Below are 111,876 nucleotides of genomic sequence, written 5' to 3'. Positions count from 1 at the left end.
TCACACAGGCTGTTACAAAGGCTGCCGAAAACGGCACGCTCATTGGGGCCCCGACGAAGCTCGAAAACCAGTTCGGACACCTTCTTCGTGATGCCATCCCCTCCCTTGAGAGAGTCCGATTTGTTAATTCCGGCACCGAAGCTGTTATGACTACTATCCGCGTGGCACGTGCCTATACAGGCAAAAATAAAATCATAAAGTTTGAAGGCTGCTATCATGGACATTCCGACCTGGTCCTAGTCGCAGCCGGCTCAGGCCCTTCTACTCTGGGGTCTCCTGATTCTGCCGGAGTTACTAGAAATATAGCAGAAGAAGTGATTACCGTACCTTTCAATGACCTGGACGGCCTGAAAGCCGCATTGGAGCAATGGGGAGATGACATTGCTGCCGTTATGGTAGAACCAATCGTTGGAAATTTCGGTATGGTTATGCCTGAACCTGGTTTCCTCGAAGGCGTAAATGCATTAACCCATCAGGCGGATGCTCTCGTTATTTATGACGAAGTCATTACCGCTTTCCGCTTTATGTATGGCGGTGCCCAAAACCTGCTCGGTGTTACGCCGGACATGACAGCACTTGGTAAAATTATCGGCGGCGGTCTGCCCATTGGCGCCTACGGCGGCAGACAGGATATTATGGAAGAAGTAGCACCGATGGGACCTGCTTATCAGGCAGGGACGATGTCCGGCAACCCTGCCTCCATGAGTTCCGGCATTGCCTGCCTGGAGCTTCTTCAACAGCATGGTCTTTATGAAAACCTTGACCGCCTCGGGGAAAAACTCGAAAAAGGACTTCAGGAGGCTGTGGATGAATACAGTATTCCCGCTTCCATTAATCGAATCAAAGGAGCCCTTACGCTTTATTTCACACCTGATAAAGTGAGAAATTACCAGGATGCCAAGCAGGGCAGTGACGTATTATTTTCCGCCTTCTTTAAAGGCATGCTTGATAAAGGGATTCACCTGGCTCCATCTAAATACGAAGCATGGTTTTTGACGACAGCCCACACAGAGGCTGACATTGATGATACGGTAGAGGCAGCCAGAGAAGTTCTTGCCTCTCTCGCCACTTGATGAAGCCGGTATTATTGTGTATAGTATCGAATGGCTGAAAAATATGCCATCAAATACAGTTCTATAAAGAAAGGAATTATGCATTCCCATGAAATTAGGGGCACGTATATTTAAAACCGGGCTCGCCATCGTTATTGCTATTTACATTTCCACCTGGGCTGGTCTGGAACCTGCTTTTTTTGCTGCCATCTCGGCCACCTTTGCTATTCAGCCTTCTGTTTTCCGATCCTACCAGACTATTCTTGAACAGATTCAGGCTAATATTATTGGGGCCGGCTTAGCTATCATTTTTGCGCTGACGTTCGGATTTGAACCGGTGATTATCGGAGTTACGGTAATGGTAACGATCGCCATTATTTTAAAAATAAGGCTTGATGCTTCTTCTATTCCTATAGCTTTAGTTACAGTTATCATCATTATGGGAAACCCGGCTTCGCAGACTAACTTTCTTATTTTTGCCGGTGAACGGTTCCTCCTTATTTTACTTGGGGTACTGTCGGCTTTTATTGTAAATTTAATTTTTCTGCCGCCCAAGTATGAAACCAAGCTCTATCACAAAATATCAGACCATACCGTGGATGTTATCCGCTGGATTCGTTTAAAAACAAGATTTGAAACGAATCATTATTCCTTGAAAAAGGATCTGCCGGTCATGAACGAAACATCTTTAAAAATAGATAATTTATTTGCACTTTATAAAGAAGAGCGTACGTACTTTTTAAAAAGCAAGTGGAGCAAGGCGCGTAAAATTGTTTTATTCAAAGAAATGATTTCCGCCCACCGCAAAGCGCTCTCCATCCTAAAAACGCTGGATAAACACGAGCACCAGCTTCAAGGCATGCCTGAAGACATGCAGACGTTTATTCAAAGGCAGCTGGATCACTTAACGGAGTATCATGACCGTATTCTCATGCGGTACGTAGGCAAAGTGAATGTGCAGCTGACCGATCGTATGGAAGAAGAAGTAGAATCAGGCGAAAGCCGCCTGACCGATTCATTCATGGACTTGTATGACCAGCAGTATGTAACGCGGGACGAATGGCTTCATCTTCTCCCCGTCGTCTCCCACATTGTAGAATACAACGAACAGCTCGATCATCTGGCGACGTTAGTAGAAAGTTTCTTTAACTATCACCAGAAAGAAAATACCGTCACAATTAAAAATCCGGAAGAATAGCAAAAAGCACGCCCCCTTAGAGGCGTGCTTTTTTACGTATGCTGCACATTATAAAGTTTGTGATACGCACCCTCCGCATTCATCAGCTCTACATGCGAGCCGCTTTCGCTCACTTTTCCATTTTCAATGACGACAATCCGGTCAGCATGGGTAATAGTCGAAAGACGGTGTGCCACAATAAATGTTGTTCTGTCTTTGGATAAAAGGCCCATTGCCTCCTGGATTAGGTGTTCGCTTTCCAAATCAAGTGCCGATGTGGCTTCATCAAATATCAGCATAGGAGGATCCTTAAGAAAAACCCGCGCAATGGCTACTCTCTGCTTTTGACCGCCGGAGAGCTTTACGCCGCGTTCTCCTACCGGAGTATCATACCCCTGCGGAAGGTTCATAATAAACTCGTGGGCATTTGCCGCTTTTGCCGCAGCTATTACTTCCTCATCCCCTGCATCGGGATTCCCCATAAGAATATTTAATTTAACCGAATCGCTGAATAAAATATTATCCTGCAGTACAATTCCTATTTTATCTCGGAGAGAATGTATCGTGTAGTCGCGGATATCGGTTCCGTCCAGCTTGATCGAGCCGCTGCTCACATCATAAAACCTCGGCAAAAGACTTACAAGCGTACTTTTCCCGCCGCCGCTCATACCGACAAGGGCGACGGTTTCTCCCATTTTCACTTGAAGGTTAATATCTTTTAATACTTCTTCTCCACCTTCTTCATAAGCGAATGTTACATGGTCAAACTGAATTTTCCCATCTGTTCTGTGGAGAATTTCAGCGTCTTTTTTATCTTTTATATCGTATTTTTCATCTACAAATTCAAAAACTCTATCCATAGAGGCGATTGACTGTGTAATGGTCGTTGACGAATTCACGAGACGGCGCAATGGGCCGTACAGCCTTTCAATATACGCGATAAACGCTACCATTTCGCCTATCTGCAGCCCTCCATTTATAACAAGGTAGCCGGCTGCCAGAATAACAATCAACGGTGCAATATCTGTAATCGTATTCACGACAGCAAACGTTTTTGCATTCCATTTGGAATGATCTATCGCTTTATCCAGAAAGTTCGTGTTCCGCCTGTCAAACTGGCCCTGCTCATAATCTTCCAGTCCAAAGCTGCGGATCACATTCATCCCCTGCACCCGTTCGTGAAGATGCCCCTGCACATCTGCGAGAGCCTGGGACCGGACTCTTGTTAAGTGACGGAGCCGGGAATAAAAGTATTTAATGGAAAGTGCATATAGCGGAAACAATGACACAGCGACCAGCGTCAGCCAGCCGTTCATCGTCAGCATAATAATGATGACAATGATGATCGTCACCAGGTCCAGCCATACGTTCATTAACCCGGTAATAACAAAGTTCTTTGTCTGCTCTACATCATTAATAACTCTGGAAATCACTTCGCCGGCTTTTCGGTTCGAATAAAAACGGAGACTGAGTTTTTGAATGTGTGCAAACAGCTGATCTCTTATATCATAGAGAACTTTACTGCCGGTCCATTGGGCAAAGTACTGGCGGTAATACTCTACCGGAGGGCGAATGATCAAAAATACAACGATCGCACCGCCAAGCAGCCATAAAAGCGTACTTGTTTTTTCTGCATTGCTTATGCCATCTGCCAAAATCAAATCGTCAATAACATAGGCCATAATAAGAGGAGTTAAAAGAGGAATTCCAAATTTAAGCACTCCAATTAAAATAGTAAATACGATAATCCATTTATATGGTTTAACAAAGGTTAAGTAACGTCGGATACTCCCTTTGACTTTCTGCTTTTTCGGTTTGTCTGTTCCGTATTTCATCGAAAGAATAAATACCTTTCATACCACTGCTCCACAAACTGCGGGGCAAACGGGCCCTTTCCCTGGTAAATCCAGGACTGCAGCTCTCTTACCCCATTCCAGACTTTTTCATCTACCATAGGGGGATAGTTCATTGTTTTGCTGTGCTCTTTGTACTCTTCTTCATCCAGCAAATTGTACGTCATATCCGGCAGCACTTTAATATCAAGATCGTAATCAATATATTTTAATGCCTCTTCATCCCAGACGAAAGGCGTGCCGACATTGCAGTAATAATGGATACCGTCCGAGCGGATCATTCCAATGACGTTAAACCATTTTTCCCAGTGGAAATAGCAGATGGCCGGTTCTCTCGTCCGCCATACTCTGCCGTCTGACTCATGCACAAGAATTCTATCATTGCCGCCGATAATTTCTTTAGAGGTTCCTTTTAAAATAAGGGTCTCTTCCCAAACGCGGTGCAGTGTTCCATTGTGCTTATAGCTCTGTATTTCGATCGTCTTTCCGGTTGCGGGGAATTCCATGCATTTCTCCTTCCTATAGCCTCCATAATTATATTTGTCCTTTGTTTATTGTTGGCCGAAGGACTTTATGTGAGAAGCGATATACCTCCATCAACAATAATAGTCTGCCCGCGGATCATTGAGGCCTGCGGGGAAAGCAGGAACATAACTCCGTTTGCAAGGTCTTCTTTATCTACCATCCGTCCGGCAGGTGTTCTTTTCTTAGCATCTTCAAGCATTTCCTCTTGATTCGGGAAATGATTTAAGGCATCTGTATCGACTACGCCGCCGGATACAGCATTGACTACGATGTTTTTTGAAGCAAGTTCAACCGCCAGATAGCGGGTGAGCGATTCAACCGCCGCTTTGGATACGCCGACCGCTGTATAGTTATCAAGCACTCTCTGGGCTCCAAGTGAACTGAGGCTGACGATAGAGCCGCCGTCGTTTTTTTCCATCAGCTTTGCTGCCTCCTGGCCGCAGAATAAAAGAGCCTTGCTGTTAATACCCATCGTCCAGTCCCAGTGGTTTTCTTCCAGCTCCATGAGCGGCTTTAATACACCGGACGCCGCATTATTTACAAATACGTCCAGCCTTCCGAAATGCTCATCAATCTCTGCAAATAACTCTTTTATTTTTTCTACTTTCCCGACGTTTGCTTTAACGACAAGTACTTCTGCACCTTTTGCACGAAGCTCTTCTGCCGTTTCCTCTGCTGCTTTTTTGCTGCGGGCATAGTTAATGACGATATTATATCCCTGATCTGCCAGCTTATGGGCAATATGCTTTCCTATTCCCCTGCTGCTTCCTGTTACGAGCGCTACCTTATGACTGTTCATCTTTTCTCCTCCATTTTACAATAACACTTTATCCTTACACAGTATAACGTATTTCCTCTTCAAGCAAAAACACCGTCTTTTCGCTTCCTTATTTTTATCATTTTCTTTTATACTGAATGCAGTATGTAAAAGGAGGAGCTCTATTATGATACAACCAGCTGAACGAACAAAATCACTCGGAGCCAGCGTATTTACTGAAATGGCCCGTCATAAGGAAAAAGCAGTCTCTAAAGGCATCGATATGATTGATCTAAGTGTCGGAAGCCCGGACCTGCCGCCCCCGGCCGGTGTCCGTTCTGTTTTATCTGAAGAAGCGGAGCAGGAACACAATTACGGGTACGCGCTGCAGGGTCTGAATGCATTTAACGAAGCAGCCTCAAGCTATTGCAGAGACCGTTTTGATATATCTGTTCACTCCCATGAAGTGTTGCAGCTGCTCGGCTCCCAGGACGGCCTGTCGCACCTGGCACTGGCCTATTTAAATCCCGGGGATTATATTATCATTCCCGATCCCGGTTATCCGATTTATTCTGCCTGCGCAGATCTTGCCGGAGCCTATACATACTCTGTGGCACTTAATGAAGAAAATCAGTTTATGCCTGATATAACTGCCGTGCCTGACCATATTCTGGAACGGACCAAGATTTTTATTATGAATTATCCCGGCAATCCCGCTTCTGCCCGGGCAACAAAAGACTATTTTGAGAAAGTCATTCAGCTGGCACTGAAGCACTCTATCCTCGTTGTTCATGACTTTGCTTACGCAGAGCTCGATTTCACTGAAAATAAACCGCTCAGCATCTTTCATATAGACCAGGCAAAAGAAACAGCGCTTGAGTTTCACTCCCTTTCAAAAAGCTTCAATATGGCCGGGGCCCGTATCGGGTTTGTTACCGGAAAAGAAGAGTTCCTTGAGCCGCTGGCAGATATTAAATCCAATATTGATTACGGCGTGTTTTACCCTATTCAAAAAGCCGCTATTCATGCGCTGCTTTACGAGCAGCCGTTTCTCTATACGCAGAAACAAACATTCAGACACCGCCGCGATGTATTCTGCAGCGCGCTTCATGAACAAGGATGGAACGTGACTGTTCCGGATGGCGGGATGTTTGTCTGGGCAAAGCTTCCTTCTCCCATTACATCAATGGCATTTGCGCTGAAGGCTTTGGAGGCCGGCGTCGTCGTAACGCCGGGCCACGCTTTTGGCAAGGCAGGGGAAGGATATGTGCGGATCGCATTGGTTCAGGAAGAAACCCGGCTTAAAGAAGCGGCTGAACGCCTTACTTCTATTATTTTGTAGTGTATATTTCAGCTTCGATGGGTAAAGAAGGAATAAAGCGCTTTACTTAAAAGGAGAGAGACAAATGCAGAAGAAACGTTATTATGTGGAAATGGAACAGTCAGGTATGGGGCTTTCTGAAGTACAAACCGGCGAAAATACGATACAATATGCTGTCGATGTTACACCGGAAGAAAAAGAAAAACTCGAAAAGCAGATTGATGAAATAAAGCATGAAAATGCCTCCAGCGGAGACATTGTAGCTAGAGCCGTGAATGAAAGAAACGCAGACGCTGCCAAAGATAAGATGCAGGGAAAAATGGATAACCTGTATATTATGATATTTGAATTAGGAACACCGGAAACAAAGGATTTCATTCGTGAAATCCGAAGCGACCTCGTGTAACATGGAAAACCAAATTTCTCTGCCAGCTGAAAAAAACCTATAAAAACGGCCCCCACTATTAGTGGGGGCCGTTTTTCAGCTGTTAACATCTATCTTTCTTGCTACCAGGCCGAAATACTGCCGTCGGTTCTTGATTCTGTTCCAGCTGCATAAACCCCGGAGTCTTTATCCTTCCAGATAATCTGGCCGCGGCCGAAACTGCCCGAATGGTGCGCTGTCTCCATTTGATGCCCTCTGGCTGCAAGCTGTTGGATCGTAGAGGCTGGAAACGCATGCTCAATGCTTACCTTTTTCCCGCTCAGCCACTGCCATCTCGGAGCATCAAGCGCAGCCTGCGGATTCATGCCAAAATCTATCGTATTCATTACCACCTGCATATGGCCCTGCGGCTGCATAAATCCTCCCATTACTCCAAAAGGACCGACCGCTTTTTTCCCTTTTGTGAGAAAACCGGGAATAATCGTATGGTATGTTTTCTTCCCGCCTTCCAGCGCGTTATCATGACCGGGATCCATGGAGAAATTATGCCCTCTGTTCTGCAGAGCAATTCCTGTATCCGGCACAACCGTGCCGGATCCGAATCCCATGTAGTTACTTTGAATGAACGATACCATATTGCCCTCATTGTCAGCGGCGGCCAAGTAAACGGTTCCTCCTTTTGGAGGGATGCCTGCCTGAGGATCCACTGCTTTTTCTCCAATCAGACCGGTTCTTTCTTTTATATAGGCTTCAGATAGAAGAGCGGCAGCGCGTTTTTTCATTTTGGAATCATCTGTAATATATTCCAGACCGTCAGAAAATGCCAGCTTTAACGCTTCTATCTGTTTATGCAGCGTCTCTTCGTTATCTCTTTCTTTTAAAGAATGGCTTTCGATCATTTTCAAAGCCTGCAGTGCGACAAGGCCCTGCCCGTTTGGCGGGATTTCCCACACCTCATATCCTTTATAGGAAACATGAATCGGATCCACCCACTCCGCCCGGAAAGAGGCCAGGTCATCTTTTGAAAGAAAGCCGTCATGGGCAGCGGAGAAATCTGCTATTTCTTCTGCTATACTGCCTTCATAAAACGAACGGTCTCCATCTTCAGCCAGGCGCTTCAGCGTCCTCGCGTGACCCGGTGACTTCCACATTTCCCCGGCCTGAGGCACTTTTCCTCCCGGCATAAATACACGGAACCACTCATCGAACTCTTTGCCTTTCAGCTTTTGTTCAAAAGAAGCCGCTCCTTTCCCCCAAAACTCGGCCAGAACCGGTGACAACGGATATCCATTTTCGGCGTACTCGATCGCCGGCTGCAGCAGATCGGAAAATGGCAGCCTGCCAAAACGAAGGGAAAGCTCTCCCCAGGCAGAAGGTGCGCCCGGAACGGTAACAGGAATCAATCCGTGTACAGGGATTGCTGACAATCCTCTTTTTTTCAATGCAGCGATGGATAAAGAAACTGGCGCCGGCCCGCTTGCATTTAAGCCGTGTAGTTTGTCTTTTATCCACACCAGGGCAAAGGCGTCCCCGCCGATCCCATTTGAAGTCGGCTCTACCACAGTGAGACATGCCGCTGTCGCAATAGCAGCATCAACTGCGTTTCCGCCTTTTTTTAATATGTCCAGGCCGGCCTGCGAAGCAAGCGGCTGGGAGGTAGCTACTACACCATTTTTGGCATAGACCGTAGAACGTTTAGACGCATATGGATTATAGTTCGAATCAAATGTAAGCATATTAGTCCCCTTTTACATATTCATATTTGACTGGCCGCCGTCTACATTAATGCTTGCCCCGATGATCCAGGAGCTTTTTGGCGAAGCAAGAAACAAAGCCGTATTGGCAATTTCTTCTACCGTCCCGAAGCGTCCGGCCGGTATTTCCTGTTTAACAAAAGCCTTCATTTTCTCCGGATCCGCATCTATTCGCTTCTGCCAGTTTCCGCTTGGATGAAGGATAGAGCCGGGAGCAATCGAATTGACACGAATTCCTTTTTTTACAGCTTCATCCGCCAGAGATTTCGTAAAGCTTATTAATGCGGCCTTTGCGTTATTGTATGTAGGCTTTCCTCCTGCCTCCCTTCCGAAAATAGAAGTAATCTGCAGGATCACCCCTTCCTGCTTTTTTATCATCTGCTTATAAGCAAGCTTGCTTAAATGGACAGCGGAGAAATAATTCCATTCCATCGCATGGTAGAAGTCCTCCATATCGGTCTCCAGAACAGAAGTGCCGTTACTGCCTCCCAGATTATTCACAAGAATATCAATGTCTCCCGCTTCATCCAGAAAAGCCTGAAACACATCTTCTCTCTGCTTTTCTTCTGTTAAATCCCCGGTTAAAGGAATAATTGCTGCCTGCTTTGCCGCCATTTCATTTAAGATGTCCGTTGACCGGGCCACTGCCCCAACAATGGCTCCTTCTGCAGCAAATGCCTCTGCAATACCGCGGCCGATTCCTTTTGAGGCACCTGTGACGAGTACTTTTTTTCCTTTGAGCTCCAGATCCATGTTACTTCCCCTCTCCTTTTTGCTGATGCAGTATTTTTTGGTGGGAAACAGGAAAAGCATAGGCCTCCGCTTCTTCCAGCGTCATCCACTTCCAGCGTCCTTCCGCCGGTGTTGTCACTTCACTTTCCACCGTTTCTGCTTCATAAACCGTAATATTCCAGATCAAATGGGAAAAAGCGTGCTCCACATACTGAATAGGTTCTATATTAATGGCTTGCGCACCTATATGATCATTAATAAATACCTGAACCTGTTCTGCCTGCGGTTCTTCTTGTTTTGTTCCTGCATTTGGAAACTCCCACATTTTGGCGAGCAGTCCTTTTTCTTCTCTTTGGTGAAAAAGAAAACGTCCGTCTGGTGATTTCAGCACAACCGCAGCCATTTCCCGGGCTTTCGCCGCTTTCTTCTTTTCTTTAATTGGGAGGATTTGTTCTTTCCCCTGCATCCGGGCTTCACAGAATTCCTGAACAGGACAGAGCAGGCAGCCGGGAGAACGGGGTGTACAAACCATCGCCCCAAGTTCCATAACCGCCTGGTTAAACTGGGAGGGCGGCACATTTTCTAAAAAAGGGGGAAGAGCGGATTCAAATATTTTTCTCGTTTTCGCTTTGCCGATATCTTCTTCAATACATAACAGCCTGGAAAACACCCTCATTACATTGCCATCCACCGCCGGTTCCGGCAATTCATAGGCGATGCTCATAACGGCACCTGCAGTGTAGGGACCCACTCCTTTTAATGAAGAAAACAACTTCGGGTCTGCCGGCACCCTGCCCTCGTATTTCTCATGTACTTCTTTTACAGCATGATGAAGATTACGAACCCTGGAATAATAGCCGAGGCCTTCCCACGCTTTGAGCACCTTTTCCTCTTCTGCTTCCGCTAAATCTTTAATAGAAGGAAATTTCTCCATAAAATTATTAAAATAAGGAATAACCGTGTCTACTTTTGTCTGCTGAAGCATGACTTCAGATACCCATATTCTATAGGGATCCTGGTTTTCCCGCCAAGGCAGAACTCTTTGATTGTGCCCGTACCACTCCAGCAGCTGCTCCTGAAAATTTCCTATATCTATACTATTCCATTTTTCTGTCATTATATCCTCCTGCTGTTGCCATTACTTTTTATTCAGCCGGGAAAATGCCCAGCAGTTCATTCCTGCCGCCCCTTTTTCAAGTAAAGGCAGAAGCCCCCCGAATGTTGTATCCGCTGGATCCCTGCGCCTTTCTTTTATGTATTCATACTCCTTCATGGAAGAAACTTCTATCATTTCTACATACAGCCCCTGTTGATCTGCGGCTTCGTACCATTCCACAGTTCCCGATTCCAGAGCGTCCATTTCCTTTATTACTTTTTCCATTTCAGCCAGGTAGGTTTCCCTGCTTTCTTCCTTTATTTTATACTCCATGAAAATTACGATAGGTTTCTGCATAAACCCCTGTCCTTTCTGCATGCTAAGGCATGTCATCTATAAAAGATCATGTTATAATTTTTAAATAGACTTTTCACATTATATGAACGTTCTTTGAGGAACTGTTCCTGAAGGAGGTACCCTTGGATACTGCAACGCACGTTGTTATGGGTGTAGGAATCGGCGGTCTGGCTACTATGGATCCCGTGATCGCCGAAAATCCTGCTGCTCTTCAAACCGTAATGGCAGCCGTAATTATAGGGTCACAGGCTCCTGATTTCGACACCATACTTAAGCTGAAAAATAACGCGGTCTATATAAGGTATCACCGCGGACCTACTCATTCCATTCCGGCTGTTTTAACATGGCCGCTTCTTATATCCGGCTTCTTTTATATGTTTAACCCGGAAATTTCGTTTCTGCATTTGTGGCTGTGGACATTTTTGGCAGTATTTCTCCATGTGTTTGTGGATATTTTCAATGCATATGGCACTCAGGCTTTGTCTCCGTTTAACAAAAAGTGGATAGGCCTGGGCGTGATTAACATCTTTGATCCGTTTATTTTCTTTGCTCATATTTTTGGCTTTATTGCATGGAGCTATGGCCTCGATCCCGGATGGACCTTTCTTGCCATTTATGCTGTTTTAATTATTTATTATATATGGCGGTATAGAGTAAGAAACAATGTGCTTAGAAAAGCCGCCCATTTCCATCCGGATGCTACTCATTTCTTCATATCCCCTACGTACAATTGGAAAAATTTCCATTTGGTCGTACGGACGAAAGAAAAGCTTCACGTAACAGAATCAAAAGACAAGGTACTCCGTTATTTGGAGAGCTACCCGTTCGAACCGATTCCATCTGATCCGGTTATTAATGCAGCACTGGATGACCGCAACCTTTCTTCCTTTTTATCTTTTTCGCCAACCTACAGATGGCTGGTCAAAGAACTCGATAACGGCTGGGAAGTGAAGTTTATCGATCTGCGGTACCGGAGCAAAGGCTTTTATCCGTTTGTAGCTGTCGTACGGATGAACAAAGAGCTGATTCCTTATACGTCTTACACCGGCTGGATTTTTTCTACAGAAACACTCGAAAAAAAATTAAAACAAGGAGAGCGGCTGCTGTAAAGCGTCGCTCTTTTTTAATGCTTTGTACCGTCAGGCTCATTTAACATTCCGGAAAATTTCTGGTTTGTTGGATTATAGTTGTGCAGGTGAGGGCCGTATTGGCTGATCCACTGAAGCACAATTTTTTCCGTCATTTCTTTTCCCTTGTAATCTCTTCCTGATTTGGCTCTTGTTGCTTCAAAGTCTTCCCACAAGTACTCGACCCACATCTGGGCTTTTGCTGTCGACAGCTTCTCATTTTTACTCAGCAGTATATTTGTCAGCCTGCTAATATGATCATCCATTGTGTTCCACCTCTTTTCCAAGCAGTGATAAAGGAAGTGCTTCTAATTCTTCGCTGCCTTTCCTGAATCCCCAGGCAAACACCCCATTAAAATACTCAATATAAAACGTCGTGTCTTCGTTTTTTACTTCGTAGGCACTTCCTTTAGAGAAGTCTTCAGGATTTATCATATAAGCTTCCGCCAATGTTTTCTTTCTTTCATACACGGCAAGTTCACTGACCATCCCCATCTGTTCGGCTTTTTTTGCTTTTTCGTTCAGATCGGCGATCGCCGATCTTATTTCGTACGCTGTCATCTGACTGTATCGTTTTTCCACTGTTTACTCCCCTATTCTCCGGATACTTTCTGATCCAGAAATCGCTGTATCAGCTGCATGTTAAAGCCTTTTCTATAAAGCTGTTCCTTTACTTTCTGCTGAAGGGTGCGTCCTGTTGCTTTCTTTTCCCATTTACGGAGAATCTTATCGCCGTGAACTTCGAGTCTTTCCCACTCTTCCTCTTCGTCTGGTACAATATCCGCCTCTTCCCAGGCGATAGTAAATATTTCACTGTCGTAACCTTTTTGGCGGAGCGCATCCATCATTTTCTTTTTAAAAATAGTGTGCGCATCTTTCTGCCGCGCTGCTTTTTTTTGAATGATCTTCACGCCTTTATCAATCTGCTTTTCTTTTGTGAATTGTACCAGGGCTTTTTCAGCGAGCTCGGAACCAATTCCTTTTTGTCTCAGGTCACCGGTAATAATTTTCGGTCCTTTATCCGTTGTGTTTATTTTGGTGCGCACAAAAGCTTCCGCAAATGCTTCGTCATCCAGAAACTTATAATCCAGAGCCCGGTTTACCGCTTCTTCCACTGCAGCCGGTGCATATTCTTTCTCAAATAAATACTGCTCCACCTGCCATTTTGTCCGCATGGAAAACGATAGATAGTGAAGAACTGCATTCCATGCCCTTCTCTTTTGGTCAAATGCTTCAATCGCTTCAAGCTCTGTATCACTGAGTTCCAGTCCCTTTTTCAGGCCAAACTCGACAATAGCAGATTCATCCACACTGAAGGCATATTTTTCTTTCCCGTGCTCTTCTGAAAATATGTTATAACGCTGGCTGTTTTTCTGCTGGGTTGTGATTTTTGCAACTTTCATTTCCCACCTCCACTGGCTGTATAGTGATTAACCTATTTCATTAAAGGGTAACTGTTGTGTAATATCCTTTTCGTTTACTATAAATGATGAAGAAATGAGGGTTCCACATGAATATTGCAATAAGCGGCGGAACCGGATTAATCGGATCGGCATTGACCGGTTATCTTACTGCCCAGGGACACCATGTATATATCTTAACAAGAAATACAGAAAACAAACAAAATAAAGAACGTATTACGTTTGTAGAATGGCTTGGTTCTTCCAGTACGCCGGAAAAAGAGCTTCCCGGGCTCGATGCCATCATTAATCTGGCCGGCGCCTCCATTCAAAAGCGCTGGACCGATGACCACAAAAAGGCTATCCTTCAAAGCAGGCTTTCCGCCACACAGGAAATAGAGCGCATAATCGGTGCTTTATCTTCCAAGCCTGAAGTTCTCATAAACGCTTCTGCTGTAGGATACTACGGCATATCCGAGGAAACTGTATTTACAGAATCCAGCAAGCCGGCCGAACGGAATTTCCTGCAGGAAGTTACCGAACAGTGGGAAGAAAAGGCACGCACGGTTGAAAAACACGGTGTACGTCTCGTCCTCGCCCGCTTTGGTCTTATTCTCGACGGTGAAGAAGGAGCACTTCCAATGATGATGCTTCCTTATAAACTATTTACAGGCGGTCCGATTGGAAATGGCCGGCAGTGGTATTCGTGGGTACACCTGCGGGATGTTGTGGAAATGATTGAATTTGCTCTTGAAACAAAAAAAGTAACAGGGCCTATGAATGTGACCGCTCCGGAGCCTTTGCGCATGGATGAATTCGGCCGGACTCTCGGCGCCGTTATGGGAAGACCGCACTGGCTTCCGGTGCCGGGCATCGCTCTTCAAAAAGCGCTTGGTGAAATGAGCGTCCTGATTGTCAACGGACAGAAAGCTCTGCCGGAAAAAGCCATGGAGGCCGGATATACCTTTTCCTACTCTAAATTAGAACCTGCACTTAAGGATCTCTTAAATAAATAAGATGAAAAGCTTCTCTATTAAGAGAGGCTTTTTTTGTCCATTTCTTCATAATACTCTTGTAATGCATACTATACTGAAGGAATCTATAAGCGCAGCCCACTCTATACTCTTCTATCCCTCATAAGCAGGATTAATACCGTTTAATCGCAGCCATTGCCGTTTGATCTTTCCCGGAAACATCCGTATGATAAAATTATACTAATAGAAACGGTAAATATCGCATTGTGGCTTGGCCCCGCCAAGTCATATTTTGTGAGATTTCCTGCTGAAAACCTCTAAAAATGGCACAAAAACACGAGGTTTACGTTTGAAATAATCAAGGTATAGGAATATAAGGCAACTACTAACTTTAAATAAGGGTGGTATACGAAATGGAAGCTAAAATGACGGAGTCGGCTAATGTGATTGATTCATTAACTTTTGATAAACCAATGGTCGAAGATGGAGCGGACATGTGGGAATTAGTTAAAAACTCTACACTTGATCTAAACTCTTCTTATAAATATATTATGATGTGCGAATTTTTCGCCGAGACCTGCGTGGTCGCAAAAGAAAATGATGAATTAGTTGGGTTTGTAACAGCTTTTATCCCGCCTGAAAAGCAGGATACGGTATTTGTATGGCAGGTTGGCGTGGATCCTTCCCAAAGAGGAAAAGGCCTCGCTGTTAAACTTCTTGATGCGGTGCTTGACAGAGAAGCATGTAAAGACGTTAAATACATGGAAGCTACAGTCACTCCTTCCAACGAAGCTTCAAAAGGGTTATTTAAAAAAGTTGCAAGAACACATGAAACAAAATATGAAGTCTTTGAAACGTTCGCTGAAGATCTATTTCCGGACGATGAACATGAAGCAGAGCTTACATTTAAAGTAGGACCGCTTAAATAACAGTTTTTCCCTTCTGCCATTTCTAAAATGGAGAAGGTAACATATATTGAGGTTTCAGAATAATAAGTTAATACTAATCTGAACGATACCCTTTAAGGAGGAGTAATAAAAAGCATGAATACAAATGACTTGAGTACTTTTAATAATTACGAATCTGAAGTAAGAAGCTATGTTAGAGGATTTCCTACTGTTTTTCACAAAGCAAAGGGCTATAAGCTCTGGGATATGGACGGTAAAGAGTATGTAGACTTCTTTTCCGGCGCAGGGGCTTTGAACTATGGCCATAATGATGAAAAAATGAAACAGAAAGTGCTTGAATATATTCAGGAAGACGGCGTGATTCATTCACTTGATATGGCTTCAAAAGCAAAAGCTGAATTTCTTGAAGCCTTTCACGACATCATCCTTAAACCACGCAGCCTGGATTATAAAATAATGTTCCCCGGGCCAACTGGAACCAATACAGTGGAAGCTGCTTTAAAGCTTGCACGCAAAGTTACCGGCAGAACCAACGTAGTCAGCTTTACTAATGGATTTCACGGTATGACTATTGGTGCCCTTTCTGTAACTGGAAATGCATTTAAGCGTAAAGGTGCCGGAATTCCGTTGAACCATACGGTATCTATGCCTTATGACAAGTACCTCGGTGCAAACGATCTTGGTCTTGAATACTTTGAGCGTTTCCTCGAAGACAGCGGAAGTGGTTTGGATAAGCCGGCTGCAGTCATTCTGGAAACAGTCCAGGGTGAAGGCGGACTTAATGCTGCACGCATGGAGTGGCTAAAAGAAGTAGACCGTATTTGCAAGACGCATGATATCCTTCTTATTATTGACGATGTACAGGCAGGAGTTGGCAGAACCGGTACGTTCTTCAGCTTTGAACCGGCAGGCATTACCCCGGACATTATCTGCCTTTCTAAATCCATTGGAGGGAACGGCTCTCCACTTGCCCTTACTCTTATTAAGCCGGAATATGATAAGTTTGCTCCAGGCGAGCACAACGGAACATTCCGTGGAAATAACCTGGCATTTGTAGCAGCAACTCAATCTTTCCAGTATTGGAAAGACGACGCCCTTGAAAAAAATGTCCAGACAAAAGCTGAACGTATTCACGCGTTTCTTGAAAAAATGATAGGTGAATATCCTGAGCTGAAAGGTTCTCATAGAGGACGCGGCTTCATGCAGGGCGTTTTCTGCGATGTAGAAGGCATTGCTGATAAAATTACCGATAAGTGCTTTGAGTACGGCCTGATTATGGAAACAGCCGGGCCGAATGACGAAGTGTTTAAACTCTTCCCGCCTATCACTATTGACGATGAAGGGCTTGAAAGAGGATTGAAACTGCTTGAGCAGTCAATTAAAGATACAGTATCCTCAGATAAAGATGCTGTTACTTCTTAATTCTTTACGTGTTAATAAAGTAATAAATAATACCAACATTAATGGAGGCACTAAATATGAAAGTAGTAAAATTAGAAGACGTACTTGGAACAGATCAAGAAGTAGATGACGGCAACTGGGTCAGCCGCAGACTTATTTTTAAAAATGACAACATGGGCTACTCTATTAACGATACTATTATTCGTGCCGGCACCGAAACACACATCTGGTACCAGAATCATCTTGAATCAGTATACTGCATCGAAGGCGAAGGTGAAGTAGAAACAATCGCTGACGGCAAGGTCCACCCTATTACAGCCGATACATTGTATGTACTTGATAAAAATGATGAACACCTGCTCCGTGCATCATCAGACATGAGAATGGTATGCGTCTTTAATCCGCCGCTTACCGGACGTGAAGTACACGATGAGAACGGTGTGTACCCTGTAGACAACAGCTAATACTAATAACAAAAAGAGACTTCCTTTGCGGGAAGTCTCTTTTTGTTTATATTTTTTTTGCTGTTTTATGAATGGGTTTGAAGGTTTAATGCTTCATAAGGGTCCGCATAGGTATAGCCGAGGTCTTTTGCGACCGCTTCATACGTCACAAAGCCGTTGGCTGTATTGACGCCTTTTTTCAATGCATCATTTTCTTTAACCGCCTGTGCGATACCTTTGGATGCAATTTGAAGCGCGTATGGCATGGTCACGTTTGTAAGAGCCTGGGTGGATGTTCTTGGTACGGCTCCCGGCATGTTGGCTACAGCGTAATGTACTACCCCGTGCTTAATATACGTTGGATCGTCATGGGTCGTGATTTTATCGGCTGTTTCAATAATACCGCCCTGATCAACTGCCACGTCAACAACCACAGACCCTTCACTCATCGATTGGATCATCGCTTCTGTTACCAGCTTGGGTGCTTTTGCACCGGGAATAAGCACTGCTCCAATAACCAGGTCGGAGCTTTTAACAGCTTCCATAATGTTCAACGGATTGGACATTAACGTCTGAATGTCTCTGCCATACAAGTCATCAATTTCGCGGAGCCTTACCGGACTCAAATCGATAATTGTAACGTCCGCGCCGAGCCCGACCGCAACTCTTGCAGCATTCAACCCAACAATTCCTCCGCCTATCACGGTCACTTTCGCCCGGTGCACGCCCGGAACGCCGGAAAGAAGAATTCCTTTTCCGCCTTTTGTTTTTTCTAGAAACTGTGCTCCGATTTGAGTAGCCATTCTCCCCGCTACTTCACTCATCGGTGTTAGAAGCGGAAGCGTATGATTGATTTCGACCGTCTCATAGGCTACTGCTGTCACTTCATGTTTTACAAGCGCTTCTGCAAGCTCAGGTTCTGCGGCAAGATGAAGATACGTGAACAGGAGCAGACCTTTTCGAAAATACTGGTATTCCTCCTGAAGTGGTTCTTTTACTTTCATCACCATGTCTGCCTGGTTCCATGTATCTGCTGCAGAACGCACGATTTCCGCTCCTGCTTCCTGGTAATCGCTATCTGTGAATCCACTGCCTTCTCCTGCTGTTGTTTCGATTAAGACGCTGTGGCCGCTTTTTATCAGGCTCATAACTCCGGCTGGGGTAATCGCCACTCTGTTTTCATTATTTTTGATTTCTTTAGGTACACTGATAATCATAAAAGGACCCCCCTAAGATATATTTTGTACATCTAGTATATCTATCAATTCATGAAAAATCTTCGTGTACAGTTGAAAAGAAAAAGCCGCTCGTTTGTGAAAAAACACAAACTCAGCTGCTTATGTACTCCCGCAATGTAAATTCCATCAATAAAGAGAGTTGTTCATGAGGTTTTTTTGTATTCATGCCCGTAATTTCTTCGATCCGCTTGATGCGGTAGGCCATTGTATTAGCATGAATATGCATAAACTCTGCAGCTTTATTTACGCTGCAGGACTGCAGAAAAATGTAGAGGGTATTTAAAAGGTCTGTATTATTTTTAGTATCATACACGACCAGTTTGTTGATTACCGGATGAGACCGGCCCTGGTCTGCTGCATGTTCTTCCACTGCTGCTTCCAGGTATTTTAAATAGCCCAGCTGTTCAAACGTATACAAATTCTGCTCTGTCCAGGAAAGACGCCGCTGCATTCTAATAACGACCTGGGCCTCTTCGTAACTCTTTTTTATTTGAGTCAATGATACCTCACGGCCGCTTCCTATAAATTGACGGGCAGTAAAGCGGTCTTTAAGCAGCTGCAAAAGTTCATCCATAAAGTACTGTTCTGTATTTAAGAAAGAATCAGCAGCAGGTTCAATCAGCAGAATAACCTGGTCATTCGTTCGGGTCTGCAGCCACAGCTTCACTTTCTGAGAGCCGCGGACTAAATACATAACTGACCGAAACATAATGTCATCGATAGCGTCTTCTGATTCCAGCACCACGATCAATGGACGGGCCGGAGCTTTACCATACCAGCGTTCGAATTGTTTTGTAATAGACGGCGCATCTTTAATATCTTCTGTTAACAGCCTCCAGAAAAACTCTTCCCTGCTTTTCTCCTGCTGCTTGTTCTGCATATGCCGCTGCTGCAGTTCATTCGCAGCTTTCTCCGCAGCCATTTTAAGCAGTCTTTCCTGTACCGGTGAAAAGGCATTATTGCCTTCGATAACCCAGATATAGCCCATGATTTCCTGTTTCCGCCTGATCGCTACAGCCATTCTATTTCCAAGACCAATATCTTGTATACTTGAAATGACGACCGGATCCTGTTCTTTATGAAGCGAAGGAATAACACCGTCTTTCCAGAGCTTGTTTATAACGTTTTCCGGCACACGCCTGCTCATAATAGTAGAGACCCTTGCTTCATCTGAATAATCACTGTGCGTGCTGTAGGCTAAAAGCCGGTGCCCCGCATCTTCAATCGTTACAGGGCCGCCCAGGAGTGTACTGATATAATCGGCAAACTCTTCAAGCGACTGGAACTTTTTTTGAAATAAGGAAGCGTGGTCTTCCATCCTCTGCCTCCTTTATGTCTGGATTGGATGAAAGTGAGAACCGCAGAGCTGGTATATTTCATCTTCTTTATGCTTATCATAGCTGATGAGAATCGCTGATGAAGGCCCGCAGGATACATATAAATTAACGGTGGAAAACGGAATGTCTTCCGGGACTGTCCCTTCTCTTTCAATGAGCCTCTGCCAATCGTAAGCTATCCCCTTCGATCCTCCTGGCACGACGTCCCATACGTGGTCGTTTTCAACGAGTACTTTAAACATGTGAAGAGGAACCATATGATCGCTCAGTTCTATGACATCGTCTCCTGAGAGCGGCTCTCCAATAACAGCAAAACCGAGGTTCTCAATGGACGGCCTTTCACGCCCCGCCATGCGGCTGTTGCCTTCCCCTATTACTGTAATACCCAGAGAAGACTCCTGCAGTTCTATATTGGACTCTGTGCTCCCCGTCAAAACAATATCCGGGTAGCCAAGCGCTGTAGATGTTTTTGTTATTTCTTTTTCGATTGTCTTCCAGGTATCTTCATAACACCCGTTCGCTATCGTAACGGCAAAAGGAGAGCCTCCCCCGCTCAACATTTCCATAAAAACCACTCTTGTTGTCATGGAAGCTAGCAGGTCATAGGAGCATTTAACTTTGTCGCCTTCTTTTTCCCCAATTCCGGCGGCAAAGTCTGAACTGATTGCTATCTTTTGGCCTGCCGGGGTATCTGCATATTGAAAATTTCTCATGATAAGCCCTCCTTGTATATCTCTATTATACTCTTTCTATTGTTCTTTTGAAGAGGAATAAAATGTGGTTACTGCTTCTACCTGTGCCGTTTGTGGAAACATATCCACAGGCTGGACTTCTCCTATAGAGAAACCTTTTTTTAGAAGAGTTTCGGCATCTTTTGCCAACGTAGACGGATTACAGGAAATATAGACAAGCTTTTTAGGCTTTATTTGAATAATCGTTTCCAAAAAAACAGCATCACAGCCTGTACGCGGAGGATCTACGAAGACAACATCCGGCTGCCAGCCCTCCTGCTGCCATTGAGGAAGGAGCTTTTCCGCTGCTCCCTGATAGTATTTAAAATGACTGTATCCGTATGCGTCTGCATTTTTAGAAGCATTGTTAATACTTGCCTGTTCAATGTCCATTCCACGGCCTTCTTTTGCCTGATCTGCCATCCATATTCCGATGGTTCCGCTGCCGCAGTAAGCATCTACAATCCGTTCTGTCCCCGTCAGTCCGGCTGCCTTTTTTGCTTCGTTGTAGAGAACGACCGTTTGTTCCGGATTAAGCTGAAAGAAAGCCTGGGGGGAGAGGGAATAGGAATAGCTTTCCAGCGTTTCCGTAATCGTTTTTTCTCCCCAGAGATGTTCTGTTTTCTGACCGAATACAGTAGATGCCCGGGAAGGCTGGACGTTTAGAAAGACAGACACTACTTCAGGTATCTCCTCTCTCAAGCGGGCAATGACTTTCTTCTTGCTCGGCAGGTCATCGCTTGAGGAAATAAAAGTAAGCTGGGCCGTGTTTTCCGCGGTAGAAATCCGGACTGCTATCGTGCGCAGCCCGTTTTTCTTTCGTTTGGCGTCATAAATAGGCAGATCAAGCTCTTTAATGATCGCGGCTGTTTTTTGATTAATCATTTCTACAAGCGGATGTTCCACCATACACCCCGGACCGGTTAGATCGACGAGGCGGTGACTGTCCAATGAATAAAGACCGGCCGCTGTTCTGCCTTCTCTTTTTTGAAGCTGCCATTGGCTTTTGTTTCTATACTGCCATGGGTGTTTCATTCCCTTAACTTCCTTAACCGTAACCTTATATTTTCCGGCGTAGCGCTCAAACGCCTGAGCGACTATATCCTGTTTGTTTTTCAGCTGTCCTTTATAGGAAATATGCTGAATCTGGCAGCCGCCGCATTTATCGTAAACCGGACACGGCGGGGAGACCCGTTCCGGCGATGCTTTTCTGATTGTTTTTATGACGGCTTCAGTATAATTCGACTTTACGAGGCTTATCGCTGCAACAATTTCCTCCCCTGGGAGTGCACCGGCAACGAAAACCGCTTTTCGTTTAAAAAAGCCGATCCCTTCTCCATTTATGCCTAATTTTTTAATAGTCAACGGAATTTCATCATGTTGTTTCAAAAGTACTTCTTTGGACGTCCGCTCATTTTGTTTCATTCTTCTCACTCCATTAAGACACTGATTCGGTGCTCAGCCATAAATATAAAGCAGCATAGCTTTCGTAAGGAGCCCATTTCAATGCTCGTTTTCTGATCTCTTCTTCTGAAGGCTTACTATCCAGTTCCAACAGCTTCTTTAATCCATTTTGTATTCCAATGTCTTTGGCAGGCATTAAATCCAGCCTTCCCAGTCCGAATAACAGAAAACATTCTGCGGTCCAGGGACCAATCCCGCGGACTGCTGTCAACTTTTTTATAACATCCTTGGACGCTTCTGTTTCCATCCGCTCCAGGGATAAGGATCCTTCTGCAATCTGCCTGGAAGTATCAATCACATATTCCGCTTTGCGTCTGCTGAACTGCAGGTCCATCAGCTCGGCGGTGGAAAGCTCTGCTGTCTTTTCAGGAGACGGATAAAACCATGCCCCTCCCAGTGTTTCTCCGTAGCGCTCTACAAATCTTGTGGACAACGTATAGGCAAAGGCCATATTCAGCTGCTGATGAATAATTGTTTTTATCAGGCATCCATAAAGCTCCGGTTCTCTTACTAATGGAACCCCTTTATACGTCTGAAATAAGGGAGCGATTTCTGTATCTTGAAAATGCAGTGAAATATTTTCTAATTCCGCATCGAGCGCAAAGGCACTATATACAGCATTCACGGCACGATCTTTCTCTTTACATGTGCCTCTGATCGTTATCCGGTTTTCTTTATTCATTGTTTTAAAAGAAATATCGAGCACTTCTTTGCTGCCCTGCTCTTTATAAGGAAACAGTATTCGATTGTTATACAGATCAACAGAATGAACAGGATCAGCTCCTACTCTCTGCAGCATTCGTTTGTAATTATATACAGGTTCAATTGCTGTCTCATATACCCATCTGCTCATTGCCATTCCTCCAACAATCCATTGTCCTATATTATAACATTTATCCTGCTTTATTAAGGCTTTGAAACCATGCTTGTGTTATATAATATCTTTAATACTTTATATCAATAAAATAATTTGATAATTCTGTTTTATTAGACTTCTTGTTTTATTTTAAAATATAACGCTTACTATACTGATAACAGTAGATCTTATTTTGTACGTTTATTTCCTATGGAAGAAAATCAGTCATAATTATTATGAATAAATGTTTCAATTATAATAAATTGCCGCTATAATGTACGTTGTGTGTTACTAAACATGCACAAATTCTGAATATTTCTATATATTCAACAACTACTTATTTAGGGGGATATTACATATGGCAGATCTTGCTAAGAAACGCGGCATGCTCCAGCGTTTCCTGGATATTGTTGAAAAATCAGGAAACAGGCTTCCGCATCCAATTACTCTGTTTGCAATCCTGGCAGTGATTGTTATCTTTCTTTCGGCCATTCTTTCTGCAACTGGTATTTCTGTAGAAGATCCAGCAGCACCGGGAGAAATGATCACGATTACGAGTCTGTTGTCCAGCTCGGGAATTGTCTATTTATTTGAAAGCATGGTCGACAATTTCATAAACTTTGCTCCTTTGGGTGTAGTACTTGCTACCATGATTGGTATCGGTATTGCTGAGCGTACTGGATTAATCAGTGTTCTGCTCCGCTCATTTGTTTTCTCTGTTCCAACAAGACTGCTCACTGCAGCGTTGGTATTCGCCGGTATCATGTCGAGTGTCGCATCGGACGCCGGTTATGTCGTGCTTCCGCCGCTTGGAGCGATGCTGTTTGCAGCTTTAGGACGTCATCCATTGGCCGGTCTCGCTGCAGCATTTGCCGGTGTGTCCGCAGGTTTCAGTGCCAACCTGCTTCTCTCCGCCACCGACCCGATGCTTGGAGAGTTAACTATGCAGGCAGCAGCAACCATTGACCCTGCGTATGCAGATACGATGAACAACGCCATGAACTATTATTTCATTATCGTTTCTACTTTTTTCCTCACAATTGTTGGTACAATTGTTAGTGAAAAAATTGTGGAACCCCGCCTTGGTGAGTATAAAGGAGACTACCGTGAAACGATAGGCAGGGCAACTTCTGAAGAGAAAAAGGGCATGCTGTGGGCCGGCATTTCATTTATCGTCACCGCTGCTCTACTCGCTTTTCTGGTTGTACCGCAGAACTCGCCGCTTCACGGGGAGCCTGGAAACTTTGTCGCAACTTCACCATTTATGAGCTCTCTTGTTGTAGCTATTTTAATTTTGTTCTTTATTCCCGGAGTGGTTTACGGGATTGTCACGAAAACGATTCGTAACGATAAAGACGTAGCCAACCAGCTTTCTGATACGATGGCTTCCATGGGAATGTTTATCGTTCTTGCCTTTACCGCCGGACAGTTTGTGGCCTACTTTAATGAAACCAACATGGGATTAGTATTAAGCGTGTATGGCGCAGAGTTTCTGCAGACCATTAACCTGCAGGGTATACCACTTCTCCTCGTATTTATATTGATTACCGGTTTTATCAACTTATTTATCGGTAGTGCCTCAGCTAAATGGGCCATTATGGCGCCTGTATTTGTCCCAATTATGATGCAGCTGGGCTATTCTCCTGAACTTACGCAGATGGCCTACCGTGTTGCTGATTCATCAACAAACATTATTACTCCGCTTATGACATATTTTGCGATTATAATCGCTTTTGCCCAGAAGTATGATAAGAAAATGGGAATCGGTTCGCTTATATCCGTTATGCTTCCGTACTCCCTTGTTTTCTTGCTCACCTGGTCCGTCCTTCTCATTGTCTGGATGCTGCTCGGCCTGGACTTAGGACCCGGCTCGCCGATCAATTATGATGGATAACTTCTTCATTTATACACGCAGTACGATTAAAAGAGCAGCCCGGTTCTACCGCGGCTGCTCTTTTTTCTATAGTAAATGAGGACGGTTATTTAAATAGTCGACATGCAGCGCATTATCGGTGCGCACAATTTTTGTAATGCCGGTATTGTCCATACGAAACGGCCGTTCCACCCGGTGCCACTCTTCTCCAAGAATAAGATACATAAGGAAAATTGTAAGAAATCCACCATGGGAAACGATAGCTGCCTTATTAAAATCGGCTGCCAGAAGCATGGTTTTAAGATCTTTACATCTTTTTGTAATATCTTCTACCGTTTCTGCTCCATCAAGTCCACTGCAAAGCAGATCTTTTTCTTTCACCTCAGGAAATTCTTCGTAAATTTTTTCTCTCGTTTTGCCTTCCATCGGTCCCAGATTTATTTCCCTGAACAGCTCTTTTGTCTGTACCGGGAGATCCTGCTCTGCCCCGATTGCTTTTGCTGTTTCATGTGCCCTCACTAAATCACTGCTGAATAGTACATCCAGCGCATGGCGGCCGGCCCAGAAGTCTCCGAGCTTTGCTGCCTGGCTTTTGCCTTTATCCGTCAGGTCGAAATTCATACAGCCCTGCAGTGTTTTTGATCGATTTCCTTCCGATTCCCCGTGACGGACGAGATACACTTCCATGTCTATTCCTCCTGCTCTTTCCAGTCCGGTTTAAACTGCTGAATTTTGACCATAATATTATCAAGCATTTGTTCAAGGCGCTCCAGGTCTTCTATACCTGCCTCATCTGAGGGCATCCCTGTAATCATCTGCTGCATTAATCCAAATCGATTTTGTAAATAATTGAGATGCTGTTCTTTCGTGTGGATAGGGGTACTCATGTTTAACTTGTTCCTTTCTGCTTTATCATTTAGCGGGAGCTTCTTTTTCTTCTTTAAAAATATCAATTTTGTTCCATTTTCCATATTTGTAGTAGGCGGCAGCAAACACGCTGCTTATTAAAAAGCTTAGTCCAATTCCAATTCCAATGCCAATTTCCCCGTACCATTCCGAGAAAATCCAGGCCAGCGGGAAGCGGAGCAGCCAGAACGATATAATATTAAGCACGAGCACCTGCATCACCGCACCGGACGCGCGGACGATACCATTTAATACAAAATTAATACCTAAAAATGGGTAACAAAACGCAACAATCCGTAGATACTGGGCGCCGAATTCGATCGTTCCGGGATCACTTACAAACAGTCCCATTAGAAATTCAGCTAAAATAAATACGATCGTGCTGATAACAAGAGACACAGAAAAAATAAGAATAAGTCCGCTTTTGGCGATTTCTTTTACTCTATCCCACTTTTCAGCACCGATATTTTGACCGGCGATGCTCGTAATAGCGGACCCAAGCGTAAGAGATGGGAGCATAATCACACTGTCGAGCCGCTGGGCTGCGCCGAACCCGGAAACGGCTGTTTCCCCGAACGAGGTAACTACCGTCATTACGGCAAGAACACCACCGGAGATGGCTACCATAGAAAAGCCGGAAGGCAGCCCTATTTTAATAATGCGCCTGCATTCTTCCATCGCAGGAATATACGGAATGGAAAAAGGAACTCCTTTTTTTACGATAGAATAAATAATTCCGAATAAAAATGCGATTCCCTGGGAAATAACAGTCGCATAGGCAGCACCGCTGATTCCAAGGTCCAATACATGAATAAATAAAGGATCAAGAACGATGTTCAATGCTACAGCCAGCATAATAAAGCGTAGAGGCGTTTTGCTGTCCCCTACAGACCGAAGCACAGTGCCGATGAAATTATATCCAAACAAAAACAAAATACCAATAAAGTTAATTCGCAGATACGTAGAAGCCATCGGCATAATCGATTCCGGCGTTCCCATGAGCTGCAAAATATATGGGGACATAAAAAAGCCAACTACTCCAAGCCCTACAGCTAGTATGCCCAGCACCGTTACAAATGCGTTCAGCGAGCGCTTTAATCCTTCATTGTCGCCTGCTCCTATCCGCTGCGATAAAATAGTCAGCGTCGCGCTGTTAATTCCTATAATAAAAGATAGAATAGTAAAAATGACAGTGCTTGAGAGCGTAACCGCCCCGAGAGCCTGTGCTCCAAGAAGGTTACCCACCCAGAGGCTGTCTACAATCTGATAAGAACTCTGCAGCACATTGCCCAAAAAAATAGGCCAGGAAAAGAGAATCATCTTCCTCATAATGCTGCCTTCTGTAAAATCCATGCGGGTGCTTGCTGCCATTTGTTTCTCCTCTTTTTGCTCTCGAGCCTATTTTATTTCCATTCGTACGTTTCTTCTACTTGTATGCTGTCTTTAACAGATTGCACCATGGAGCAGTATTTTCTCGTTAATTCCATGTTTTTCTGCATTTTTTTATCGTTTTTATGAACAGAGTCTACAATAAAATGAATGGATACTTTCGTTATTTCATCTGCTTCTGTACCACTTCGTTCCACGTTAGTCCGGATCGCTATATCCTGCACATCCATGCGCTGTTTTTGCATTATTTTTTTCAGTACGCCGCCGCTGCACACAGCTAAAGATGCGGTCATCAGCTGATAAGGACGGAATCCGTATTCTTCATCACTCGAAATATGAAGCGTTCCATAATTTGTTTCAGTCGTAAATCCATGTTCAGTCATTGAAAAATCCATCTGCACGCACCCTTTCTATCAATCGTCTCTTCTGCATTTTAATCTAGTGGCGCTGCTTCGTCCACTCTCCAAGCTTTTTTTATGCCCAGCGGCTGCCCGTTGACAGCACAAAAAACTCTGCTGATAAGAGTATCAGCAGAGTTTTTTTAACGGACGATTTCCCCGTATACTTCGTTTACAATTTCATGAGCAGGCTTGGATATTAAGTTTTTAGGAATCGTATCCAGGATCTTTGCTCCTAAATGCTGTTCCAGGTCTTTGACGTACTCTTTGCTTCCGACAAGGTATACACCTTCCAGGCCGCGCTTTTTCACTTCTTTATCCAGAGTAGGCGCCAGCTTCTTGTACCATCTTTGCTGGTTTTCCTCAAACCGCTGCTGCAGTTCATCAATGTGCGTTGAACCTGAAGCAGTTTTAGCTCGTGCGGCCGTTCCCTGGTACTGCTTCCAGTCTTCGGATTCAAGTTCCCAGCTGAATTTACGCTGATCGCGTATTTCTCCTAAAGCGGTATCGAGCAGAATAACATCTCTTTGCTGCACGAGCATAATGGCCGCAGCAGGATAGTCTTTCTGCAGAAAGTCCAATTGGTCTACAACAGGCTGCTTTTCCCATTGGAAATCCGTTTCAATCGGCACCTGCAGTATTTTCTCGAGCAGCACGCTGCCTTCCGAGTTAATAATGAGGATGAGTCCTTTCTGCATGTCTGCCTGAAGATCATGTATATGTCGATCTGCTTGATCGGCTATACTTTTGTATGTTTTCAGCTCATCTTTTGATCCGCCCGCTTCAGCATATTCTTTTAATTTTTTTAAGCCGTTCTTTAAGCGGATTTTCCATTCGCCGCCCTGCTGATTTCCTTCTGTAAAATCAGTGTTAAGGTAAATAGAGAGTATGCCGTTATCATCTTTCATATTGGATAATTTTTTTATATTTTCTACTTCACTCACGTTGAATCCCCCTTGGAAAAGTCTCTTAGAACCTGTTTTTCCTAAATTGGGTAGTAGTAAACATAAAATTTATCATTTTTATTTTAGATGGACTCTTTTCCTCTTGGAAGTGGGTGTACATTGCTTTCATCAGCTGAAGCTTCTTCGTTTGAATCAGAGGCAGCTGGTGCAGATGGTACTTCTTCAGACAGTTTGGAAACCGTTTCTTCTTTAATTTCTTTCATTTCCTGTGCTGTTTTCTTCGTTGTATCTTTAATATTCATTGTCGTTTCTTTCAGGTTGCCGGCTGTTTCGGAAATCTTTTGTACGTCTTCATTCGCTGCCTGCAGGAGCTCTGAAATTTGATTGGAGGCTTTCTTTAATGTATCGATAATTTCTTCTCTGTTCTGTGAAATATATTGAGTAGCCCCATTAACTTTAGAAGCGGTCGTTTTTGTGCCGCTCGTTACTTTCTCTCTGGACGTCTTATTGCCAAGCACTACTGCTAAGAGTGCTGCAATTCCAATCCCAATCCCTATTCCCAGTCCTTTTTTGCTTTTATTCTGTTGTGTCATTGATACATCCACCTTTCAGGCAATTTTATTTGATATAACATTAACATACCACTTTTCCCTGTTCTTTACTCCTCTTTGTAAAGAAAATTTGCTCCGTACCTGCTGATTCGGCTTTCCTATTGTTTTTCATTAAAATATAAAAAAAGAAGCTGAATATATCAGCTTCCTGCTTATTTATCAGCCATTGTATACTTCTGTCATAAAGAAATCCGTTTCAAGCATTTCAAATCCTTCTTCTTCTACTGAAAATTGGAATTCTGCTTCTTTTCTCTCTCCCGTCATCTCCCGCACTCCTTTAATATAATATTCTGAAAATACTTAGTGAGCGTTTGCTCACTTTCTCTATAAAGTGAATTGATACACATCGTAACAGGAAAAAATCAGATTGTAAAGGAAATAAACTATATTTTTAGATAATACAAAGTTTTCAAAAAATAGTAACATTTAAGGCCGCTATTCTTAGTAAAACACTACTATACTGGAATTAGAGAATAGAAAAGGAGAGAGATAGTATGAGAAAACCAAACAGATTAACTTTAGAGGAACTGATAAATAAAAACCGCGAAGCCCTGTTGAATGACCCTGAAGCAATGAAGGCAATCGAAGACCGGATCGATGACAAAACATCCCAGAGCGCACAGCCCTCCACCTCTGCTATATAAAAGAAAAGACCAGAGCCTCCAGGGCTCTGGTCTTCTTTTCTTTAATGCATGCGTGGGTCTGTTAGTAATCTTTCGATTTCTTCCATATGGCCCGTTTCATCGGAAATTAAGTCTTCGAGTTTAAGCTGCAGTTCGATTAAACCAAGCTCTTCCGCCTGCTTTGCTCTTACTTTATAACGCTCGATGGTGTCTTTCTCAGACTGCTTTGCGTTCTCGAGCATCTGTTTTACATCGCTCGTCTGTTCTACTTTAGCAGGAACTGTGGTTGGAGTACCTCCAAGTATACTGATTTTTTCTGCCAGATAAATGGCGTGGGACTGCTCATCAGCTACTTCTCCTTCAAAAAACGGCTTCAGCACCTGACGGTATAGTCCGGATACAACAGCAGCGTTATTGCTGTACATAATCATCGCTGCATATTCATTAGCCAGGTCTGTGTTTAGTCCTTCTACTAGTTCTTGTGTTTTTTGGTCCATCGGTAATGTCCTCCTTGGATAGCATTTAATAGTATAATAGGTTCCCGCAGATCTTTTATCTGCTCTATAGGCACATAGTTAGTACACTACAAACTATTCCCTTTTCTTTTTTGCTTAAACCTTTTATTTGAACAACTCTGCGTATTCACTGTAGCCTTCTTCTTCGAGCTTGTCTTTCGGAATAAAGCGAAGAGAAGCAGAGTTAATACAATAGCGAAGGCCGGTTGGCTTCGGACCGTCATTGAATACGTGGCCCAGATGGGAGTCGGAATTTTTGGCACGTACTTCTGTGCGGCGCATTCCAAATGTCGTATCAAAATGCTCTGCTACTTCCTTTTCTTCTAAAGGTGCTGTAAAACTCGGCCATCCACAGCTTGATTCAAATTTTTCCTTTGATGAAAACAAGGGTCTGCCTGAAATAACATCCACGTACAGCCCATCTTCCATTAGATTCCAATATTCATTTTCAAACGGGCGTTCTGTTCCGTTGTTTTGTGTTACTTCAAATTGAATAGGAGTCAGCTTCTTTTTTAGTTCTTCTTTATCTGCCATTAATTATTCCCCCAATGTGTTTCTATAAACCCGGCTCTTCCGGATCCGCGCTTGTACATATTATAGTGATAGCTGTTTTTTTTATGGTACTCCTGATGCCCTTCTTCTGCTCTGTAAAAAGTTTTTGCAGGACGTATAGGGGTAACTATTTTCCCTTGAAACGGTCCTTCTTTCTGCAGTTTTTCTTTAGATGCTTCTGCCTGATGCTTTTGGTTTTCGCCGTGATAAAAGATGGCTGTTCCATAGGATTCTCCGCGGTCATTAAACTGGCCGCCTGCATCCGTTGGGTCAATTTGGCGCCAGAAAATTTCAAGCAGTTTGTCATACGTTACTTTATTCGGGTCAAATTCTATCTGTACCGCTTCTACATGCCCGGTTGTATCGGTGCATACTTCCTGATAGGTAGGGTTTTCCGTATGTCCGCCGGTATAGCCGGAAACGATCGTATGCACCCCTTCTTCTTGTTCAAAAGGCCCTACCATACACCAAAAACAGCCTCCGGCAAACGTAGCCAGTTCTGTCTTTTCATTCATTCCAAATCAACTCCTCGTTTTCCATTATATCACTGCGGCATACTGCCTTCTTCTTATTTGCTCAAAAAAAGGCAGACCCGACTGGATCTGCCTTTACTGCTTATTTCAGCTGCTTTAGTGATTCTCTGTTAAATGCAGGCAGATCGTCCGGCGTTCTGCTTGTTACCAGGTTGCTGCAGACAACAACTTCTTCATCGTGTACTTTCGCTTTTGCATATTCCATATCCACATGAATGGAAGTAAAGCCGGTTACATCTCTTCCTTCCAGTGCTTTAGCGGTAATGAGAAGCTGTGGTCCGTGACAGATAGCAAATACGGGTTTGTTTTCATCCATAAAAGACTTTGCAAATGAAACAAATTTATCGTCTCCGCGAAGAAGGTCAGGAGAAAATCCGCCCGGTATAAACAATGCGTCAAAATCAGAAGGCTTCACATCATCGATAGATGCATCCACCTTTACTTTTGTTTCCCCCTGCTTGCCTTCAATCGTTTTACCTTTTTCTGATTCTATTACGGTTAGTTCGTGGCCCTCTTTTTCGAAAGCCTGCTTTGGATCTGTATATTCAACATCTTCAAACATGTCTGTCATTACTACGGCAATTTTTTTAGCCAATTCGATTCACTCCTTCAAACAGATTTCGTCTACATTGTATGGTTTACCCTCTCATTGGATACATTTAAACATCCTATGAAAAATTTATGAAAAAGCATCAGCAATCAGCTGAAGGGAATGGATCTTCTGCGCAGAGGAAGGAGCGAGAGAAACGATCATAATTTCTTCTGCACAATACCTGTTTCCGATATCCTTCAGCGCAGCAGCTGCTTTTTCCGGCGTTCCCACTGCCATCCGCGCCCGGTTATAATCGATCCGTTTCTTTTCATATGATTCATATGTTACAGAGGCGATAGATTCTAAAGAAGGAATACCGTTCAATGGTTTCCCCTGTTCCCCGGATAAAAGCACATGATCCATCACACGGCCTATTTCTTCGGCTTCTCCGGCGGTGGAAGCAGCCGCTGCAAAAACAGCCGTAATCACTTTCGGCTTCTTTAAAATGACAGACGGCTGGAACTGTTCCCGATACAGCCTCGTCGCTTCTTCCCCATCTTCTGCATTGATAAAATGCGCATAGCAGTAAGGCAGGCCGTATTCTGCCGCAAGAGCTGCGCTGCCAGCGCTTGATCCGAGCATCCAGATCTCCGGAGGCGCCTCTATTCGGGGTGTTACGTGAAGATCCTTAAAAAAATGATCTTCGGGCAGCGAATCATGAAGGTAGCCTATTAAATCTTTTACCTGTTCCGGATAACGGTGGGTCTCCCGCTTTCTTCTGTCGTGCAGGGCCATCGTTGCGATCGGCATGCCGCCCGGAGCCCGACCGACGCCCAGATCGATCCGACCCGGATAAAGATTTTCCAGCACACTGAAATTTTCGGCTGTTTTGAACGCACTATAATGAGAAAGCATAATTCCGCCGGATCCTACTTTTATGTTTTTTGTCCGGCTTGCTATGTGTGGAATCAATACTTCCGGACTTGCCCCTGCTAGATTGGCTGCTGCATGGTGTTCTGACACCCAAAACCTGGAGAGACCCAGCCGATCGGCTTCCTCTGCCAGTTCTACCGTATCCTGCAGTGCTTCTGCATGGGTTTTCCCTTCTATTACCGGAGATTGATCAAGCACGCCTAGTTTCATCATTGTAAGACCGGCCTTTCCGCAGTGATTATTTTCTTCCGTAATCCGCTTTGATTTCGCCCCATTGTTTAGTTTCCCATTTGATTAAAGGGTTCTTCCAGCTATTCTCTTTAAGCCATGTCTCTGCATGGTCGACAGCATTCCATATTGATTCTGACTCCCTGTCACGTCCGAGAGTGGACTTTATCTTTTTGTCTTTTACCCACTTTAAGGCAGTCATGGAATCAGAATAAACCGGAATTGAGCTGTTTTTTTCTTTTAAATACTGCAGGGCGTGGACAATCGCTAAAAACTCTCCCATATTATTGGTCCCTTTAGGAAAGCCGGGATGTTCAAACAGCACCCCTCCCGTTTTTGTATACACACCTTTATATTCAACCGGCCCCGGGTTTCCTCTGGAACCAACATCCACCGATACGCTTTCTTCAATGTAACTGCTGCTTCCCGGAGCTGGCGCTGCTTCAGATTCCCCGGCAAAAGCCTGTTCTGCTTCTGCCTTTCCAGGAAATGATTTAAAGCGGGCGCCGGGATAGCCCTTTACCTGCTTCTGGCATTCCGGCCAGGTGCTATAAATGCCCGGCTTTCTGCCTTTCCATACAACATAAAATTTTGTTTTTGCCATGCTGCTCCCACTTTCTTATCGAAACAAACCGCTTCTTCTTTTTAAATATACAATGTTGTCCGTCCGGCTGCTGACCGGGTAGATCCAGGAACGAAACAGCCTGGAAGCCGCTATATAAAGAAGCAGAATGACAGGAAGGGGATAAACATAAGCATACAGTGTCATTGTCAGCCAGCCTGTTTCCGTGATCTTTTCCAGCACAAGTCCATAAAAAACAATACTTGTTGTTCCCCACATCATTATCGTGAAGGCGATATTCACAAAATGAAAAACCGAATACGCCTGCCGATTATTAACCTCTTTTTCCAGCAGCCACTTCATGATTAAACTGACTACTATCGTGATAGATGCGATAACAACAGGCAGCAGGATTAAAAAAGCAAGAGTCAGCCAAAGCATAACCTCTCCTCTTTTCCTATAAGCTGGGCTTCCCGGACGGTTAGTATAGTAGAATCATTTTATCATGGCGGCTTCCTGCTTCAAAGATAACTGCATTACAAAATAAAAAAACTCTCCCGGAAAGGAGAGTTTTTTATTTTACATCTCTTCATCTTCAGCTGGTTCTTCTTCCATTTCAGGTTCTTCGTCCATAGCGGGATCCTCTTCCGTGTCCGTTCCTCCACAGGCTGCCAGCATACTGACAGTCAGCGCGCCGGAAAGAGCTGCATATAGCATTTTTCTGCTCATCGTCATACCCCCTTCAAAAATTGTCCTATTCGTCCATTTCCTGAAAGGGTTTACTTAAAACGACTTGTGTTTTTTTTACATATTTTCACATAATCACTCCGGAAAAAACTGTTGAAATACAGTATCTTTCTGAACTGGAAAACGATCATAGCCGCAGATGGCATTAATAATAGATTGATTTCGAAGAACGGATAACGTTAAGTTGGTCGCCGCCGTTCCGTGTGAATGGTCAATATTAACGAGTGTAAACAAAGAATGCTCTCTATTGTCTTTAAACTTAAGCCGGTAATGATCATCCACTTCGAAGTGGTTATCATCTTCCCAGGAGAGTTCCTCTCTCATTTTATCGAGCCATTCCGGAAGGCTCGGCTTGTATCCGGTGCCGAGTACCAGTTTATCAGTGGGATGGTAAAAGGTTTTTTCTTTTTGCCACTGGAAACATTCCACTACATATGAATACTTTTCGGCTTCGGTAATGCCTTTCATTTCCGTCATTGCCTGCAGCGTGACTTTTGGATCGTCACGCTCAATCGAACGATGGTAAAGCAGATCATAGATTTTATAAAGAATATCCTGCTCTATTCCTTTTCTCGCCTGATCGAGATTAGGAAGACCTTTCATTCTTGTGTCAAAATCAAGCGAGCGGAAATAGTTCACATAATCCGGAGAGAAAATTTCGCGTGCTACTTTAGCATTCTCGGCCTGAAAAAACTGCGGTGACCTCGTAAACCAGGACAACCGGTAGTCGAAGTATTTCTGATCCTGAAGCAGATCATAAAATACTTCTGCCGCGCTCTGGCCGGAGCCGATAATTGTTACAGCTTTGGCATCACGCAGTGTTTCTTTATTGAAGCTGTAATTTTCCGTGTGATAAATATCTTCCTGATTGGTGCCTTCCAGCCCCGGTGGAACGATCGGGGTGTTTCCGACTCCCAGTACTACATGCTTTGCATAGTAAATATCTGTTTTCTGCGTTCCTGCCTGCTTTACCTTTATTTCATAACAGCCTTTTTCTTTTACTTCTTCTACGTTGCTTACTTCGTATCCAAACCGGCAGGAAGAAAGCTGTTCAGATACCCACTTTCCATAAGCATCGTACTCGCGGCGGGGCACCTGCATTTTTTCATTAAAATAAAATTGAAACAGCCGGTTGTGCTTATGAAAATAATTAAGCATGCTGTACGGGCTTGTAGGATCAGCAAATGTTACCAGATCAGCCAGAAAAGAGGAATTAAGCACGGTCCCTTCAAGCAGCATCCCCGGATGCCACTCAAACTGACTCTTCTGCTCAAAAAACAATTCATCCACTTCTTCTACCTGATCCAGCAATGCGGCCAGTCCCAGATTAAAAGGACCAATGCCAATGCCGATAACATCATAAATTTTCTCTGTATTCATCTGCACACTCTTTTCTTTCTAAAAGTTGCCTTATTTAAAGAACCATGGCTGCGATCAGTCCAAATATAAACAATGGAATATTGTAATGAAGAAACGTCGGTACACATGTATCCCAAATATGATTATGACGGCCGTCCGCATTCAAACCGGAAGTTGGACCGAGCGTCGAATCAGAAGCAGGTGAACCGGCATCTCCCATTGCACCTGCTGTGCCGACGATGGCAGCTGTTGCGAGAGGAGAAAATCCGACACTCAAGCAAAAAGGTACAAACAGCGCAGCTAAAATAGGTATCGTTCCAAAAGAAGTACCAATACCCATGGTAATAATAAGCCCTGTAAGCAGCATAATCGCTGCTGTCAGTACCGTTGCACCGGTAGAATATTGAATAGTCTGATCGACCATCTGCTCCACGGCTCCTGTTTCCTGAAGAACGTTTGCAAAACCGGAAGCAATCAGCATAACAAACGCAATCATGCCCATTAATTTAATTCCTTCATTTACAACACTGTCACCATTCTTGAAAGGCACTACAACGAATAAAAACATTAATACAATTCCTGTCAGTGCACCAAGAATTAATGAATCAAAATATATCTGTGAACCAAGAGCTGCCACGATCGCAATAATCGTCAGCAGATGCTGCTTCGTAAACGTAACTTTTTCCATTACAGGTGCATCAACCGATTCATTTTCAGGTACAGTATCCCTCGGTTTTCTGTAAGTAATGAACAGCGCAATCAATAAACCGATAATCATGCCGATGCCCGGGAGCAGCATCGCTTTCCATATTTCAGTATTGGCAATATCCATACCGCCTGCCGTCATTTCAACCGCTATCGTATTATGAAAAATATATCCATAACCAAGCGGAAGCATCACGTAGGGTGCTTTCAGACCAAAAGTCAACGCTGCAGCTACAGCACGCCGGTCTACTCTCATCCGGTCAAACAAAGATAAAAGCGGCGGAATCAAAATAGGTATAAACGCAATATGCACCGGCACCACATTCTGGGAAAGACAGGCAACCCCTGCAATTGTAAGCAGAAGCACTCCCCGTTTTCCTTTGAGGGTTTTAATTAAATACTGCACGAGCACATTGGTGATACCGGAGTAGCCGATCATAATTGCAAATACGCCGAGCATAATATAGCTGAGAGCCGTATTTGCCTGGCCGCCCATTCCTGCCACCAGCAGTTCAAGGGAAGATGCAATATCCATCCCTGCAAGCATGCCTCCTGCAATGCCCGCAATAAGTATAGCCAGCACCACATTTACACGGAGCAGGCTTAGAATAATCATAATGAGTACAGACGAAATAACAATTAACATATAGAATCCCCTTTATTATATTAGCACTCTGCCAAAGTAAAGTATAAAGGGGATCTACCGTTTATTCAACGTTGATTTAGAGGTTTCTTCCTTTCGGCGGTTTTTCCAGCCCTGCCGGATCATCTGTTGGGTTTATTTCTCCTTCTTCCAAATACGCCTCCTGGTCATAAAGACCGTTTACCTGGCCTTCTGAGAGTTCCTCTTCTTCAAGTTCCTTTAATTCTTTAATATACGTGTATACTGCTTCTGCTTCTTCATCTGTTAAGTGATCCACCATTTGATGAAGTTCTTCTCTTGTTACGGCCACACTATCTCACTGCCTTTCTTTTACTTTTCCAAAGTTCCCACACACCAAATGCCAGAATACCAAGTGCGGCAATAAATGCCACTGCGGCCAAAAATGGATGTGCTTCGTTTCTCTCTGCGAAAATCCCAAAATATGCCCATACAAAAACAAGAAGGTAAATAATATCCTTTTGTCTTTTCATGACATAGATAGGTACCGCTGCACCAAGGATAACGACCAGTCCTGTCCAGAAAGAGCCGGGAAAGATAAATCCATCAATTCCCAACGTCACAAAGACAATCCCGACATTTACGATGAAAGCAACCGTCACCCAGCCCGTATAAAGGGAAAAAGGCAGTTTCTCCAGAAAAGATGCCTTTTGGGCGCTGAGACGCCGGTAAATGACTAAAAGACTTACCAACAGTCCTGTCATTGCAACAAATGTAAGCAGGAATTGTTCGTAATGAAACATAAACAGCCAGAATATATTAAAAAAACTGCTGATTAAAAACCATGGGCCAATGGCCGTAAAAATATACTGCTGTTTTCTTTTTACGAGAAAGGATGCAATAATCCATCCCAAAAGCGCTAGATAAATGACTCCCCAAATCGAAAACACATACCCGGCCGGTGTAAATAATACATTCAGCCTGTCGGAGATGTCGCCTGTGCTGTTATTGTTCAAAGGAAGCGCATTAGCAAGTCCGTTCATAATAATAACGACCACAAAAGCTACAGCGTTTGCTATTCTAAGCGTGTTTGGTTCTAATTTATTCAAATAAACTCCCCCATTTCTATATGGATGTAATACCCGTTATACGAACGTTATACACGTTCCGGATGGAGTTTTTCTTTTTTGTTCTGGATGTTTCTTAACCGCACAGCAAGCGTGGAGGCAATTACAGCAAGAGCCGCTATCAGTCCCACCCAATAGCCGAATGGGCCAAGTGCAGTGAATCTGGCCAATACAATTCCTAAAGGCAGGCCGATGATCCAAAAAGCGATAAAAGCGTACAAAAACGGAATATTAACGTCTTTATGCCCGCGGAGGATACCTTGAATTGGAGTAGCAATAGCATCAGAAAGCTGGAAGAAAATAGCATAAATCAAAAACACGTTCATCCATTCCGCTACTGTACTGTCCGTCGTATACAAAAAGATAACGGGACCTCTTGTTGCATAAATAATAATGGAAGCCGCTACTCCCATGGCGAGTGCTGTAAGCATGCCCAATCTCGCATACGTTCGGGCATGGCTGTAGCGCCCGGCCCCCACTTCATGTCCTACTACGATTGTTAAAGCAAACGCAATACTAAGCGGCAGCATATAAAGAAGAGAGGCAAAATTCAATGCAGCCTGATGGGCGGCAATAACGGCGGTACTGAACTCACTCATTAAAAGCGTCACGGCTGCAAAAATACTTGTTTCAAAGAAAATAGTACAGCCGATAGGCAGGCCAATAAATAAAATTTCTTTCCAAATGGCGGGAAGCACACGGTAACTCGTGCGGAAAATCCGATATTCGCGGAAAGGCGTCACTTTTGCAACAAAATAAATAGTAACAAACAAAATGAACCAGTAGGTAACAGCCGACGCATAGCCGGCCCCAATTCCGCCGAGCTCCGGAAAGCCGAAATGACCGAATATCAATACATAGTTCAATACCACATTCACCGGCAGGGCAAGCAGCGTAATTACCATCGTAACTCTTGTATGGCCCAGTGAGTCAATAAAGCCCCTTAATGCCTGTTGGATGAATAAAGGCAGAATACCAAATGAAAGGCCGATTAAATAATGTTTGGCAACGTGGGCCACCTGTGGCTCCAATTCCATTAATCCGATAATAGGATTGAGCGTAAAGGCTCCCACCGCAAGAATGAGAAGAGATAAAGCAACAGCCAGGTATGCTCCCTGTATTACCTTCATGGAAACGACGCTTTCTTCTTTTGCGCCGATATGCTGCGATAAGATAGGCGGCAGCGCCATCATGATGCCCATGATACCTGTCGAAACAGGCAGCCAAATGCTCGATCCTATTGCCACGCCGGCCAGTTCCGAAGCCCCGGCACGCCCTGACATCATCGTATCAACTAAGTTCATGCCGAATAAACCGAACTGTGTGATCAGAATCGGCATCATAATAAAAATAAATAAACGAAATTTTTCCCTGGTTGTCTTTGTTTCATACATAACTTTCCCTCTGTTTCATGCACACACTCTCTGTGCTCTTATAAAAATTCCTGTACAACCCTTCTGATAAAATAAGGAAGGATCTCAAAGCTGTAGGGCTTATAAAGCCTCTCTGTATACTGATGAGCGTCCCGTCCATAAACACCAAGGTTAATCCCTGGAATTCCAAGCGTTTTCATAGCCTGCAGTGGCAGCTGGTGTGTTTTAAATCCCCCCGGCATATGAGGAACAGAAGCCTCTTCACTGGAGGAAAGAAACCGGCTCTCCAACGATAAAAAACTGCTGTCTGATAAAAAAGGAAAGTACTGTTTGGAAGCAATCGGAACATGATATGTTTTCTCTGTATCTTCCAGCGCTCTTTGAATTTTTTCCTGAACATCCGGGTTTCTGATCGTCACGGGAGGAATAAGCGGTGCGGTCAGAAATAAAAGAATCAGAGGAGATTTATCCAAATCTTCCTTTCTCAGCGCTTCTGCTATGTAAAAGCTTTTTTCTCTTTTATCCAGCAGTCTGGACTCCTTTTCCGCTTTTTCCACAAGAGCTTTCACCTGCACTCCGTCATTTTCCAGCTTTTCACAATATCCGTCCCATGTTTCGACCCGTATTTCCCATGAAGGAACAGTATCAGGACGTGCCCCCGTTTTCTGCAGAAACGAATCATATCTTTTTTTCATATCCAAAGCAATATCTCTGCTTACTTTCTGTGCTTCTTTAGAAAGCTTCTGTACAGCATCTTCAATAGTTTCTTCGTACAAAAAATAATTAAAATACAGACGGGCGCTTTCAGGCGTCTGCACGTTATAGCCCTGCTTGGTATCTTTTTGCTGAAGACAGACTGGCGGAAGAGTAAATTCCCCGGGAAGCACTTCCATAAATTCTGCATTGTAGCTGACTGCCTGATTGAGTGCAGAAGAGATAAACGTAGGATCGAGCCCTGCCATTACTTCCCCGGCATGCACCGGCCGGCCGAAAATAGAAAAACAGGCAAGCATTTTCCCGGCGGAGCCTGTATATGCGTAATGATTCAAATCTCCCTCCTGCAGAGACGTCGTATAATCATTGTTTACAGCCAGTCTGTAGCGCAGACCTCTTTCCTCCTGCAGCCGCAGCCACTCTTCTGCTGCCGCTTTCATACCGATATGATCGTTCTCTTCTCCCGCATTGAGCAATAGCACTATGTTCCCCGTCCACTCGTTTTCATGCGTACTGTAGTAAAGAACATTCAGAAGGTGAACCGCCATACCGCTTTTCATATCTACCGAGCCTCGTCCGAAAAGCCAGTCCTCTCCTTTGGCGTCAGCCGCAGCCTTTGTACGGGGATGCTGTTCGGAAAAATATTCTTTCAGCTTGTCCGGTTCCCCGGCAATATGCTGCACGTTGCCATAATCCGTTATTCCCACCGTGTCATAATGCGCATGAAAAATAACCGTATCCGACGACGGCTCTGCACTGGAAATAAGCGCGAAAATATTTTTCCGGTGCAGATTATCTCCCGTGATCGCCTGTTCCCATAAATTTTCCGGATTTCCTTTAAAGCAGGGAAACTGCTGGAGAAACCGATATAAATAAGAAGAAATTTCGTTTTCTCCTTCTGTATCCGTCACGCTTGTAATACCCATTAACCTTTTCGTGATCAGCTCCAACTGCTCTGCAAGTGATTTTCCATTGAGCTGGTTGTACAGCTGTTCCGGAGAAAGGCCTGTTTCATAGTCCGACTGCAGCATTTAATCCTTCCCCCATTCATTTTCTTTATTGTATCGCATGATCTCGTTTTTACAAAAACAGAAAAGCATCCTTAAGCTTGAATGCTCAAAGATGCCGAAGCTGGTTTTTTATAGAAATAAGGTGGTTTTTTATCGCTTTTGCCAGGCGGGGAGACCGGCCGCCGGTGGAAACTGCTATATGAAATTCTTTTTCTTTAATCGCAGCCGGAAAAGCCGTGTTTCCGAATGTTTTATCATCTGCCCCATTAATGAGCTGATTGGAACTGTGATGGGCCTTTATCATTTCTTTTGCCTCAAGGCTTCCAGAAGCAGAAATAATGAGAAAAGCACCTTTTATATGTTCCGGCCGGGCTTTATCTTTTATCTTTTTAATATTTTTTTCCTGCATCCACTGTTCAAAACCGGCATGGAATTCCGGTGCCACTACCGTCATGTCCGCACCGGATTCTTCTATTTTCACCGCCTTACGAAAGGCAATCTTTCCTCCGCCTATGACGACCACAGGCATCCCTGTAAGAGAGAGAAAGACCGGGAAATCATACATATGGAATAACGTCTCCTGTAAATACCGGCCGGGCCTTTGTATCTTCGACTCTTTCGCAGAGTATTTTTACTAAGTCTTTATCAAATCCCAGCGGGTCGCATAAAATAATGGGAATATTCATTTCACGGGACTTTGCAGCAATTTTTTCGTTAAGCTCTTTCATAAGCATGCCTGTAAATAACAGATAAGGCAGAACATAAACAGCCTGCGCTTCTGAAGAAGAAATAGACTCCAGTCCTTCATCAAATGTAGGCAGTGCGGCCGCCAGGTAGGCTTTTTCCACCCGCTTCGCTCTGGTTCTATTCTGCAGGTGCGTACACATTGCGCTGAAATCACGAAGGGCGCCGATATCACTGCTGCCTCTTCCAACCATCAAAAAGTCTGCATCGTCTCCCTGTTTCCACCCGGCTTCGGTCAGCCTTTTTTCAAGTACATGCAGTATTTCTTCATGTACACCAAACGGCTTTCCAAATTTAACAGGAACATCCGGAAAATGTTCCATTGCTTTAACTAGTTCTTCGGGAATGTCCACTTTCATATGGCCTGCTGAAAATAACAGCACGGGTACAGCGAGAATAGAGGCAGCACCTCTTTCCACACAGCGCTTCATTCCTTCTGTGATATCAGGCGCCGCTAATTCTAAAAAGCAGATTTCCTGAATATCACAGTCTACCGCCTGCTTGGCTTTTTCCACAAAATCCTTCATTTGTTCATTTCCGGCTTTAACACGGCTGCCGTGGCCTACATATAGTATGGCTTCCATAAAAAAAGACCTCCTTTTAAGCTGTTAAACGTAATGCAGTGCCTGCACCAGGTGGGCAAGTCCGGGTTGATCCAGTGTTTTGTCACTATGCCAGCCTTTTTCTTTAAGAGCTTTTTCTGTGGCAGGCCCAAAGCAGATAACGTCTCTTTTTTTCAGCCATGCTTCCATTTCCACTCCGGTCCGCTCCAATTCTTCGCCCAGCACGGAAACCGATTGGGCTGAAGGTAAAATGACCGTATTAATGTAGTCTTCGTCAAAGATGTGACCTGCGACCTCTTCTGCCGAAGCAGCTCGTTTGATCGAATGCGAGATCCACGTTCCCGCTGCTTCATCCGGGATCTTTTCTGTTTTTTTATCAGGACCGGCATGAAGAATATAACGATCTTCCAGTCCGGTAAGTCGTTTTGGGATAATTCCATAGTTTTTAAGTTGTTCGTTTGTTCGTTCGCTTTCGCTTCCGAGAGAACATTTTATCGAGCGGATATCTTTTCCTGCCTGTTTAAGCGCCTGAAAAAATATCCGCACACTGTCCGGGGAGTGGAAAAGAATCTGCTCTACTGTCTCCGGGATTGCCGGGAAATCTTTATTTTCCCATTCTATCGTATATCTGGGATATTCCAATACTTCTGCTCCGTTTTCCCTTAATTCCGTTGTAAATCTGCCGGCCCCCGGTGCTGTTTTCACAATCCAGGCATACCTTCCTTGCAGGGGCTTCTTTTCAAACCAGTTCAGCTTTTCGTACAAAGAAGAAACATTACCGATCAGGGTAATGGCCGGATTATGCACCTCATATTTTTCAGCCTGTTCTACAATGTCAGCAAGCGTTCCGGACACTGTTTTCTGTCTTGCCGTCGTTCCCCATTCTACAATCAGCACTGATGTTGTTTCCGGCTTTCCGTGCTCGATAAGTTTTTTTACGATGTGAGGCAGATTTTTCACCCCCATATAAAACGAAATCGTATCGATTTTAGCAAAAGCAGCCCAGTCCACTTCCGGCTCTCCGGTCGTTGATTTGGAATGCGCCGTGACCGCAGCAAAACTGCCGGAAAAATCGCGGTGGGTAACCGGCACACCGGCATAGAGAGGCGCCGCAATACCGGAGGTAATACCAGGAATCACTTCATACGTAATGCCGTTTTCTACGAGAGCAGCGGCTTCCTCACCCGAACGGCCAAACATGCCGGGGTCGCCCCCTTTCAACCGAACAACAGTCTTATTCTCTTTTGCTTTCTGCACCATTAACTCCTGAATAGCTTCCTGCCGCAGATGATGCCGGTCCGGTAGTTTACCGCAGTAAATCGTTTCAGCGCCTGATTTTGCAGATGATAGTATAAGCGGGTTAACGAGCCGGTCATATAAAATGACATCTGCTTTTTCCAGGCATTCCTTTCCCCTGATAGTCATAAGGCCTACATCTCCGGGACCTGCCCCTACTAAATATACAGTACCTGATTCCATGGTTTTCCTCCATTTACGCTTTCCTGCTTTTTTTACGTTAGTGTTCATTGTATAGAAAAAAGCCTATATATGCAGGGAAGGTGCTCCTGCAAGAGGAGCACCTTTCCATGTCGTGTATTGGTGTATCTTTTTAAGAGCGGATGAGGTTTCTTTTCTCAAGCTCTGCAATCACAAGATCAGCAGCTTCCTCAATGCTGTTATTCTCCGTATCTACTACAAGTTCCGGATCAGCTGGTTCTTCGTAAGGAGAAGTGATGCCGGTAAATTCCGGAATTTCTCCGCTTCTTGCTTTTTTATACAATCCTTTTGGATCTCTTTCTTCACAAACTGCAAGACTTGCCTTTACAAAGACTTCCATAAACTCGCCGTCTTCAAGCAATCCCCGGACCTGGTCCCTGTCTGCCTGAAAAGGAGAAATAAAAGCAGTGCTTACGATATGGCCGGCGTCTACAAACAGCTTTGCTACTTCGCCGATTCGTCTTATATTTTCTGTTCTGTCTTCATCCGAAAACCCGAGGTCTTTATTCAGGCCGTGACGGACGTTATCTCCATCCAGAACATACGTATTTTTCCCTGCTTCAAACAATTTACGGGACACAACGTTTGCCACCGTGGACTTGCCGGAACCGGATAAGCCGGTAAACCAGAGAACCAGGCTTTTATTTCCTGTTGCTTTTTCCCGCTCCTGTTTGGAAACAGATGCCTGATGCCATACGATATTTTGATTTTCACTCATTTTCCATCATTCTCCTTCCGCGCTTTTTGTTTATTTAGATGCCGGTTCCTGCATGCCTTCGATCAGAACCGCTACTACTTCCGGACGGCTGAACTCTGCTGGAGGCATGTCTCCATTTTTAAGCATCGCGCGTACTTTTGTGCCGGATAAAATGACGTGATCTTCTTTATCATGTGGACATGTTTTTGCTGAAGCCATGTTTTCACATTTCTTGCAATAGAAGCTGTGTTCAAAAAACAGCGGTTTAATGCCAAGTTCTTCCTCTGTAAAGTGCTTAAAGATATGCTGGGCATCATACGTACCGTAATAATCGCCGACACCTGCGTGGTCACGTCCGACAATGAAGTGGGTACAGCCATAATTTTTGCGTACCATCGCATGGAAAATAGCTTCTCTTGGTCCTGCGTATCTCATCGCTGCCGGAAATACGGCAAGATATGTACGGTCTTCCGGATAATAATCTTTTAACAGAACTTCATAGCTTTTCATCCGGACGTCTGCAGGGATATCATCAGATTTCGTTGCGCCGACAAGCGGATTCAGGAAAAGGCCGTCCACTGTTTCAAGGGCTGTTTTTTGAATGTACTCATGTGCACGGTGAACCGGATTTCTCGTCTGAAATCCAACGACCGTTTCCCATTGCCTTTCATCGAATTCCGCTCTTGTTTCAGCTGGATCCAGATAATACGTATCGAACTGGGGATGAACAATTTCTTCCACTTGAATGATTTCACCGGCTACATAAACTGCCGGGCGGTCGTATACTTTTTTGACACCGGGATGTTCGCTGTCCGTCGTTCTGTATACATGCTCTGCTTCTTTTTCTTTATCAGGCGAATACACTTCTTCTACATTAATAACGCCGTACGTTTTTCCATCAAAAGTAAGCAGCGCTTTTTCGCCGGGCTGCAGGCTTGCTGCAATCTCATTTTCCACTGGAAGTGTGATAGGAATACTCCACACTGTACCATCAGCAAGCCGCGTGTTTTCCACAACGGACTGATAGTCTGCTTCATTTAAAAATCCAGTTAACGGGCTGAACGCGCCGTTGGCAATAAGCTCCAGATCAGACAACGCTGTTTCGTCCAATGGAATGCTGTGGGTAATCGAGCTTGTATCCATTCCAAGTTCTTTTTTGTTAATTAATGTTCCGCCGTGCGGGATACTCTTTGACATGTTGTTAACTCCTTTGATTTTGCATTATTTGTGCAGGCCGCATTCTGTTTTTCCAGTCTGGGACCAGCGTCCGCTGCGAAGATCTTCTCCATCCTTTACTTTAGCTGTGCACTGCACACAGCCGATGCTTGGATATTCCTGGTCATGAAGCGGGTTGTACGGAAGGTTGAAACCTTTAATGTACATCCAGACGTCGTCCCACGACCAATGAATGAGCGGACAGATCTTTACAGAAGAAAAGCGTTTGTCTTTATTAACAAACTGCGTATCTTTTCTTGTTAAAGACTGGGAGCGCCTTAACCCGGATAACCATGCTGTATGCTGATTCAAAGCTCCTTCCAGCGGAACAAGCTTCCGGATCGAACAGCACTTGTCCGGATTGGTCTTCCACAGCTCCGGACCTTCCTGTTCCTCCTGCTCAGCCGGTGTCATCGGCTGCAGCATGTCCACTCTAAGCTTCGGGTAACGCTCTTTCACTTCTTCAATTAAATCATATGTTTCTTTGAAATGAAAATTAGTATCCAGGAAAATAATTTTCGCATCGGGTTTCACACGTGTAATTAAATCGATAAGCACCATACCCTCAGCCCCGAAGCTGCATGCGTAAACCAGCTCATCGCCGTACTCGGCATAGGCCCACTTGATAACGTCTAAAGCATCTTTTCCAGCCAGCGTTTCTTTATTCACCTGATCAAGCTGATCCTGATCGAGCGTAGGGAATGTTATCATGCTCCACCGTCTCCTTTTTTTATGATATCTATTAAAACACGTTTAATCCTCAGTAAGTTTATCGATATTATATGTTTACTCGTTAACGTCATTTTAGTGAGTATTTGCAAAAATGTCAATCTTCCTGTTACTATTATTCTTTTTATATTATCAGAAGCATTTTCCAGACCTTCTGGAAATACCTATACGAAAGAAGCAGAACCCTCGTCCGGCTCTGCTTTCTACATATGTACACTATAGATTTACTGTGATTCTTCAACCGTGATTTCTTCCGATTCATTGGTGTTTGTCAAGCTCTGGTCATCCTGAAGCTGCATAATAAAACCTAAAAATATAGCGCAGGGAATAAGAAGCAGTCTTTTCATGGCCATCCCCTATTCTCGATTATTTATTTCTCTATTATATGATGTTATCTCCGGCAGACCAACACGCTGTGCCTGCATTGAGCATGGGTATGAAGCGGGAAATGACGATAAGCCCGCTTAATGCCTTTCTAATGTATATATACTCGCTATATAAGGTTAAGATTCATCCATGCATATTTTTTATCCGATATACGCAGGAGAATGTAGTAAAATAATAGAATATTTATTAATAAGGCAGGAGGCATACTATGAAATTTATTGATAATGAAGGAATCACCAATCCACGTATTAATCTGGCTATTGAAGAATATGCCTTAAAAACAATGAATCTGGATGAAGATAATATCTACCTGCTTTTTTACGTAAACGAACCTTCTATTATTATCGGTAAAAACCAGAATACAATAGAAGAAATTAATACAACGTATGTAGAAGAAAACAATATTCATGTTGTCCGCAGGCTTTCCGGCGGCGGAGCCGTTTATCATGATCAGGGCAATCTAAACTTCAGCTTTCTCACAAAAGATGATGGGGACAGCTTCCATAATTTCAAAAAATTTGCGCAGCCGGTTATTGATGCCCTTCATGAGCTTGGAGTACCAGCAGAAATGTCAGGCAGAAATGATATTCAAATAGATGGAAAGAAAATATCAGGAAATGCCCAATTTGCCACTAAAGGACGGATGTTCAGCCACGGCACGCTGATGCTAGATTCAGAAATAGAAAACGTCGTTTCCGCCTTGAAAGTAAGAGATGAAAAAATCAAATCCAAAGGGATCAAATCGATACGCAGCCGTGTCGGCAATATTAATGACTATCTTGATAAAAAGCTCACGGTAGAAGAATTTAAGGAGGTTATTCTGCAGCATATTTTTTCCGGCCTGGAAAACATTCCTTCCTATAAGCTGACAAGTGGCGACTGGAAAAAAATCCATGCTATATCTGAAGAACGTTATGGAAACTGGGATTGGAATTACGGCAGATCCCCTTCCTTTGATGTAGAAAAATCATATAAATTTTCTTCCGGCCTTATTGATGTCCGCTTCAATGTAAAAAAAGGCGTGATTCAGGAATGCAGGATTTTCGGGGATTTTTTCGGAACCGAAGATATCCAGGAAGTAGAAAAAGTGCTTGCCGGGACAAAGTACACTAGAGAAGCATTGGAAGAAGCCTTATCCGGCTATGACTTAACAAAATATGTCGGGAAAGTGGACCATGGTGAATTTATTAAACTGCTGCTTTAAAATATGATCTCATCTAAAATCACCTGGAAGAGCCGGGCTCTGGTCCTTCTCTTTTAGGCTTTATTAGAAATTGTTCCTTCTGGGTGAACATGGTATTATAAATTGTAGCAATATTTACATAACGAAATAATAATAAGAAGGTGAAAAAAATGTTTACTTCAACTGAAATTGGTATAGATTTAGGAACAGCTAACATTTTAGTCTATACGAAAGAAAAAGGAATTGTCTTAAACGAGCCATCTGTCGTTGCGTTAAATACAGAAACCAATGAAGTGCTTGCAGTCGGCCAGGAAGCAAAGGATATGGTTGGAAAGACACCAGGAAAAATCATTGCTATCCGTCCATTAAAAGAAGGTGTTATTGCTGATTTTGATATTACGGCTACTATGCTTAAACACGTAATGAAAAAAATCAGCAGAACATCCGGCATCTCAATGAGAAAGCCTAAAGTAATCATCTGCACCCCGTGCGGATCCACTTCCGTTGAACGCCGCGCTATCCGCGATGCCGTGCTTGCATTCGGTGCAAAAACCGTTCATCTTATTGAAGAACCGGTCGCAGCTGCCATTGGAGCAAACCTGCCCGTCGAAGAACCAGTTGCTAATGTAATCGTTGATATCGGCGGCGGTACGACAGAAGTCGGTATTATATCCTATGGTGGCGTTGTGTCCTCCCAGTCTATCCGGCGCGGAGGCGATCATTTTGATGAAGATATTATCCAGCACGTCCGCAAAAAACATAACCTGCTTATTGGGGAACGCACAGCCGAGCAGATAAAAATAAACGTCGGCAGCGCCAAAGCAACTCTCCGCGAAGAAACCCTCGAAATTAGAGGACGTGACCTCGTTACGGGCCTGCCTAAACCTATTACGGTTACTACTGAGGAAATTCATCAGGCGATTAATGAAACACTTCAGCAGATTCTGGAAACGATCCGCAGTACCCTTGAAAACTGTCCGGCTGAATTAAGCGGAGACATCGTAGACCAGGGTATTGTCCTTACCGGAGGCGGCTCTCTGCTGCACGGGATGGAAGAATGGCTGAATGAAGAAATTATCGTTCCGGTCCACCTTGCAGATTCCCCGCTGGAAGCAGTGGTTATCGGCACCGGCAAATCACTTAAAATTATTGACCGCCTGCAAAAAGCAAGCATATAACAACAAAGGGGCTGTCTCAAAAGTACATTTGAAAAATGAACCCCCCTTAGACTCTGAAAAAAATAGGCAGAGGTTTATCCAGGCGGAGGCTTTCGGCAGGCCGTGCTTCAGCTAGAACACTCTCTTTATCTTCAGCGATGGCCGCCCTCCCTGAGCCACCGCCTGGTCCTTTTTTATGGTTTTGTTTTCAAAAAAGATAACCATCGCTGTATTTAAAAACCCTCGTATTCCTTTCAAAAGGAATACGAGGGTTTTCGTTTGTCTTCTCTTATCATTAGTAAAACGAAGACTAAAATCTACGGAGTACGTTTTGAGACAGCCTCTTGTTTTAGTTAAAGTCAGCCGCATAGGCTTCGTATTCGGTTCCTTCCAGTTCGTCCACCGGAATAAATTCCATCGCAGCTGAATTCATGCAGTATCTGAGACCGGTTGGTTCAGGGCCATCCTGAAAGACGTGCCCTAAATGCGAATCGGCATGTTTACTGCGCACTTCCACGCTTGTACCGAAAATACCGCTGTCTTCTTCATACGTAATGTTTGTCAGTTCAAGCGGCCTCGTAAAACTCGGCCAGCCTGTGCCGGAATCATACTGGTCCTGCGAGCTGAATAAAGGCTCTCCCGACACAATATCCACGTATATTCCTTCTTCTGTATTGTCATGGTAGATGTTATCGTAAGCTGGTTCCGTGCCATCTTCCTGCGTTACTTCATACTGCATGCTGTCTAATGATGCCACCACCGACTCTTTATCTTCCAACTTATATAGAGAGCCCGAACTTACCTCGTACTCTTTGTCATCCCCCCATACTTCATTCAAATAGGCATCGCGGCCGGAGTTGGCCCGGTAAAATTCATACCTTCCTTCGTTTTTCTTATAATAATCCTGATGGTATTCCTCTGCTTCATAAAATGTATCGTATTCTTCAATCGAAGTAACAATCTCTCCGTCAAACCTGCCGGATTCATCCATTTCCATTAAAGACGATTCCGCAGCCTGCCTCTGCGCTTCATCATGGTAAAATACTGCCGATAAATAAGGCTCACCTTTATCTACAAACTGTCCTTCGTCATCGGTCGGGTCAATCTGGCGCCAGAAAATCTGCAGAAGGTCTTCATAGCTGATCTGCTCCGGATCATATGTTATCTGCACCGCTTCCTGATGGCTTGTCTGCTTACCCGCTACTTCTTCATAAGTTGGGTTTTCTTCTACGCCTCCAGTGTATCCGGAAATGACGCTGACAACACCAGGCTGTGACTCAAAAGGCGGCTCCATGCACCAGAAACAGCCCCCCGCAAATGTAGCCTGCTCCAGCCCTTCTAAATCTCCCTGCACTTCTGTCTGTTCGGTGGCAAGTACTTCTTCATATTCAGAATCTGTAAATGATTGATACACAAACCAGGCGCCTGCCAGTAAAATTACTGCCGTTATGCTAACAAGCCATCTTTTTTTGTTCACTTTTATCCCCCCGTATCAGATCTCTGCTTTTATTATAACGAAAAGTAACAAGCTTTAAAATCATTACAGCTTTTAATTCTCTGCTGTAAAAAGCATACGTAAATAATCTCTGATTAGTTCATACTATTTATTTTTAATTACTGATTGACTAATTTGTATATACAAGCTAATATAATTGTAAGCGCATTACTTGTATATACAAGCTATTGCAATTTTTATTTTTCATAAAAAATGAGAACGTTTACCAGGAGGGATCTTATGGCTAAAGTAACAAAAAAATCCGTAGAAGAAATTGTTTCAGCGGTAGGCGGCGCAGACAATATTCAATCTGTTACCCATTGTGTGACGAGGCTTCGATTTATTCTTCATGATGAAGCGAAAGTCGATCAGGAGACGCTCGAAAACATTGATATTGTAAGAGGCTCATTTTCATCAAGCGGCCAGTATCAGGTCATTATCGGCCAGGGGGCGGTAGAAAAAGCCTACGCATTTCTACAGGAAATCACCGGCAAAGAAGGTACTTCCAAGGAGGAAGTAAAAGAACAGGCAGGGAAAAAACAAAATGCTTTTCAGCGTTTTATCCGCATGCTCGCAGACATATTCATTCCTATTCTTCCAGCCATCGTAACCGCGGGTCTTCTGCTGGGGATTAACAATATTCTCACAGGGCCGGGAATCTTCTTTGATGAACAATCCATCATCGATGTGTATCCTCAGTGGTCAGGCATAGCTGCAATGATCAGCGTTATCGCCAGTGCAGCTTTCGTGTTTCTGCCGGCATTAATCGGCTGGTCTGCAGTAACGAAATTCGGAGGCAGCCCGCTGCTGGGTATTGTGCTTGGTCTAATTCTCGTTCATCCCGATCTCTTGAATGCCAACACCTATGCAGACGCAAGCGCAGCCGGTGAAGTGCCGGTTTGGAATTTATTTGGACTTGATGTAGAAAGTATTGGTTACCAGGGTCAGGTTCTTCCTGTGTTATTAGCATCCTACGTTCTTGCGAAAATTGAGATTTACTTAAAAAAACGAGTACCGGATGTTATTTCCATGCTCGTCGTAGCACCTGGTGCCCTTCTCATTACCGGTCTGTTGTCATTTATTATCATTGGCCCTGTAACGTTCGCCATTGGTAACGCCATTACAGATTTCTTTGTGGCAACGTTCGATTCATTCGCGCTGCTCGGTGGTCTATTATACGGCCTCCTGTATGCGCCGATGGTTGTAACCGGTCTTCATCATACGTTTTTAGCTGTTGACCTTCAGCTGATTGGATCTACCGGAGGTACCTTCCTGTGGCCGATCCTGGCATTATCCAATATCGCCCAGGGTGCTGCAGCGTTTGCCATGATTCTTGCTACAAAAGATAAGAATCTCCGCGGACTTGCAAGTTCGTCCGGCATCTCTGCATTTCTCGGCGTAACAGAGCCTGCATTATTCGGGGTTAACCTGCGCTTTCGCTTTCCGTTTGTCTGTGCCATTATAGGCTCTGCCATGGCATCGATGTTTATTACAGTAAACGGAGTCCTTGCCACTTCAATCGGAGTTGGAGGTATTCCCGGCGTCTTCTCGATTTTCCCGGAAGACTGGATTCCTTTTATTATCGGCATGGTCATAGCAATTGTCGTTCCATTCGTTCTTACTATTACGTACGCTAAAGTGAAAAAAGTAGAAGTATAATCGTCTGCCGAACAGACTCATAAAAAAACAAAACTGGAGCATTTCCCTTATTTATACTAAAGTAAATAGGGGAAATGCTTATTATTACAGCAAAGGTGGGTTTCAAGATGGCAGATTGGTGGAAAAAATCAACGGTTTACCAAATATATCCGAAAAGCTTCAATGATACGCAGGGTAATGGACTTGGAGATATACAAGGTATTATCGAAAAACTGGATTACCTAAGAGATCTGGGTGTAGATATTCTATGGCTCACCCCTATTTATGAATCACCCCAAAAAGATAACGGCTACGACATCAGCGATTATTATTCCATTTATTCAGAGTATGGAACGATGGCTGATTTTGACCGCCTTCTCCACGAAGCACGGCGCAGGGATTTAAAAATCATTATGGACATTGTGGTCAATCATATCTCCACTGACTCTAAATGGTTTCAGGAAGCCCAGTCGTCGAAAGATAATAAATACCGCGATTACTTCATCTGGAAAGATCCCGTTAATGGAGAAGCCCCAAACAACTGGAAATCAAAGTTCGGCGGCTCCGCCTGGGAATATGATGAAGCCTCCGGACAGTATTACCTTCACCTTTTTGATAAAACTCAGGCTGATTTAAACTGGGAAAATGAGAATCTGCGCGAAGATATTTACCGGATGATGAATTACTGGTTCCAAAAAGGAGTCGACGGCTTCCGTCTTGACGTGATTAATTTAATTTCAAAGGATCAGTNCTGATTTAAACTGGGAAAATGAGAATCTGCGCGAAGATATTTACCGGATGATGAATTACTGGTTCCAAAAAGGAGTCGACGGCTTCCGTCTTGACGTGATTAATTTAATTTCAAAGGATCAGTCTTTCCCAAGCGACGATGGTTCTGTACCACCCGGCGACGGGAGGAAATTTTATACGGACGGCCCGCGCGTGCATGAATATATGAGAGAAATGAATGAACACGTATTTTCTAAATACAACAGCGTCACGGTAGGCGAAATGTCTTCCACAACGATTGACCACTGCATCAAATATACAAATCCGGAACGTCGTGAGCTTGATATGACATTTAACTTTCACCATTTAAAAGTAGACTATCCCAACGGGGAAAAGTGGAAGCTTGCACCGTTTGACTTCTTGGAGCTGAAACGGATTTTGTCCACCTGGCAGAAACGCATGAATGAAGGCGGCGGCTGGAATGCTTTATTCTGGTGTAACCACGATCAGCCGCGGATTGTCAGCAGATACGGAGATGACGGCACCTACCGAATCGAATCCGCCAAAATGCTTGCAGCCACTATCCACATGCTTCAAGGCACTCCTTATGTGTACCAGGGAGAAGAATTCGGCATGACCAACCCTGGTTTCAACCGCATTGAAGATTACCGCGATGTGGAAACACTTAATGTGTACGAAGAGCTTCTTACTTCCGGCCTGACAAAAGATGAAGCATTAACGATCATTAAAGAACGCTCCCGTGATAATTCCCGTACGCCTGTGCAGTGGAATGCTTCAGAACACGCAGGCTTTACAAACGGTACACCATGGCTCTTCCCTGCTTCCAACTATAAAGAAATTAATGCGGAGCAGGCGGTCGCTGATGAGAACTCCATTTTCTATTTTTACCAGGCGCTCATTAAGCTTCGAAAAAAGTATGACATTATTACAGAAGGCGACTTTACGCTGCTTTTGAAAGAAGACCCGTCCATTTTTGCTTATGTGCGATCGACGGAAAATGAAAAACTCGTTGTTGTTAACAATTTTTACGGTACCGAAACGAAGGCGCTATGGAGTACAGAGGAGAAAGAACACTTGAAAGGCAGTGCAGAACTGCTTTTATCCAACTACAAAGATAGTGCAGCCGTACCTGATAACATATCGCTTCGTCCTTATGAAACAGCGATATACAGGATAATAAATGAATAAGACGAGCTGGTGATAGCATGAAAAATAAATACATTCTTATTTACGATGAGCTGGCTAAAGAAATCAGCAGCGGAGTATATCAGGCTCAGGAACTTCTCCCTTCTGAATCCGAACTGACCGAAAAATACAGCGTTTCAAGAGAAACCATCCGCAAAGCGTTAAAGTTATTATCAGAACACGGCTATATTCAGCGGATTCAGGGCAAAGGATCTGTGGTGCTGGAAATAGACAAAGTAAACTTTCCTATTTCCGGTCTTGTAAGCTTTAAGGAGCTTGCCGATAAGCTGGGACAGAGAGCCTCTACTTCTGTCATAAAGTTTGAAACGATTCTTCCTACTCCTTTTCTTGAAAAAACGCTGGATATTGATTCAGAGGAACCGCTCTGGAATATTTCCAGAGTAAGGGAAATTGATGGGGAACGAATTATCCTGGACAAAGATGTCATTCTTAAACGGACGGCTCCTGCACTTACAAAAAAAATCTGCGCCTCTTCTATTTATGAATATTTGGAAGATACGCTGGCGCTTACGATCAGTTTCGCTAAAAAAGAAATCACTGTCGAAGAGCCTACAAAAGAAGATCGGGATCTGCTGGACCTGGATGGCTTTTCCACGATTGTCGTCGTTAGAAACTATGTTTATCTCGATAATGCCCTGCTTTTTCAATATACTGAATCAAGGCATCGTACCGACAAATTTCGTTTTGTTGATTTCGCAAGACGGAACAGATAATAGTTCAGGACCCTGTTAAAAGGGTCCTGTTTTTTGTTCAGGCGTGCTGCGCCCTTTCAAAAGGTGAAATATACGCCTATCCTGTGATACGATAGGAAGGAAAGCAGGTGAACATATGTTTGAAATTAAGCCTTATCCTGAATTTTCCTGGTCTCTTTCCAGACACAAGACACTGCTGAACTGTGCAAGGCAGTATGCCCACCAATACTACTCGGCTCACAACGGCTGGCTCCGTCAGGCGGAAGAGTCGCAGAAGCATGCGTACCGGCTGAAAAATATTACGAACCTGGAAATGTTTTTCGGCTCGCTCGTGCATGATAAAGTCGAACATATAATCAATGAGTTCTATAAAGGAAATCCTCCTGCAGATGAAGAAACGTTAAAAAAAGAAATACGCAGTGAGCTCAACAACGGGTTTCTCGAAGCGGTTAACGAAAAAGAAATATGGTGGAACCGTCCTAAGAGAGGGACGATGTTTCATGAAATATACTACGGGGAAGCACCGGTGCTTCCTAAAGAAAAAATCGAAAAAATAAAACAGCGCCTGGAACTGGCATTTGCTCATTTTTTTACAAGCAAAACGTATCGGGAAATAAATGAACACAAAGAGTCGGTTCATTTCATGGAGGCGGAACAGTTCAGGACCATTCAGCTGAACGGGGAAAAAGTCTACGTCGTTCTTGACTTTCTTTATCATCATAAAGAAACGGATGTATGGACAATCGTGGACTGGAAAACCGGGAAAAAGTCAGCAGAGGATCCTCACCAGCTCGCATTATATGTGCTGTACATTCTGGAAAATTACCCGGTCCCGGACATTGACCATATTGTTATCCGCAATGAATATCTGCTGGAAGGCACGCACGAAGAGCATGTATTAACGAATGAAGTGCTCGAAGAAGTCCAGCAGTTAATGAAAACAAGCGTCAGCCAAATGAAAAATTACCTGGAAGACCCTTCCTTAAACAAACCGCTCCCTGTTGAGCAGTTTCCGCAGACAACAGAGTATCAGCGGGCCTGTACGCGCTGCAATTTCCATGAACTCTGCTTTCCCGGAAAAGTTCTTTTTAAATAGGATCAAATAAACAGCCGGATTTCCATCCGGCTGTTTTTCTTACAGCAGCGGTTCAGGGCTGCTGACAATCATCTCTCCCCTGCCTTGAAGTACAACATTTTTGAGGGTCGCAGGCAGAATAAAATGATCTCCTTTTTCTGCTTTAACTGTCTTTTCCGCTGTTTTTATATCCACATGTCCTTCAGTCACGCTTACCAGCTGATAACTTGAGGCAAAATCAGGCTCGTATGCTCCATTTACCCGGAGGTGAAGCACAGAGAAGAATGGAGACGACACGAGCTGTTCCACTTCAGCCTTATCTGTCTGCACGACTTTCTTTCGTTCCGGCTGCGTGTTTTCGTGAGGCGTTTTTGTTACATAGATTGATTTTTCTGTATGAAGCTCTCTTTTGCTGCCATCCGGATTCTGCCGGTCATAATCATACACCCGGTACGTCGTGTCCGAACTCTGCTGGGTTTCCAGAATAAGCGTTCCTCTGCCGATGGCGTGAATGGTCCCGCTCGGCACATAGAAAAAATCACCTTTTTGAATAGGGACTTTATGCAATAGACGCTCCCATGCACTCATCTTCATATATTCACTTAATTCTTTCTTTGTTTCGGCATGGTGGCCGAGAACGAGTTCTGCCCCTTCCTCTGCTTCAAGGACATACCAGCATTCTGTTTTCCCGTAAGCTTCTCCCCGTTCAAGCTCCTGCGCCTCGGTGTCATCGGGATGAACCTGAACGGAAAGATCTTCCGCCGCATCCAGTATTTTTACTAGTAAAGGAAATGTTTCTTCTTTAGGATGCCCGAATAATTCCGGGTTCTCCGACCAGAGGCCGGAAAGTCTGCTTCCTTGAAGCGGGCCGTTTTTAACATAACTTTCTCCGTTAGGGTGGGCGGAAATCCCCCAGCACTCCCCTGTTTTATTTGATGGGATATTATACCCGAATTTGGTGTGAAGCTGTTCCCCTCCCCAAATACGTTCCTGAAAAACCGGTTCCAGAAAAATCGGTTCATTATACATAGGTGCCTCCTTTTGTCTGCTGCTGTATTATGTACTTATTCATTGTAAAAAAATTCGGAAGAAAAGAAAAGCCGAAACCAGGCTTTCGGGCTCTGGTTTCAGCATGGAGGTCATACTATGAAAAAAATTGCTGTGATTCCGTGCGGCAAAAAGAAAATATGGGATATCGATCCAAAGGCAGGTCCTGTTTACGCAAAAGAAGCCTACCAGGGAGCCCTCCATAAAAAATGCGCGCGGTACGCCCGCTTTTATCACCTGTATCCTGTTATTCTTTCAGCTAAATACGGCTTTCTGCAGCCTGAAGATATAGTGCCGGGTAATTATGATACCGGATTTCAGCATCATACCGGCGTCATTAGTGATGCTGCTCTCGTCTCGCAGTGGCACATGAAAGGTTTTTCCAGAGCAGATACTATCGTCGTGCTGACCGGCAAAAAACATCAGCGTGTCCTGAATCGGGTCGTTGACACACCACACGAGTGGGAATTTCCCTTATCCGATGCCCGCGGTATTGGCGAGATGCTTCAAATACTGGATCGATCGGTACAGCGTTAACGCTGTACGTCAGCTCCGAGCGTGTTTTTAAAGTGGCTCAAAGCCCATTCATGGCCGGTTTTATTAAAGCTTGCGACATGCGCCTGGTCCACTTGAATACGAAACCCTTCATTATAGGCGTCCACTGCAGTATGGAGAATGCAGATATCGGTACATACGCCTGCCAGCGCAACCGTATGAATGTCTTTTTGGCGGAGCAGCAGACCGAGCGGGGTTCCGGCGAACGCACTGTATCTGGTTTTGTCCAGCCAGTGCACGTCCGGTCTGTCTTTAATCGATTCATACAACCTTTTCACTTCCCCGAACAATTCCCGGCCCTGCCCCCCTCTTATATTGTGAGGGGGGAACAGCTCGGCTTCCGGATGATCCGGTTCTTCTTTTTCATGAAGGTCTACAGCAAAGAAGATTTCCTCTCCTCGTTTCACTGCCTCCTGTATCCGTTCAACGACCGCCCCTTCAATTTCACGTCCGGGAGCGCCGCACGTTAACGCTCCGTTTTCTGCTACAAAATCGTTCGTATAATCAACAACCAGCAGTGCTTTAGACATAGCCGCCTCCTTTTTATAACCTCATAGCCCCGTCAATACGGATAATTTCCCCATTCAGCATAGGGTTGCTGATGATATGCTGGACCAGGCTTCCGTATTCTGTAGACTTTCCAATCCGGTTCGGAAAAGGAACTTTTTCTCCCAGGCGTTCCAATGCTTCTTTCGGAAGCGGATCATAAAGAATCGTTTCGAATACGCCGGGGGCTATAGTCATCACTCTTACTCCGTACCTTGCCATTTCCCGGGCGGCCGGAAGCGTCATGCCGGCGACTCCGCTTTTCGAAGCGCTGTAGGCAACTTGTCCAATACGGCCTTCCAGTCCTGCGATAGAGGCTGTATTTATAATAACGCCCCGCTCTTTATCTTCATTAGGCTCATTATGGCGCAGCTTGTCTGCTGCGAGCCTCATCATATTGAATGTGCCTACTAAATTAACTTCGACGACTTTTTTAAAATGATCGAGCGAATGAACGCTTTTCTTGTTTAGTATTTTTTCTGCTACTCCAATTCCAGCTGCATTTACAAGGCCATGAAAGCCGCCAAAGTAATCTGCAGTTTTTTCCAGGCTTTCCAATGAATCCTTTTCCGATGTTACATCCGTTTTTAGGAACAAGGCGTTTTCCCCCAGCTCTTCAGCCAGCTGTTTTCCTTTTTTACTATTTGTATCAATAATGGCCACTTTTGCACCGTGCTCTACCAACACTGTTGAAGCACCCCTGCCGAGCCCGGTAGCTCCCCCTGTTACGACAAACACATGATCTTTAATATCCATTTGTATCCCTGCTCTCTATGTAGTATCCATACTATATGCATCTTCTCCTTTAATATTGGCTGTTTATATGAAAATACCTTCTAAATAAAAGAATAATTTTTAAAAGCTTAAAAGAAGGGAACGTGTTATTTAGCGGCAATTGAGCTAAAATAAGAATATCTACACATAAAAGTCAGGATAAGGCAGGTGAACAGGCTATGAAAAAACAAACAGCTTGGATGATTATCCGTCTGCTGCTAGTAATGGGAACAGTTGCTGCTGTTCTGTGGGCGACGGCCTTTATTTTTTCTCTTACTTATCCATTTTGGATTGCTGCTTTTTTTGCCTGGATTCTTAAGCCATTATCTACATTTCTGCAGACAAAGCTGCGCTTTCCCGCCGGTATCGCTGCAGTAACCACTCTATTGTTTGGCATCGCTGTCATAGGCGGCGTTATTACCGGCATTACATTTCTTGTTATTGATCCTATTCAGCGTTTCGCCGAGCGCGCTCCTGCTATTATGGAAGATGCTTTTTATCAAATCCAGGATTTTCTGGACACCACTATTCTGCCATTTTGGCAGCGTATCAGCGGAATTGCAGATGGGATCGGTGGAGCAGGCGGCGGCCTGCCTGAAATTGGAGCGGAACTCGGCGCCGGTCTCAGCCGCCTTGCTCAAAGCGCCGGTGATACTGCTACACAGCTTGCTTTAAGCATCCCTACTTTCCTGGTGGCATTTCTGTTTGTACTTATTGCTATATATTTTATTGGGAAAGACTGGGGACGAATGTCAGACGGGATTCGAAAAGCTCTTCCTGACCAAATTGTTCTGAAAATGAAAGAATTTTATAAAGCGATGTGGGTTCGGGTCTTTGGCTATATAAAAGCCCAGCTTATTTTAATGTGCATCACAGGAATTATCGTATTTATCGGCCTTCTTGTACTACAGGTGGATAATGCCGTTCTGCTTGCCCTTATTATCGGGCTGGCTGAATTTCTTCCCTATCTGGGTACCGGTACTATTCTCATCCCGTGGGGTGTGTACTTGATTATTACCGGTAATTTTGGTCTTGGCATCAGCTTAATCATTTTATACGTGATCATTCTTGTGGTCCGCCAGGCTGTTGAGCCGAAAGTTCTCTCCTCTAGCATGAATCTCAACCCTATCGCTGTTCTCGTGTCTTTATTTGCAGGACTTCAGCTGTTCGGTGCTTTAGGATTTATTATCGGCCCTGTTATTCTCGTGATTATCGTAATCTGTATTGATATTGGCGTCTTTAAAGCGCTGAATCGTTTTATCAGGGAAGGATTTGTATAAGAGAATTGTTTTTAGGGGCACAGAGAAGGGTATTGAAAGAAAACGACTATAAGTAGAAGCGGAGAGAATACAAATGGGACTATTGTCAAATAAAATTGCTGTTGTAACAGGGGCAGCTTCAGGTATTGGGCAGGCTACTGCCATTAAATTTGCAAAAGAAGGTGCAAAAGTAGCGCTTATTGATCTGCAGGATACCCAGGAAACAAAGCGTTTGATTGAGGAAGCCGGCTCAGAAGCCCTCTGTTTTGAAACAGATGTTTCCGACCCCGGGCAGATGGAGGAAAGCTTTTCGGCAGCTGCAAAAGAATGGGGCCGCATTGATGTAGTCCTTGCCAATGCAGGAATGAATGGTACTGTAGCCCCAATTGAGGACATGGAGCCGCACAAATGGGACAAAACCATTGAAACCAACCTGCGCAGTACATTCTTATCCGTGAAATACGCGATTCCCCATATGAAAGAACGTGGCGGCAGTATTATTATTACCAGTTCTGTGAACGGAAACCGCACTTTTTCCAATATGGGCATGACTGCGTATTCTTCTTCCAAAGCAGGACAAATGGCATTCGGCAAGATGGCCGCGCTCGAGCTTGCCGGTTATAAAATACGTGTTAATATCATGTGTCCGGGCTATGTGGAAACCAACATATTTGACCGTACGTATACAGAAGGCATCGAAAAAATTGAACTTCCTGTAAGAACAGAAATGGATGAATCTGCGGATACATTGTTAAACCAGCCTGCGAAAGCAGAAAAAGCCGCTGATTTAGTATTATTTTTAGCTTCGGAAAATTCTTCCCACATCTCCGGATCTGAAATCTATCTGGACGGCGCACAATCTCTAATGTAATTCAAATAACAAAGGACTGATTTATTCTATGGAGTTAACAAATAATGAAATTACAGCCATTCAAAACCAGGTACAGAATCATACCATTACTCTTCCGGACGGAACAGTCCTTCCAAGTCTCGGTCAGGGTACATGGCATATGGGCGATGACCCTGAACGTGAGGCGGACGAGATACAAGCGCTACAGCTCGGATTACAGCTTGGCCTCCGCGTGATTGATACGGCGGAAATGTATGGAGATGGCCGTGCTGAAAAAGTGACGGCAAAAGCGCTGAAACATTCCCGGGAAGATGCTTTTCTTGTTTCTAAAGTTCTTCCTTTCAATGCCGGCAGAAAGCACCTGCAGGCCTCTTTGGAAAAAAGCCTCTCCAGGCTGCAGACCGATCACCTGGATCTTTACCTGCTTCATTGGCGGGGGAGGGTTCCTTTGCAGGCAACTGTAGAGGAGATGGAAAAAATGAAAGCTCAAGGTTTGATTAAACGCTGGGGCGTATCAAATTTTGATACTGCAGATATGCAGGAGCTCAATCAAGTCACCGGCGGGCAGGCATGTGCGGTGAACCAGGTGTTGTATCACCTCGGCTCCCGCGGCATCGAATACAGCCTGCTGCCCTGGATGAAAGAGCGTGCGATTCCTGCTATGGCTTACTGCCCGCTTGCACAGGGCGGAAACCTCCGCCGTCAGCTGTTAACTAATCCTTCTGTAAAGAAAGTCGCTGCCTCTCACCAGGTTACAGAACTGCAGATTTTACTTGCATGGAGCATCCGCTCCGGGCATGTGCTTAGTATTCCTAAAGCCGGCAGACAAGAACATGTTCTGCAGAACGCCCGGGCAGCCGGCATTAACCTGACAGAGGAAGACATAGTGGCGCTGGACAGCGCCTTTCCTGCCCCATCCCGTAAAGAACCACTGGATATTGTATAAAAACAGGCCCGCGCTTTTTAAAAAGCACGGGCCTTCTTTTTTATTCCGTCGTTTCTTTCCAACCTTTTTCAAACAGCATTTTGCCGGGCCATGTATAGGCTGTTAATCCTCCGTCGCCTGTAATTGTTTCTCCGGTTACAAACGAGCTGTCTTTTGAAGCTAAAAATAAAGCGATAGTCGCCATTTCTCTTGGATCACCAAGCCGGCCCATAGGTGTCACCCATTTCTGAGCTTCCCGGAAAGCTTTTCCGCCTTCCTCATTTTCTGTACCTGCCAGTTCCGATACTAATGGCGTTTCTATCGTACCGGGAGCAATTGCATTTGCTCTGATTCCTTGACGCCCGTAATCAATGGCAATGGCTTTTGTTAGATTAGTAACGCCGCCTTTAGCTGCATTATAGCCGGAACGATCCAGATCAGCGGCTGAACCGGACATGGACGAGTTATTTATAATAGATCCTCCCTTTTCCAGCATAAGCGGAATAATATATTTACTCATCAAAAAGGTACCGCGCAGGTCCACGTTGATAATCTCATCAAACAGCTCCACTGGATACTCGTGCAGCTTTCCACCTTTCCGGTCGATGCCGGCGTTATTAAACAGCACGTCAACTGTTATATACTGCTTTTTTACTTTTTCCGCGAATTCGATTACCTCTTTATCTTTAGACACATCCAGCGCATATGCCCGGGCTCTGCCTCCAGCCTGCTGTATTTCTTCAGTCAGTTCTTTGACCTGATCTTCGTTCTTATCGGCACACAGCACTTCTGCTCCTTCTTCTGCGAATAATACCGCCGTAGCACGACCAATACCCGTAGCCGCTCCGGTAATAACTGCTGTATAATTTTCCAGTCGTTTCATAATGTATACCCTCTTTTCTGTGGATTGCGTATGCTCTTTATTCATACCACTATCCACGGATTATAAACATGTCACTGCAGCTGTAATCGCTTACTATCAGGGGTTTTATACTTTTTTGTATATTATCAATAAAACCGGCATGAAGTGCTCTGCCATAAAGAATAAGCTCTTTTTTTAAGATGGGAAAATGGGAATACCAAACACAAAATGAAGAACAGCAAACACAATAATAATGAAAAGAACACTTCCTGTAATCATATAAAGCGCTTCTTTTCCCTCACGGTAATCCTGCTTTGCCATGAGCCTCCCTCTTCCTTTCCTCCGCTTCAATCTATGCGTTCACTATTAAAAAAAGAGCCTTTACCCCGGCTATCAGGTAAAGGCTCTTATCTTTCATAGAAAAAGGGCTTTACCTGGATTAACAGGCAAAGGTCTCGCAAACAACATAATGCTGCCAGTCAGGCCGGCGGCACCTCAGCGCCACGTAATGACGACATAACTGTAAGCTACTCCCCTTTGGTATGAAAAACATAGATTGTTAGATAATAATAGGCAAAAATCTACTTTCTGTCAATAACTAAATGGACGATTTTGGATCTTAAGAAGAAACAGCATTTTTTTCATATGCTCTTACTTTCCACATAGCAGCCATCCCTAGAATCGGTCCTATGCTAAGAATAGCAAACACCCACTCCCACCCCATCCACGTCTGAAAAATCGGAATCAGATTAATGGAAATAACCGATATTAAAAATCCGATGCACATTTGAAAGGTTAATGCAGTCCCCGTATATTCCGGCTCAGCAAAATCGGAAACAGCGGCGGAGAACTGGGCGGAATCAGCTATGACCGAAGCGCCCCAGATGACTGCCAGTATAATAGTGAGCCAGACAGCAGAACCAAATGTCCAGCCAATGCTTATCGCGCAGGCAGCGCTTATCCCCATCGCTGCAATAGTAAGTAAGGATCTTCCTATTTTATCTGCAAGTAAGCCCCCTGCTATGCATCCCACCGCCCCGGCCGCTCCAATAGCTGTAAAAGCAGCGGCGATGCTCCATTCATCCGGAACAGCAGACTGGGCAAAGCTTGCAGCCAGAAAGGCAGGCAGCCATGTCCACATGCCGTACAGTTCCCACATATGACCAAAATAGCCGTAGTTGGCCAGCATAACCGGCCGGTTTTTTATTACGTTGGATAAAAGCCTGATTGAAAAAACAGAAGGATTCGGTTTCACCGGTGCTTCCCCTAACGCTGCATACATCAATACGGCAGCCGTAAACGCCAGTGTCGAACTTAGAATCAGTACCATCCCGGCATCAGCACCGGCTGTAAATAAAAATAGGGCATGCGGAAGAGAGGTACCGAGGGTCAAAGCCGCAATCAAAATACCAATAGCTAAGCCGCGCTGCTTTGGAAACCATAAAGAAATCAGTTTCACCGCCGGCGGATATACGCCGGCAAGAGCCGCGCCGGTAAGCATTCGTAAAAGCAGGCCGATAAAAATCGTATCCGTAAATAAAAGCAGTATATTCAATATACCTCCTGCCAGCGCAGACAGGGCAAATAGTTTTCTTGTATTAAAACGGTCGGCCAGGCCAAGCAGAGCGCTGACAAAAGCTCCGGCTACAAACCCAACCGGGACGGCTGCAGAAAGCCAGCCCTCCATTAACGGGGTCAGCCCCCACCGCTCTCTTAAATCTTCTGCAATCACTGAAGCACTAAACCATAGACTTAAGGAAAAGAAAACAGACACAGAAATAATAAGTAAAGCGTACCACCGGTTTTTTTTCACCGCTGCTCCTCCTTCCGGTACGAATCAGGCAAAAATGAAACACCTTGTCTGCACAAGGTGCCCGGATTCACCCTAAACGTTCAGCAGAGGAAAGAAGACCGGCTCCAATCACGCCTGCGTTCCCTTCTAATTCTGCCTGTACCACCAGACACCTGCCTTTTAAACTTTTATACAAATACTCATTTATTCTTTGTTCCAGAACCTCTACAAGAAATGGATTGTACTGGATGACTCCTCCTCCAAGCACGATAAGCTCCGGATTTATCGTTAAATAAATATTGGCTATCCCGACCGCCTGGTATTCAATAATGGGATTCAGTGCCTGTACTGCTTCTTTATCGTTTTTCCAGTACGCCTCAAATAGTTCTCCGGCATGGCTCTTCTCCCCATAGAGTTCTATAGCTTTTTCCTTCAGAGCTGTGCCCGAAGCCGCCTGCTCCCAGGTTCTATCCTTCGGGGAAGGATGCTCTGTACGCCCCATTCTCATAAAGCCTACTTCTCCGGCAGCACCGAGCGCCCCGGAAAGAAGTGAATTGCCGATAATAATACCAGCACCAATGCCGGTGCTGATGGTAACGTATATCATACTGTCTGCCTGTCTCCCTGCGCCAAGTTCATGTTCAGCAAGCGCTGCAGCATTTGCATCATTATCGAGCGTAACAGACAGACCTGTTGCGTTTTCCAATTCTTTTTTAAACGAAAAACCATGCCATCCCGGAAGATTCGGCGGATCCAGAATCGTTCCACTCCAAGGATCAAGCGGCCCGGGAGCCCCGCATCCAATCGTTTGAGCCTGATGGTCTCCAAACGAATCTATCATTTCCTTTATCTTCTTTATACCTTCTTCGGCTGTACCCGGAGTAGTACTGGATTCCATCTGCTTTATTATTTTCTTATCTTCGATAAGGGCGGTACGAAGACTCGTACCTCCCAGGTCGATGCCAATTTGATATGTGCGGGTCATATACAGCTGTCCTTTCTACACTATATTACAGCAGTAAATATGCTATAAGCGTTCCCATTCCTCCATATAACAGAGCAAATGGCATATTTCGATAGGTGATTTTATAAGGGTTCTGCATCGTGTTCTGCGCAGTCATCGTTACTGTTATTCCAAACGTACCCACAGTAGCTGTCGCCAACCCGCCGGTAATTAATACGATCCCAATACTTAATGGGTTCATCGTTTCATAAAGAGGCGGCAGGATCTCCATAAGAATGCCTATCGTGGCGATTGGATGGACACCGACCATTGATAACCCTAAGTACGTAAACTGGATCAGCAGCAGGATCGCAAGTGGAAAGCCCGAGGCGGCTTCAAAAGGAGTCTGCATCAACGTCAGTACAGGCGTTTCATTTAAGCTGCTTGAAAACAGTCCCAATGCAAGAAACAACACAACAAAATTCTGCATGTTCGTTGTTCTCTGTTTCCACATCGACCAGCCGACGATACGGAATGTGCGCCATCTCCGAATCACAAAGGCCCAGCAGACAGAAAATGGAATCAGTACAAGAGTTACAGTTAATATGAAGTTAAACCCTGTCCAATTGCCGATTAATAAAACAGCCAGCAGAAACACAGACAGCGCAGCAAACAATTCAATAATTTTAAAAATCAGCGTTTTCCAGTTAATTGATTCATTCATTACTTTCTGATTGGCCGGTGTGTAAGAATGTTTCCTGAATTCCATCCGCCCCCACAGCATTTCAATTCCCAGAACCAGAAGGGAGCAAAGCAAAAGCCAGGGAAGGTAGGCTACGTACCCTACACCTGTTGCATCAATTGTAATCGCAACCATAATTTCCATTGGACTCCAGGCAAGAGCTATTGCGAATGCCCGCAGTGTCGTTCTGCTGACGAAAGACTCTCTTAGCTTTTTCGACACAGCTGACAAATTATCCTGCAGAACCTGCTGGGAAAAAGGGAGCGCTGACAAGTTAATAAAACAGACAAGCAGGTAAGAGGTAAGCGAGCTTCTTGCGTACAGCTTTCCCAGGTCATCTACATCTGCTCTTAAAAGCTGGCTGATCTTTCTGTCGAATCTTCCTGCATGGACGACACTGTTCATCCACGGCAGCACAGCCAGGAAAGCCAGCAGCTGCATGTTCGATGTTAAAAAAATAGGAATTTGGGCAGCACTTTCTCCACTAATGACAAATAAAATTATACCTGCGCTGATAAAAAAAGTTCCCAGAATTTTAAACAGCCTCGAAGCAGCCGCAAACGATATAATAAATACCGGTATCGCTATAATGCCTGCTGTATAAAGCAGGATGTTATGATCAAGAAATATGTTTACGAGATAAATCCCAAGCATCAGGGTATAAATAATATATCGATTTTCATTAACTAAAGCTTTCATTCATAACGTCCTCTCTCCGTCGCAGCGCTCCTTTAGTCTGCCACAGGAAGGATATTTAGACAATAAAAAACACCAGCCGTTTCCGGCTGGTGTCTGCGCTGTATTATGCTGCCTTATCTAATTCTTCTTTCATTTTATCTGAGTAGCCGAATAACCATGTTAACGTAAAGGCCACTGCTGCTGAAAGAAGGTTAACGACGATATAGAGAAGAATTTGTTCATTCAAGTAGAGCAGGGTACCCGGAACTACTGTAATTGCCATACCTGTGGCTTCCATCTGGAAAAGAGACGCTGTAAAACCACCGACACCGCCCCCAATTAATCCCATAAGGAAGGGCTTTACATAACGGAGGTTAACACCAAAGATGGCAGGCTCCGTGATTCCGAGAAAAGCGGAAAAGGAAGATGGCAGAGCCAGTGCTTTCAGCTTTTTCGATTTGGTTTTTAAACCCACTGCCAGAGCGGCACCGCCCTGAGCCGCAATACCACACGTAATAATGGCATTAAACGGGTTGGAACCGAACTGCTCGAGAAGCTGAATCTCTAAAAAGTTAAATACATGGTGCACTCCTGTAATAACGAGAACCTGGTGGAAGAAGCCAATAATCAGGCCACTGATGCCAAACGGCGCCTCTAACAACGCTACTGTTCCTGAAAGAACAAGATTTTCCAGGCCGTGCATTACCGGTCCAATAAGGAAAAGTGATAGGAAAATCATGACGAGTAGTGTTAAGAATGGTGTGACAATTAAATCCAAAGCTTCCGGAACTCTTTTTCTAAGCTGCTTTTCAAACAGTGCTCCAAGCCACCCGGCAATAAAGGCCGGCAGAACAGAGCCCTGATAACCGATTACCGGGATGAAACCGAAAAAGGTAAGCGGATCTGCCACGCCCTCTCCTACTTCATAAGCGTTAGGAAGAGAAGGGTTGACGAGCATGAGTCCCAATACAATACCGATGATTGGGCTTCCTCCAAACACCCTGAAGGCAGACCATGCTATCAAAGCCGGAAGAAAGGCAAATGCTGTATCAGTCAACACTTGTGTAAACGTTATCAAATTAGCCGGTACGTCGTCAGGCGTCAGCCCAAACCATCCAAGCACAACTTCCTGCAGCAGAAGCCCTCTGAGTCCCATAAAAAGTCCTGTTGCTACAAGTACCGGGATGATAGGAACAAATACATCCCCAAACGTCCGAATTGCACGCTGAAACATGTTTCCCTGTTTTTTTGCTTCCTGCTTCTGTTCAGAACTCGTGCTTTCCGTTACCCCAAGCTTAGAAGCTTCTTCATACATTTTATTTACCGTTCCGGTGCCAAAAATCACCTGATACTGGCCCGAGTTATAAAAAGCGCCTTTTACTTTATCAATATTTTCTACACTATCCTGGTCAATTTTCTCTTTATCATGAACCATTATCCGAAGCCTTGTTGCACAATGAGCGACGGAAGCAATATTCTCTTTTCCCCCTACCGCTTCAATCAGTTCTTTTACAATAGCCTTATTATCAGCTGCCATTTTTCACCCTCCTGTTTCCGTTTGAGCTTCTTTGGAATCGATTCCAAAAAGAAGTAAAATGATAGTCGACCCCTCTTTGGAATCGATTACATTCTTATCATAAGCTATTTCTTTCTATAAGTCCATACTTTAAAATATTTTTTTTATTCTTTTTAACAGCTGGATTTTCCATTTCTTCCAGTAAGGTTCTGGCCGCTTCTATCCCGGCCTGTTCGTTGTAATAATCCACTGTAGTGAGTGCCGGCTTCGCATATTGAGACAACTCTGATGCTCCAAATCCTGCAATGCCTACATCACCCGGCATGGCTGCCCCGATACGAGCAAGATAATCCGCTGCCCCGATCGCCATCCTGTCTGTTGCACATACTACACCATCAGGCTTTAACTCCGAACGTTCCCAAATGGTTTTCATTGCACTATAGCCGGACTCAATAGTAAATGCGCCTTCTGCCTGCCAGTCTTTTTCTACCGGAAGGCCTGCTTCTTCCAAGGCTTTTATGTATCCTTTTTTTCTCCAAAAACCGACGGCTTCATCTGTTTCATCTACGCTGATTAACCCAATTTTCCTGTAGCCTTTTTTTATGAACAAGTTTGTTAAGTCATACGCTGCCCGAAAGTCGTCGTACATGAGGCAGATTGCATCGGGGAACTCCTGTCCCACTACAATGACCGGTACTTTTGCTTCCGACACAGCTGTTTTTATCGGATTGAGAGTGTTCGTTGCCAGAAGAATAATGCCATCTACTCTTCTGCTTTCCAGCAGCTTGATATGCTCGACTTCTTTATCTATATTAAGGTCCGAGCTGGCAAGAAGGATTTGAAAGCCTTGTTTCCCTAACTCTTTATCTATACCCGATACTACACGCGTAGTCGTTTCCGTGCTGAGTCTCGGCAGGATGACCCCGATAACTTTCGTTTTTTTCGTCCGCAGTGATTTCGCGTTTTCACTCGGAATATACCCGGTTTCTTCTATTATCCTGTGAACCCGTTCTCTGGCTTCTTTACTTACAGCAGTAGATTCATTGAGTACCCTGGATACTGTAGTCCTTGAAACATTAGCCAATCTTGCAATATCCTTTATTGTTGTCATATTACCACTTTCCTTTTCTTCTCCCCGGAGTTTGCGTACTTTCTATATTTTATCCCCATTTTACCAGTTACTACAGAGTTTTTCCTGACTAATATTATAGTTTTTAAAATATTGTGGTTCAATTGCACAGATTACACGGAGATTTCAATTCGTTTAAATGGGCGATTTGAGGTTGCGTAGAAAGAAACCCGGCTGATAAGATGTGAGAGGTCGAGAGTGAACAGTGAACAGAGAAGAAACAGAATTACTATTATTAAATGGAGGTTTTACATTTTGAAATTTCAACCAACACTAAAATCATGGACTAAGCTTGGCGTACCAGCCGTAGCAGCAGGATTTATTTTCTTTGCAGGTCCAGTCAATTCAGAAGCAAATGAACTCGGAAACGATCTTATACAAAAAGGACAGGAAAACTCACAGGTAGAAAGCCTCCAGGAGCTTCTAAGTGATAAAGGAACATTAAACGAAAGCGCAGTATCCGGTACTTTTGGTAAAGAAACCAAAGCTGCTGTTACTGCTTACCAGGAAAAGCACAGTCTTGCAGTGGACGGTATTGCCGGACCGCAGACAATTGGTGCACTTGAAGTCTTAAAGCATGGATCTACAGGTCAGCCTGTTGAAAACCTGCAGGAAGATCTAAGCGATCTTGGACTATATACTATTGAAGTAGACGGCATTTATGGAGATAAAACAGAAAAAGCTGTTAAAGAATTCCAAAGCAAAAGCGGAATAAGCGTTGACGGCCTTGCAGGTCCTGAAACGTTTGGTGCTCTCCATACAGTAAATACTAAAGCACCTTCATCAACTGAAGCTGCTGCAGCACCAAAAGCATCAGCTTCAACAGCTGATTCTAAAGAAAAAGCACCTGTAGAAGAGAAATCATCTTCTGAAGACACTGCTTCTGAGGACACTTCTTCTGAAGACACTAGTGCACAGGAAGCAGCCCAGGCTGAAGAAGCCGCTGCTGAACGTCAAGCCGCACAAGAAGAAGCTGCCGCTCAAGAGGCTGCCGAGCAGGAAGCTGCTGAACGCCAGGCTGCTGCTGAACAGGAAGCTGTAGAGGCTGAATCTGCTGAAGCGGAAAACGCTGCCGAGCAGGAAGCTGCACAAGCCGCTGCCGCTGAAGAAGAGGCTGCTGAACAGGAAGCTGCACAAGCTGAAGAAGAAGCTGCTGAACAGGAAGCTGCACAAGCTGCTGCCGCTGAAGAAGAGGCTGCTGAACAGGAAGCTGCACAAGCCGCTGCCGCTGAAGAAGAGGCTGCTGAACAGGAAGCTGCTGAAGCTGCACAAGCTGAAGAAGAAGCTTCCCAGGAAGTAGTTGAATCATCCTCTTCAGAAGCCAGTGCTGATTCTGAAGCATCCGGTGATTCATTTACAGCTGAAGCTACAGCTTACACTGCTTTCTGTACAGGATGCTCAGGTACTACTGCAACAGGCGTAGACCTTCGTGCCAACCCTAACCAGAATGTTATCGCTGTAGACCCTAATGTTATCCCACTTGGCTCAACTGTTGAAGTTGAAGGCATGGGTACATTTACTGCTGCTGATACTGGTGGAGCAATCAATGGCAATAGAATTGATATCTTCATGGAAGATCGCAGTGACGCTGTATCATTCGGTCGTCAAAACCTTGAAGTAACTGTAATCAACTAATATATTTAAAACCCTTGAGCCGTTTAATGGTCTCAAGGGTTTTTTACTTTTGCATCTTTTTCAACAACCTGAACAAGCTCTCGGCCAAATGGCTGAGAGCTTGTTTTTATACTTTTTCTTTTTGAATGCTTTCTATACAGCGTGCTACTTCCTTTTTTGCTTCATCAATATCAGCAGCAGTGACAAGCATTGGTTCTTTCTCATACTGGGCGTATGCATGATCATAGCGTGGATCATAATAATGCTCCAGTAAAAGAGAGGCGACTCTATCATAGCGTTCTTCCTGCATAGCGGTATGAATGCTTTCTTTCGATTCCTCTGTGAGTTTACTTTCGATTTTTTCAATAGCAGATTTAATTTCCTGGTGGTACAGTTTTGGATCGTACGTTCGAAGCAGTACTTGTTCCCTTTCTTTCATTGGAAGCTGCACATCAATACGGTGTCCATACCATTTCCCCTTTTGAATAAAATCCGGAAGATGAATATTTCCTATCCGCCGGCTCTCTCCTTCAATGATAAAGAAAGGAGCATCTTCGAGTTCTTTTACTCTCATCCAAAGAAGGAGTTCAAACTGCTTCTGACTTCTTTTCTGAAGCCCTATAGATCCAAAAGCCGATCCCCTGTGATTTGCAAGATGCTCCAATGAAATAACCGGATAGCCTTCTTCTTCCAATTGATCCAGTATTTCTGTTTTTCCAGTACCGGTTCCTCCGGACAGCACAATGTATTCTCTTCGTCTTTCTTTTTCCTTTTGGAATGTTTTTTCCATTTCTTTTCGAAAAGACCGTATCCCACCTGGAAGCCTGGAACAGGAGATCCCCATCATATTCATAAAAGAAACAAAAGAACCGCTCCGCATGCCGCCCCGCCAGCAGTATACTTCCACTTCCTGCTCCCCTTCACTAATATCACGCATCAGCCGGTACATGGAAGGAAGTTTTGGTGATAGTATTTCCAGACCAAGATCCATTGCTTTTTCTTTTCCTTGTTGTTTATACGCTGTACCTACCATGGCCCGTTCCTCATCGTCAAAAATAGGAATATTAATGGCTCCAGGAAGTGAATATTCTTCGAATTCTTTAGGGGACCTTACGTCAATATACTGTTTGTTTTTCGATAACATTCTATGAATCCTCTTCCCTTCTCTGTTTTATCTATTAAAAGCCTTTGGCTTTATTATGCTGTACATGGTAAATAAAACAGGTGACGCTATATTGTGCTTTTCTGCAAGCTTTAACGCTTCGCCCTGCAGGTGCTCTACTTCTATTTCTCCCCCACGGAGAAGGTCATTATGCATAGAGGATGTCGCCTCTGTATTCAATGACTGCATCTGCTTTAACGCTGTCTCAGCGTGTTCTGCAGTTATTCCTCCATTTTCTGTATTGGCAATGTCTTTCATTTCCATCAGCATCGAACGTATTGTCATACACGCTTCTTCTGAACGGACGACAGGACCTATCGTTAAGTCTGCAGCCGTTGTAATGCCTGAAAAAGCAGTAATAAACATATATTTTTTCCACATGTCATGCCAGACGTTTTCGCTTCTTTTCGTTTCTGCATTGACGGCCTCAAATAATTCTTCTATTCTATTCACTGCCGGTTCCTGCTCCGGCAGAAGTGCTCCATAAATGATTCCATGCTGGCTGCTTGTATGGTGCACATGCCCTTTTTCATCTAATGCTGCAATGATGAATGCCAGTCCGCCGATAATCCGGCTCTCCGGGATCATTTGTTTCATTTTATCAATATGAGAAGTTCCGTTAAGTAAAGGTAAAACCAACGCTTCTGTTTTTTCAGCCAGTTCAGCCAGCTGCGGAAGCGCTTCATCTATATGGTACCCTTTTACCGCCCATATGATTAAATCTGCGCCTTCAGCTTCTTCGGTTGACGTGATAGTGTTTACCTGTGGTATGTGGAAGTCGCCTGCTGTACTGTGCAGGGTCAATCCATATTCTTTTAGCTGATCACGGCGGCCGGACCTGACGAAAAATGTCACTTCATGTCCGGCTTCGATAAGACGTGCCCCTATATAGGCTCCTACTGCGCCGGCTCCTTGCACTATAACTTTCATGTGTAACCTCTCCTTTGTTTTCTTCTCTCATTGCACAATCAACTATAATTAGATATGATAGCCAAGATGAATCACACAGTTAATTTCCGTGACAATCAGGAGATGAAAATATGAAATGGATCACCGCAATTAGAGAATGGAATCCCGTCTATACAATAAACCGCTGGATTGGACGGGGAGACGGCAGCAGAGCCGGGTCTGTCCAGGAATCCTTAAGCCGTATGGAAAAAAGGCGCCAGGAAAAAGAGTCAAAAACAGACAACCGTTTTTATCGTGCCTCTCTTTATGCTTTTTTCACCGTTTGTGTACTGCTTCTCCTTATGCCTGTTGTATATTTTCTGCCCTGGCCTCAGGTTGCACTTTGGGTAGCTGTTATTATCCTGCTGGCACTGGGTGTATCGTTTACTTTGTCAGCTATCACCATTAAAAAGCAGTCAAAATATGTTCATCTGCCCTATATGTGGGGTATTCTTTTATTTGCTGTCCTGCTCTTTCTATTTTTCCTATTTATCATTATTTATTTTCGTTTTCTGCTCGGTTAATTATCCGAGCTTATTTTTTTCCATATAGCGTAGGGGTCTTGTTCTCCCATATCAACCGGCTTGTGATAGGAAGTATAAGCCGGCGCCTCATCTCCCGGAGAAGGTGCAAGCCCTGCCTCTCTTGCGTCCTCTAACGTCTTTCCCATATAAACTACAGGTATCTTACTCCAGTTAATGGCAGCCTCGCACATCGGGCATGGTTCACCGCTCGTATACAGCTCGCAATCACTTAGATCAGGAGACCCCTGCTCTCTTGTTGCCTGCCTGATTGCTTCCAGCTCTGCATGGGTCGTCGGATCATTTGTCCGGTGCAGCTGATTGGAAGCCCGGGCTATTATTTTTTCATCTCTTACGATAACACACCCGAAAGGCTCTCCTCTGCTTTCTTGTACTGTTTCTGCTGCCAACAGCAGAGCTTCTTTCATAAACTCCTGCTTATATCCCATATCTCTCACCTCATTGTTTTGTATATTTCTGCAGATAGGCCTGCAGCTGATCCTTTGGCTGTTCAATGTCTTCCCCGTGGCAGATGCTGACCCGTTTCGGATTAAGTTCTTCCAGCAGACGGCTCGACTCTACAGCTTCGTTTATATCAGCTGTAAAAGCCTTTATCGGAGGAGTGAGTTTTCCTCTTTTGGAAGTAAACAGATCGCCGCTGATCAATACGTTATCTTCTTTATGATAAAAAACGGTGTGCCCAGGTGAATGGCCGGGCGTCAGATAAGGAACTAAGTTCATCATCGTATGAAGATTATTGTTTTCATCTTCCGGCAGCGGTTTAACGATACCGGGCGTGATGCCTCGTTCCGGTTTTTTCCGCTTCGGGTATGGTACTTTTCCTTCTATATATTGGATTTCATTCGGATGTGCATATACCGGTACTTTTCTTTTGCGTAGAATGGAAGACAGCCCTCCTACATGATCGGAGTGTCCGTGGGTAAGCAGAACCATCTGCAATGGTGCTTTTTCTTCAGCAAATGATAACAGCGAAGAACCCATAAACGGAAGACCCGTATCAATAATAATCGTATAGTCGCCCTCTTTTACAACCCAGGCGCTCATTTTAATTCCCATCCATGTTTCGCCTTTGTATATATGAGGGGAAATCTGTTTGAATTTCATATTTGTCTCTCCTTTTCTAAGGAATGAATGATTAATGGTTACCTTAATAGGGAACTGTCTAACATGACAATTACATCATACCATTTGAAAGGGGTTCCGTTCATGAAACTTCCACCTTGTCCCAATTCCCCTAACTGTGTTTCGACTATGGGAAGCTCTGACGACAAACAACACTACATGGACCCAATTGCTTTCAGCGGCGAGCCGGAAGAAGCAAAACGCATCGTCCGGTCTATTTTGAAAAAAGATCCACTCGCTGAAATCGAGCACGAGGACGTCGATTATATGAAAGCTGTTTACAAAGTAAAGCTCCTGCCTTTTAAAGATGATGTGGAATTCTATTTCGGTCAGCAGGGATTTGTTCATTTCCGCTCTGCTTCCCGGGTCGGCTATTCAGACCTTGGGAAAAATAAAAAAAGAATGACCTCCATAACAAAGCAATTTCGTGAGGAATATAATAAGCAGACAGCAACATAGAATAGGAACGATGGGTTTTGGCACCCATCTTTTTTATGTTTTTCTACAGCATTCCTTTCTGCTTTTACATATACCAATCAAAAAATATATTGATTTATAGCATCATTCATAGTAATATTTTAATTGCAAATGATAATCTTTATCAATAAGGAGATGGACTGATGACAAAGAAATACATATGGATTCCTGCGCTTGCAGGGCTGCTTGCACTGGGTGCCTGCAATGCTTCAGATACAGAAGAAAGTGGCAGTGAAGAAGAAAACGGCGGCGGGGAAACAACTACTGTTCAAGGAGCTGCAGAAGAAGTAGAGCTTGAAGAAACGCCCCAGAATATTGTAGTCTTAGAGTGGGTTTATGCGGAGGACTTATTAGCACTTGGCGTAGATCCTGTCGGTATTGCTGATCTGGAAGGATATAATCAATGGGTGAACGTAGAGCCTGAACTTCCTGAAGATATTACTGATGTAGGCACAAGACAGGAACCAAACCTGGAGGCTATCGCCCAGCTTGAACCGGATCTGATTATTACTGCCTCCTCTCGTCATGAAGCTATTAGTGATCAACTAAATGATATTGCTCCAACCGTTATGTTTGAACCGTACCCGGAAGAAGGCGAAGGCGATCAGTATGAGGAAATGGAAACCACGTTCCGTGAGATCGCTTCTGCTGTTGATAAAGAAGAAGAAGCCGACCAGGTGATGGAAGACCTGAACAGTTCCTATGAAGACGTGGCAGCTGAAATAAGCGACGGTGGATATGAAGGAAACGAAGTTCTTTTATCACAGGCTTTCAGCGCGAATGACACTGCTGCTATCCGTCTTTTTACAGATAACTCCATGGCCGTAAAGATTATGCAGGAAATCGGCCTCGAAAATGCATACGACGGCGCGGAATTTGAACTTTATGGCTATACAGAAACAAATGTTGATGCTCTTGAACCATATCAGGACAGCGATTTCATGTATATCGTACAGGAAGAAGACAATGTCTTTGAAAACCAGCTCGCAGGAAACGAAGTATGGGAAGGCTTGAGCTTTGTGGAAGAAGACCGTACTTACGCACTTCCGGGAGATACCTGGACGTTTGGAGGGCCTCTCTCTGCTGAAGTATTCGCCGAGCAGGTTTCAGACTCACTGACAGGAGAATAAATATGAAGCATTTGCATAGAAAAACAAAGGCTGTCCTTATCTTCGGAGGGGGGACAGCCCTCTTGTTTTTTTTGTCATTTTTACATTTATATCAAAGCAGTCAGGCCATGGGCTGGACCGTTGTGCTCCAGGCACTGCAAAACGAAGGCGAAACCGTTCAGCATAGTATCGTCAGGTCTGTTTACCTTCCCAGAATTGCACTCGGCCTCCTTGCCGGCGCCGCGCTTGCAGCTGCCGGGGTTATTTTTCAAACGCTGACAAAGAATCCTCTGGCCGCGCCTAGTACGCTTGGCGTTCATGCCGGGGCTTATTTCTTTGTAGTAGCCGGGGCAGCTCTTGGGTCAAGCGGCCCCGCCTGGCTCTTTGGCAATGGGTTTTTGTTTGCCTTTCTGGGAGGCTCTCTGGCTGCTGTGCTTGTATTTGCGCTGTCCGGAGGCATCAATGCCACCCCGGTCCGCATGGCGCTTGCAGGGCTTGTACTCAGCTTAATGTTTTCTTCTTTCACTGCTGCTCTGCAGATCTTTTTTGAATATGAAACAGCCGGTTTATTCCTATGGGGAAATGGTTCTCTCGTACAACAGGACTGGAGCGGCGTACTATTTGCCCTCCCCTGGACCGCAGCTATTACTATCGTCATCTTTATGATCAGCCGACAGATGGATATTATGCTGCTTGGCAGCGACCAGGCAAAAGTTCTGGGTGAAAAAACAAAAAGAGTTCAGGTTGTTATGTTCTTTCTCGCTGTCGGCCTCTCCGCTCTTACTGTAAGTGTAGCGGGTCCTATAGCTTTTATCGGCCTTATCGCCCCCCATTTAATGCGGCTGGCCGGCTTCCAGCTTCACAGCCTGCTTATTCCCGCTTCTATGCTGTGGGGTGCTAATATTTTAATTGGGGCAGATATACTCGGACGCTTTCTGGATCCATCTCTTACCGAGATGCCCGTAGGCTCTGTTACCGCATTAATTGGTGCGCCGTGGCTGATCTGGCTTGTGTTGAAACACCGCGGCAGCTTTTTCGGAGCGGGCAGTAGAGAAAGCATATCGGGGAGCCGTCTTTCTTTTATGCTTCCCTATCCGGTTGTATTAATCGGTTCAGGATTTCTCTTAGTACTCGTATTTTTTATAGGGATGGCTGGAGGCAGTACCGGTTTTGAATGGATGGAAACCTGGCGGGCCCTGTTTACAGATGAAGCATCCGGACAACGGTTCATTATCTTTGATCTGCGGCTTGGAAGAATGCTTGCGGCCTGTGCAGCCGGCATGCTCCTGGCAGCAAGCGGTCTTTTATTCCAGGGAATACTCCGTAATCCTCTGGCAGACCCTTCAGTTATCGGTGTAACGGCAGGAGCGGGTGTTGGTGCTTTAAGCGTATTGTTCTTTTTTTCATCGCTCTCAGCCGCCTGGCTCCCGGCCGGTGCGATTGCCGGTGCTTTTCTAACCGTAGCTGTTGTTTTATTCTTTTCATGGAAAACCCAGTTCCATCCGGCCGTGCTTGCCTTAATGGGTATCGCCATATCAGCTGCCGGAGGAGCGGTCACCCAGATTTTAATTGTTCGTTCTAATTTAAATGCCGCTTCCGCGCTCACCTGGCTTTCCGGCAGCACGTATGCAAGCGGATTTAATGAACTGCAGATGTTTCTTGTCTGGCCGCTTGTTATTCTTATTCCAGCGTGTTTCTTTCTTTTGGGCTCACTGAATATTCTTGCGCTGGGAGATAACAATGCGATCGGCCTGGGTGTTCCATTGACAGCCGTGCGTTGGTTTTCGATCATTTTAGCTACCTTTTCTGCTGCTATGGCAGTAGCTGCGGTAGGCACCATCGGATTTATCGGCCTTGTCGCTCCTCATCTGGCCAGGCTGCTTGTAGGAGAGGATTACCGGAGGATCTTTCCTGTCGCGTTACTGCTTGGGGCTGCCCTCCTCGTCGGAGCCGATGCGGCAGGAAGAATAATCATTGCTCCAAAAGAAATTCCATCCGGGCTCGTAGCCGCTATTATTGGCGCTCCTTTTTTCTTATGGCTAATGAGCCGGACCAAAAAATAATATTCCAGAAAAAAGACAGGATAGCGTATTTACGCTTCCTGTCTTTTTGTTAACTTATTGTATTTGGCATTTCGTTCTTCTTTTTTCATTCTTGGGCACCGGTAACAGTATGAACTGCTGCCTTTAAAAGCCAGACAGCACGTCGGCTTTGTATAAATTTTCTCTTCCCCCGCCGGGTTTGGTATTTCCATACAACGGAATGCAAATGGCGGCTTGGCACGCCCAAAAATGTTTCCATCTTCAAAGTCCAGTACATCCTGCCAGCTTTTCCTCAATGCCTGTTCGGTTTCTGGACTTTCCGTCACTTTCGCAAGGTGAAGAAAGTAAGGTACGGCATGATAGACCTGTCCCCAAAGTTCTTTTATACGTACTCCCGCCGTTTCCGAAAACTTCAGAAACAGAGGAGTGACATGCTCTGCATAATACTCGGCAAGCGCCTGCTTTGTGTCCGATGCGTCGGCAGGGCTGTTTTCCAGTACTTCCCGGTCAATCAGGAATTGGTACACCGGCTCATCGTATTCACCCGGCACTAAATAAACTGTACATCTGCTGGAAATGGTGTTCATATCCAGACCGTGGACAATCGCCCAATGGCCGAATGCGATAAAGCGGCTGAAGCGGTTCGCCCAGAAGGCGGCACTCATATCAAAGCTCGGCGCCTCAATATATGTTCCATACTGCTCTAAAAATTGTCTGCAGGATTCTGTTTCTTCTGCCGCCCATTCTTTTAAAGAATGCCGGCACTCCCACTGCTTCGGCTCTTCATGAATAACAGAAAAAACACTTCGTATTTGGGTAGCGTTATGACGGATAACAGCCTGCATAAGCCTACACCTGAGCTAATCTAAGTTCGGCTTCGCTCGTAGGAGCATCGAGTGTATCATTTGTTACAAGGTCGTATGTCATGCACAGAGGCTTTCCTGTTCGGGGATCTGTTACAACATAAGCGTCAATTCCAAATACTCTGCGCAGGACCTTCTGGCAGACTACTTCATGCGACGAACCGTAATGCTGGATTTCTCCATTTTTAATAGCAATTAAATGATCGGAAAATCTAGCAGCCTGATTCAGGTCGTGAAGCACCATAACGATCGTACGGTTTTCTTCCCTGTTCAGCTTTTGAAGAAGCTCGAGTACTTCGAGCTGATGCGCCATATCAAGATAGGTTGTCGGCTCATCAAGAAGAAGCAGGTCGGTCTCCTGGGCAAGTGCCATCGCGATCCAGGCCCGCTGACGCTGGCCTCCGGAAAGAGCATCGAGCGTGCGGTCCTGAAATTCTGTCATTCCTGTATCAAAAATGGCTTTTTCAATCGCTTCTTTATCCACCGGAGTCAGTCCGCCTACTCTTTTACGATGAGGATAGCGGCCGAAAGCTACAAGCTGCTGCACCGTAAGAGTCTGCGGTGTCTCGGGTGACTGTGTAAGAATAGCCATTTCTTTTGCTACTTCTTTTGTTTTCATATCATGTATATTGCGGCCATTTAAATAAACAGCTCCGCTGTTGGGTTTCAATGTTCTGGACATAGCTTTTAGTAAGGTGGATTTTCCGCAGCCATTGGGACCGATAATAGAGGTAACCTGACCTTCTGGTATCTCTACTGTCATTTCCTTTATAATGTTATTTTCCTGATATGAAACTGCTATCTGCTGTGTGGTTAAGTTTGACACACTGGAAACCCCTTTCATGCTTTTCGTACATTTATATAATCTTTTCATCACTAACATTGATAATCATTTTCATTTAAAGTATAAATCTTTTTTTTGAAAATATCAACACGAACAAAAAGACTTTTCTGTATTTTATGTTTTCCTCTCCTCCATTGAGTATGCTACATTGTAATTAACCAGAGAAAAAGGAGCTGCCATTAGATGGATGAAAAAACAAAAGAAGAACAACTGGCATGGCTGAAAAGCGAATATGTAAGAGTGCAGGGAGACCTGGAAAAGCTTGAATCTGTAGGCAGAAGCCCGGAGGCTGCGCTTAACCAGCTTACTGAACTTGAAGAACAGATTGCAGAGACAAGAAAAAAATAGGATTTCCGTTGTCGGCTTCATAAAAAATATCTCAAAGCGATGAACGCTTTGAGATATTTTTTATGGAATTAAAGAAATCGATTCTATTTTTCTACAAAATATTTCACATATTCCGTTTCCCCGGCTGGAATATCAGGATGCCTGACTAATTCCACTCCAAACAGCCCATCTTCATTTATATCGAGCAGGCATTCCTGTTCCAGCATTTCTGAAGCTTCCATGTCAGCATGAAACTTAATTTCAATATACTCTTCTGCGTCTTCGATGCTTGCGGTAAACAACGGGTATTCGATTTTTTTTACTTTCGGAATGGAAATCACGTAGTTTTTGTTATTGTAAATAGTACGCATCACCCTGTAGCCAAGCCAGTTTCCTCTCTTATCATACAGCATGTATCCACTCACATCAGGGTACGCCCCGAGCGGTGACGTCCTGGTGGCTTTATGCTGCAGGTAAATGTAAATTAATTCGTCTTCCATTGTCACAAGCATACTTCTCCTCCTCTGCATTAATCTCTTTTTCTCTATTTTAACAGGTAATATAAATACCTTTACAATTTACTTATGCAGCGTTAGGATAATGGAGGTTTATTTTATTTCAAGGGAGACAATCATGAACAGACTAACATGGAAAGATAACTTTTTTATAGGTTTAATGCTGTTTGCCTTATTTTTTGGAGCAGGCAACTTAATATTTCCTCCATTTTTAGGTCAAGAAGCCGGAACGTCCTACCTTCCCGCTATTATCGGCTTTGTGATTACCGGCGTAGGGCTTCCTGTTTTGGGAATAATCGCGGTTTCCCTCTCCGGCCAGAGCTTTCAGGGGATTGCGGAAAGAGTAAACAAACCGTTTGCATTCCTTTTTATGATTATTTTATACGCAGCTATCGGTCCTTTTTTTGGTATTCCAAGAGCGGCGAACGTTTCTTATGAAATGGGCATCGTTCCTGTTCTGACGGATGGCGGTTCAAACACAGCATTATTTTTGTTTTCCATATTGTTTTTTGGCCTTGTATTTCTGCTGAGCCTCAACCCTACTAAGCTTGTCACAACGATAGGGTATGTTATTACACCAGCTCTGCTTCTTTCTATTGTACTGCTGGTCGCTGGAGCTTATGCCACCGGTTTTATGGGAGGAGGAGGCCCGCCATCGGATGAATATACTTCTCAGGCAATTGGAAGAGGTTTTGTTGAAGGGTACTTAACGATGGATACCATCGCAGCTTTAGCCTTTGGCCTGATTGTTGTGAATACACTGAAAGAAAAAGGTGCATTGGACCGACGCGAAGTAAGACGGTCAGCGGCTTCGGCAGGCATCATTGCAGGTATTGGTCTTGCCGCTGTATATATTGCTATTGGATGGCTTGGAGTGCACAGCGGTCCCCGTATGCTGATGGAAAACGGCAGCGAAATCCTTACTTATTCTGCAGGCGAATCTTTTGGTTTTACCGGCACTATTCTCCTCGGCTTAATTGTTACATTAGCCTGCCTTACCACCTGCATTGGATTAGTAACAGCGTGCAGCCAGTATTTTCACCGCTATCTGCCTTTCCTGCCGTATTCGGTGCTGGCTTTACTATTAACTATACTCAGCCTTCTCGTAGGCAACCTGGGGCTGAATACCATTATTTCTTTATCGGTTCCGCTTCTCGTCGCCATTTATCCGCTTGCGATTGTGTTAATCCTGCTCGCTTTGATAAATGAGAAAATAACGCTTCATCAGTCCCACTATATTGGAGCTGTTGCCGGTACTATTATTGTAAGTGCCTATGACGGGTTAAAGGAAGCAGGCTTAGTGCCTTTGGAGGGCATTGGCCTGTATTCCTACCTCCCATTTTTTGAACTGAACCTGGGCTGGATACTGCCGGCTCTGGCTGGACTTGTGATTGGTCACTTCTTCAGATCAAGATCGATCCCTTATTAAAAAAAGCGGGGCCGCTGGATACTCTCCAGCCCCTCGCTTTTTTATATTCTTACATAGACCATTGTTGCGTCTTTACCGCTTTGAAAAATATTGTCTCCTGTGTACATGAGCGTGACATTATTCAGACGATCTTCCATCTCTTTTATTTTTTGCTTTGCCACATCAAACGCGCAGTATCCCAAAAAATGACCGTTCACATAAAGGGAGCATTTATTGTTAGTTAAGTAAACAAGCTTAATATGTCTGTTCATGATATTAGTATAATACACACCGCCCCTAAGTCTTACCAAATCGTCATCCTCCGTTCTATATTGTTCTTTTTAAAGAATTAAATACATTATATAACGAAAAAACGGATTTGAAAACACTTATTTGAAAGAAAAATACATTTTAACGAACATTTTTTGTTCTTTATATAGAAATTAGTCAAAAATAAAAAAAGGATCGTATGACACGATCCTTTTTCTAATTTTTAATTCTCCATTTGTTGAACTCAAGAAATTCCTTGAACTGATCTTTGGAAACTCCCGAATTCATTGCTTCTTCGACTATTTCCAGCCACTCATTATCGAGCTCTTCTTCATTAATTTCTGATTGCTCTTTAATTAAAAGATCAACCGATATGTTTAATACCTTAGCAATCTTCTCCAAAAACTGGATCGATGGATTTGTTTGAATATCTCTTTCCAGTGCACTAAGATACGACTTCGCGACTCCGGCCTGATTCGCCAGTTCTGTCAACGATAAGCCTCGCTCTTTTCGAAGCAGTTTCACCCTTTCACCAATCATCGCTTGAACCCCTTTGTATACTGTAGTTTGTGCTTTGCTGTAATTATAACATATAACGAATTGCAGTATGTTATAGTGAACGACATTTTTTTAAATTGCACACTTATGCCTATACTTATATTTACATAAAATAAAAAAATAAGCCATACGAAATGGCTTATTTTTTCCTGATTATTTGGTTTGTCTTAAGAATTCTTTAACCTCACTAGGGGTTAAACCAGCTTCTTTAGCCTCAACCATTAAATGCAGCCAATCTTGATCAAGCTTTTGTAATTTTGGAATTAATAATTCCATCAACCCTCACCCGCCTTTAGGAAATTTCCCCAGGCAGTTCAGCCGTCTTAGCTATAATAAGCCTTAGACCTGTAACTTTGCGAGACTGCTTTTCAGCAGCGTTGCCTTTTTCTGAAGGTTGCTTGTTAGTGTTTTTATCTTACTACATTTTTCAAAAAAATGTTAAAAAATTCCTAAAAGAATAATTATCAGAATCTTCTTTAATTATTATCCACCTGTATTTCTCCAAACAAAAACGGTATCTTTTTTGGCAGAATCTTTATATGAACCGGTGTTTCTTCATACACTTCTCCATCCGTGTCTGCTTTCATTGCTTTTTCCGTTTCCAGTTCCACCTCGGAAGCCTGAATATACTCAATAGAACTTTGTTCTAAATTGTACATAAAAGGATTTTTGGAATTAAAAAACTCTTTCAAAAGCGGTGCTCCGCTTTCTTTTATAATGTATACATCTATAAGTCCATCATTCAGGGAAATCTGATCACCCGGAAGGCGGTTTGTACCAATAAAATAACCATTTGCAAATAGGATCATTACAGCATCATCCTTGTATTCTTTTCCATCTGCTTTTAGCGTAAAGGTAAACGGCGAAGCATTGTTAAACGTTTGGAGTGCACTGATAAAATAGCTTACTTTACCAAGCATTCCTTTCAGCTGATCATCGATATTTTCAGACGTTTCTGCGATCAGGCCGATGCCATAAAAATTAGAAAAATAGCGATCGTTCATTTTTCCGATATCGACATACTCTATATGGTTCTGTTCAACTACTGCAGCAGCTTTTTTTAAATTCTGCGGAATCATTAAAGATCTCGAAAAGTCATTGCAGGTTCCTGTAGGCAGGATACCGGTAACGGGAGGGTTTTCCAGCGTAGCGAGGCCGTTAATAGCTTCATGCACAGTCCCATCCCCTCCCATGATCATAATAATATCAAACTCGTTTCCCTGTTCACGGCAGAGCTGTTCTGTATGCCCCTTCTCCTGCGTGAAGGTAATAGTAAGCTCTTTTGTCTGCAGAGCCAGTGTGCTGACGGTCGCATCCAGATTTTTCTGGATTTCATTATTACCGGACGCGCCGTTAATCAATAACCACATCTTATTATACATATTTACCATTCCTTCATTCTATAACATTCTTACCCATATCCTATACCCTATTCTCTCGTATCACACGCTTTTTTAAAACCCCTGCCTGAGATTCGGCAGGGGCTGGCTATTTCTTTTTATATAGAGAAGGCGCATGACGATATTCGCTCATAGAATACTGCACCTGTTTACTATCAAGCATATACAATCTCCAGTCTTTATTGGGATACTGCTTTTGTAAAAAAGAAGATGCTCTTTTCATCTGCATTGCCGTATATTCTGATGTTACCGCATAGGCAGCTATATTCCCATCCGCCTCTAAATCTATTCCACTTATAATAAACAATCCGTCTGCTTGTGCCTCCCGTTTCTCTTCCAACCTTTCGGCAAGGGATTTGATTTCTCCAAGACGCTTCTGCAGAAGTTTCAGTCTGTGAATAAACTCTTTCACATTTTTAAATTGATTCGGGTTAATATATTTCCAGCGTCGTTTTATTGTTAAAGAAAGTTCTGCATCATCACTGAACTGCCTATATGCAATACTCCTCAGCATATAAATTGTAAAATCAAATACGGAGGAAGACTTTTTTAATACATATCCCTGCTGATTTTTCACCGTTTCTGCCTCCTGTTATCTGGCTTTTTCCAGTAATGGACATTGTTCGCACACTTCATTACAGGCCGACAATGCTTTATAGATAGAACACCAGGAACGTTTTGCATAGCAGACAGGAATTTCTTTTTCCTTCGCCCGTTCTTTCAGCTTACTGCTCACATTATGATTTATAAAATCTGTCAGTACCAGTACGAGATCTATGTTTTCAGGTATTTCGCGGTGCACCATTTTTACTTTTCTTCCGCTTATATGCATAATGTCCGAAAATCCCAGCTCATTCAATCGATCCGGGATGGCACCCAGCTTGTCTGCTCCTACTATTAATAACGAATTCATCTGAAGCCCTCCCGTTCTCATTGAAAATCATTCTCATTTAATATAATGTAAGTGTATTGAAAATCATTCTCATTGTCAAATGTTTTTAATATTTAGAAAATCGGGAATAGATGCATATAAAAGCATTCACTCAATACAAATAGATATGGAGGTATAAAATGATTAATAAGCAGCCTGACAGCGTTCAAAGGCTATTTTTCGATGATAATGGAAAAATACCTAATAACCCGTCCCTTCCCGTACTTCTTTACTCTGTTAAAGAACACTACCTTTCCGAATTAGAACAGACTTTTCGACAGAATGGATGGATCAACGCCTGGTACGGAAGTGTATTTACGTATCATCATTTTCACAGTAACAGTCATGAAGTGCTGGCTGTCATTAGAGGAAGCGCATCTCTTTATTTAGGGGGGCCGCAGGGAGAAGCGGTGCATGTTACGAGCGGGGACATTCTGCTGATTCCTGCAGGCGTCGGCCATCGACTGCTTGACTCTGATGATATCTTTCAAGTGATGGGTGCTTATCCGGACAGCCGGGAGATAGACCTTTATACTGGAGATGAGAACAATCATGAGGTAGTATGTAGAAATATTCACCATGCAGCGCTTCCTTCGCTTGATCCTTTTTACGGCGAAAGCGGCCCTCTGCAAAACTATTGGAAATAAAGGAGACATACTCTACTATGGCATCATCAGCACATTATCAAATACTGCTTGCAGAACGTCCAGAAGGCATCCCTACGAGAGATACCTTTCATTTTGACAGAGTCTCTACAGCTTCCCCGGAAGCAGGAGAAGTATTATTAAAAACACTTTATTTGTCCGTTGATCCCTACATGCGCGGACGAATGAATGAAGGCAAATCCTATATCCCGCCTTTTGAACTTCATGAGCCTATTGCCGGAGGCGGCATTGGAGAAGTTGTAGAAAGCCGCTCTTCCTCTTTAAAAGAAGGGGATATTGTGATTGGAAACCTGACCTGGGAAGAATATTCTGTTGTTGCTGCGGATGCTGTCCGTAAAATTGATCCTTCCCTGGCTCCGGTTTCCACCCACTTAGGTATTCTCGGCATGCCCGGACTCACTGCTTATTTTGGAATTAATGACATCTGCCGGCCAAAGCAGGGAGAAACAGTCGTAGTATCCGGAGCAGCCGGTGCCGTTGGCTCTGCTGCTGGTCAAATTGCTAAAATTTATGGGGCACGCATTGTAGGAATTGCCGGTACGGATGAAAAAGTCCGCTACCTGAAAGAGGAGCTTCATTTTGATGAAGTGATTCAATACAATACAACAGAAGATATGACAGCCGCCCTGGAGAAAGCCTGCCCCGACGGTGTCGATGCGTATTTTGACAACGTAGGCGGCGCCATTTCCGAAGCGCTTTATCCCCTATTAAACAAATACGCCCGTATTGCCCAGTGCGGCGCTATTTCAACCTATAACTCCACCGGAGAAGATGTTGGGCCAAGAGTGCAGCAGTACCTTGTGAAAGCGAGCGCCCTGATGCAGGGATTCATCGTAGCCGATTTTTCCAGTCGTTTTCAGGAAGGCTCTGAGAAGTTAGCCGAATGGCTTGAGCAGGGCTCTATAACCTACCGTGAAAACATTGTAGAAGGCATCCAGCAGACCCCTGACGCCTTTATTGGTTTATTTAAAGGAGAGAACCTTGGAAAACAAATTGTAAAACTTTAAAATGCTACATGAAAAGGAGAAAAATAAACAGGGGTGACTCCTGCAGAACAGCCATAGGAGAAGATAAAGAGGCGTTTTCCCCTCTTTAGCTGAGGCATGGCCTGCGGAAAGCACCCCTGTAAAGGTTTTGTATAAAAATACCTATATTTTTTCTTTTTCAAAAGCCTGAAAAAGGAGAAACCCGCTGGGTTTCTCCTTTTTATTTTTCTTCTATATATTCTTCGATCTGTTCACCTAAGTGCCGGCCCGGCTCGTCTGCAAAGCCCTGTACTTTATCTCCCGGCTTTAAATCGATGACAGGTACTCTTTCCCCTGATTCTCTCATTAAACAGACGCTGTCTGCCTGCTGAAGTACAGCCGTTATTTTTTTATTCTCAATAAATCCGGATACGTGCAAAAGGGGACGATGTTCCCATTTAGCCCGTCCGACAATTTTCCGGGACCATTCGCTGCCGTCAAATACATCAACAGTATGACCGCCTTGTATTTCCGAAGCGTAAACCGTATTGCTGGTCTCCCGAATATAGTGGTGGATTCCCCCGGCATTGACCCGGAATACTCTAGGTGGATAGGTATCCGTTTCATTGTTTTCCGAAAGCACATGAAAGTAGCCGCTTCCCGTGCTGCCGATGAGAAGTCCTTCTGTTGGAGACAAGCGGTCTGCCATATCAATACAGACTCTTGTCCCGGCTCCTGCTTCTGTCACTTCTTGGATTGTGATAACTGCTTTGCCCTCAACCATTCATTACTTCACTTCTTCCTGTTTACGCTGTCGGTGCTTTCTTCCCCAGTCTTCCATATGGTGCAGCAGGTCTTTGATGGATTCGCCATACTCCGTTAGAGTATACTCCACCCGTGGAGGTACGACAGGATAAGACGTCCGCTTCACCAGTTCATCTCTTTCCAATTCCTTCAGCTGCTTAATCAATGTCTGATGGTTGATACGCGGAAGCCGTTTTTTAATTTCATTGAACCGAAGTGTTGTTCCCATCAATTCCATTAAAATAACAGCTTTCCACTTTCCACAGACAACCTCCAGCGTTTCTTTTATGTCTTCAGGTGTTGTCTCATTCATTTATTTTCTCCCCAGTCTCATCATAGTCTTCTTCAGCAGGAATTATTCACCACATTAATATATAGTATTAATATCCTTTTTAAGGAACTTGTAAACCTTAGCTGAAGCGGGGAACACCGTTTTCACCAGTTCGGAAAATGGAAAATAAAAGCAGCACCTTCACCCGGTTCACTTTCTACCTTTATTTCGCCTCCAAGAACTTCGGACAAACGAAAAGCGATGGAGAGACCCAGTCCGGTTCCACCGGTTTTTCTGCTTCGGGCTTTATCCACCCGGTAAAATCGGTCAAAGATCTTGGCCTGTTCCTCTTTACTCAGCCCTTCTCCAAAATCGATCACTTTAATACAGGCTGTATCGCCGCCCTCCACTTCTATAACGACGTTTTCTTCACTGTATTTTAATGCATTATCCAGCAGAATATATAAAAGCTGCTTTAATTTTTCTTTATCGGTTACTACTTCTGTTTCTTCTTTCGTTTTCACGACAATATCCCGCTCGTACGTTTTACTGAAAGCATGGGATGCTTCTTCTGCCAGATCAGACAGGTCTACTGTCTGTTTTTTTATTTCCCGCATGGATTCATCCCTGGCAAGCGTCAGCATCTGTTCTGTAATGCTTTTCATTCTCTCAGACTCTGACAGAATAGCATCAAGTGCTTCCTCGCGTACTTCAGGCTTTTCTTTTCCCCATCTTTTCAGAAGCCCCGCATAACTGGCAATAATGGAAAGCGGGGTTTTTAATTCGTGGGAGGCGTCGGATACAAATTGATTCTGTTTTTCAAAATTGCTCTCGAGCCGTTCCATCATATGATTAAACGTCTCTCCCATTTCATACAATTCATCTTTGGAATTCCCCTTCAGCGTAAGCTTTTTCAATTCCCCCCGCTGCTGGATATCTTTCATCGTACGAATTAGTTCAAGAATAGGACGCAGCAGCAAATTGCCGAGCAGCCGTCCGCCAATAACTGTCGGTATAATTATAAGCAAGGTGGCGATTAATAACGCAATCTGAAGAAACCTCATGTTTTCTTCAAGTGCCTGCATATGCTCTGTCACTTCAAGCGTCACAATACTCCCATCCTGCCAGATAATCGGTTTCTCCACAGCTGCAAACCTTTCGCCGTTCCCGGACTGAAAGGTTCGCTGGGATTCGCCGGCCGAATACTCCGCCGGGAGCTGACGGAAACGGTCTTCCGTTGTTTGAATAGAGAGCACTTCCTCCTGCCCGATAATCCGAATCATGCCGTTCGCCGGTAAAAACGCCTGCAGAAGCGCCTCCGATTCCGCTGTATTTCCTTCAGTGGAAAGCAGGGATTCTGTAATGGACTCGGATTGATTCTGCAGCCTCTCCACTTCTGCATTAACCGATAACCGGTCAAATAATAAATAAATAGATATATTGACAATAATGACGATAAGAAGCATCCAGATCGTTGCAAACAGCTGGATTTTTGTTTTAAGCTTCATGACTGCTTCCTTTAATAGAGTAACCGACTCCGCGGATCGTATGAATCAGCTGGATTGGAAATGGTTTATCCACTTTCTGCCGCAGATAGCGGATATACACATCCACTACGTTTGTGTCGCCAAAATAATCAAACCCCCATACCTGCTCAAGCAGCTGGTCTCTCGTCAGAACGATATTGTTGTTTTTCATCATATATGTGAGCAGATCAAACTCTCTGGGCGTCAGCTCTATACTGACTCCTGCCCGCAGCACTTCCCGGTTATCCAAGTTGACCTTTATATCTTCTACTTCTACTACATTATGTTTTTTTCCCTGAGTCCTGTTTTCTGCGTAACGCAGCTGTGCCCGGATTCTTGCGAGCAGTTCTTCAATCTGAAAAGGCTTGGTCATATAATCGTTAGCTCCAAGGTCGAGTCCGCTCACTTTATCGGGCGTCTGATCTCTTGCGGTAAGTAGAATAATCGGCGTTACGTTATTTTCCTTTCGAAAACGGCGTAGAATTTCCATCCCGTTTAAACTGGGAAGCATCACATCCAGCAGAATTAAGTCCCACTTCTTTTCTTTTGCCCGCTCCAGCCCTTCCAGCCCGTCGTGTATGATTTCTGTCTGGTATCCCTCATACTCCAATTCCAGGCTTGTTACCCGTGCAAGCTTTTCTTCGTCCTCTATAATTAGAATCTCCTGCATGCCGCGCCCCCTCTCTTCTCCTGTTCTTCTCTAGCTTATCCAATTTCTTATTAAAAAAAAAGACTGAATCCATTAGATTCAGTTAGAGTTTGAAAAATAAATTCCATTTTTATATTTATACAGACCGTTCTTTTCGCACCGGTTTTTCCTGAGGTACTCCTTTATCCTTGGACAGTATCCAGCCGGCGGCTCCGATACCGACCAGCACGATATAAAACGAAGCTTTCCAAAGAGTGGATTCGGCGAAATGTTCCGGCAGGATAGATAAAGCCGGATGAGAAAGAGTATGGACCACCAGCTTCACTCCGACCCAGCCAACGATAGCAAACGCAGCAATTTCCAGCCCCGGCCTTTTTTCGAGCAGCGTCACAAACCAGCCGGCGGCAAACCTCATAATTACGACCCCTATCAGCCCGCCTGTTAGAATCACAAGGAACTGCCCTCCATCCATCCCGCCTATCATCGGAAGGCTGGTACGGGGAAGAGTAACAGCCAGAGCAACTGCGGCCAGAATTGAATCCACCGCAAACGCGATATCTGCGATTTCCACTTTTGCTACGGTGCGCCAGAATCCTGCAGGATTTTCTGCATCATGTTCTGTCTTTTTCTCCACCGTGCTTTCCTTATGAAACCATAATTTCCGGACAATATGGTTGATTGCGATAAATAACAAATATAGGGCACCAATTGCCTGCACCTGCCACACATCAATTAATAACGAAATAATAAACAAAGAGGCAAAACGAAAAATAAACGCCCCGGCCAGTCCATAGAACAATGCTTTTTTTCTTTTTTCCGGCGGAAGCCTTTTAACCATAACGGCCAGGACAAGCGCATTATCTGCAGCAAGGACCCCTTCAAGCAGTATGAGAACGAGCAGCACCCATCCGTATTCCATCAGCAGACTAAGTTCCATGTTTATCTTCTCCTTTTCCAAGATAAACCCGGTACCCTGCAGCGATAGTTATTCTGTGCAAAAGCACAAAAAACCTTCACCACGGAGGCGGTGAAGGCATGAAAAAGCCTTTACCCGTCTCATAGGTAAAGGTCTCGCAAACAGCATAAAAGCTGCCAATAAAACCGGGGATTGCTCCCGTCCTGACGATTTTATTGAAAAAGCTACTCCCCTTTTTCCAAAGGATATCAAGTTATTTCTTATAATGTACTCCTCACTGCCGGTATTGTCAATCTTATTTATTCCGGGTTCATTTTCGTGGAGAGTTCTTCCCAGCGCTCAAACAGATACTCTGTCTGTTCCTCCAGCTTCTGCTTTTCTTCCATCCACTTCTGAATATTTTCGAAATCACTGCCGGCTGCATCTATCTTTTTCTGGATTTCTCCGCTCTGTTCTTCTGCTTCCAGAATATCCTCTTCAATAGATTCCCATTCTTTCTTTTCGTTATAGGATAATTTGACTGCTTTCTTTTTTTCCGGAAGTTTTTTTGCTGCAGAGACCGCTACCGATTTTTCTGCCTGCTCCGTTAAAAAGTCGGAATAACTTCCCTGAAACCGTTTGACTGTCGACGTACTGTCGAAAATAAGCAGGTAATCCACAACTCGGTCCAAAAAATAACGGTCGTGGGATACAGTAATGACGCAGCCGGAAAAAGCAGCCAGGTATTCTTCCAAAATCCCAAGCGTCTGGGTATCAAGGTCGTTGGTCGGCTCATCCAGCATTAATACGTTTGGTTCCGTCATTAAAATACTCAGTAAATAAAGCCTCCGTTTTTCTCCTCCGGATAAACGGCTGATATAGTTCCACTGCACGGTTCGGTTGAATAAAAACCGCTCCAGCATTTGTTCAGCGGTAACACTCTGGCCGTCTTCTGTCTGCACTACTTCCGCAATGCTTCTAATATATTCGATAACCCGCTTGGATTCATCCAGTTCCTCATGGTTTTGCGTATAGTATCCTATTTTGACTGTTGTACCTGTATCCACTACTCCACTATCCGGCTGTTCCCGTCCTGCCATTATATTAAGGAGCGTTGATTTCCCGCTTCCGTTTTCTCCGATAATGCCTATTCTGCTGCCCGGCTGCACGAGCAGATTAAAGGAGTCCAGCAGCTGCCGGCCGGGAAACGCCTTCGAGATATTCTCGAGTTCCATCACCTTTTTTCCTAACCGCTGTGATCCTACAGCAAAAGAAAGCTCTTCTTTTGAGGTGTGCTGCATCGTTTCTTTTGTATGATGAATCCGCTGCACTCTTGCTTTTTGTTTCGTGCCGCGTGCTTTAGGTCCTCTTCGCAGCCATTCGAGTTCACGTCTCATCGTATTCTGAAGCTTTGTATTTCTGTTTTCTTCGTTTGCTTCGCGTTCCGCCTTTTTTTCCAGGTACATTTCGTAGTTGCCGCTGTATTCGTAAAGGTTTCCTTTATCGAGTTCAAATACACGGTTGGTTACACGATTCAGAAAGTACCGATCATGCGTAACGACAATAAGCGCACCCGGAAAAGTGGCCAGGTATTTTTCCAGCCATTCGATTGACTGATGATCCAAATGGTTCGTCGGCTCATCCAGAATCAGCAGGTCCCCCGGCTGAATTAAAGCTTTTGCCATTGCGACACGCTTTTTCTGGCCGCCGGAAAGATCTTTTGTCTTTTTTAAAAATTCAGTAATGCCAAGCTTTGTCAGTACTTGTTTAGCAAGTGTGCTCGCCTCCCAGGCATCTTCTTCTTCGATCCGCTGCTGTACAGCTATCATACGCTCCTGGATCTTCGCGTCGCCGGGAGCTTTTTCAAGCTCGGCCTGTACTTTTTCATATTCCCGCATCGTTTTCATTTTTTTAGAGGCACCAAAGTATATTTCATCCAGTACCGTGGCCTCTCCGTCCAATACAGGTTCCTGGGGAAGGAACGCCTGCTCAAAGGAATTAGCATGATACACTATGCCCTCTTCTGGACTTTCTATACCGGACAGGACTTTCAACAGCGTTGATTTGCCTGTTCCGTTTACTCCAATTAATCCGATTCTATCCTGGGGCTCAATAGAAAAGGAAATCCGGTCAAATATTGTTTTTTCACCATATGATTTATACAGGTCTTCCACTCGAATAATACTCATCACGCATTCCTGCCTTTCTCTTTCTGCCGTGCTATTATATCATACGCCCGCGTATTTTCTCACCTGCTGCAGCGTGTCAGCCGGCTCTATCCATACAAAAAAACCGCCCGAAGGCGGTTTGTTTTTGTTTTATGAGTTTGCAGGACGTTTTGGATTTCTTCTTGTTCTTGCATAACTCTCTTTACGCTGCGTTGACTTGCCGTAAGGTTTCTTACCGCCGCCGCCTGCGCCGCGGGGGCCATCGTTTCTCTTACGGTAGTTACCGCCGCCGCCTTGTTTTTTAGAGCGGAGTGGTGCTTCTTCCGTCAGCTTGACTGTTGCTTTTTCAGCTTCTTTTGTATTGACCTTAAGGGCCGCTGCTACGAGCGTTACCGCATCGTATTCACTAAGAAGATTTTCAGCCGGGCCTCTAAGAGCGTCCAGTCTTTCTCCTTTTGCTGCTTTTTCAAGATCTTCTACAGCCTGATGAACGCGTCCTTCCATTGCGTCTTCAAAGGTAGGAAGCTCTTCTCTGATCATTTTCGCTTTTGTTGTATCTTCAATATACTTCAAATGGCTTTTTTCTTTTGGCGTTACAAAGCTGTAAGCCAAACCATTCTTACCGGCACGGCCGGTACGGCCGATACGGTGAACGTAGCTTTCCGGATCCTGCGGCAGGTCAAAGTTGTAAACGTGCGTTACGCCCGTTACATCAAGCCCTCTTGCTGCAACGTCTGTTGCGACAAGTATATCAATAGTAGATTTTTTAAATTTGCGGATTACTTTATCGCGCTTTTCCTGCTTCAGGTCTCCGTGGATACCTTCTGCAGCATAGCCGCGCTGGGAAAGAGCTTCAGCAAGCTCGTCTACTCTTCTTTTTGTCCGGCCGAAAACGATAGCCAGATCAGGAGGAGTAATATCAAGCTGATGGCAAAGCGTGTCAAACTTCTGCTTTTCCGGTACTTCGATATAACGCTGCTCGATGTTGGAAACCGTCAAGCCTTTGCTTTTTACTTTAATGGATTCTGGATCTTTCATAAACTTGCTCGTTACTGTTCTCAATCTTGTAGGCATAGTTGCTGAGAACAACAATGTTTGACGGTCTTCCGGTGTTTCACTGAGAATTGTTTCAATGTCTTCAACAAATCCCATGCTGAGCATTTCGTCCGCTTCATCCAATACAACCATTCTCATCGTGTTGGGACGGATTGTTTTTCTTCTCATATGGTCCATGAAACGACCTGGAGTTCCTACGATAATCTGCGGGGATCTTTTCAACGCTTTAATCTGGCGTGAAATATCCTGTCCGCCGTAAATCGCAAGGGACCAGATGCCTGCGTACTTGCCCAGGCGGTTGATCTCTTCAGATACCTGAATAGCTAATTCTCTTGTAGGAGCAAGAATTAAGCCCTGTGGTGCTTTTTCTTCTTTATTCATGTTTTCAATAAGCGGAATACCAAATGCTGCTGTTTTACCTGTTCCTGTTTGTGCCTGGCCGATGATATCCTTGCCTGCTTTCAGCTTAGGAATAACCTCTGATTGGATAGGTGTTGCTTCTTCAAATCCCATAGCCTCAACGGCTTTTAAGATTTCCGGGTTGATATTTAGTTCTTTAAACAAAGTCAATAAAATAATCTCCTTTATATTTCATATTTCTTATTATTTCCGCAACAAAATAGTGTGGCAGATACTTTTACTTTGAAAGTTCGCTTAACTAGTTCATTCCATAACCTTAATATTATACCATATTTATTGATCTTAAAACATCATTTTCATTAATATTTTTTTACAATCATTAAAATACAGTAACATTATCTTTATATATGGCAGATTGATTTACTCCATTATTAGGTATAAAATAAGGGCAGTTCCTAAAACTATTTTTTAAGGGGGCCCTGGAATGAATAAGCCTTATGCTTACATCTTTGATGAAAAAATTCAGCAGGTAACCGCCGGAACATCAGCCGATATTGAAATAATTGCCAATAACCGCCGGAATATCCATTACTTCGCTTCACAGCACGAGATGGCTGAAGCCGTGAAACATTACTACCATAAAGAATGTATCATTACGCTGGCTACCCACTTGAACACTTTTGAAAAAGAATTGTTTGATACTGTTTAAAAGCCGTTCCTTCGGGAGCGGTTTTTTATGCTTCCACTAATTCCCCGCCTCGGATCGCAGCTTTTACCGCGTGAACATCCGCCTCTTTTGCAATGCGCTTAAAGATGGATTCTTCCCGGGGAGTACATAGGGTAATCACAAGACCTTCTCTTCCCATCCGTCCTGTTCTTCCGGCACGGTGGGTATACTGTTCTTTTGTAAAGGGAAGATCAAGTGAAATAACGCAGGGCAGTTCCTCAATATCCAGCCCCCGTGCTGCAACGTCTGATGCAAGAAGCAGCCTGATCTCTTCATTTCTGAACGCTTTTAATGACTTTTCCCGTTCTTCCTTGGAGCTCTGCGCATGAAGCGTCCTCGAAGACCAGTTTCTGTAGTTCATTTTCCCGGAAGCTTCTTCCAGTTTATCCGCGTTGTTAACGAAAACGATTGCCTGCTTTCCAACGGCGTTTACAATTTTTCTCATCTGATCGATTTTATCCCGCTCATCAGACACAATGTACAAGTGGGTAATTCTATCTTTTTCTTCCTGCGTAAATTCAACACTGAATAATTGATAAGGCTCCATTGTCCGTTCGGCGAATGCCCGGACTTCTTTTGTTACGGTAGCCGATGTGTAAACCAGCTGGGTTTCCCGCTTCACATCTTTAAGCAGTGACTGCATATATTTCGTATTTTCTTTTTGCAGCAGTTGATCCGTTTCATCCGCAATAAACGTCTGCAGCGCGTGCAGCTTCAATTTCTTTCTGCTTTTCAGCTCATCCAGCCTTCCGGGTGTGCCTACGACCACATGAACGGTTTTCTTGAGCTTGTCGAGCTGACGCTGGATATTGGCTCCGCCGATAAATGCTGCGGATTTAATTCCGGATCCCTGCGTCCATATTTTCACCTGCTCTGCTACCTGCATCGCCAGTTCTCTCGTTGGTACGACAATCAGAACCTGCGTTTGTTTAACAGATTCATCTATTTTATGAAGAGACGGCAGCAGATACGCTACTGTCTTTCCTGTACCGGTCGGGGAATGAAACAATGCGTTTTCGCCGTTTAACAATGGCGGAATTACTTTTTCCTGGATAGGGGTCCATTCTGTATAACTGCTTTTCTCCCAGTTATCTTGTATATAAGAAGGGAACGCATCCAATGCCGGACTTTCGTTGTTCATGTAATATCTCCTTTTACGCTTATCTATTCAGTAATATCTAGTTTAGCATAAAATAATATAGATTTAGAGATAAAAAAAAGAACGGCCGCTGATGCAGCCGTTCTTTTTACTCTATTATTCCGCTTTTGTAGTAATTGTTACGTCAATATTTCCTCTTGTTGCTTTGGAATATGGGCAGAACTGATGAGCTTTTTCCGTTAATTCTTCCGCTTCCTGCTGGGAAACACCGGAGATATTAACCGTCAGCTCTACGCTGATTTTAAAGCCATTGTCTGCTTCGTCTTTATTTAAACTAACAGCTGCTGTTGTTTCTGAAGTAATATTCTTTTTTTCATTTTTGGCCATCAGGTTCAATGCCCCGTCGTAGCATGCGGAATAACCTGCTGCAAAAAGCTGCTCAGGATTTGAGCCTTTTTCCGAACCGGATCCCGGCTGTACCAAATTCACATCTATAAGCCCGTCGTCCGATTTAACGTGGCCTTCACGACCGCCTTGTGCTGTTGCATAAGAAGTAAATATTGTTTCCATTATAAATTCCTCCTTAGTTAGTAGCAGCATTTCTACTGCTGTGAAATTCTAGCCATTACTTAATTTACCCCGCCTGTTGAATCATCAAACATCCATAAGCTAATTTAGTTGCTTTAGTTATTAATCATTATCTAGAATATACTTTGTAACTTAAATAGAGGAGGACATGATATGACTGCATCACACAACTATTCATTTTTACAAACATTCACTCTCCCCGGTGGACTGGAACTTAAAAACCGGGTCTTCCTGGCTCCAATGACCAATTTTGCATCTATGCCAAACGGCGAGGTCAGTGATGAAGAAATAGCTTATTACGAAAGACGATCCGGCGGCGCTTCTGTTGTTGTAACAGCCTGTGCAAATGTCACAGAAGACGGCAAAGGCTTTAAAGATGAAATAGGCGTCCACCGCGACGATTTAATTCCAGGACTTACAAGACTTGCTGATGCCATCAAAGCAAAGGGTTCCAAAGCGGTTCTGCAGATTTTTCACGGAGGAAGAATGTGCCCGCCCGAGCTTGTCCCTGACAATATGCCGGTGAGCGCAAGCGCGGTAGCACCTGTCCGTGAAAACGCAGTGACGCCGAGAGCGTTGGAAAAAGACGAAATCATTCATATTATTCACAGCTTTGGCGAAGCAACAAGAAGAGCCGCTGAGGCCGGATTTGACGGGGTAGAAATCCACGGAGCCAACACGTATTTGATTCAGCAGTTCTTTTCCCCACATTCTAATAGAAGAGAAGACGAATGGGGAGGCAGTTTTGAAAACCGTACCAGATTTCCTTTGGCCGTCACTGAGGCGGTACTGGAAGCAGCTAAAACCCATGCAGATGATTCATTTATTGTCGGCTACCGCCTTTCTCCTGAAGAAGCAGAGAATCCAGGTATCACAATGGAAGATACGTTGACTCTTTCTGAAATACTGGCTTCACAGACGCTCGATTACATTCATGTTTCTGTGCAGAATTTCTGGTCGGGTTCTATGAGAAATCAACACGATACTGCTTCCCGGGTGTCGCTCATTCAGGAAAAGATCGGCTCGCGTATTCCTGTTATTGGAGTAGGTTCTCTTCACACACCAGAAGAGGCGGAAAAAGCAATGGCTTCCGGCGTTCCGCTTATTGCTCTTGGCCGGGAATTCATTATGGAGCCGGACTGGATTGAAAAAGCAGCGGACGGACAAGAGGAAGCGATTCAAACAACGCTTTCCGTTAACGACCAAAGAAAACTTGTCATTCCTGATGCCCTCTGGCAGGCTATTATCAATACGCCGGGATGGTTTCCGGTAACAGATAAATAACACCTTAGACTTCTTTACCGGCTCTGCTGCCGGAAAGGAGTTTTTTTCTATGCATTCATAAAAAAATGATACTATTATGAACAGAAAAAAAGCTACTACATAATAAAGGAGCCCTTCACAACATGGGTAGTCATTTCCCTATTGATCTGCCCGCAGCTTCCATCCTTCTTGAAGCGATAGACCACACCCGGGCAGGTGTTATTGTTTCCGATCCGGCATTTAAAGACAACCCGATCCTTTATACAAACCAGGGGTTTATGCAGATGACCGGATACAGCTACGAAGATATTCTTGGAAAAAACTGCCGTTCGTTCAAAAGAAGTTCATGCCAGCCTTAACTCTTTTACAGCATTTAAAACGGTAAAAGACGCTGTAAACTATAAACAAAAAAATAATTAAAGTTTTTTTCGCTTTTTCATCATTTTCCTAAAAACCGGTGAAACTACTATCCTGAAAGCATTTACAACTTTTATATTTCTTTATTTATTCGTATAAAAAGCTGATCATGCAGAAAATATGATTAATTTATCCATCAGGTGGTTGCAAAATCTAAAAATCGATGGTATTCTAAAGTAGCTATTTTGTCCGGTACAACTATTAACAAATAGGGTATCGGTTTGCAAGATAAGTAATACTATTAGTGCGCAACAGATTATTACGCACGCAGGAGGAACATCACATGGAACAAGGTACAGTTAAATGGTTTAACGCAGAAAAAGGTTTTGGCTTCATCGAGCGCGAAGGTGCAGACGACGTATTCGTACACTTCTCCGCAATTCAGGAAGAAGGCTTCAAAACACTTGAAGAAGGCCAGCAAGTTAACTTCGAGATCGTTGAAGGCGACCGTGGACCACAAGCAGCTAACGTAACTAAAGCATAATTAGCCGACACCAATGAAAAACCATAATGAAAAGAGCTTCCCTTCGGGGGAGCTCTTTTTTGCATTCTTTGCCTCCTTCCCTTTTGTTTCCGCCCGGCTCATATTGGGAATAAGCAAGGTATACAAAGGAGGCAGTACATATGAATGGGAAACGGGTATTAATTACCGGTGGAAACACCGGTATGGGTCTTGCTTCTGCCAAGGCGCTTGCTAAAAAAGGGGCTCACGTTATTATTACATCAAGAAATAATGAACGGGGTATAAATGCTATTCGCGAAATTAACAACTACAGCGGCTGCTCTTCTGCGGAAATGATGATCTGTGACCTGGCTTCTTTGGAAAGCATCCGTTCTTTTTGTCAGGCTTTCACCTCCCGGTGGCACTCGCTCGATGTTTTAATCAATAACGCCGGCGTGATCGAGACAAAAAGAAAAGAAACGGCCGATGGTTTTGAAAAAACGATCGGCGTTAACCACTTAGGTCCTTTTTTATTAACGAATCTGCTTCTTGACGTAGTAAAAGCCGCGCCGCAGGGGCGGATCATTATGGTCTCTTCCGGTGCCCATAAATGGGGCCGCATGGATTTTGAAGACCCTCATTTCACAAAAGAATACAGCATCTGGAAAGCATACGGCCAATCGAAACTCGCAAATATTTTATTCGCCCTTTCTCTCGATCAGCGTCTTTCCAATACACCGGTCACCATCAACAGCCTTCACCCCGGCGCCGTCAGCACCAGTCTTGGCGTAAACCGGGAAACTGGATTTGGCAGAGGCATTCATGCTCTTCTCCGCCCTTTCTTTCAGACGTCGGAAGAAGGAGCTGCAACTGCCGTTCACCTCGCTTCTTCTCCTGAAGCAGCTTCGGTTTCTGGCAAATATTTTGAAAACATGCAGCCGATCGTTCCTTCCAACACGGCTCTCGATCGTGATCTTGCGGAAGATTTGTGGAAATGGAGCGAAAAAGAAATCATTAGTGCCAACTAAGGAGGTTTTTTTATGTATAAGAAACCATTATTTTTTCTGGGCAGCGTCTCCCTGCTGCTCACAGCCTGCGGCAACGAGGAAACCGATAACAGTTCAGAAAATAGTGCCGACAGCTCGGCCTCAGCAATTACGATCGCTGAAAACCTTGATGTCCCCTGGGCAATCCAGCCGCATGCGGACGGATTTTTCGTCAGCGAACGACCGGGAACCATTGCATGGATTGATGAAAACGGCAGCGTCACAAGAACCGAACCGGACTTATCGGATGACGTCGCTGCAGAAGGCGAAGGCGGGCTTCTCGGCTTTGTACTTGACCCTGAGTTTGACGATACTAACCAGACGGCCTATGCCTACTATACGTATGAATCCGATAATGGCCTGGCCAACCGTATCGTCTCTCTGGAACGCTCAGGCGATGAGTGGACCGAGAACGAAGTGCTCCTCGACGGAATACCCGGAGCTTCCATTCATAATGGCGGTCGGCTGGAAATTGGTCCGGATGGCATGCTTTACGCCACCACCGGTGACGCAGACGTTGAAGACAGCTCTCAGGATCCCGACAATCTGGCAGGGAGCATTCTGCGAATGGATACGGATGGGATGATTCCTGAAGATAACCCTATGGAGAGTTCGTACGTATACTCCTACGGGCACCGTAACCCGCAGGGGCTGGCCTGGAACGAGGAAGGCATCATGTACAGCTCGGAGCACGGTTCTTCTGCCGAAGATGAAATCAACCAGATTCAGGCAGGAGAAAACTACGGCTGGCCGGAAATCACCGGTGACGAACAGGACGATACGATGCAGAGTCCTCTCTTTCACTCCGGCAGCGATACATGGGCACCTTCCGGTATGGATGCGGACGACAACGGGGATTTATTTGTAACCGGCCTCCGCGGCACACAGCTGATGCGATTTAATATAGAATCAGAAGAAATGACTGTCATTTACAGCGGAGAAGGCAGGCTTCGTGATGTGTGGGCAGAAGAAGACCGCCTGTATATCGTAACGAATAACGGTGATGGACGGGGCAACCCATCCGATAACGATGATCGCCTTATTGAACTGACGGACTATTAAATAAAAGGAGCTGTTGGAAATATGAAGAACATAGCGGATTTACTAAAAGCCTCTTCTTATACTACTGTAATGACAGGAGCCGGTATGTCCACAGAAAGCGGGCTCCCGGATTTCCGGTCCCAGCAGGGACTCTGGCAGAAGTATGACCCCGTGAAAATGGCCAGCACTGAGGCTATGCACAACAACCGCTCTTCGTTTGTTTCCTTTTATCAGAAACGAATCGAAGCTCTGCAGAGCGTATCTCCAAATGACGGGCATATTCTCCTGTCGGAATGGGAGCGTACCGGCTTTGTCCAGCAGATTATCACGCAAAACGTAGACAACCTCCATCAAAAAGCAGGAAGCCGTTCTGTATCTGAACTCCATGGGTCTCTGGCATCGCTCCGCTGTAATGACTGCGGAACCCGTGAAGATACGTCTCTTTATGTAAAGGCAGAAACAGCCTGCCCTTCCTGCGGCGGACTGCTCCGCCCTGATATTGTTCTATTTGGGGAAATGCTTCCTTCCAAGGCATTGGAACAAGCAGAGAAAGCCGCTCTGCAATCAGATCTTTTTATCGTACTGGGAACAAGCCTCACCGTAGCGCCGGCTTCTTATTTTCCTGAAGATGCAAAACAAAACGGTGCCTCCCTGGTTATAATCAATGAAAGCGAAACAGAACTGGACCATTTGGCGGACCATCTGTTTACCGGTCATACAATTTCAGAAACGATCCGTTCAATCCATTCCTACCTTTAAATAGCCCAGTACTTATCTGCCGTAAAAGTGATGGTTACCCACTTTCCCATGTCCACCTGCTTTATGCCCGCCTCGAAATCCCTGCGGAGAATATCCATTTCCTTTACGTTCTGAATGTCGGACGTATCGTCAATAATATAATCAATATCAATATACAACGTCTGCCCTACTTTGGTTGTTCTTACAATCATATCCTGCATGTTGTACTTCACTAATAACTCTTCTGCTTTCGCATGAATAAGAGCTGCTGTGTCCGGTGCCGGGACCATTCGAATTAATTCTCTTCCATTACTGCGAAGAAGCTGGTACGGCATTTTTAAAAAATACAAGCCGATCACAAGTACCATCAATGGATCCACGTAAGGTATCACAGTTTGAAAACCGGCGGCCTGCAGGATAAAAGCCAGCAGAAATCCTGCCAGCACTCCCGCACTCAGCAGGGTATCCATCAGCCACTGGGCTGATTCTGCCTGGAGAAAAGAGGAACTCTCCCCTGCCTCCCTGCCCCGGATCACACCATATACCCCGCCGCATAGAATCGTACTTATTACGGCATACACAAGAGCGCTGCCGAGCGCAATTTCTCTTCCACCGTTCCATAACGCGTAAATAGAAGAAGCGATAGCACCTATACATAAGAGGGTAATTACTAAAGCTTTAAATGAAACAATGAGCGGCTCGATCGATTCTTTTCCGTATTGAAACTGCTTAAGGTTTTCTTTTTTCATAAAATAATAGGCGCTGATCGACATAAAGGAAAGTCCGAGGCTGATGAGGGAATACAGTCCGTCAAACAGTATCATCTGGGAGGCAGCAGAGATGCCCCAAATGATACCCATAACAGAAAATAATAAAGCCCCCGTCACAGATAAACGAAGCAGCGTTGATTCTTGTAATTTCACGATTAACTCTTCTCCTTTAATGAATGAATGTCAGTCATTTTGACTGCCAGGAATTTATTTCAACCCCTGGGTAATAAATAATTTAAGCTCTTCCCGATATTCCGTACTGCCATCATAGTGTTCATCAAATAAATACACCTGTTCCGCTGACTCTTCCATGACGCCGATCAGCATCTTGGAAGTAATCCTTACCCGGATACCCGGACGAATTTCTTTTTTTCGGATGGCACCTTCAAGAAGCTCGTCCATCCAGCGGTAATAAGGTTCATAAATTTTTTCCCATTCCTGAAGGGCCCCTGATAAAGAAAGACCCGAGTAGCATAAGGCGAGTACATCTTTATATTCCGCAGTAATTTCAAATGTAGCATCTACAATAGCTGCTATTTTCTCTTCAAACGTCTGACCTGCAGTAATTTTTTCTTCCATAATTGTTAAAATATCATCAAGCAGCTTTTCTGCTATCGCAGGAATTAATGCATATTTTGAAGGGAAATATAAATAAAAGGTCCCCTGGGCTATTCCGGCCTGCTTAACAATATCGGCTACTTTTGTTTTTTCGAGTCCCTGCTCGGAGAATACGTTGATGGCACTTTGCAGGATCCGTTCTCTTTTTGTGGTGTCTATAATGTATCCCTCCTGAAAAATGAATGACTATCAGTCATTTCTAATTGTAACATGTTATCTTTTGTTCTTCCAGTCCGTTTATGCTACGATTAATGAAAATGGTTCTCAGTTAAGAAAGGATGACTTTCCCATGATTCAAACGCAGCGTAAAGACCTTGCCGGTATTATTACAGAAAGACGATCCATCAACTCTTTTTCGGATGAGCCAGTATCCGAAGAAATGATTATCGACCTGCTGGAAACAGCAAAGTGGGCACCGGACCACGGCGTACGGGAACCGTGGCGCTTTATTCTCTGTCTCGAAAATGGAAAGGAAAATCTGCTGGAGGCAATGCTTGCTTACAACAGCCAGTGCAAAAAGCAAAAAAATCCTGATAAAATACGCGCAAAAATAATGGGACCTTCCGCTCATCTGATTGTCATCAATGCTGCCGAAAAAAACCGCAAAAAATGGGAGGAAAATTTCGGCGCTTCCAGTGCACTTATCCAAAACTTTCAGCTTTGTGCCTGGGAACAGGGAATCGGCATGATCTGGAAAACCGGCGGCTATGTTGACAGTGATATATTCAAGGAAGCGATGCACATTGATACTGAAGAAACGATTGTCGGGCTTATGCAGATAGGTTATCCGGATCATATACCTGCTGCTAAGCCAAGAACTTCCGTGCTGAATAAAATAACGACATTAAAATAAAAAAACTCCCGGCCACGGCCGGGAGTTTTGCTGTTACGAGGACATAAAGTCGCCGCCGTTAATATGAATACACTGGCCGGTCATGTAGGAAGATTCATCAGACGCAAGCAGTACGTACGCTCCTACGTGCTCAGAAGGCTGTCCGGGACGTCCCATCGGGGTGTCTGTTCCAAACTTTTCCACCGACTCTCCGTCAAATGTAGAAGGAATTAACGGCGTCCAGATCGGGCCCGGGGCTACCATGTTAACTCGTATCCCTTTATCGACCAGGCTTCCTGCCATACTTCTTGTAAAACCAACAATCGCTCCTTTTGTTGCGGTGTAATCAATCAGAACAGGATTTCCTCTGTATGGATTAATGGATGTCGTGTTGATAATCGAGCTTCCATTTTTTAAATGCGGAACAGCAAATTTAGTTACATGGAAAACAGAATAGAAGTTTGTCCGGAATACTTTGTCGAGCTGTTCAAACGAAATATCCTGAATGTCGTTCTGCGGATATTGAATAGCTGCATTATTTACTACGATGTCCAGCTTCCCCAGTTCACTGACTGTTTTCTCCACAATATCTTTGCAGACACTCTCTTCCGATACATCTCCCGGAAGCAGTACTGCTTTTACACCCTCCTGCTCTACCAGGCGTTTTGTTTCTTCCGCATCATCGTGTTCATTGTAATAGCTGATTGCTATATGCGCACCCTCTTTGGCATAAGCCATTGCCACAGCACGACCAATGCCGCTGTCTCCTCCTGTAATAAGAGCAACTCTGTCTTTAAGCTTTTCTGCTCCTTTATACTGATCCGGCTGGACCGGATGGGGATCCATTTTCGATTCTACACCCGGCTGTTCCGGCTGTGTCTGATTCGGCTGTCCTTCTGTCTGTCTTTTCGAGATGTCCATATATATCCTCCTGCTTGATTTTATTTAAATGACTTGCTGGCAATACTCCTCCTCTTCCCCCTCCTCTTCTTTTAAAACACAAACCAGCCAATTTCTTCATTATTTATCCAAAAAATGGATCAAAATACACATGTATATTTATTTCGGAAACTGAAACATTATTCTTGACTTTGTCTATTGGGTTCGATAAGATAAATCATGGTAAAAAACTTGAACGTTTTATAGAAACCAATCAGTTTTAAGGAGAAGAATGAATTTATGATCGAAGAGAAAAAGCAGTTCATACTCACTAAAAGCATGCATTTATTTTCAGAAAGAGGCTTTTATAAAACATCGGTTCAGGATATAGCTGAAGCGTGCCGTATGTCCAAAGCCTCTATTTATAAGTATTTTGAAAACAAAGAGGATATTCTCTTAAATATTGCTACACACAACCGTGATCAAATGATTGCCAGATCGGAAGCAATCCAGATGGATACTTCGCTTACACCCAGAGAAGCTTTCAAAGCAAAAGTAATGGAGGAAATCCGCGGGTTTATCGGCAAGCGGGAATTCATTTATATGCTCCAGCAGGCAAAACCCCAGCAGTCACGCAGAGTTAATGAGCTGATGAATCAAAGCTACGGCATTCTGCTAAACTGGCACAAAAACATGCTTCTGGAAGGATTCGGAAGTGATGTTCAGGCGAATATCTGGGATCTGACTATTTTATTTAAAGGCTTTACCCGGGAGATCACGCTTCTTTTAGATAAGAAAAAAGAAGAGCATGTCGACTACGAAGCAATAGCAGAGTTCGTTGCCTCCAGCATTGAAGCAGTCATTGCTTCCCGGAAATCGAAAGAGCCGTTGTTTACTTCTGCGTATATGGCTCCCTTTATAGAAGAAGCAGAAAAAGAACAGCACCAACCTTTTGAAAAAAGATGGAACAACAGCCTGCTTGAACTTCAGGCTGCCATCAAAACAAAACTGCCGGAGGAAAAGCACGAATACTTTCAGCAGGCTGTCCGGCAGCTGAAAGAAGAAATGGTTCGAACGAATGTAAATACGATTATTGTGGATGCGCTTTTCACTCACTTACGTCAGCAGAGCGAAATTGAAAAAGAGACCATCCATGCTGAGCGTATTTACCGCTCAGAGCACTAGGAGGAAAGGGAAATGACAGATACTACAACCGGAAAAGAAATTAACACAAGAATTATTGTATCTATTTTAATTACAGGCGCTTTCATCGCGGTGCTGAACCAGACACTTCTGGCCACTGCCATTCCAACCATTATGGGAGATTTAAATATTAATGCATCCCAGGCCCAGTGGCTTACTACTGTATTCCTGCTTGTTAACGGTATTATGATCCCCATTACAGCTTTTTTAATTGAAACGTTCACGACCCGGCGCCTTTTTATGGCTGCTATGGGGCTGTTTGCTATTGGTACCCTTATTGCCGCTGTGTCGCCTGCATTCAGCATCCTCATCGTCGGACGTATCGTGCAGGCCATGGGGGCAGGAATTATGATGCCGCTGATGCAGACCGTGTTTCTGCTTATTTTCCCTATAGACAAACGCGGAGCCGCTATGGGGCTTGTCGGTATGGTTATATCATTTGCACCCGCCATCGGTCCTACTTTATCAGGCTTAATTGTTGATAACTATTCATGGCGCCTGCTTTTTTATATTATTTTTCCTATTGCCATTATCAATTTAATTGTGGCCTATTTTAAGATGACAGACGTTACGACATTAAAGCACCCGAAAATGGACAGCCTTTCCATTATTTTATCCACCTTCGGCTTCGGAGGCCTGCTTTACGGATTTAGTACAGCGGGTTCAAGCGGCTGGGGGGCACCGGTTGTCACCATCACCTTAGCCATAGGGGTTGTCTCCCTCGTAGCCTTCATTACGCGGCAGCTTAAACTGCCTACCCCTATTCTTGAATTCAGGGTATTTAAAAACCCAATATTCACTTTAACTACCGTTATTACGATGATTGTTTTTACAGCTATGATCGGGGCGGCTACTATACTTCCTTTGTACATTCAGGACGCCAGAGGGTTCACCGCCCTGCAATCCGGGCTTATTCTCATGCCGGGCGCTATAGTGATGGGAATCTGTTCTCCTATTACCGGCCGTATTTTTGACAAGGTCGGGGCAAGATGGCTGGGCCTTATCGGCATGGCATCACTTGTCGGAGGTACGATTCCATTTATCTATTTTGACAACATGACTTCGTTAACCGCTATAGCTACGCTGCATGCATTCCGCATGCTTGGCATGGCCATGGTCATGATGCCGATGACTACCGCAGGCCTTAATCAGCTGTCGGAGGATTTAATTCCCCACGGCACCGCCATGACGAATACGATGCGTCAGGTGGCAGGCTCCATCGGCACGGCTGTCCTGATTACTATTATGAGCAGTGTTGCGGCAGGCTCTGCTTCTGCTCCATCGACTGCACTGATCGAAGGCGTCAATACGGCCTTTCTCGTTACCGCCGTGATTTCTCTATTGGGACTTGTCTTATCCTTTTTTATTAAAGGAAATAAGAAACCAAGCGAGGCCTTCCAGCCGGCGTCCGAAAAAGGAAACTCCCCTTCATAGAATAAAAAAGCCAGACACTCCTCATGGAGTGTCTGGCTTTTTTCTGCTTTTTGAGACATATGGACTACTTGAATCCCAAAACCTCCACGGATAGTCTACTGCTTCTCCGCTGTTGTCAATGCCAACCCGCGGTCCCGCTTCAATATTTCCCGGTATTCTGCCTTCCAGCAGATAGACAGAGGTGTCATCACAGCAGTGCCTGCCATAATCCTCCATCGAGATTCCTAGCGCTTTGGTTAGTTTTCCGGGACCATTGGTCCATTCCAATTCCCTGCGACCGCTTCTGCGGCTTTCCATCAGGTCCTGTCCGGATAAGGGCTCGACCGCTCTAATCAAAACGGCCTCCGGGCTGTTTTCCGGCGCGGATACAATGTTAAACAAACAATGGGTATGCATCGTGTACGTGTATACATGCCCCGGGGAAGCAAACATAATTTCTGTTCGTTTTGTACGTCTGGCTTTGTAACTGTGGGCAGCCCGGTCTTCCGGGCCTATATAGGCTTCCGTTTCCACAATTCTGCCTGTCGTTCTGCCCTCCGGTGTTTCTTTTACAAGCGTCTGTCCAAGCAAAGCTCTGGATAATTCCAGGGTCGGCAGATGGAAAAATTCTTTATCAAGGCGTTTCAATAGATTTCCTCCTCTATATTAGGGATAAAATAACCGAAAATAGTTACTTCGACTCATGATTAGAACAATATAAAGAACTATAATGTTCTATATAACGTATATCTATTTATTCATTTATTTATTTATGCATTCATTTTCTTATAGGGAGGGTAAACCGTACATGATTGGTGAAAACATACGAAGGTACCGAAAACAAAAAAGAATGACATTATCTGATTTAGCCTCGTCAACCGGTATCTCCAAATCGTATTTGAGTTACATTGAAAGAGGAATTAAACACAATCCCTCTATTGATGTGCTTGAAAAGATTACAGAAGCACTTGAAATTAATATTTCCAGCATAATTACAGATTCCCCTGCTCCCGCTTCGAAAGACGGGGTAATTGACGAAGAATGGCAGGCCTTGATCCATGAAGCGATACAAGCGGGTATCAGCAAAAAGCAGTTTCGTGATTTTCAAAAGTTTATCCGCTATGAGAAATGGACGTCATTCGAAAAAGATAAGAATGCCAACTAGTTTCTCCAGGACATACAAAGAGCATGTTAAAACAATAACCTTGTTTTAACATGCTCTTTACGTGTAGTAAACGGTTAAAAGATAGCAACACTCTTTTCTATCATTACATACTACTTTTTTGTCTGGTATTTATTAATGCTTTACTGCTTGAAAAAATTCCAGGATCTCTTTTTTTGTCATACCTGCTGTTTTAGCTTCGCGTATTAATACCATCCAGTCGTAATCCAGTTCTTTTGTTTCCAATATTTCCAACCTCCCAAGCCTTTATAGGATCTCTCCCCAGGCAGTTCAGCCATCTTAGCATACAGCGCCTTAGACCTGTAACTTTGCGTAATCACTTTTCAATGAACTTGCCTTTATCTGAAGGTTGATTTTAATATCTTATCACCAACAAGCTGTCAGGTAAAACGATCTGTTTCGAAAACCTCTATTTTCTTATTACATTTTAATCTATACCCCATTTCAAAGTGAGGAAAACGCAAAAACGTTCTCCCGAAGAAGAACGTTCAGCTGCCGAAGGTACTTTTACCGTCAACCTGATGCGTTATTTTGTTATTTCTATAAATACAACCTTTAAATAATCGCCCTCTTTGTAAGAAGCTGTATAAGGATGATCATCGGGAAGACGGACGCGCTCTGTGACGTTTTGTTTTACTTCTGCTTTCGTACACGCTTTATCAATTTGCTTTTGGAAAGCTTTCATTCCAAAACCTCCAAAATTCGTTGAAGCGATGATCGTACCCCCATCTTTAATGATAGATATCGCATCAACGAGAAGGGAAGTATAATCCTTAGCTGCAGAAAACGTGCGTTTCTTCGTTCTTGCAAAGCTTGGGGGATCGAGCACAATGACGTCATACGTAATATTTTTCTTTTTAGCATAATCAAAGTAGGCAAATACATCCATCACCCGTATTTCCTGATCCTCACTTATAATTTCATTCAGCTCAAAATTCTCACGAACGCGTGTCTTGCTTCTGTTTGCTACATCAACATCCACTGTTTTGGCAGCACCCCCGGAATGAGCGGCAACAGAAAAAGCACCGGTGTAGGAAAAAGTGTTCAGAACCGTCTTTCCGGCTGAATATTCATCGCGCAGCCGCTTTCTTGCGTCACGCTGGTCGAGAAAGATGCCGACCATTGCTCCATCATTTAAGTACACGGCAAAGGTCATCCCATTTTCTTTAATATGAAGCGGAGCAGGAGCTTCTTTTCCTTTTACAAAATCGTCGCCTTCTATATACTGGCCCTGCTGCTGAAAACGCCTTTTTTCGTACAAGCCTTCATAAGCAGTCACGGCTTCAAGCGCGCGGATAATAAGAGAACGAAATGCATAGATGCCTGCACTGTACCACTGCAGCAGATAATAGCCGTTAAAATAATCAATTGTTAATCCGCCGATGCCGTCTCCCTCACCGTTAAACACTCGAAAAGCAGTCGTGGATTCATCTTCAAAAAAAGCTTTTCTTCTCTGCAGAGCCGCACTCAGTTTTCCAGTAAAGAACTGCTGGTCAATGGCTTCTTCTTTTTTCTGCGTAAGAATCCAGCCGATACCTTTATTCTGCAGGCCGTAGTATGCTTTTGCGATAAACTGGCCCTGCGGGGTCATTAAATCAAAAACGGTTCCTTCTTCCGAAAGTTTTTCCCGTTTATTTACCATGTCTTCATGGATTAAAGGGTACCCTTTCTGAAACGTTTCAACGGCTTGCTTTGAAGCGGAAATCTTCATTATTTCAGTCATATATCTCATCCTTCATTTTTTAATATCATTCGGTCCATCCATTTAATAAGAAACGGGAGCAGTAAAAACAAGACAATCACACGAATAATGTGAAGCGTTGATACGAGCGTCGGCTCCAGCTGCAGGGCAAATGCGGTGGAAGACATTTCTGCTGCGCCGGCAGGCACCGTGCTGAGCAGACTTGTTATGTATGGGAGCGGGGTCATTAACGTGAATAGTCCCGCTAATGTAAGGCTGAGCAGTAAAAAACACTGCAGAATCCCCAGGCTTGGCAGCCCGATGCTTTTCACACGAAGCAGCGTCTCCCTGTCAAAGCGGATGCCTACCATGGCACCAATCAGCGCCTGTCCAATGCCTGCTGCATACCCAGGTGAAGCAAGACCCGGCACGATCCATTCCCCGACGGCAAATCCAATGACCAGCGCATAAAGAAGAGCTCCACCGGGAATTTTAACATATTTATTTAAAACAATAACAAGTGTGACAATAAAGAATAAAATCGGAAAACCGATGAATGGATTCCAGACGCCCGGGTCAGCCGTCACACCGCCGGAGGGAGCGGCTGGATAAAACAGCACAGCGGAAAGAGGAATAAGAAAGACAAAAAAAGTAATCCGCGCTGTATGAAAGGCTGCGACAATGCGGTCATCCGCCCCATATTCCCGGCTGACGC

At 44.2% G+C, this 111,876-nt stretch carries 122 protein-coding genes, 2 pseudogenes and 2 riboswitches (2 of these 126 cut by a window edge); of the genes and pseudogenes, 42 read left to right on the top strand and 82 right to left on the bottom strand.

The window, feature by feature from the left end:
* On the top strand, window positions 1-1,073 hold the 3' portion of the coding sequence (locus AC5W2J_RS16095) for a glutamate-1-semialdehyde 2,1-aminomutase (RefSeq protein WP_496060479.1). The gene continues 223 nt to the left of window position 1, outside the view; 1,073 of the gene's 1,296 nt are visible here — the last part of the coding sequence; its start codon lies off the left edge, out of view; the stop codon is at window positions 1,071-1,073.
* Between the two features lie 88 nt (window positions 1,074-1,161).
* Window positions 1,162-2,250, top strand: a complete 1,089-nt coding sequence (locus tag AC5W2J_RS16090) for an FUSC family protein (RefSeq protein ID WP_496060478.1) — start codon at window positions 1,162-1,164, stop codon at window positions 2,248-2,250.
* A gap of 32 nt (window positions 2,251-2,282) precedes the next feature.
* Here the strand turns inward: AC5W2J_RS16090 and AC5W2J_RS16085 are convergent, their stop codons facing one another.
* The 3 genes from AC5W2J_RS16085 to fabL form a co-directional block, all read right to left on the bottom strand.
* Entirely contained in the window at window positions 2,283-4,064 is a 1,782-nt protein-coding gene (locus tag AC5W2J_RS16085; RefSeq protein ID WP_496060477.1) for an ABC transporter ATP-binding protein, read from the bottom strand.
* A complete protein-coding gene (gene ntdP, locus AC5W2J_RS16080; protein WP_496060476.1) occupies window positions 4,061-4,588 on the bottom strand; it encodes a nucleoside tri-diphosphate phosphatase in 528 nt (175 codons plus the stop codon). Before ntdP ends, AC5W2J_RS16085 begins: the two co-directional genes overlap by 4 nt.
* 65 nt (window positions 4,589-4,653) lie before the next feature.
* The gene (gene fabL, locus AC5W2J_RS16075) at window positions 4,654-5,406 is read right to left on the bottom strand and encodes an enoyl-[acyl-carrier-protein] reductase FabL (RefSeq protein WP_496060475.1); all 753 of its coding nucleotides are present in this window, start codon (window positions 5,404-5,406) and stop codon (window positions 4,654-4,656) included.
* A gap of 145 nt (window positions 5,407-5,551) precedes the next feature.
* Between fabL and AC5W2J_RS16070 the strand changes: the two genes are divergently transcribed.
* Both AC5W2J_RS16070 and AC5W2J_RS16065 read left to right on the top strand, forming a co-directional pair.
* On the top strand, window positions 5,552-6,706 hold the full coding sequence (locus tag AC5W2J_RS16070) for an aminotransferase class I/II-fold pyridoxal phosphate-dependent enzyme (protein WP_496060474.1): 1,155 nt from the start codon (window positions 5,552-5,554) through the stop codon (window positions 6,704-6,706).
* A 64-nt stretch (window positions 6,707-6,770) separates the two neighbouring features.
* Window positions 6,771-7,091 (top strand): hypothetical protein, encoded by a 321-nt coding sequence (locus tag AC5W2J_RS16065; protein WP_496060473.1) that lies wholly within the window; start codon window positions 6,771-6,773, stop codon window positions 7,089-7,091.
* Window positions 7,092-7,192: 101 nt separating this feature from the next.
* Here the strand turns inward: AC5W2J_RS16065 and AC5W2J_RS16060 are convergent, their stop codons facing one another.
* The 4 genes from AC5W2J_RS16060 to AC5W2J_RS16045 are packed head-to-tail and all read right to left on the bottom strand — an operon-like array spanning window position 7,193 to window position 10,985.
* Window positions 7,193-8,806 (bottom strand): gamma-glutamyltransferase family protein, encoded by a 1,614-nt coding sequence (locus AC5W2J_RS16060; RefSeq protein ID WP_496060472.1) that lies wholly within the window; start codon window positions 8,804-8,806, stop codon window positions 7,193-7,195.
* A 12-nt stretch (window positions 8,807-8,818) separates the two neighbouring features.
* Window positions 8,819-9,577, bottom strand: coding sequence for an SDR family NAD(P)-dependent oxidoreductase (locus tag AC5W2J_RS16055; RefSeq protein WP_496060471.1), 759 nt, complete (start codon window positions 9,575-9,577; stop codon window positions 8,819-8,821).
* A gap of 1 nt (window position 9,578) precedes the next feature.
* A complete protein-coding gene (gene mutY / locus AC5W2J_RS16050; RefSeq protein ID WP_496060470.1) occupies window positions 9,579-10,673 on the bottom strand; it encodes an A/G-specific adenine glycosylase in 1,095 nt (364 codons plus the stop codon).
* Window positions 10,674-10,694: 21 nt separating this feature from the next.
* Window positions 10,695-10,985, bottom strand: a complete 291-nt coding sequence (locus AC5W2J_RS16045) for a hypothetical protein (RefSeq protein WP_496060469.1) — start codon at window positions 10,983-10,985, stop codon at window positions 10,695-10,697.
* A 146-nt stretch (window positions 10,986-11,131) separates the two neighbouring features.
* Between AC5W2J_RS16045 and AC5W2J_RS16040 the strand changes: the two genes are divergently transcribed.
* The gene (locus AC5W2J_RS16040) at window positions 11,132-12,118 is read left to right on the top strand and encodes a metal-dependent hydrolase (protein WP_496060468.1); all 987 of its coding nucleotides are present in this window, start codon (window positions 11,132-11,134) and stop codon (window positions 12,116-12,118) included.
* 14 nt (window positions 12,119-12,132) lie between these two features.
* On the opposite strand, the gene AC5W2J_RS16035 is transcribed toward AC5W2J_RS16040, so the two are convergent.
* From AC5W2J_RS16035 to recX, 3 genes are read right to left on the bottom strand one after another with little or no spacing between them, the layout of a single operon-like run.
* Entirely contained in the window at window positions 12,133-12,402 is a 270-nt protein-coding gene (locus AC5W2J_RS16035) for a YfhJ family protein (protein ID WP_496060467.1), read from the bottom strand.
* Window positions 12,395-12,718 carry a YfhH family protein gene (locus AC5W2J_RS16030; protein ID WP_496060466.1) on the bottom strand — a complete coding sequence of 108 codons (324 nt, stop codon included), beginning with the start codon at window positions 12,716-12,718 and terminating at the stop codon, window positions 12,395-12,397. Before AC5W2J_RS16030 ends, AC5W2J_RS16035 begins: the two co-directional genes overlap by 8 nt.
* Before the next feature lie 11 nt (window positions 12,719-12,729).
* Window positions 12,730-13,539, bottom strand: coding sequence for a recombination regulator RecX (gene recX, locus AC5W2J_RS16025; RefSeq protein ID WP_496060465.1), 810 nt, complete (start codon window positions 13,537-13,539; stop codon window positions 12,730-12,732).
* Between the two features lie 107 nt (window positions 13,540-13,646).
* Here recX and AC5W2J_RS16020 point away from each other — a divergent pair, with 107 nt between their 5' ends.
* The 4 genes from AC5W2J_RS16020 to AC5W2J_RS16005 all read left to right on the top strand — a co-directional run bounded on the left by AC5W2J_RS16020 (window position 13,647) and on the right by AC5W2J_RS16005 (window position 17,283).
* A complete protein-coding gene (locus AC5W2J_RS16020) occupies window positions 13,647-14,552 on the top strand; it encodes a TIGR01777 family oxidoreductase (protein WP_496060464.1) in 906 nt (301 codons plus the stop codon).
* A 371-nt stretch (window positions 14,553-14,923) separates the two neighbouring features.
* Window positions 14,924-15,439: a diaminobutyrate acetyltransferase gene (ectA, locus tag AC5W2J_RS16015; RefSeq protein ID WP_496060463.1), complete on the top strand. Its 516-nt coding sequence runs from the start codon at window positions 14,924-14,926 to the stop codon at window positions 15,437-15,439.
* A gap of 114 nt (window positions 15,440-15,553) precedes the next feature.
* Window positions 15,554-16,840 carry a diaminobutyrate--2-oxoglutarate transaminase gene (ectB, locus tag AC5W2J_RS16010; protein WP_496060462.1) on the top strand — a complete coding sequence of 429 codons (1,287 nt, stop codon included), beginning with the start codon at window positions 15,554-15,556 and terminating at the stop codon, window positions 16,838-16,840.
* A 56-nt stretch (window positions 16,841-16,896) separates the two neighbouring features.
* The gene (locus AC5W2J_RS16005; RefSeq protein ID WP_496060461.1) at window positions 16,897-17,283 is read left to right on the top strand and encodes an ectoine synthase; all 387 of its coding nucleotides are present in this window, start codon (window positions 16,897-16,899) and stop codon (window positions 17,281-17,283) included.
* A 65-nt stretch (window positions 17,284-17,348) separates the two neighbouring features.
* Here the strand turns inward: AC5W2J_RS16005 and ald are convergent, their stop codons facing one another.
* From ald to AC5W2J_RS15980, 5 genes are all read right to left on the bottom strand, one after another.
* The gene (gene ald, locus AC5W2J_RS16000; RefSeq protein ID WP_496060460.1) at window positions 17,349-18,479 is read right to left on the bottom strand and encodes an alanine dehydrogenase; all 1,131 of its coding nucleotides are present in this window, start codon (window positions 18,477-18,479) and stop codon (window positions 17,349-17,351) included.
* 112 nt (window positions 18,480-18,591) lie between these two features.
* Window positions 18,592-19,818, bottom strand: coding sequence for a PucR family transcriptional regulator (locus tag AC5W2J_RS15995; RefSeq protein WP_496060459.1), 1,227 nt, complete (start codon window positions 19,816-19,818; stop codon window positions 18,592-18,594).
* A 12-nt stretch (window positions 19,819-19,830) separates the two neighbouring features.
* Window positions 19,831-20,550 (bottom strand): hypothetical protein, encoded by a 720-nt coding sequence (locus AC5W2J_RS15990; protein ID WP_496060458.1) that lies wholly within the window; start codon window positions 20,548-20,550, stop codon window positions 19,831-19,833.
* Between the two features lie 36 nt (window positions 20,551-20,586).
* On the bottom strand, window positions 20,587-21,993 hold the full coding sequence (rlmD, locus tag AC5W2J_RS15985) for a 23S rRNA (uracil(1939)-C(5))-methyltransferase RlmD (RefSeq protein WP_496060457.1): 1,407 nt from the start codon (window positions 21,991-21,993) through the stop codon (window positions 20,587-20,589).
* Between the two features lie 13 nt (window positions 21,994-22,006).
* Window positions 22,007-22,885 (bottom strand): DNA-3-methyladenine glycosylase family protein, encoded by an 879-nt coding sequence (locus AC5W2J_RS15980; protein WP_496060456.1) that lies wholly within the window; start codon window positions 22,883-22,885, stop codon window positions 22,007-22,009.
* A gap of 361 nt (window positions 22,886-23,246) precedes the next feature.
* Here AC5W2J_RS15980 and AC5W2J_RS15975 point away from each other — a divergent pair, with 361 nt between their 5' ends.
* Window positions 23,247-24,782: an AbgT family transporter gene (locus AC5W2J_RS15975; RefSeq protein ID WP_496060455.1), complete on the top strand. Its 1,536-nt coding sequence runs from the start codon at window positions 23,247-23,249 to the stop codon at window positions 24,780-24,782.
* 66 nt (window positions 24,783-24,848) lie between these two features.
* Here AC5W2J_RS15975 and AC5W2J_RS15970 read toward each other — a convergent pair whose 3' ends face one another.
* The 6 genes from AC5W2J_RS15970 to AC5W2J_RS15945 all read right to left on the bottom strand — a co-directional run bounded on the left by AC5W2J_RS15970 (window position 24,849) and on the right by AC5W2J_RS15945 (window position 28,952).
* Entirely contained in the window at window positions 24,849-25,448 is a 600-nt protein-coding gene (locus AC5W2J_RS15970) for a histidine phosphatase family protein (RefSeq protein ID WP_496060454.1), read from the bottom strand.
* Between the two features lie 2 nt (window positions 25,449-25,450).
* The gene (locus tag AC5W2J_RS15965) at window positions 25,451-25,648 is read right to left on the bottom strand and encodes an SE1561 family protein (RefSeq protein WP_496060453.1); all 198 of its coding nucleotides are present in this window, start codon (window positions 25,646-25,648) and stop codon (window positions 25,451-25,453) included.
* A 25-nt stretch (window positions 25,649-25,673) separates the two neighbouring features.
* Complete coding sequence (locus AC5W2J_RS15960) at window positions 25,674-27,038, bottom strand: MATE family efflux transporter (RefSeq protein WP_496060452.1); 1,365 nt, start codon at window positions 27,036-27,038, stop codon at window positions 25,674-25,676.
* Between the two features lie 32 nt (window positions 27,039-27,070).
* Window positions 27,071-27,439, bottom strand: a complete 369-nt coding sequence (locus AC5W2J_RS15955) for an OsmC family protein (RefSeq protein ID WP_496060451.1) — start codon at window positions 27,437-27,439, stop codon at window positions 27,071-27,073.
* A gap of 158 nt (window positions 27,440-27,597) precedes the next feature.
* Window positions 27,598-28,398, bottom strand: coding sequence for a VLRF1 family aeRF1-type release factor (locus AC5W2J_RS15950; protein WP_496060450.1), 801 nt, complete (start codon window positions 28,396-28,398; stop codon window positions 27,598-27,600).
* A gap of 83 nt (window positions 28,399-28,481) precedes the next feature.
* Window positions 28,482-28,952, bottom strand: coding sequence for a hypothetical protein (locus AC5W2J_RS15945; RefSeq protein ID WP_496060449.1), 471 nt, complete (start codon window positions 28,950-28,952; stop codon window positions 28,482-28,484).
* Between the two features lie 512 nt (window positions 28,953-29,464).
* Between AC5W2J_RS15945 and AC5W2J_RS15940 the strand changes: the two genes are divergently transcribed.
* On the top strand, window positions 29,465-29,614 hold the full coding sequence (locus tag AC5W2J_RS15940) for an FbpB family small basic protein (RefSeq protein ID WP_496060448.1): 150 nt from the start codon (window positions 29,465-29,467) through the stop codon (window positions 29,612-29,614).
* 41 nt (window positions 29,615-29,655) lie between these two features.
* On the opposite strand, the gene AC5W2J_RS15935 is transcribed toward AC5W2J_RS15940, so the two are convergent.
* From AC5W2J_RS15935 to AC5W2J_RS15835, 21 genes are all read right to left on the bottom strand, one after another.
* Window positions 29,656-30,090, bottom strand: a complete 435-nt coding sequence (locus AC5W2J_RS15935) for a ferritin-like domain-containing protein (RefSeq protein ID WP_496060447.1) — start codon at window positions 30,088-30,090, stop codon at window positions 29,656-29,658.
* 123 nt (window positions 30,091-30,213) lie between these two features.
* Window positions 30,214-30,642, bottom strand: coding sequence for a peptide-methionine (R)-S-oxide reductase MsrB (gene msrB, locus AC5W2J_RS15930; RefSeq protein WP_496060446.1), 429 nt, complete (start codon window positions 30,640-30,642; stop codon window positions 30,214-30,216).
* Window positions 30,642-31,175, bottom strand: coding sequence for a peptide-methionine (S)-S-oxide reductase MsrA (msrA, locus tag AC5W2J_RS15925; RefSeq protein ID WP_496060445.1), 534 nt, complete (start codon window positions 31,173-31,175; stop codon window positions 30,642-30,644). Before msrA (AC5W2J_RS15925) ends, msrB begins: the two co-directional genes overlap by 1 nt.
* 100 nt (window positions 31,176-31,275) lie before the next feature.
* Window positions 31,276-31,788: a type 1 glutamine amidotransferase domain-containing protein gene (locus AC5W2J_RS15920; protein WP_496060444.1), complete on the bottom strand. Its 513-nt coding sequence runs from the start codon at window positions 31,786-31,788 to the stop codon at window positions 31,276-31,278.
* Window positions 31,789-31,872: 84 nt separating this feature from the next.
* A complete protein-coding gene (locus AC5W2J_RS15915; RefSeq protein WP_496060443.1) occupies window positions 31,873-32,871 on the bottom strand; it encodes an LLM class flavin-dependent oxidoreductase in 999 nt (332 codons plus the stop codon).
* 25 nt (window positions 32,872-32,896) lie between these two features.
* Window positions 32,897-33,490 carry a ribonuclease H gene (gene rnhA, locus AC5W2J_RS15910; protein WP_496060442.1) on the bottom strand — a complete coding sequence of 198 codons (594 nt, stop codon included), beginning with the start codon at window positions 33,488-33,490 and terminating at the stop codon, window positions 32,897-32,899.
* A gap of 15 nt (window positions 33,491-33,505) precedes the next feature.
* Entirely contained in the window at window positions 33,506-33,889 is a 384-nt protein-coding gene (locus tag AC5W2J_RS15905) for a hypothetical protein (RefSeq protein WP_496060441.1), read from the bottom strand.
* A gap of 138 nt (window positions 33,890-34,027) precedes the next feature.
* On the bottom strand, window positions 34,028-34,177 hold the full coding sequence (locus AC5W2J_RS15900; RefSeq protein ID WP_496060440.1) for a hypothetical protein: 150 nt from the start codon (window positions 34,175-34,177) through the stop codon (window positions 34,028-34,030).
* A gap of 93 nt (window positions 34,178-34,270) precedes the next feature.
* Entirely contained in the window at window positions 34,271-35,575 is a 1,305-nt protein-coding gene (locus AC5W2J_RS15895) for a lysine N(6)-hydroxylase/L-ornithine N(5)-oxygenase family protein (RefSeq protein ID WP_496060439.1), read from the bottom strand.
* A gap of 34 nt (window positions 35,576-35,609) precedes the next feature.
* The gene (locus tag AC5W2J_RS15890) at window positions 35,610-36,905 is read right to left on the bottom strand and encodes a Na+/H+ antiporter family protein (protein ID WP_496060438.1); all 1,296 of its coding nucleotides are present in this window, start codon (window positions 36,903-36,905) and stop codon (window positions 35,610-35,612) included.
* A 76-nt stretch (window positions 36,906-36,981) separates the two neighbouring features.
* Window positions 36,982-37,212 (bottom strand): hypothetical protein, encoded by a 231-nt coding sequence (locus AC5W2J_RS15885; protein ID WP_496060437.1) that lies wholly within the window; start codon window positions 37,210-37,212, stop codon window positions 36,982-36,984.
* A gap of 1 nt (window position 37,213) precedes the next feature.
* Entirely contained in the window at window positions 37,214-37,969 is a 756-nt protein-coding gene (locus AC5W2J_RS15880) for a TspO/MBR family protein (protein ID WP_496060436.1), read from the bottom strand.
* Between the two features lie 47 nt (window positions 37,970-38,016).
* Complete coding sequence (locus tag AC5W2J_RS15875; protein ID WP_496060435.1) at window positions 38,017-39,381, bottom strand: MATE family efflux transporter; 1,365 nt, start codon at window positions 39,379-39,381, stop codon at window positions 38,017-38,019.
* Window positions 39,382-39,419: 38 nt separating this feature from the next.
* Complete coding sequence (locus AC5W2J_RS15870; protein WP_496060434.1) at window positions 39,420-41,105, bottom strand: M20/M25/M40 family metallo-hydrolase; 1,686 nt, start codon at window positions 41,103-41,105, stop codon at window positions 39,420-39,422.
* 85 nt (window positions 41,106-41,190) lie between these two features.
* Window positions 41,191-41,649, bottom strand: coding sequence for a precorrin-2 dehydrogenase/sirohydrochlorin ferrochelatase family protein (locus AC5W2J_RS15865; protein ID WP_496060433.1), 459 nt, complete (start codon window positions 41,647-41,649; stop codon window positions 41,191-41,193).
* Window positions 41,642-42,412, bottom strand: a complete 771-nt coding sequence (locus AC5W2J_RS15860; RefSeq protein WP_496060432.1) for a sirohydrochlorin chelatase — start codon at window positions 42,410-42,412, stop codon at window positions 41,642-41,644. Before AC5W2J_RS15860 ends, AC5W2J_RS15865 begins: the two co-directional genes overlap by 8 nt.
* 24 nt (window positions 42,413-42,436) lie before the next feature.
* Window positions 42,437-43,870 (bottom strand): uroporphyrinogen-III C-methyltransferase, encoded by a 1,434-nt coding sequence (gene cobA / locus AC5W2J_RS15855; RefSeq protein WP_496060431.1) that lies wholly within the window; start codon window positions 43,868-43,870, stop codon window positions 42,437-42,439.
* A gap of 130 nt (window positions 43,871-44,000) precedes the next feature.
* A complete protein-coding gene (cysC, locus tag AC5W2J_RS15850; RefSeq protein WP_496060430.1) occupies window positions 44,001-44,606 on the bottom strand; it encodes an adenylyl-sulfate kinase in 606 nt (201 codons plus the stop codon).
* Window positions 44,607-44,636: 30 nt separating this feature from the next.
* A complete protein-coding gene (gene sat / locus AC5W2J_RS15845) occupies window positions 44,637-45,782 on the bottom strand; it encodes a sulfate adenylyltransferase (RefSeq protein WP_496060429.1) in 1,146 nt (381 codons plus the stop codon).
* A gap of 24 nt (window positions 45,783-45,806) precedes the next feature.
* Window positions 45,807-46,511, bottom strand: coding sequence for a phosphoadenylyl-sulfate reductase (locus AC5W2J_RS15840; RefSeq protein ID WP_496060428.1), 705 nt, complete (start codon window positions 46,509-46,511; stop codon window positions 45,807-45,809).
* A 242-nt stretch (window positions 46,512-46,753) separates the two neighbouring features.
* Window positions 46,754-46,876 carry a hypothetical protein gene (locus tag AC5W2J_RS15835; protein ID WP_496060427.1) on the bottom strand — a complete coding sequence of 41 codons (123 nt, stop codon included), beginning with the start codon at window positions 46,874-46,876 and terminating at the stop codon, window positions 46,754-46,756.
* 248 nt (window positions 46,877-47,124) lie between these two features.
* Here AC5W2J_RS15835 and lplA point away from each other — a divergent pair, with 248 nt between their 5' ends.
* A complete protein-coding gene (lplA, locus tag AC5W2J_RS15830; protein WP_496060426.1) occupies window positions 47,125-48,120 on the top strand; it encodes a lipoate--protein ligase in 996 nt (331 codons plus the stop codon).
* Window positions 48,121-48,269: 149 nt separating this feature from the next.
* A complete protein-coding gene (gene mreBH, locus AC5W2J_RS15825; protein ID WP_496060425.1) occupies window positions 48,270-49,277 on the top strand; it encodes a rod-share determining protein MreBH in 1,008 nt (335 codons plus the stop codon).
* A gap of 328 nt (window positions 49,278-49,605) precedes the next feature.
* On the opposite strand, the gene msrA (AC5W2J_RS15820) is transcribed toward mreBH, so the two are convergent.
* A complete protein-coding gene (msrA, locus tag AC5W2J_RS15820; RefSeq protein WP_496060424.1) occupies window positions 49,606-50,733 on the bottom strand; it encodes a peptide-methionine (S)-S-oxide reductase MsrA in 1,128 nt (375 codons plus the stop codon).
* A gap of 258 nt (window positions 50,734-50,991) precedes the next feature.
* Between msrA (AC5W2J_RS15820) and treP the strand changes: the two genes are divergently transcribed.
* From treP to AC5W2J_RS15795, 5 genes and pseudogenes are all read left to right on the top strand, one after another.
* On the top strand, window positions 50,992-52,410 hold the full coding sequence (treP, locus tag AC5W2J_RS15815; RefSeq protein ID WP_496060423.1) for a PTS system trehalose-specific EIIBC component: 1,419 nt from the start codon (window positions 50,992-50,994) through the stop codon (window positions 52,408-52,410).
* A 107-nt stretch (window positions 52,411-52,517) separates the two neighbouring features.
* A pseudogene (locus tag AC5W2J_RS15810) lies at window positions 52,518-53,126 on the top strand (alpha-amylase family glycosyl hydrolase); the annotation flags it as partial.
* 16 nt (window positions 53,127-53,142) lie between these two features.
* Window positions 53,143-54,327: pseudogene (locus tag AC5W2J_RS15805) on the top strand (alpha,alpha-phosphotrehalase); the annotation flags it as partial.
* 17 nt (window positions 54,328-54,344) lie between these two features.
* Complete coding sequence (gene treR, locus AC5W2J_RS15800; protein WP_496060422.1) at window positions 54,345-55,058, top strand: trehalose operon repressor; 714 nt, start codon at window positions 54,345-54,347, stop codon at window positions 55,056-55,058.
* A 115-nt stretch (window positions 55,059-55,173) separates the two neighbouring features.
* Window positions 55,174-56,133: a PD-(D/E)XK nuclease family protein gene (locus AC5W2J_RS15795; protein ID WP_496060421.1), complete on the top strand. Its 960-nt coding sequence runs from the start codon at window positions 55,174-55,176 to the stop codon at window positions 56,131-56,133.
* Between the two features lie 39 nt (window positions 56,134-56,172).
* Here the strand turns inward: AC5W2J_RS15795 and manA are convergent, their stop codons facing one another.
* A complete protein-coding gene (gene manA, locus AC5W2J_RS15790) occupies window positions 56,173-57,141 on the bottom strand; it encodes a mannose-6-phosphate isomerase, class I (protein ID WP_496060420.1) in 969 nt (322 codons plus the stop codon).
* Window positions 57,142-57,258: 117 nt separating this feature from the next.
* On the opposite strand from manA, the gene AC5W2J_RS15785 reads away from it, so the two are divergent.
* The gene (locus tag AC5W2J_RS15785; RefSeq protein ID WP_496060419.1) at window positions 57,259-57,696 is read left to right on the top strand and encodes a DUF6884 domain-containing protein; all 438 of its coding nucleotides are present in this window, start codon (window positions 57,259-57,261) and stop codon (window positions 57,694-57,696) included.
* Here the strand turns inward: AC5W2J_RS15785 and AC5W2J_RS15780 are convergent.
* Both AC5W2J_RS15780 and AC5W2J_RS15775 read right to left on the bottom strand, forming a co-directional pair.
* On the bottom strand, window positions 57,693-58,244 hold the full coding sequence (locus AC5W2J_RS15780) for a cysteine hydrolase family protein (protein ID WP_496060418.1): 552 nt from the start codon (window positions 58,242-58,244) through the stop codon (window positions 57,693-57,695). The genes AC5W2J_RS15785 and AC5W2J_RS15780 overlap by 4 nt on opposite strands.
* A gap of 13 nt (window positions 58,245-58,257) precedes the next feature.
* The gene (locus AC5W2J_RS15775) at window positions 58,258-59,016 is read right to left on the bottom strand and encodes an SDR family NAD(P)-dependent oxidoreductase (protein ID WP_496060417.1); all 759 of its coding nucleotides are present in this window, start codon (window positions 59,014-59,016) and stop codon (window positions 58,258-58,260) included.
* 197 nt (window positions 59,017-59,213) lie between these two features.
* Between AC5W2J_RS15775 and ytvI the strand changes: the two genes are divergently transcribed.
* The 3 genes from ytvI (at window position 59,214) to AC5W2J_RS15760 (ending at window position 62,089) form a co-directional block, all read left to right on the top strand.
* A complete protein-coding gene (gene ytvI, locus AC5W2J_RS15770) occupies window positions 59,214-60,314 on the top strand; it encodes a sporulation integral membrane protein YtvI (RefSeq protein WP_496060416.1) in 1,101 nt (366 codons plus the stop codon).
* A gap of 73 nt (window positions 60,315-60,387) precedes the next feature.
* Window positions 60,388-61,164 carry an SDR family oxidoreductase gene (locus AC5W2J_RS15765; RefSeq protein ID WP_496060415.1) on the top strand — a complete coding sequence of 259 codons (777 nt, stop codon included), beginning with the start codon at window positions 60,388-60,390 and terminating at the stop codon, window positions 61,162-61,164.
* A gap of 28 nt (window positions 61,165-61,192) precedes the next feature.
* Window positions 61,193-62,089: an aldo/keto reductase gene (locus AC5W2J_RS15760; protein WP_496060414.1), complete on the top strand. Its 897-nt coding sequence runs from the start codon at window positions 61,193-61,195 to the stop codon at window positions 62,087-62,089.
* 40 nt (window positions 62,090-62,129) lie between these two features.
* On the opposite strand, the gene AC5W2J_RS15755 is transcribed toward AC5W2J_RS15760, so the two are convergent.
* The 7 genes from AC5W2J_RS15755 to AC5W2J_RS15725 all read right to left on the bottom strand — a co-directional run bounded on the left by AC5W2J_RS15755 (window position 62,130) and on the right by AC5W2J_RS15725 (window position 69,712).
* Window positions 62,130-62,951 carry an SDR family oxidoreductase gene (locus AC5W2J_RS15755; RefSeq protein ID WP_496060413.1) on the bottom strand — a complete coding sequence of 274 codons (822 nt, stop codon included), beginning with the start codon at window positions 62,949-62,951 and terminating at the stop codon, window positions 62,130-62,132.
* A gap of 174 nt (window positions 62,952-63,125) precedes the next feature.
* On the bottom strand, window positions 63,126-63,251 hold the full coding sequence (locus tag AC5W2J_RS15750; protein ID WP_496060412.1) for a hypothetical protein: 126 nt from the start codon (window positions 63,249-63,251) through the stop codon (window positions 63,126-63,128).
* A 298-nt stretch (window positions 63,252-63,549) separates the two neighbouring features.
* Window positions 63,550-64,743: an MFS transporter gene (locus AC5W2J_RS15745; protein WP_496060411.1), complete on the bottom strand. Its 1,194-nt coding sequence runs from the start codon at window positions 64,741-64,743 to the stop codon at window positions 63,550-63,552.
* Window positions 64,744-64,810: 67 nt separating this feature from the next.
* On the bottom strand, window positions 64,811-65,707 hold the full coding sequence (locus tag AC5W2J_RS15740) for an ROK family protein (protein WP_496060410.1): 897 nt from the start codon (window positions 65,705-65,707) through the stop codon (window positions 64,811-64,813).
* 25 nt (window positions 65,708-65,732) lie between these two features.
* Window positions 65,733-67,106 carry a hypothetical protein gene (locus AC5W2J_RS15735; protein WP_496060409.1) on the bottom strand — a complete coding sequence of 458 codons (1,374 nt, stop codon included), beginning with the start codon at window positions 67,104-67,106 and terminating at the stop codon, window positions 65,733-65,735.
* A 103-nt stretch (window positions 67,107-67,209) separates the two neighbouring features.
* Window positions 67,210-68,622, bottom strand: a complete 1,413-nt coding sequence (locus tag AC5W2J_RS15730; RefSeq protein WP_496060408.1) for a sucrose-specific PTS transporter subunit IIBC — start codon at window positions 68,620-68,622, stop codon at window positions 67,210-67,212.
* Between the two features lie 97 nt (window positions 68,623-68,719).
* Window positions 68,720-69,712 (bottom strand): LacI family DNA-binding transcriptional regulator, encoded by a 993-nt coding sequence (locus tag AC5W2J_RS15725; RefSeq protein WP_496060407.1) that lies wholly within the window; start codon window positions 69,710-69,712, stop codon window positions 68,720-68,722.
* A 273-nt stretch (window positions 69,713-69,985) separates the two neighbouring features.
* Between AC5W2J_RS15725 and AC5W2J_RS15720 the strand changes: the two genes are divergently transcribed.
* Window positions 69,986-71,365 (top strand): peptidoglycan-binding protein, encoded by a 1,380-nt coding sequence (locus tag AC5W2J_RS15720; protein WP_496060406.1) that lies wholly within the window; start codon window positions 69,986-69,988, stop codon window positions 71,363-71,365.
* A 106-nt stretch (window positions 71,366-71,471) separates the two neighbouring features.
* Here AC5W2J_RS15720 and mnmH read toward each other — a convergent pair whose 3' ends face one another.
* Both mnmH and AC5W2J_RS15710 read right to left on the bottom strand, forming a co-directional pair.
* A complete protein-coding gene (mnmH, locus tag AC5W2J_RS15715) occupies window positions 71,472-72,488 on the bottom strand; it encodes a tRNA 2-selenouridine(34) synthase MnmH (RefSeq protein ID WP_496060405.1) in 1,017 nt (338 codons plus the stop codon).
* 27 nt (window positions 72,489-72,515) lie between these two features.
* The gene (locus AC5W2J_RS15710; RefSeq protein WP_496060404.1) at window positions 72,516-73,436 is read right to left on the bottom strand and encodes a ketopantoate reductase family protein; all 921 of its coding nucleotides are present in this window, start codon (window positions 73,434-73,436) and stop codon (window positions 72,516-72,518) included.
* Between the two features lie 110 nt (window positions 73,437-73,546).
* On the opposite strand from AC5W2J_RS15710, the gene AC5W2J_RS15705 reads away from it, so the two are divergent.
* Window positions 73,547-73,978, top strand: a complete 432-nt coding sequence (locus tag AC5W2J_RS15705; protein ID WP_496060403.1) for a hypothetical protein — start codon at window positions 73,547-73,549, stop codon at window positions 73,976-73,978.
* Here AC5W2J_RS15705 and AC5W2J_RS15700 read toward each other — a convergent pair.
* Both AC5W2J_RS15700 and AC5W2J_RS15695 read right to left on the bottom strand, forming a co-directional pair.
* Window positions 73,975-74,424: a nucleoside deaminase gene (locus AC5W2J_RS15700; protein WP_496060402.1), complete on the bottom strand. Its 450-nt coding sequence runs from the start codon at window positions 74,422-74,424 to the stop codon at window positions 73,975-73,977. The two genes, AC5W2J_RS15705 and AC5W2J_RS15700, sit on opposite strands and share 4 nt — an antisense overlap.
* A gap of 10 nt (window positions 74,425-74,434) precedes the next feature.
* Window positions 74,435-75,100: an MBL fold metallo-hydrolase gene (locus AC5W2J_RS15695; RefSeq protein ID WP_496060401.1), complete on the bottom strand. Its 666-nt coding sequence runs from the start codon at window positions 75,098-75,100 to the stop codon at window positions 74,435-74,437.
* A 102-nt stretch (window positions 75,101-75,202) separates the two neighbouring features.
* Between AC5W2J_RS15695 and AC5W2J_RS15690 the strand changes: the two genes are divergently transcribed.
* The 3 genes from AC5W2J_RS15690 to AC5W2J_RS15680 all read left to right on the top strand — a co-directional run bounded on the left by AC5W2J_RS15690 (window position 75,203) and on the right by AC5W2J_RS15680 (window position 78,767).
* Window positions 75,203-75,577, top strand: coding sequence for a DUF1499 domain-containing protein (locus AC5W2J_RS15690; protein ID WP_496060400.1), 375 nt, complete (start codon window positions 75,203-75,205; stop codon window positions 75,575-75,577).
* Window positions 75,578-75,738: 161 nt separating this feature from the next.
* The gene (locus tag AC5W2J_RS15685; protein WP_496060399.1) at window positions 75,739-76,725 is read left to right on the top strand and encodes an ABC transporter substrate-binding protein; all 987 of its coding nucleotides are present in this window, start codon (window positions 75,739-75,741) and stop codon (window positions 76,723-76,725) included.
* 71 nt (window positions 76,726-76,796) lie between these two features.
* Complete coding sequence (locus AC5W2J_RS15680) at window positions 76,797-78,767, top strand: iron ABC transporter permease (protein WP_496060398.1); 1,971 nt, start codon at window positions 76,797-76,799, stop codon at window positions 78,765-78,767.
* A 29-nt stretch (window positions 78,768-78,796) separates the two neighbouring features.
* On the opposite strand, the gene AC5W2J_RS15675 is transcribed toward AC5W2J_RS15680, so the two are convergent.
* Both AC5W2J_RS15675 and AC5W2J_RS15670 read right to left on the bottom strand, forming a co-directional pair.
* Complete coding sequence (locus tag AC5W2J_RS15675) at window positions 78,797-79,591, bottom strand: hypothetical protein (RefSeq protein ID WP_496060397.1); 795 nt, start codon at window positions 79,589-79,591, stop codon at window positions 78,797-78,799.
* Window positions 79,592-79,595: 4 nt separating this feature from the next.
* Entirely contained in the window at window positions 79,596-80,435 is an 840-nt protein-coding gene (locus AC5W2J_RS15670; RefSeq protein WP_496060396.1) for an ABC transporter ATP-binding protein, read from the bottom strand.
* A 201-nt stretch (window positions 80,436-80,636) separates the two neighbouring features.
* On the opposite strand from AC5W2J_RS15670, the gene AC5W2J_RS15665 reads away from it, so the two are divergent.
* Window positions 80,637-80,801 (top strand): SE1832 family protein, encoded by a 165-nt coding sequence (locus tag AC5W2J_RS15665; RefSeq protein ID WP_496060395.1) that lies wholly within the window; start codon window positions 80,637-80,639, stop codon window positions 80,799-80,801.
* Window positions 80,802-80,884: 83 nt separating this feature from the next.
* On the opposite strand, the gene AC5W2J_RS15660 is transcribed toward AC5W2J_RS15665, so the two are convergent.
* Complete coding sequence (locus AC5W2J_RS15660) at window positions 80,885-81,292, bottom strand: hypothetical protein (protein ID WP_496060394.1); 408 nt, start codon at window positions 81,290-81,292, stop codon at window positions 80,885-80,887.
* 121 nt (window positions 81,293-81,413) lie between these two features.
* Here AC5W2J_RS15660 and brnQ point away from each other — a divergent pair, with 121 nt between their 5' ends.
* Window positions 81,414-82,724: a branched-chain amino acid transport system II carrier protein gene (gene brnQ, locus AC5W2J_RS15655; protein ID WP_496060393.1), complete on the top strand. Its 1,311-nt coding sequence runs from the start codon at window positions 81,414-81,416 to the stop codon at window positions 82,722-82,724.
* A gap of 41 nt (window positions 82,725-82,765) precedes the next feature.
* Here the strand turns inward: brnQ and AC5W2J_RS15650 are convergent, their stop codons facing one another.
* The 6 genes from AC5W2J_RS15650 to AC5W2J_RS15625 form a co-directional block, all read right to left on the bottom strand.
* Window positions 82,766-82,975: a hypothetical protein gene (locus AC5W2J_RS15650; RefSeq protein ID WP_496060392.1), complete on the bottom strand. Its 210-nt coding sequence runs from the start codon at window positions 82,973-82,975 to the stop codon at window positions 82,766-82,768.
* A gap of 214 nt (window positions 82,976-83,189) precedes the next feature.
* On the bottom strand, window positions 83,190-83,513 hold the full coding sequence (locus AC5W2J_RS15645; protein ID WP_496060391.1) for a helix-turn-helix domain-containing protein: 324 nt from the start codon (window positions 83,511-83,513) through the stop codon (window positions 83,190-83,192).
* A gap of 171 nt (window positions 83,514-83,684) precedes the next feature.
* On the bottom strand, window positions 83,685-83,807 hold the full coding sequence (locus AC5W2J_RS15640; RefSeq protein ID WP_496060390.1) for an anti-repressor SinI family protein: 123 nt from the start codon (window positions 83,805-83,807) through the stop codon (window positions 83,685-83,687).
* 29 nt (window positions 83,808-83,836) lie between these two features.
* Window positions 83,837-83,923: riboswitch (cyclic di-GMP riboswitch) on the bottom strand.
* An 84-nt stretch (window positions 83,924-84,007) separates the two neighbouring features.
* Window positions 84,008-84,913 carry a diacylglycerol/lipid kinase family protein gene (locus AC5W2J_RS15635; protein WP_496060389.1) on the bottom strand — a complete coding sequence of 302 codons (906 nt, stop codon included), beginning with the start codon at window positions 84,911-84,913 and terminating at the stop codon, window positions 84,008-84,010.
* Window positions 84,914-85,019: 106 nt separating this feature from the next.
* On the bottom strand, window positions 85,020-85,508 hold the full coding sequence (locus tag AC5W2J_RS15630) for a hypothetical protein (protein WP_496060388.1): 489 nt from the start codon (window positions 85,506-85,508) through the stop codon (window positions 85,020-85,022).
* A gap of 15 nt (window positions 85,509-85,523) precedes the next feature.
* Window positions 85,524-85,844 carry a DUF2325 domain-containing protein gene (locus AC5W2J_RS15625; protein WP_496060387.1) on the bottom strand — a complete coding sequence of 107 codons (321 nt, stop codon included), beginning with the start codon at window positions 85,842-85,844 and terminating at the stop codon, window positions 85,524-85,526.
* A 158-nt stretch (window positions 85,845-86,002) separates the two neighbouring features.
* On the opposite strand from AC5W2J_RS15625, the gene AC5W2J_RS15620 reads away from it, so the two are divergent.
* Together AC5W2J_RS15620 and AC5W2J_RS15615 are read left to right on the top strand one after the other, a co-directional pair.
* A complete protein-coding gene (locus AC5W2J_RS15620) occupies window positions 86,003-86,509 on the top strand; it encodes a cupin domain-containing protein (protein ID WP_496060386.1) in 507 nt (168 codons plus the stop codon).
* 17 nt (window positions 86,510-86,526) lie between these two features.
* On the top strand, window positions 86,527-87,534 hold the full coding sequence (locus AC5W2J_RS15615) for an NADP-dependent oxidoreductase (protein WP_496060385.1): 1,008 nt from the start codon (window positions 86,527-86,529) through the stop codon (window positions 87,532-87,534).
* A 199-nt stretch (window positions 87,535-87,733) separates the two neighbouring features.
* Here the strand turns inward: AC5W2J_RS15615 and AC5W2J_RS15610 are convergent, their stop codons facing one another.
* The 7 genes from AC5W2J_RS15610 to cshA form a co-directional block, all read right to left on the bottom strand.
* Window positions 87,734-88,276 (bottom strand): 3-dehydroquinate synthase II, encoded by a 543-nt coding sequence (locus AC5W2J_RS15610; RefSeq protein ID WP_496060384.1) that lies wholly within the window; start codon window positions 88,274-88,276, stop codon window positions 87,734-87,736.
* 3 nt (window positions 88,277-88,279) lie between these two features.
* The gene (locus AC5W2J_RS15605) at window positions 88,280-88,609 is read right to left on the bottom strand and encodes a winged helix-turn-helix transcriptional regulator (protein WP_496060383.1); all 330 of its coding nucleotides are present in this window, start codon (window positions 88,607-88,609) and stop codon (window positions 88,280-88,282) included.
* 122 nt (window positions 88,610-88,731) lie between these two features.
* The gene (locus AC5W2J_RS15600) at window positions 88,732-90,075 is read right to left on the bottom strand and encodes an ATP-binding protein (RefSeq protein WP_496060382.1); all 1,344 of its coding nucleotides are present in this window, start codon (window positions 90,073-90,075) and stop codon (window positions 88,732-88,734) included.
* Complete coding sequence (locus AC5W2J_RS15595; protein ID WP_496060381.1) at window positions 90,065-90,763, bottom strand: response regulator transcription factor; 699 nt, start codon at window positions 90,761-90,763, stop codon at window positions 90,065-90,067. The genes AC5W2J_RS15600 and AC5W2J_RS15595 overlap by 11 nt, the downstream gene beginning before the upstream one ends.
* 115 nt (window positions 90,764-90,878) lie before the next feature.
* Window positions 90,879-91,679, bottom strand: coding sequence for a TerC family protein (locus tag AC5W2J_RS15590; RefSeq protein ID WP_496060380.1), 801 nt, complete (start codon window positions 91,677-91,679; stop codon window positions 90,879-90,881).
* A 278-nt stretch (window positions 91,680-91,957) separates the two neighbouring features.
* The gene (locus AC5W2J_RS15585; RefSeq protein ID WP_496060379.1) at window positions 91,958-93,826 is read right to left on the bottom strand and encodes an ABC-F family ATP-binding cassette domain-containing protein; all 1,869 of its coding nucleotides are present in this window, start codon (window positions 93,824-93,826) and stop codon (window positions 91,958-91,960) included.
* A gap of 129 nt (window positions 93,827-93,955) precedes the next feature.
* Window positions 93,956-95,431, bottom strand: coding sequence for a degradosome RNA helicase CshA (gene cshA / locus AC5W2J_RS15580; protein ID WP_496060378.1), 1,476 nt, complete (start codon window positions 95,429-95,431; stop codon window positions 93,956-93,958).
* A gap of 274 nt (window positions 95,432-95,705) precedes the next feature.
* Between cshA and AC5W2J_RS15575 the strand changes: the two genes are divergently transcribed.
* On the top strand, window positions 95,706-95,930 hold the full coding sequence (locus tag AC5W2J_RS15575) for a hypothetical protein (RefSeq protein ID WP_496060377.1): 225 nt from the start codon (window positions 95,706-95,708) through the stop codon (window positions 95,928-95,930).
* 25 nt (window positions 95,931-95,955) lie between these two features.
* On the opposite strand, the gene AC5W2J_RS15570 is transcribed toward AC5W2J_RS15575, so the two are convergent.
* Window positions 95,956-97,089, bottom strand: a complete 1,134-nt coding sequence (locus tag AC5W2J_RS15570; RefSeq protein ID WP_496060376.1) for a DEAD/DEAH box helicase — start codon at window positions 97,087-97,089, stop codon at window positions 95,956-95,958.
* 114 nt (window positions 97,090-97,203) lie between these two features.
* On the bottom strand, window positions 97,204-97,617 hold the full coding sequence (locus AC5W2J_RS15565) for an organic hydroperoxide resistance protein (RefSeq protein WP_496060375.1): 414 nt from the start codon (window positions 97,615-97,617) through the stop codon (window positions 97,204-97,206).
* 171 nt (window positions 97,618-97,788) lie between these two features.
* Here AC5W2J_RS15565 and AC5W2J_RS15560 point away from each other — a divergent pair, with 171 nt between their 5' ends.
* From AC5W2J_RS15560 to AC5W2J_RS15535, 6 genes are all read left to right on the top strand, one after another.
* The gene (locus AC5W2J_RS15560) at window positions 97,789-98,919 is read left to right on the top strand and encodes an NADH-dependent flavin oxidoreductase (RefSeq protein ID WP_496060374.1); all 1,131 of its coding nucleotides are present in this window, start codon (window positions 97,789-97,791) and stop codon (window positions 98,917-98,919) included.
* 122 nt (window positions 98,920-99,041) lie between these two features.
* A complete protein-coding gene (locus tag AC5W2J_RS15555) occupies window positions 99,042-99,257 on the top strand; it encodes a PAS domain-containing protein (RefSeq protein WP_496060373.1) in 216 nt (71 codons plus the stop codon).
* Window positions 99,258-99,598: 341 nt separating this feature from the next.
* Window positions 99,599-99,799, top strand: coding sequence for a cold-shock protein (locus tag AC5W2J_RS15550; RefSeq protein ID WP_120193703.1), 201 nt, complete (start codon window positions 99,599-99,601; stop codon window positions 99,797-99,799).
* A gap of 140 nt (window positions 99,800-99,939) precedes the next feature.
* Window positions 99,940-100,785 (top strand): SDR family oxidoreductase, encoded by an 846-nt coding sequence (locus tag AC5W2J_RS15545; RefSeq protein WP_496060372.1) that lies wholly within the window; start codon window positions 99,940-99,942, stop codon window positions 100,783-100,785.
* A gap of 12 nt (window positions 100,786-100,797) precedes the next feature.
* Window positions 100,798-101,865, top strand: a complete 1,068-nt coding sequence (locus AC5W2J_RS15540; RefSeq protein WP_496060371.1) for a PQQ-dependent sugar dehydrogenase — start codon at window positions 100,798-100,800, stop codon at window positions 101,863-101,865.
* A 21-nt stretch (window positions 101,866-101,886) separates the two neighbouring features.
* Window positions 101,887-102,603, top strand: a complete 717-nt coding sequence (locus AC5W2J_RS15535) for an NAD-dependent deacylase (RefSeq protein WP_496060370.1) — start codon at window positions 101,887-101,889, stop codon at window positions 102,601-102,603.
* Here AC5W2J_RS15535 and AC5W2J_RS15530 read toward each other — a convergent pair.
* A complete protein-coding gene (locus AC5W2J_RS15530; RefSeq protein WP_496060369.1) occupies window positions 102,600-103,505 on the bottom strand; it encodes a cation diffusion facilitator family transporter in 906 nt (301 codons plus the stop codon). The genes AC5W2J_RS15535 and AC5W2J_RS15530 overlap by 4 nt on opposite strands.
* A 54-nt stretch (window positions 103,506-103,559) precedes the next feature.
* The gene (locus tag AC5W2J_RS15525) at window positions 103,560-104,102 is read right to left on the bottom strand and encodes a TetR/AcrR family transcriptional regulator (RefSeq protein ID WP_496060493.1); all 543 of its coding nucleotides are present in this window, start codon (window positions 104,100-104,102) and stop codon (window positions 103,560-103,562) included.
* Between the two features lie 157 nt (window positions 104,103-104,259).
* Here AC5W2J_RS15525 and AC5W2J_RS15520 point away from each other — a divergent pair, with 157 nt between their 5' ends.
* On the top strand, window positions 104,260-104,823 hold the full coding sequence (locus AC5W2J_RS15520; protein WP_496060368.1) for a nitroreductase family protein: 564 nt from the start codon (window positions 104,260-104,262) through the stop codon (window positions 104,821-104,823).
* Window positions 104,824-104,856: 33 nt separating this feature from the next.
* Here AC5W2J_RS15520 and AC5W2J_RS15515 read toward each other — a convergent pair whose 3' ends face one another.
* On the bottom strand, window positions 104,857-105,723 hold the full coding sequence (locus AC5W2J_RS15515; RefSeq protein WP_496060367.1) for an SDR family oxidoreductase: 867 nt from the start codon (window positions 105,721-105,723) through the stop codon (window positions 104,857-104,859).
* Between the two features lie 258 nt (window positions 105,724-105,981).
* Here AC5W2J_RS15515 and AC5W2J_RS15510 point away from each other — a divergent pair, with 258 nt between their 5' ends.
* Both AC5W2J_RS15510 and AC5W2J_RS15505 read left to right on the top strand, forming a co-directional pair.
* The gene (locus AC5W2J_RS15510; RefSeq protein ID WP_496060366.1) at window positions 105,982-106,866 is read left to right on the top strand and encodes a TetR family transcriptional regulator; all 885 of its coding nucleotides are present in this window, start codon (window positions 105,982-105,984) and stop codon (window positions 106,864-106,866) included.
* A 12-nt stretch (window positions 106,867-106,878) separates the two neighbouring features.
* A complete protein-coding gene (locus AC5W2J_RS15505; RefSeq protein WP_496060365.1) occupies window positions 106,879-108,318 on the top strand; it encodes an MDR family MFS transporter in 1,440 nt (479 codons plus the stop codon).
* 21 nt (window positions 108,319-108,339) lie between these two features.
* Here the strand turns inward: AC5W2J_RS15505 and AC5W2J_RS15500 are convergent, their stop codons facing one another.
* Complete coding sequence (locus tag AC5W2J_RS15500; protein WP_496060364.1) at window positions 108,340-108,945, bottom strand: DNA-3-methyladenine glycosylase; 606 nt, start codon at window positions 108,943-108,945, stop codon at window positions 108,340-108,342.
* Between the two features lie 160 nt (window positions 108,946-109,105).
* Between AC5W2J_RS15500 and AC5W2J_RS15495 the strand changes: the two genes are divergently transcribed.
* On the top strand, window positions 109,106-109,462 hold the full coding sequence (locus AC5W2J_RS15495; RefSeq protein WP_496060363.1) for a helix-turn-helix domain-containing protein: 357 nt from the start codon (window positions 109,106-109,108) through the stop codon (window positions 109,460-109,462).
* 132 nt (window positions 109,463-109,594) lie between these two features.
* Here the strand turns inward: AC5W2J_RS15495 and sinI are convergent, their stop codons facing one another.
* The 3 genes from sinI to AC5W2J_RS15480 all read right to left on the bottom strand — a co-directional run.
* Window positions 109,595-109,705: a DNA-binding anti-repressor SinI gene (gene sinI / locus AC5W2J_RS15490; protein ID WP_496060362.1), complete on the bottom strand. Its 111-nt coding sequence runs from the start codon at window positions 109,703-109,705 to the stop codon at window positions 109,595-109,597.
* A gap of 36 nt (window positions 109,706-109,741) precedes the next feature.
* A riboswitch (cyclic di-GMP riboswitch) is annotated at window positions 109,742-109,827 on the bottom strand.
* A 179-nt stretch (window positions 109,828-110,006) separates the two neighbouring features.
* On the bottom strand, window positions 110,007-111,203 hold the full coding sequence (locus AC5W2J_RS15485; protein WP_496060361.1) for a class I SAM-dependent rRNA methyltransferase: 1,197 nt from the start codon (window positions 111,201-111,203) through the stop codon (window positions 110,007-110,009).
* 5 nt (window positions 111,204-111,208) lie between these two features.
* Window positions 111,209-111,876, bottom strand: the 3' portion of a protein-coding gene (locus AC5W2J_RS15480; protein ID WP_496060360.1) for an AbrB family transcriptional regulator. It continues 376 nt past the right edge of the window; the window shows 668 of its 1,044 coding nt (coding positions 377-1,044); its start codon lies beyond the right edge, outside the window; it ends in the stop codon at window positions 111,209-111,211.

It is taken from the genome of Sinobaca sp. SA16-1, from assembly GCF_059510515.1.
Note: the sequence above shows the minus strand (reverse complement) of the source record. Positions and strands in the feature narration are given on the sequence as shown.

What these genes read in the sequence shown, in the direction of transcription:
- AC5W2J_RS15675 (WP_496060397.1), bottom strand. Translation starts at nt 79,591, where the DNA reads ATGCAGGCTGTTATCCGTCATAACGCTACCCAAATACGAAGTGTTTTT.
- msrB (WP_496060446.1), bottom strand. Translation starts at nt 30,642, where the DNA reads ATGGCAGATAAAGAAGAACTAAAAAAGAAGCTGACTCCTATTCAATTT.
- AC5W2J_RS16045 (WP_496060469.1), bottom strand. Translation starts at nt 10,985, where the DNA reads ATGGAGTATAAAATAAAGGAAGAAAGCAGGGAAACCTACCTGGCTGAA.
- AC5W2J_RS15535 (WP_496060370.1), top strand. Translation starts at nt 101,887, where the DNA reads ATGAAGAACATAGCGGATTTACTAAAAGCCTCTTCTTATACTACTGTA.
- AC5W2J_RS15570 (WP_496060376.1), bottom strand. Translation starts at nt 97,089, where the DNA reads ATGAACAACGAAAGTCCGGCATTGGATGCGTTCCCTTCTTATATACAA.
- ytvI (WP_496060416.1), top strand. Translation starts at nt 59,214, where the DNA reads ATGAAAAAACAAACAGCTTGGATGATTATCCGTCTGCTGCTAGTAATG.
- AC5W2J_RS15945 (WP_496060449.1), bottom strand. Translation starts at nt 28,952, where the DNA reads ATGACACAACAGAATAAAAGCAAAAAAGGACTGGGAATAGGGATTGGG.
- AC5W2J_RS15690 (WP_496060400.1), top strand. Translation starts at nt 75,203, where the DNA reads ATGAAACTTCCACCTTGTCCCAATTCCCCTAACTGTGTTTCGACTATG.
- AC5W2J_RS15540 (WP_496060371.1), top strand. Translation starts at nt 100,798, where the DNA reads ATGTATAAGAAACCATTATTTTTTCTGGGCAGCGTCTCCCTGCTGCTC.
- lplA (WP_496060426.1), top strand. Translation starts at nt 47,125, where the DNA reads ATGAAATTTATTGATAATGAAGGAATCACCAATCCACGTATTAATCTG.
- AC5W2J_RS16060 (WP_496060472.1), bottom strand. Translation starts at nt 8,806, where the DNA reads ATGCTTACATTTGATTCGAACTATAATCCATATGCGTCTAAACGTTCT.
- AC5W2J_RS16085 (WP_496060477.1), bottom strand. Translation starts at nt 4,064, where the DNA reads ATGAAATACGGAACAGACAAACCGAAAAAGCAGAAAGTCAAAGGGAGT.
- ectB (WP_496060462.1), top strand. Translation starts at nt 15,554, where the DNA reads ATGAATACAAATGACTTGAGTACTTTTAATAATTACGAATCTGAAGTA.
- AC5W2J_RS15575 (WP_496060377.1), top strand. Translation starts at nt 95,706, where the DNA reads ATGAATAAGCCTTATGCTTACATCTTTGATGAAAAAATTCAGCAGGTA.
- AC5W2J_RS15595 (WP_496060381.1), bottom strand. Translation starts at nt 90,763, where the DNA reads ATGCAGGAGATTCTAATTATAGAGGACGAAGAAAAGCTTGCACGGGTA.
- AC5W2J_RS15970 (WP_496060454.1), bottom strand. Translation starts at nt 25,448, where the DNA reads ATGGAAGTGTATCTCGTCCGTCACGGGGAATCGGAAGGAAATCGATCA.
- recX (WP_496060465.1), bottom strand. Translation starts at nt 13,539, where the DNA reads ATGAAAGTTGCAAAAATCACAACCCAGCAGAAAAACAGCCAGCGTTAT.
- AC5W2J_RS15860 (WP_496060432.1), bottom strand. Translation starts at nt 42,412, where the DNA reads ATGGAAGCCATACTATATGTAGGCCACGGCAGCCGTGTTAAAGCCGGA.
- mnmH (WP_496060405.1), bottom strand. Translation starts at nt 72,488, where the DNA reads ATGTTATCGAAAAACAAACAGTATATTGACGTAAGGTCCCCTAAAGAA.
- AC5W2J_RS15555 (WP_496060373.1), top strand. Translation starts at nt 99,042, where the DNA reads ATGGGTAGTCATTTCCCTATTGATCTGCCCGCAGCTTCCATCCTTCTT.
- AC5W2J_RS15545 (WP_496060372.1), top strand. Translation starts at nt 99,940, where the DNA reads ATGAATGGGAAACGGGTATTAATTACCGGTGGAAACACCGGTATGGGT.
- AC5W2J_RS15740 (WP_496060410.1), bottom strand. Translation starts at nt 65,707, where the DNA reads ATGACCCGCACATATCAAATTGGCATCGACCTGGGAGGTACGAGTCTT.
- AC5W2J_RS15650 (WP_496060392.1), bottom strand. Translation starts at nt 82,975, where the DNA reads ATGAACAGACATATTAAGCTTGTTTACTTAACTAACAATAAATGCTCC.
- AC5W2J_RS15900 (WP_496060440.1), bottom strand. Translation starts at nt 34,177, where the DNA reads ATGAGCAGAAAAATGCTATATGCAGCTCTTTCCGGCGCGCTGACTGTC.
- AC5W2J_RS15585 (WP_496060379.1), bottom strand. Translation starts at nt 93,826, where the DNA reads ATGAGTATTATTCGAGTGGAAGACCTGTATAAATCATATGGTGAAAAA.
- AC5W2J_RS15660 (WP_496060394.1), bottom strand. Translation starts at nt 81,292, where the DNA reads ATGCTTGTGACAATGGAAGACGAATTAATTTACATTTACCTGCAGCAT.
- AC5W2J_RS15875 (WP_496060435.1), bottom strand. Translation starts at nt 39,381, where the DNA reads ATGTATGAAACAAAGACAACCAGGGAAAAATTTCGTTTATTTATTTTT.
- ald (WP_496060460.1), bottom strand. Translation starts at nt 18,479, where the DNA reads ATGATTATCAGTGTACCTAAAGAAATCAAAAATAATGAAAACAGAGTG.
- treP (WP_496060423.1), top strand. Translation starts at nt 50,992, where the DNA reads ATGGCTAAAGTAACAAAAAAATCCGTAGAAGAAATTGTTTCAGCGGTA.
- AC5W2J_RS15785 (WP_496060419.1), top strand. Translation starts at nt 57,259, where the DNA reads ATGAAAAAAATTGCTGTGATTCCGTGCGGCAAAAAGAAAATATGGGAT.
- AC5W2J_RS15905 (WP_496060441.1), bottom strand. Translation starts at nt 33,889, where the DNA reads ATGCTTTGGCTGACTCTTGCTTTTTTAATCCTGCTGCCTGTTGTTATC.
- AC5W2J_RS15565 (WP_496060375.1), bottom strand. Translation starts at nt 97,617, where the DNA reads ATGGAAACAATATTTACTTCTTATGCAACAGCACAAGGCGGTCGTGAA.
- AC5W2J_RS15890 (WP_496060438.1), bottom strand. Translation starts at nt 36,905, where the DNA reads ATGTTAATTGTTATTTCGTCTGTACTCATTATGATTATTCTAAGCCTG.
- AC5W2J_RS15665 (WP_496060395.1), top strand. Translation starts at nt 80,637, where the DNA reads ATGGATGAAAAAACAAAAGAAGAACAACTGGCATGGCTGAAAAGCGAA.
- AC5W2J_RS15625 (WP_496060387.1), bottom strand. Translation starts at nt 85,844, where the DNA reads ATGAATTCGTTATTAATAGTAGGAGCAGACAAGCTGGGTGCCATCCCG.
- AC5W2J_RS15730 (WP_496060408.1), bottom strand. Translation starts at nt 68,622, where the DNA reads ATGGCAGCTGATAATAAGGCTATTGTAAAAGAACTGATTGAAGCGGTA.
- rlmD (WP_496060457.1), bottom strand. Translation starts at nt 21,993, where the DNA reads ATGAAACAAAATGAGCGGACGTCCAAAGAAGTACTTTTGAAACAACAT.
- AC5W2J_RS15495 (WP_496060363.1), top strand. Translation starts at nt 109,106, where the DNA reads ATGATTGGTGAAAACATACGAAGGTACCGAAAACAAAAAAGAATGACA.
- AC5W2J_RS15915 (WP_496060443.1), bottom strand. Translation starts at nt 32,871, where the DNA reads ATGATGAAACTAGGCGTGCTTGATCAATCTCCGGTAATAGAAGGGAAA.
- AC5W2J_RS16065 (WP_496060473.1), top strand. Translation starts at nt 6,771, where the DNA reads ATGCAGAAGAAACGTTATTATGTGGAAATGGAACAGTCAGGTATGGGG.
- AC5W2J_RS15865 (WP_496060433.1), bottom strand. Translation starts at nt 41,649, where the DNA reads ATGTATGATTTCCCGGTCTTTCTCTCTCTTACAGGGATGCCTGTGGTC.
- AC5W2J_RS15895 (WP_496060439.1), bottom strand. Translation starts at nt 35,575, where the DNA reads ATGAATACAGAGAAAATTTATGATGTTATCGGCATTGGCATTGGTCCT.
- AC5W2J_RS15755 (WP_496060413.1), bottom strand. Translation starts at nt 62,951, where the DNA reads ATGAAACGACTGGAAAATTATACAGCAGTTATTACCGGAGCGGCTACG.
- AC5W2J_RS15685 (WP_496060399.1), top strand. Translation starts at nt 75,739, where the DNA reads ATGACAAAGAAATACATATGGATTCCTGCGCTTGCAGGGCTGCTTGCA.
- AC5W2J_RS15620 (WP_496060386.1), top strand. Translation starts at nt 86,003, where the DNA reads ATGATTAATAAGCAGCCTGACAGCGTTCAAAGGCTATTTTTCGATGAT.
- ectA (WP_496060463.1), top strand. Translation starts at nt 14,924, where the DNA reads ATGGAAGCTAAAATGACGGAGTCGGCTAATGTGATTGATTCATTAACT.
- AC5W2J_RS15955 (WP_496060451.1), bottom strand. Translation starts at nt 27,439, where the DNA reads ATGACTGAACATGGATTTACGACTGAAACAAATTATGGAACGCTTCAT.
- fabL (WP_496060475.1), bottom strand. Translation starts at nt 5,406, where the DNA reads ATGAACAGTCATAAGGTAGCGCTCGTAACAGGAAGCAGCAGGGGAATA.
- AC5W2J_RS15615 (WP_496060385.1), top strand. Translation starts at nt 86,527, where the DNA reads ATGGCATCATCAGCACATTATCAAATACTGCTTGCAGAACGTCCAGAA.
- AC5W2J_RS15635 (WP_496060389.1), bottom strand. Translation starts at nt 84,913, where the DNA reads ATGTATAATAAGATGTGGTTATTGATTAACGGCGCGTCCGGTAATAAT.
- AC5W2J_RS15640 (WP_496060390.1), bottom strand. Translation starts at nt 83,807, where the DNA reads ATGGAATTATTAATTCCAAAATTACAAAAGCTTGATCAAGATTGGCTG.
- manA (WP_496060420.1), bottom strand. Translation starts at nt 57,141, where the DNA reads ATGTATAATGAACCGATTTTTCTGGAACCGGTTTTTCAGGAACGTATT.
- AC5W2J_RS15520 (WP_496060368.1), top strand. Translation starts at nt 104,260, where the DNA reads ATGATTCAAACGCAGCGTAAAGACCTTGCCGGTATTATTACAGAAAGA.
- AC5W2J_RS15485 (WP_496060361.1), bottom strand. Translation starts at nt 111,203, where the DNA reads ATGACTGAAATAATGAAGATTTCCGCTTCAAAGCAAGCCGTTGAAACG.
- AC5W2J_RS16090 (WP_496060478.1), top strand. Translation starts at nt 1,162, where the DNA reads ATGAAATTAGGGGCACGTATATTTAAAACCGGGCTCGCCATCGTTATT.
- AC5W2J_RS16055 (WP_496060471.1), bottom strand. Translation starts at nt 9,577, where the DNA reads ATGGATCTGGAGCTCAAAGGAAAAAAAGTACTCGTCACAGGTGCCTCA.
- AC5W2J_RS15775 (WP_496060417.1), bottom strand. Translation starts at nt 59,016, where the DNA reads ATGGATATTAAAGATCATGTGTTTGTCGTAACAGGGGGAGCTACCGGG.
- AC5W2J_RS15560 (WP_496060374.1), top strand. Translation starts at nt 97,789, where the DNA reads ATGACTGCATCACACAACTATTCATTTTTACAAACATTCACTCTCCCC.
- AC5W2J_RS15590 (WP_496060380.1), bottom strand. Translation starts at nt 91,679, where the DNA reads ATGGAACTTAGTCTGCTGATGGAATACGGATGGGTGCTGCTCGTTCTC.
- AC5W2J_RS15795 (WP_496060421.1), top strand. Translation starts at nt 55,174, where the DNA reads ATGTTTGAAATTAAGCCTTATCCTGAATTTTCCTGGTCTCTTTCCAGA.
- mreBH (WP_496060425.1), top strand. Translation starts at nt 48,270, where the DNA reads ATGTTTACTTCAACTGAAATTGGTATAGATTTAGGAACAGCTAACATT.
- AC5W2J_RS15840 (WP_496060428.1), bottom strand. Translation starts at nt 46,511, where the DNA reads ATGATAACATTCCCTACGCTCGATCAGGATCAGCTTGATCAGGTGAAT.
- AC5W2J_RS16070 (WP_496060474.1), top strand. Translation starts at nt 5,552, where the DNA reads ATGATACAACCAGCTGAACGAACAAAATCACTCGGAGCCAGCGTATTT.
- brnQ (WP_496060393.1), top strand. Translation starts at nt 81,414, where the DNA reads ATGAACAGACTAACATGGAAAGATAACTTTTTTATAGGTTTAATGCTG.
- AC5W2J_RS15645 (WP_496060391.1), bottom strand. Translation starts at nt 83,513, where the DNA reads ATGATTGGTGAAAGGGTGAAACTGCTTCGAAAAGAGCGAGGCTTATCG.
- AC5W2J_RS15735 (WP_496060409.1), bottom strand. Translation starts at nt 67,106, where the DNA reads ATGAAAGCTTTAGTTAATGAAAATCGATATATTATTTATACCCTGATG.
- AC5W2J_RS15990 (WP_496060458.1), bottom strand. Translation starts at nt 20,550, where the DNA reads ATGAGAAATTTTCAATATGCAGATACCCCGGCAGGCCAAAAGATAGCA.
- AC5W2J_RS15870 (WP_496060434.1), bottom strand. Translation starts at nt 41,105, where the DNA reads ATGCTGCAGTCGGACTATGAAACAGGCCTTTCTCCGGAACAGCTGTAC.
- cobA (WP_496060431.1), bottom strand. Translation starts at nt 43,870, where the DNA reads ATGGAATCAGGTACTGTATATTTAGTAGGGGCAGGTCCCGGAGATGTA.
- AC5W2J_RS15750 (WP_496060412.1), bottom strand. Translation starts at nt 63,251, where the DNA reads ATGGCAAAGCAGGATTACCGTGAGGGAAAAGAAGCGCTTTATATGATT.
- sat (WP_496060429.1), bottom strand. Translation starts at nt 45,782, where the DNA reads ATGTCAAAGAGTATCCCGCACGGCGGAACATTAATTAACAAAAAAGAA.
- AC5W2J_RS15760 (WP_496060414.1), top strand. Translation starts at nt 61,193, where the DNA reads ATGGAGTTAACAAATAATGAAATTACAGCCATTCAAAACCAGGTACAG.
- AC5W2J_RS15550 (WP_120193703.1), top strand. Translation starts at nt 99,599, where the DNA reads ATGGAACAAGGTACAGTTAAATGGTTTAACGCAGAAAAAGGTTTTGGC.
- AC5W2J_RS15975 (WP_496060455.1), top strand. Translation starts at nt 23,247, where the DNA reads ATGGCAGATCTTGCTAAGAAACGCGGCATGCTCCAGCGTTTCCTGGAT.
- AC5W2J_RS15960 (WP_496060452.1), bottom strand. Translation starts at nt 27,038, where the DNA reads ATGGCAGCAAGCACCCGCATGGATTTTACAGAAGGCAGCATTATGAGG.
- AC5W2J_RS15965 (WP_496060453.1), bottom strand. Translation starts at nt 25,648, where the DNA reads ATGAGTACCCCTATCCACACGAAAGAACAGCATCTCAATTATTTACAA.
- AC5W2J_RS16035 (WP_496060467.1), bottom strand. Translation starts at nt 12,402, where the DNA reads ATGGATGATCATATTAGCAGGCTGACAAATATACTGCTGAGTAAAAAT.
- AC5W2J_RS15780 (WP_496060418.1), bottom strand. Translation starts at nt 58,244, where the DNA reads ATGTCTAAAGCACTGCTGGTTGTTGATTATACGAACGATTTTGTAGCA.
- AC5W2J_RS15600 (WP_496060382.1), bottom strand. Translation starts at nt 90,075, where the DNA reads ATGAAGCTTAAAACAAAAATCCAGCTGTTTGCAACGATCTGGATGCTT.
- AC5W2J_RS15935 (WP_496060447.1), bottom strand. Translation starts at nt 30,090, where the DNA reads ATGGACCAAAAAACACAAGAACTAGTAGAAGGACTAAACACAGACCTG.
- AC5W2J_RS15515 (WP_496060367.1), bottom strand. Translation starts at nt 105,723, where the DNA reads ATGGACATCTCGAAAAGACAGACAGAAGGACAGCCGAATCAGACACAG.
- AC5W2J_RS15705 (WP_496060403.1), top strand. Translation starts at nt 73,547, where the DNA reads ATGAAATGGATCACCGCAATTAGAGAATGGAATCCCGTCTATACAATA.
- rnhA (WP_496060442.1), bottom strand. Translation starts at nt 33,490, where the DNA reads ATGGCAAAAACAAAATTTTATGTTGTATGGAAAGGCAGAAAGCCGGGC.
- AC5W2J_RS15695 (WP_496060401.1), bottom strand. Translation starts at nt 75,100, where the DNA reads ATGAAATTCAAACAGATTTCCCCTCATATATACAAAGGCGAAACATGG.
- ntdP (WP_496060476.1), bottom strand. Translation starts at nt 4,588, where the DNA reads ATGGAATTCCCCGCAACCGGAAAGACGATCGAAATACAGAGCTATAAG.
- AC5W2J_RS15505 (WP_496060365.1), top strand. Translation starts at nt 106,879, where the DNA reads ATGACAGATACTACAACCGGAAAAGAAATTAACACAAGAATTATTGTA.
- AC5W2J_RS16020 (WP_496060464.1), top strand. Translation starts at nt 13,647, where the DNA reads ATGAATATTGCAATAAGCGGCGGAACCGGATTAATCGGATCGGCATTG.
- AC5W2J_RS15610 (WP_496060384.1), bottom strand. Translation starts at nt 88,276, where the DNA reads ATGGTTGAGGGCAAAGCAGTTATCACAATCCAAGAAGTGACAGAAGCA.
- treR (WP_496060422.1), top strand. Translation starts at nt 54,345, where the DNA reads ATGAAAAATAAATACATTCTTATTTACGATGAGCTGGCTAAAGAAATC.
- AC5W2J_RS15940 (WP_496060448.1), top strand. Translation starts at nt 29,465, where the DNA reads ATGAGAAAACCAAACAGATTAACTTTAGAGGAACTGATAAATAAAAAC.
- msrA (WP_496060445.1), bottom strand. Translation starts at nt 31,175, where the DNA reads ATGAATGAAAAGACAGAACTGGCTACGTTTGCCGGAGGCTGTTTTTGG.
- AC5W2J_RS15710 (WP_496060404.1), bottom strand. Translation starts at nt 73,436, where the DNA reads ATGAAAGTTATAGTGCAAGGAGCCGGCGCAGTAGGAGCCTATATAGGG.
- AC5W2J_RS15765 (WP_496060415.1), top strand. Translation starts at nt 60,388, where the DNA reads ATGGGACTATTGTCAAATAAAATTGCTGTTGTAACAGGGGCAGCTTCA.
- AC5W2J_RS15725 (WP_496060407.1), bottom strand. Translation starts at nt 69,712, where the DNA reads ATGACAACAATAAAGGATATTGCAAGATTGGCTAATGTTTCAAGGACT.
- AC5W2J_RS15835 (WP_496060427.1), bottom strand. Translation starts at nt 46,876, where the DNA reads ATGAAAAGACTGCTTCTTATTCCCTGCGCTATATTTTTAGGTTTTATT.
- mutY (WP_496060470.1), bottom strand. Translation starts at nt 10,673, where the DNA reads ATGACAGAAAAATGGAATAGTATAGATATAGGAAATTTTCAGGAGCAG.
- AC5W2J_RS15605 (WP_496060383.1), bottom strand. Translation starts at nt 88,609, where the DNA reads ATGAATGAGACAACACCTGAAGACATAAAAGAAACGCTGGAGGTTGTC.
- AC5W2J_RS15995 (WP_496060459.1), bottom strand. Translation starts at nt 19,818, where the DNA reads ATGGAAGACCACGCTTCCTTATTTCAAAAAAAGTTCCAGTCGCTTGAA.
- AC5W2J_RS16005 (WP_496060461.1), top strand. Translation starts at nt 16,897, where the DNA reads ATGAAAGTAGTAAAATTAGAAGACGTACTTGGAACAGATCAAGAAGTA.
- cysC (WP_496060430.1), bottom strand. Translation starts at nt 44,606, where the DNA reads ATGAGTGAAAATCAAAATATCGTATGGCATCAGGCATCTGTTTCCAAA.
- AC5W2J_RS15700 (WP_496060402.1), bottom strand. Translation starts at nt 74,424, where the DNA reads ATGGGATATAAGCAGGAGTTTATGAAAGAAGCTCTGCTGTTGGCAGCA.
- AC5W2J_RS15510 (WP_496060366.1), top strand. Translation starts at nt 105,982, where the DNA reads ATGATCGAAGAGAAAAAGCAGTTCATACTCACTAAAAGCATGCATTTA.
- AC5W2J_RS15980 (WP_496060456.1), bottom strand. Translation starts at nt 22,885, where the DNA reads ATGAGCAGATGGGTATATGAGACAGCAATTGAACCTGTATATAATTAC.